The 114183-nt window shown below is 50.8% G+C and carries 113 protein-coding genes, 1 tRNA gene and 1 other annotated feature (1 of these 115 only partly in view); of the genes, 60 read left to right on the forward strand and 54 right to left on the reverse strand.

Annotated elements, in window-relative coordinates:
- From dnaA to yidA, 5 genes are all read left to right on the forward strand, one after another.
- Entirely contained in the window at window positions 1-1404 is a 1404-nt protein-coding gene (gene dnaA, locus IB214_RS00005) for a chromosomal replication initiator protein DnaA (RefSeq protein ID WP_117342601.1), read from the forward strand.
- A 4-nt stretch (window positions 1405-1408) separates the two neighbouring features.
- Complete coding sequence (gene dnaN / locus IB214_RS00010) at window positions 1409-2509, forward strand: DNA polymerase III subunit beta (RefSeq protein WP_096758997.1); 1101 nt, start codon at window positions 1409-1411, stop codon at window positions 2507-2509.
- 146 nt (window positions 2510-2655) lie between these two features.
- Entirely contained in the window at window positions 2656-3729 is a 1074-nt protein-coding gene (gene recF, locus IB214_RS00015; protein ID WP_117342600.1) for a DNA replication/repair protein RecF, read from the forward strand.
- Window positions 3730-3757: 28 nt separating this feature from the next.
- Window positions 3758-6172 (forward strand): DNA topoisomerase (ATP-hydrolyzing) subunit B, encoded by a 2415-nt coding sequence (gene gyrB, locus IB214_RS00020; protein WP_115257112.1) that lies wholly within the window; start codon window positions 3758-3760, stop codon window positions 6170-6172.
- A gap of 213 nt (window positions 6173-6385) precedes the next feature.
- Window positions 6386-7198, forward strand: a complete 813-nt coding sequence (yidA, locus tag IB214_RS00025) for a sugar-phosphatase (protein ID WP_115257113.1) — start codon at window positions 6386-6388, stop codon at window positions 7196-7198.
- 5 nt (window positions 7199-7203) lie between these two features.
- Here yidA and cbrA read toward each other — a convergent pair whose 3' ends face one another.
- Entirely contained in the window at window positions 7204-8331 is a 1128-nt protein-coding gene (gene cbrA / locus IB214_RS00030; RefSeq protein WP_117342599.1) for a colicin M resistance lipid reductase CbrA, read from the reverse strand.
- A gap of 99 nt (window positions 8332-8430) precedes the next feature.
- Here cbrA and IB214_RS00035 point away from each other — a divergent pair, with 99 nt between their 5' ends.
- Window positions 8431-9657, forward strand: a complete 1227-nt coding sequence (locus IB214_RS00035; protein WP_117342598.1) for a DUF3748 domain-containing protein — start codon at window positions 8431-8433, stop codon at window positions 9655-9657.
- Window position 9658: 1 nt separating this feature from the next.
- Here IB214_RS00035 and IB214_RS00040 read toward each other — a convergent pair whose 3' ends face one another.
- Entirely contained in the window at window positions 9659-9991 is a 333-nt protein-coding gene (locus tag IB214_RS00040; protein WP_096759493.1) for a YceK/YidQ family lipoprotein, read from the reverse strand.
- A gap of 240 nt (window positions 9992-10231) precedes the next feature.
- Window positions 10232-10304, forward strand: a sequence feature (ROSE (Repression Of Heat Shock gene Expression) occurs in the 5'-region of heat shock genes and acts as an RNA thermometer to modulate expression.).
- Between IB214_RS00040 and ibpA the strand changes: the two genes are divergently transcribed.
- From ibpA to IB214_RS00070, 6 genes are all read left to right on the forward strand, one after another.
- Complete coding sequence (gene ibpA, locus IB214_RS00045; RefSeq protein ID WP_045448945.1) at window positions 10298-10711, forward strand: small heat shock chaperone IbpA; 414 nt, start codon at window positions 10298-10300, stop codon at window positions 10709-10711. (Overlaps the previous feature by 7 nt.)
- 94 nt (window positions 10712-10805) lie before the next feature.
- Window positions 10806-11234, forward strand: a complete 429-nt coding sequence (ibpB, locus tag IB214_RS00050; RefSeq protein ID WP_096759003.1) for a small heat shock chaperone IbpB — start codon at window positions 10806-10808, stop codon at window positions 11232-11234.
- A gap of 124 nt (window positions 11235-11358) precedes the next feature.
- Complete coding sequence (locus IB214_RS00055; protein ID WP_117342597.1) at window positions 11359-13020, forward strand: putative transporter; 1662 nt, start codon at window positions 11359-11361, stop codon at window positions 13018-13020.
- Window positions 13021-13205: 185 nt separating this feature from the next.
- Window positions 13206-13553 carry a DUF202 domain-containing protein gene (locus IB214_RS00060; RefSeq protein WP_117342596.1) on the forward strand — a complete coding sequence of 116 codons (348 nt, stop codon included), beginning with the start codon at window positions 13206-13208 and terminating at the stop codon, window positions 13551-13553.
- Window positions 13543-13905, forward strand: a complete 363-nt coding sequence (locus IB214_RS00065) for a DUF202 domain-containing protein (RefSeq protein WP_115257118.1) — start codon at window positions 13543-13545, stop codon at window positions 13903-13905. Before IB214_RS00060 ends, IB214_RS00065 begins: the two co-directional genes overlap by 11 nt.
- A complete protein-coding gene (locus IB214_RS00070) occupies window positions 13902-14432 on the forward strand; it encodes a radical SAM protein (protein ID WP_115257119.1) in 531 nt (176 codons plus the stop codon). Before IB214_RS00065 ends, IB214_RS00070 begins: the two co-directional genes overlap by 4 nt.
- Before the next feature lie 12 nt (window positions 14433-14444).
- Here IB214_RS00070 and dsdA read toward each other — a convergent pair whose 3' ends face one another.
- Together dsdA and dsdX are read right to left on the reverse strand one after the other, a co-directional pair.
- Window positions 14445-15767 carry a D-serine ammonia-lyase gene (dsdA, locus tag IB214_RS00075; protein ID WP_117342595.1) on the reverse strand — a complete coding sequence of 441 codons (1323 nt, stop codon included), beginning with the start codon at window positions 15765-15767 and terminating at the stop codon, window positions 14445-14447.
- Window positions 15768-15784: 17 nt separating this feature from the next.
- The gene (gene dsdX, locus IB214_RS00080) at window positions 15785-17122 is read right to left on the reverse strand and encodes a D-serine transporter DsdX (protein WP_096759009.1); all 1338 of its coding nucleotides are present in this window, start codon (window positions 17120-17122) and stop codon (window positions 15785-15787) included.
- Window positions 17123-17363: 241 nt separating this feature from the next.
- Here dsdX and dsdC point away from each other — a divergent pair, with 241 nt between their 5' ends.
- Window positions 17364-18290, forward strand: a complete 927-nt coding sequence (gene dsdC, locus IB214_RS00085) for a DNA-binding transcriptional regulator DsdC (RefSeq protein WP_096759010.1) — start codon at window positions 17364-17366, stop codon at window positions 18288-18290.
- A gap of 81 nt (window positions 18291-18371) precedes the next feature.
- On the forward strand, window positions 18372-19454 hold the full coding sequence (locus IB214_RS00090; protein WP_117342594.1) for a cellulase family glycosylhydrolase: 1083 nt from the start codon (window positions 18372-18374) through the stop codon (window positions 19452-19454).
- Here the strand turns inward: IB214_RS00090 and emrD are convergent.
- The 3 genes from emrD to tisB form a co-directional block, all read right to left on the reverse strand.
- On the reverse strand, window positions 19381-20565 hold the full coding sequence (gene emrD / locus IB214_RS00095; protein WP_096759012.1) for a multidrug efflux MFS transporter EmrD: 1185 nt from the start codon (window positions 20563-20565) through the stop codon (window positions 19381-19383). The two genes, IB214_RS00090 and emrD, sit on opposite strands and share 74 nt — an antisense overlap.
- Window positions 20566-20773: 208 nt before the next feature.
- Complete coding sequence (locus tag IB214_RS00100) at window positions 20774-21634, reverse strand: DMT family transporter (RefSeq protein ID WP_117342593.1); 861 nt, start codon at window positions 21632-21634, stop codon at window positions 20774-20776.
- Window positions 21635-21726: 92 nt separating this feature from the next.
- Entirely contained in the window at window positions 21727-21816 is a 90-nt protein-coding gene (gene tisB / locus IB214_RS00105) for a type I toxin-antitoxin system toxin TisB (RefSeq protein ID WP_115257124.1), read from the reverse strand.
- Window positions 21817-22339: 523 nt separating this feature from the next.
- Here tisB and ivbL point away from each other — a divergent pair.
- From ivbL to nepI, 9 genes are all read left to right on the forward strand, one after another.
- Window positions 22340-22438 carry an ilvB operon leader peptide IvbL gene (gene ivbL, locus IB214_RS00110; RefSeq protein ID WP_096759014.1) on the forward strand — a complete coding sequence of 33 codons (99 nt, stop codon included), beginning with the start codon at window positions 22340-22342 and terminating at the stop codon, window positions 22436-22438.
- Window positions 22439-22543: 105 nt separating this feature from the next.
- Entirely contained in the window at window positions 22544-24232 is a 1689-nt protein-coding gene (ilvB, locus tag IB214_RS00115) for an acetolactate synthase large subunit (protein ID WP_117342592.1), read from the forward strand.
- Window positions 24233-24235: 3 nt separating this feature from the next.
- On the forward strand, window positions 24236-24526 hold the full coding sequence (gene ilvN / locus IB214_RS00120) for an acetolactate synthase small subunit (RefSeq protein WP_115257126.1): 291 nt from the start codon (window positions 24236-24238) through the stop codon (window positions 24524-24526).
- Between the two features lie 154 nt (window positions 24527-24680).
- Window positions 24681-25274: a transcriptional regulator UhpA gene (gene uhpA / locus IB214_RS00125; protein ID WP_096759017.1), complete on the forward strand. Its 594-nt coding sequence runs from the start codon at window positions 24681-24683 to the stop codon at window positions 25272-25274.
- Window positions 25271-26773 (forward strand): signal transduction histidine-protein kinase/phosphatase UhpB, encoded by a 1503-nt coding sequence (gene uhpB / locus IB214_RS00130; protein ID WP_117342591.1) that lies wholly within the window; start codon window positions 25271-25273, stop codon window positions 26771-26773. The genes uhpA and uhpB overlap by 4 nt, the downstream gene beginning before the upstream one ends.
- A 9-nt stretch (window positions 26774-26782) precedes the next feature.
- Complete coding sequence (locus IB214_RS00135; RefSeq protein WP_096759019.1) at window positions 26783-28111, forward strand: MFS transporter; 1329 nt, start codon at window positions 26783-26785, stop codon at window positions 28109-28111.
- Window positions 28112-28253: 142 nt separating this feature from the next.
- The gene (gene uhpT / locus IB214_RS00140) at window positions 28254-29645 is read left to right on the forward strand and encodes a hexose-6-phosphate:phosphate antiporter (protein ID WP_096759020.1); all 1392 of its coding nucleotides are present in this window, start codon (window positions 28254-28256) and stop codon (window positions 29643-29645) included.
- Between the two features lie 145 nt (window positions 29646-29790).
- Window positions 29791-30243, forward strand: coding sequence for a DUF1198 domain-containing protein (locus tag IB214_RS00145; protein WP_096759021.1), 453 nt, complete (start codon window positions 29791-29793; stop codon window positions 30241-30243).
- Between the two features lie 130 nt (window positions 30244-30373).
- On the forward strand, window positions 30374-31567 hold the full coding sequence (nepI, locus tag IB214_RS00150) for a purine ribonucleoside efflux pump NepI (protein ID WP_117342590.1): 1194 nt from the start codon (window positions 30374-30376) through the stop codon (window positions 31565-31567).
- Between the two features lie 125 nt (window positions 31568-31692).
- Here nepI and IB214_RS00155 read toward each other — a convergent pair whose 3' ends face one another.
- From IB214_RS00155 to IB214_RS00175, 5 genes are all read right to left on the reverse strand, one after another.
- The gene (locus IB214_RS00155) at window positions 31693-33069 is read right to left on the reverse strand and encodes a carbohydrate porin (protein WP_117342589.1); all 1377 of its coding nucleotides are present in this window, start codon (window positions 33067-33069) and stop codon (window positions 31693-31695) included.
- Window positions 33070-33275: 206 nt separating this feature from the next.
- A complete protein-coding gene (locus tag IB214_RS00160; RefSeq protein ID WP_008786514.1) occupies window positions 33276-33578 on the reverse strand; it encodes a PTS lactose/cellobiose transporter subunit IIA in 303 nt (100 codons plus the stop codon).
- A gap of 12 nt (window positions 33579-33590) precedes the next feature.
- Window positions 33591-34973, reverse strand: a complete 1383-nt coding sequence (locus IB214_RS00165; protein WP_115257131.1) for a glycoside hydrolase family 1 protein — start codon at window positions 34971-34973, stop codon at window positions 33591-33593.
- 20 nt (window positions 34974-34993) lie between these two features.
- Entirely contained in the window at window positions 34994-36325 is a 1332-nt protein-coding gene (locus IB214_RS00170; protein WP_096759028.1) for a PTS sugar transporter subunit IIC, read from the reverse strand.
- A gap of 12 nt (window positions 36326-36337) precedes the next feature.
- Window positions 36338-36652, reverse strand: coding sequence for a PTS sugar transporter subunit IIB (locus tag IB214_RS00175; RefSeq protein ID WP_096759495.1), 315 nt, complete (start codon window positions 36650-36652; stop codon window positions 36338-36340).
- A gap of 292 nt (window positions 36653-36944) precedes the next feature.
- Between IB214_RS00175 and IB214_RS00180 the strand changes: the two genes are divergently transcribed.
- Entirely contained in the window at window positions 36945-37892 is a 948-nt protein-coding gene (locus IB214_RS00180; RefSeq protein WP_117342588.1) for a LacI family DNA-binding transcriptional regulator, read from the forward strand.
- 36 nt (window positions 37893-37928) lie between these two features.
- On the opposite strand, the gene IB214_RS00185 is transcribed toward IB214_RS00180, so the two are convergent.
- The gene (locus IB214_RS00185; RefSeq protein WP_115257133.1) at window positions 37929-38222 is read right to left on the reverse strand and encodes a YicS family protein; all 294 of its coding nucleotides are present in this window, start codon (window positions 38220-38222) and stop codon (window positions 37929-37931) included.
- Between the two features lie 129 nt (window positions 38223-38351).
- Between IB214_RS00185 and IB214_RS00190 the strand changes: the two genes are divergently transcribed.
- The 3 genes from IB214_RS00190 (at window position 38352) to nlpA (ending at window position 40858) form a co-directional block, all read left to right on the forward strand.
- Window positions 38352-38768 carry a GNAT family N-acetyltransferase gene (locus IB214_RS00190; RefSeq protein ID WP_117342587.1) on the forward strand — a complete coding sequence of 139 codons (417 nt, stop codon included), beginning with the start codon at window positions 38352-38354 and terminating at the stop codon, window positions 38766-38768.
- Between the two features lie 220 nt (window positions 38769-38988).
- Window positions 38989-39915 carry an Rpn family recombination-promoting nuclease/putative transposase gene (locus IB214_RS00195; protein ID WP_117342586.1) on the forward strand — a complete coding sequence of 309 codons (927 nt, stop codon included), beginning with the start codon at window positions 38989-38991 and terminating at the stop codon, window positions 39913-39915.
- A gap of 124 nt (window positions 39916-40039) precedes the next feature.
- The gene (gene nlpA / locus IB214_RS00200) at window positions 40040-40858 is read left to right on the forward strand and encodes a lipoprotein NlpA (protein WP_117342585.1); all 819 of its coding nucleotides are present in this window, start codon (window positions 40040-40042) and stop codon (window positions 40856-40858) included.
- Between the two features lie 28 nt (window positions 40859-40886).
- Here the strand turns inward: nlpA and IB214_RS00205 are convergent, their stop codons facing one another.
- Together IB214_RS00205 and IB214_RS00210 are read right to left on the reverse strand one after the other, a co-directional pair.
- A complete protein-coding gene (locus IB214_RS00205; RefSeq protein WP_115257137.1) occupies window positions 40887-41789 on the reverse strand; it encodes a carboxylate/amino acid/amine transporter in 903 nt (300 codons plus the stop codon).
- A 26-nt stretch (window positions 41790-41815) separates the two neighbouring features.
- Window positions 41816-42760 carry a LysR substrate-binding domain-containing protein gene (locus IB214_RS00210; RefSeq protein ID WP_117342584.1) on the reverse strand — a complete coding sequence of 315 codons (945 nt, stop codon included), beginning with the start codon at window positions 42758-42760 and terminating at the stop codon, window positions 41816-41818.
- A gap of 147 nt (window positions 42761-42907) precedes the next feature.
- On the opposite strand from IB214_RS00210, the gene IB214_RS00215 reads away from it, so the two are divergent.
- Window positions 42908-43684: an SDR family oxidoreductase gene (locus IB214_RS00215; protein WP_115257139.1), complete on the forward strand. Its 777-nt coding sequence runs from the start codon at window positions 42908-42910 to the stop codon at window positions 43682-43684.
- Window positions 43685-43723: 39 nt separating this feature from the next.
- On the opposite strand, the gene IB214_RS00220 is transcribed toward IB214_RS00215, so the two are convergent.
- On the reverse strand, window positions 43724-44029 hold the full coding sequence (locus IB214_RS00220) for a putative quinol monooxygenase (protein ID WP_117342583.1): 306 nt from the start codon (window positions 44027-44029) through the stop codon (window positions 43724-43726).
- A gap of 1 nt (window position 44030) precedes the next feature.
- Window positions 44031-45038 carry a zinc-binding alcohol dehydrogenase family protein gene (locus tag IB214_RS00225; RefSeq protein WP_117342582.1) on the reverse strand — a complete coding sequence of 336 codons (1008 nt, stop codon included), beginning with the start codon at window positions 45036-45038 and terminating at the stop codon, window positions 44031-44033.
- Window positions 45039-45150: 112 nt separating this feature from the next.
- Between IB214_RS00225 and IB214_RS00230 the strand changes: the two genes are divergently transcribed.
- Together IB214_RS00230 and IB214_RS00235 are read left to right on the forward strand one after the other, a co-directional pair.
- Entirely contained in the window at window positions 45151-46068 is a 918-nt protein-coding gene (locus tag IB214_RS00230; protein WP_117342581.1) for a LysR family transcriptional regulator, read from the forward strand.
- A 245-nt stretch (window positions 46069-46313) separates the two neighbouring features.
- Window positions 46314-47153, forward strand: coding sequence for a helix-turn-helix domain-containing protein (locus tag IB214_RS00235; RefSeq protein ID WP_223240284.1), 840 nt, complete (start codon window positions 46314-46316; stop codon window positions 47151-47153).
- A gap of 77 nt (window positions 47154-47230) precedes the next feature.
- Here the strand turns inward: IB214_RS00235 and IB214_RS00240 are convergent, their stop codons facing one another.
- The 4 genes from IB214_RS00240 to IB214_RS00255 all read right to left on the reverse strand — a co-directional run bounded on the left by IB214_RS00240 (window position 47231) and on the right by IB214_RS00255 (window position 52005).
- Window positions 47231-48178, reverse strand: a complete 948-nt coding sequence (locus tag IB214_RS00240) for a fimbrial protein (RefSeq protein ID WP_115257143.1) — start codon at window positions 48176-48178, stop codon at window positions 47231-47233.
- Window positions 48169-50511 (reverse strand): fimbria/pilus outer membrane usher protein, encoded by a 2343-nt coding sequence (locus tag IB214_RS00245; protein ID WP_244207859.1) that lies wholly within the window; start codon window positions 50509-50511, stop codon window positions 48169-48171. Before IB214_RS00245 ends, IB214_RS00240 begins: the two co-directional genes overlap by 10 nt.
- Window positions 50512-50654: 143 nt before the next feature.
- A complete protein-coding gene (locus IB214_RS00250; RefSeq protein ID WP_117342579.1) occupies window positions 50655-51362 on the reverse strand; it encodes a molecular chaperone in 708 nt (235 codons plus the stop codon).
- 67 nt (window positions 51363-51429) lie between these two features.
- Window positions 51430-52005, reverse strand: a complete 576-nt coding sequence (locus IB214_RS00255) for a fimbrial protein (protein WP_117342578.1) — start codon at window positions 52003-52005, stop codon at window positions 51430-51432.
- A 433-nt stretch (window positions 52006-52438) separates the two neighbouring features.
- Here IB214_RS00255 and IB214_RS00260 point away from each other — a divergent pair, with 433 nt between their 5' ends.
- Window positions 52439-53089, forward strand: coding sequence for a LuxR C-terminal-related transcriptional regulator (locus IB214_RS00260; RefSeq protein ID WP_117342577.1), 651 nt, complete (start codon window positions 52439-52441; stop codon window positions 53087-53089).
- A 65-nt stretch (window positions 53090-53154) separates the two neighbouring features.
- Here IB214_RS00260 and IB214_RS00265 read toward each other — a convergent pair whose 3' ends face one another.
- From IB214_RS00265 to IB214_RS00275, 3 genes are all read right to left on the reverse strand, one after another.
- On the reverse strand, window positions 53155-54651 hold the full coding sequence (locus tag IB214_RS00265) for a C69 family dipeptidase (protein ID WP_117342576.1): 1497 nt from the start codon (window positions 54649-54651) through the stop codon (window positions 53155-53157).
- Window positions 54652-54978: 327 nt separating this feature from the next.
- Window positions 54979-55443, reverse strand: a complete 465-nt coding sequence (locus IB214_RS00270) for a hypothetical protein (protein ID WP_117342575.1) — start codon at window positions 55441-55443, stop codon at window positions 54979-54981.
- Window positions 55440-56213 carry a winged helix-turn-helix domain-containing protein gene (locus tag IB214_RS00275; protein WP_117342574.1) on the reverse strand — a complete coding sequence of 258 codons (774 nt, stop codon included), beginning with the start codon at window positions 56211-56213 and terminating at the stop codon, window positions 55440-55442. The genes IB214_RS00270 and IB214_RS00275 overlap by 4 nt, the downstream gene beginning before the upstream one ends.
- A 572-nt stretch (window positions 56214-56785) precedes the next feature.
- Between IB214_RS00275 and IB214_RS00280 the strand changes: the two genes are divergently transcribed.
- Window positions 56786-57403, forward strand: coding sequence for a helix-turn-helix transcriptional regulator (locus IB214_RS00280; protein WP_117342573.1), 618 nt, complete (start codon window positions 56786-56788; stop codon window positions 57401-57403).
- Between the two features lie 74 nt (window positions 57404-57477).
- The gene (gene misL / locus IB214_RS00285; protein WP_117342572.1) at window positions 57478-60261 is read left to right on the forward strand and encodes an intestinal colonization autotransporter adhesin MisL; all 2784 of its coding nucleotides are present in this window, start codon (window positions 57478-57480) and stop codon (window positions 60259-60261) included.
- A gap of 96 nt (window positions 60262-60357) precedes the next feature.
- Here the strand turns inward: misL and IB214_RS00290 are convergent, their stop codons facing one another.
- From IB214_RS00290 to IB214_RS00315, 6 genes are all read right to left on the reverse strand, one after another.
- Window positions 60358-60690 (reverse strand): DUF1493 family protein, encoded by a 333-nt coding sequence (locus IB214_RS00290; RefSeq protein WP_115257149.1) that lies wholly within the window; start codon window positions 60688-60690, stop codon window positions 60358-60360.
- A complete protein-coding gene (locus IB214_RS00295) occupies window positions 60684-61127 on the reverse strand; it encodes an STM2901 family protein (protein ID WP_117342571.1) in 444 nt (147 codons plus the stop codon). Before IB214_RS00295 ends, IB214_RS00290 begins: the two co-directional genes overlap by 7 nt.
- Before the next feature lie 10 nt (window positions 61128-61137).
- Window positions 61138-61623, reverse strand: coding sequence for an Hcp family type VI secretion system effector (locus tag IB214_RS00300; RefSeq protein ID WP_117342570.1), 486 nt, complete (start codon window positions 61621-61623; stop codon window positions 61138-61140).
- 216 nt (window positions 61624-61839) lie between these two features.
- Window positions 61840-62142, reverse strand: coding sequence for a type II toxin-antitoxin system RelE/ParE family toxin (locus IB214_RS00305; RefSeq protein ID WP_115257152.1), 303 nt, complete (start codon window positions 62140-62142; stop codon window positions 61840-61842).
- A gap of 3 nt (window positions 62143-62145) precedes the next feature.
- Window positions 62146-62406: a type II toxin-antitoxin system Phd/YefM family antitoxin gene (locus IB214_RS00310; RefSeq protein WP_117342569.1), complete on the reverse strand. Its 261-nt coding sequence runs from the start codon at window positions 62404-62406 to the stop codon at window positions 62146-62148.
- 168 nt (window positions 62407-62574) lie between these two features.
- Window positions 62575-62865, reverse strand: a complete 291-nt coding sequence (locus IB214_RS00315; protein WP_117342568.1) for a SymE family type I addiction module toxin — start codon at window positions 62863-62865, stop codon at window positions 62575-62577.
- 128 nt (window positions 62866-62993) lie between these two features.
- Here IB214_RS00315 and IB214_RS00320 point away from each other — a divergent pair, with 128 nt between their 5' ends.
- Window positions 62994-63176, forward strand: a complete 183-nt coding sequence (locus tag IB214_RS00320; RefSeq protein WP_117342567.1) for a YlcI/YnfO family protein — start codon at window positions 62994-62996, stop codon at window positions 63174-63176.
- Window positions 63177-63297: 121 nt separating this feature from the next.
- Here IB214_RS00320 and tmk read toward each other — a convergent pair whose 3' ends face one another.
- Together tmk and IB214_RS00330 are read right to left on the reverse strand one after the other, a co-directional pair.
- Window positions 63298-63960 carry a dTMP kinase gene (gene tmk / locus IB214_RS00325; RefSeq protein WP_117342566.1) on the reverse strand — a complete coding sequence of 221 codons (663 nt, stop codon included), beginning with the start codon at window positions 63958-63960 and terminating at the stop codon, window positions 63298-63300.
- A gap of 47 nt (window positions 63961-64007) precedes the next feature.
- Window positions 64008-64430 carry a hypothetical protein gene (locus IB214_RS00330; RefSeq protein WP_117342565.1) on the reverse strand — a complete coding sequence of 141 codons (423 nt, stop codon included), beginning with the start codon at window positions 64428-64430 and terminating at the stop codon, window positions 64008-64010.
- 345 nt (window positions 64431-64775) lie between these two features.
- Here IB214_RS00330 and IB214_RS00335 point away from each other — a divergent pair, with 345 nt between their 5' ends.
- Window positions 64776-65585 (forward strand): hypothetical protein, encoded by an 810-nt coding sequence (locus IB214_RS00335; protein WP_117342564.1) that lies wholly within the window; start codon window positions 64776-64778, stop codon window positions 65583-65585.
- A gap of 2 nt (window positions 65586-65587) precedes the next feature.
- A complete protein-coding gene (locus tag IB214_RS00340; RefSeq protein WP_117342563.1) occupies window positions 65588-66136 on the forward strand; it encodes an AAA family ATPase in 549 nt (182 codons plus the stop codon).
- A 219-nt stretch (window positions 66137-66355) separates the two neighbouring features.
- Here IB214_RS00340 and rhuM read toward each other — a convergent pair whose 3' ends face one another.
- Both rhuM and IB214_RS00350 read right to left on the reverse strand, forming a co-directional pair.
- Complete coding sequence (gene rhuM, locus IB214_RS00345) at window positions 66356-67384, reverse strand: RhuM family protein (RefSeq protein ID WP_135953043.1); 1029 nt, start codon at window positions 67382-67384, stop codon at window positions 66356-66358.
- 119 nt (window positions 67385-67503) lie between these two features.
- Window positions 67504-67598 (reverse strand) — tRNA-Sec (locus tag IB214_RS00350).
- A gap of 350 nt (window positions 67599-67948) precedes the next feature.
- On the opposite strand from IB214_RS00350, the gene yicI reads away from it, so the two are divergent.
- Entirely contained in the window at window positions 67949-70267 is a 2319-nt protein-coding gene (yicI, locus tag IB214_RS00355) for an alpha-xylosidase (RefSeq protein ID WP_117342562.1), read from the forward strand.
- 90 nt (window positions 70268-70357) lie between these two features.
- On the opposite strand, the gene IB214_RS00360 is transcribed toward yicI, so the two are convergent.
- Window positions 70358-72067 (reverse strand): AsmA family protein, encoded by a 1710-nt coding sequence (locus IB214_RS00360; RefSeq protein ID WP_117342561.1) that lies wholly within the window; start codon window positions 72065-72067, stop codon window positions 70358-70360.
- Window positions 72068-72188: 121 nt separating this feature from the next.
- Window positions 72189-73580 carry a xanthine/proton symporter XanP gene (xanP, locus tag IB214_RS00365; RefSeq protein ID WP_096759062.1) on the reverse strand — a complete coding sequence of 464 codons (1392 nt, stop codon included), beginning with the start codon at window positions 73578-73580 and terminating at the stop codon, window positions 72189-72191.
- 225 nt (window positions 73581-73805) lie between these two features.
- Here xanP and gltS point away from each other — a divergent pair, with 225 nt between their 5' ends.
- Window positions 73806-75011 (forward strand): sodium/glutamate symporter, encoded by a 1206-nt coding sequence (gene gltS / locus IB214_RS00370; protein ID WP_096759063.1) that lies wholly within the window; start codon window positions 73806-73808, stop codon window positions 75009-75011.
- A gap of 42 nt (window positions 75012-75053) precedes the next feature.
- Here the strand turns inward: gltS and recG are convergent, their stop codons facing one another.
- The 5 genes from recG to gmk form a co-directional block, all read right to left on the reverse strand.
- Window positions 75054-77135 carry an ATP-dependent DNA helicase RecG gene (recG, locus tag IB214_RS00375; protein WP_117342560.1) on the reverse strand — a complete coding sequence of 694 codons (2082 nt, stop codon included), beginning with the start codon at window positions 77133-77135 and terminating at the stop codon, window positions 75054-75056.
- A gap of 5 nt (window positions 77136-77140) precedes the next feature.
- Window positions 77141-77830 (reverse strand): tRNA (guanosine(18)-2'-O)-methyltransferase TrmH, encoded by a 690-nt coding sequence (gene trmH, locus IB214_RS00380; protein ID WP_117342559.1) that lies wholly within the window; start codon window positions 77828-77830, stop codon window positions 77141-77143.
- Between the two features lie 127 nt (window positions 77831-77957).
- Window positions 77958-80072: a bifunctional GTP diphosphokinase/guanosine-3',5'-bis pyrophosphate 3'-pyrophosphohydrolase gene (gene spoT, locus IB214_RS00385; protein WP_096759066.1), complete on the reverse strand. Its 2115-nt coding sequence runs from the start codon at window positions 80070-80072 to the stop codon at window positions 77958-77960.
- A gap of 18 nt (window positions 80073-80090) precedes the next feature.
- The gene (gene rpoZ, locus IB214_RS00390; protein ID WP_002442542.1) at window positions 80091-80366 is read right to left on the reverse strand and encodes a DNA-directed RNA polymerase subunit omega; all 276 of its coding nucleotides are present in this window, start codon (window positions 80364-80366) and stop codon (window positions 80091-80093) included.
- A 54-nt stretch (window positions 80367-80420) separates the two neighbouring features.
- Complete coding sequence (gene gmk, locus IB214_RS00395; RefSeq protein ID WP_005122601.1) at window positions 80421-81044, reverse strand: guanylate kinase; 624 nt, start codon at window positions 81042-81044, stop codon at window positions 80421-80423.
- Window positions 81045-81305: 261 nt separating this feature from the next.
- Here gmk and ligB point away from each other — a divergent pair, with 261 nt between their 5' ends.
- A complete protein-coding gene (gene ligB, locus IB214_RS00400; RefSeq protein WP_117342558.1) occupies window positions 81306-82985 on the forward strand; it encodes an NAD-dependent DNA ligase LigB in 1680 nt (559 codons plus the stop codon).
- Here ligB and IB214_RS00405 read toward each other — a convergent pair.
- Complete coding sequence (locus IB214_RS00405) at window positions 82982-83599, reverse strand: trimeric intracellular cation channel family protein (RefSeq protein ID WP_096759068.1); 618 nt, start codon at window positions 83597-83599, stop codon at window positions 82982-82984. The genes ligB and IB214_RS00405 overlap by 4 nt on opposite strands.
- A gap of 259 nt (window positions 83600-83858) precedes the next feature.
- Window positions 83859-84722 (reverse strand): YicC/YloC family endoribonuclease, encoded by an 864-nt coding sequence (locus IB214_RS00410; RefSeq protein WP_096759071.1) that lies wholly within the window; start codon window positions 84720-84722, stop codon window positions 83859-83861.
- A gap of 125 nt (window positions 84723-84847) precedes the next feature.
- Here IB214_RS00410 and rph point away from each other — a divergent pair, with 125 nt between their 5' ends.
- Window positions 84848-85564 carry a ribonuclease PH gene (gene rph / locus IB214_RS00415; protein ID WP_115257161.1) on the forward strand — a complete coding sequence of 239 codons (717 nt, stop codon included), beginning with the start codon at window positions 84848-84850 and terminating at the stop codon, window positions 85562-85564.
- Between the two features lie 65 nt (window positions 85565-85629).
- Window positions 85630-86271 (forward strand): orotate phosphoribosyltransferase, encoded by a 642-nt coding sequence (pyrE, locus tag IB214_RS00420; RefSeq protein ID WP_115257162.1) that lies wholly within the window; start codon window positions 85630-85632, stop codon window positions 86269-86271.
- 89 nt (window positions 86272-86360) lie between these two features.
- On the opposite strand, the gene slmA is transcribed toward pyrE, so the two are convergent.
- The 3 genes from slmA to coaBC all read right to left on the reverse strand — a co-directional run bounded on the left by slmA (window position 86361) and on the right by coaBC (window position 88730).
- A complete protein-coding gene (gene slmA / locus IB214_RS00425) occupies window positions 86361-86957 on the reverse strand; it encodes a nucleoid occlusion factor SlmA (RefSeq protein WP_096759074.1) in 597 nt (198 codons plus the stop codon).
- Between the two features lie 116 nt (window positions 86958-87073).
- Window positions 87074-87532 carry a dUTP diphosphatase gene (gene dut, locus IB214_RS00430; RefSeq protein WP_003827259.1) on the reverse strand — a complete coding sequence of 153 codons (459 nt, stop codon included), beginning with the start codon at window positions 87530-87532 and terminating at the stop codon, window positions 87074-87076.
- Entirely contained in the window at window positions 87510-88730 is a 1221-nt protein-coding gene (gene coaBC, locus IB214_RS00435) for a bifunctional phosphopantothenoylcysteine decarboxylase/phosphopantothenate--cysteine ligase CoaBC (protein WP_117342617.1), read from the reverse strand. Before coaBC ends, dut begins: the two co-directional genes overlap by 23 nt.
- Before the next feature lie 169 nt (window positions 88731-88899).
- On the opposite strand from coaBC, the gene radC reads away from it, so the two are divergent.
- From radC to mutM, 4 genes are all read left to right on the forward strand, one after another.
- Window positions 88900-89565: a DNA repair protein RadC gene (radC, locus tag IB214_RS00440; protein WP_096759076.1), complete on the forward strand. Its 666-nt coding sequence runs from the start codon at window positions 88900-88902 to the stop codon at window positions 89563-89565.
- Between the two features lie 275 nt (window positions 89566-89840).
- Window positions 89841-90077 (forward strand): 50S ribosomal protein L28, encoded by a 237-nt coding sequence (gene rpmB, locus IB214_RS00445; protein ID WP_003024071.1) that lies wholly within the window; start codon window positions 89841-89843, stop codon window positions 90075-90077.
- A gap of 20 nt (window positions 90078-90097) precedes the next feature.
- Complete coding sequence (rpmG, locus tag IB214_RS00450) at window positions 90098-90265, forward strand: 50S ribosomal protein L33 (protein ID WP_003024094.1); 168 nt, start codon at window positions 90098-90100, stop codon at window positions 90263-90265.
- Between the two features lie 98 nt (window positions 90266-90363).
- On the forward strand, window positions 90364-91173 hold the full coding sequence (gene mutM / locus IB214_RS00455) for a bifunctional DNA-formamidopyrimidine glycosylase/DNA-(apurinic or apyrimidinic site) lyase (RefSeq protein WP_117342557.1): 810 nt from the start codon (window positions 90364-90366) through the stop codon (window positions 91171-91173).
- A 14-nt stretch (window positions 91174-91187) separates the two neighbouring features.
- Here the strand turns inward: mutM and coaD are convergent, their stop codons facing one another.
- Window positions 91188-91667: a pantetheine-phosphate adenylyltransferase gene (gene coaD / locus IB214_RS00460; RefSeq protein WP_115257165.1), complete on the reverse strand. Its 480-nt coding sequence runs from the start codon at window positions 91665-91667 to the stop codon at window positions 91188-91190.
- An 8-nt stretch (window positions 91668-91675) separates the two neighbouring features.
- Window positions 91676-92953, reverse strand: coding sequence for a lipid IV(A) 3-deoxy-D-manno-octulosonic acid transferase (gene waaA / locus IB214_RS00465; protein WP_115257166.1), 1278 nt, complete (start codon window positions 92951-92953; stop codon window positions 91676-91678).
- A 398-nt stretch (window positions 92954-93351) separates the two neighbouring features.
- Between waaA and rfaQ the strand changes: the two genes are divergently transcribed.
- The 8 genes from rfaQ to IB214_RS00505 all read left to right on the forward strand — a co-directional run bounded on the left by rfaQ (window position 93352) and on the right by IB214_RS00505 (window position 101673).
- Entirely contained in the window at window positions 93352-94422 is a 1071-nt protein-coding gene (rfaQ, locus tag IB214_RS00470; protein ID WP_117342556.1) for a lipopolysaccharide core heptosyltransferase RfaQ, read from the forward strand.
- The gene (locus IB214_RS00475; protein ID WP_117342555.1) at window positions 94419-95543 is read left to right on the forward strand and encodes a glycosyltransferase family 4 protein; all 1125 of its coding nucleotides are present in this window, start codon (window positions 94419-94421) and stop codon (window positions 95541-95543) included. Before rfaQ ends, IB214_RS00475 begins: the two co-directional genes overlap by 4 nt.
- A complete protein-coding gene (rfaP, locus tag IB214_RS00480; protein WP_117342554.1) occupies window positions 95536-96333 on the forward strand; it encodes a lipopolysaccharide core heptose(I) kinase RfaP in 798 nt (265 codons plus the stop codon). The genes IB214_RS00475 and rfaP overlap by 8 nt, the downstream gene beginning before the upstream one ends.
- Before the next feature lie 16 nt (window positions 96334-96349).
- Complete coding sequence (waaO, locus tag IB214_RS00485) at window positions 96350-97363, forward strand: lipopolysaccharide 3-alpha-galactosyltransferase (RefSeq protein ID WP_117342553.1); 1014 nt, start codon at window positions 96350-96352, stop codon at window positions 97361-97363.
- A 17-nt stretch (window positions 97364-97380) separates the two neighbouring features.
- Window positions 97381-98382 carry a glycosyltransferase gene (locus IB214_RS00490; protein ID WP_117342552.1) on the forward strand — a complete coding sequence of 334 codons (1002 nt, stop codon included), beginning with the start codon at window positions 97381-97383 and terminating at the stop codon, window positions 98380-98382.
- A gap of 147 nt (window positions 98383-98529) precedes the next feature.
- Window positions 98530-99558 carry a glycosyltransferase gene (locus IB214_RS00495; protein ID WP_188249378.1) on the forward strand — a complete coding sequence of 343 codons (1029 nt, stop codon included), beginning with the start codon at window positions 98530-98532 and terminating at the stop codon, window positions 99556-99558.
- A gap of 44 nt (window positions 99559-99602) precedes the next feature.
- Entirely contained in the window at window positions 99603-100376 is a 774-nt protein-coding gene (locus IB214_RS00500) for a glycosyltransferase family 25 protein (protein ID WP_117342550.1), read from the forward strand.
- Window positions 100377-100416: 40 nt separating this feature from the next.
- The gene (locus tag IB214_RS00505) at window positions 100417-101673 is read left to right on the forward strand and encodes an O-antigen ligase family protein (protein ID WP_117342549.1); all 1257 of its coding nucleotides are present in this window, start codon (window positions 100417-100419) and stop codon (window positions 101671-101673) included.
- 39 nt (window positions 101674-101712) lie between these two features.
- On the opposite strand, the gene rfaC is transcribed toward IB214_RS00505, so the two are convergent.
- From rfaC to rfaD, 3 genes are read right to left on the reverse strand one after another with little or no spacing between them, the layout of a single operon-like run.
- Window positions 101713-102669: a lipopolysaccharide heptosyltransferase RfaC gene (gene rfaC / locus IB214_RS00510; protein WP_117342548.1), complete on the reverse strand. Its 957-nt coding sequence runs from the start codon at window positions 102667-102669 to the stop codon at window positions 101713-101715.
- A gap of 3 nt (window positions 102670-102672) precedes the next feature.
- Window positions 102673-103719 (reverse strand): ADP-heptose--LPS heptosyltransferase RfaF, encoded by a 1047-nt coding sequence (gene rfaF / locus IB214_RS00515; RefSeq protein ID WP_117342547.1) that lies wholly within the window; start codon window positions 103717-103719, stop codon window positions 102673-102675.
- Window positions 103720-103721: 2 nt separating this feature from the next.
- Window positions 103722-104654 (reverse strand): ADP-glyceromanno-heptose 6-epimerase, encoded by a 933-nt coding sequence (gene rfaD, locus IB214_RS00520; protein ID WP_096759088.1) that lies wholly within the window; start codon window positions 104652-104654, stop codon window positions 103722-103724.
- Between the two features lie 214 nt (window positions 104655-104868).
- On the opposite strand from rfaD, the gene kbl reads away from it, so the two are divergent.
- The 3 genes from kbl (at window position 104869) to IB214_RS00535 (ending at window position 108330) form a co-directional block, all read left to right on the forward strand.
- Window positions 104869-106065: a glycine C-acetyltransferase gene (gene kbl, locus IB214_RS00525; protein ID WP_117342546.1), complete on the forward strand. Its 1197-nt coding sequence runs from the start codon at window positions 104869-104871 to the stop codon at window positions 106063-106065.
- A 9-nt stretch (window positions 106066-106074) separates the two neighbouring features.
- Window positions 106075-107100, forward strand: coding sequence for an L-threonine 3-dehydrogenase (tdh, locus tag IB214_RS00530; protein WP_117342545.1), 1026 nt, complete (start codon window positions 106075-106077; stop codon window positions 107098-107100).
- Window positions 107101-107292: 192 nt separating this feature from the next.
- Entirely contained in the window at window positions 107293-108330 is a 1038-nt protein-coding gene (locus IB214_RS00535) for a glycosyltransferase (RefSeq protein WP_117342544.1), read from the forward strand.
- Here the strand turns inward: IB214_RS00535 and IB214_RS00540 are convergent, their stop codons facing one another.
- Genes IB214_RS00540 through gpmM form a run of 3 tightly spaced genes read right to left on the reverse strand, consistent with a single transcriptional unit; the run spans window position 108331 to window position 112104 of the window.
- Window positions 108331-109263 (reverse strand): divergent polysaccharide deacetylase family protein, encoded by a 933-nt coding sequence (locus IB214_RS00540; protein ID WP_117342543.1) that lies wholly within the window; start codon window positions 109261-109263, stop codon window positions 108331-108333.
- Between the two features lie 3 nt (window positions 109264-109266).
- Complete coding sequence (envC, locus tag IB214_RS00545) at window positions 109267-110526, reverse strand: murein hydrolase activator EnvC (protein WP_232058724.1); 1260 nt, start codon at window positions 110524-110526, stop codon at window positions 109267-109269.
- A 33-nt stretch (window positions 110527-110559) separates the two neighbouring features.
- Entirely contained in the window at window positions 110560-112104 is a 1545-nt protein-coding gene (gpmM, locus tag IB214_RS00550) for a 2,3-bisphosphoglycerate-independent phosphoglycerate mutase (protein WP_096759095.1), read from the reverse strand.
- Window positions 112105-112352: 248 nt separating this feature from the next.
- Here gpmM and IB214_RS00555 point away from each other — a divergent pair, with 248 nt between their 5' ends.
- The 4 genes in view from IB214_RS00555 to gpsA are tightly spaced (at most 47 nt apart) and all read left to right on the forward strand, a layout consistent with a single transcriptional unit that may run on beyond the window.
- The gene (locus IB214_RS00555) at window positions 112353-112784 is read left to right on the forward strand and encodes a rhodanese-like domain-containing protein (protein ID WP_096759096.1); all 432 of its coding nucleotides are present in this window, start codon (window positions 112353-112355) and stop codon (window positions 112782-112784) included.
- 28 nt (window positions 112785-112812) lie between these two features.
- Window positions 112813-113064, forward strand: a complete 252-nt coding sequence (gene grxC / locus IB214_RS00560; RefSeq protein WP_003024152.1) for a glutaredoxin 3 — start codon at window positions 112813-112815, stop codon at window positions 113062-113064.
- Between the two features lie 47 nt (window positions 113065-113111).
- Window positions 113112-113579, forward strand: a complete 468-nt coding sequence (secB, locus tag IB214_RS00565) for a protein-export chaperone SecB (protein WP_096759097.1) — start codon at window positions 113112-113114, stop codon at window positions 113577-113579.
- Window positions 113579-114183, forward strand: partial view of an NAD(P)H-dependent glycerol-3-phosphate dehydrogenase gene (gpsA, locus tag IB214_RS00570; protein WP_117342542.1) — the 5' portion only. The gene runs 415 nt beyond the window's last position; the window shows 605 of its 1020 coding nt (coding positions 1-605); the start codon lies at window positions 113579-113581; its stop codon lies off the right edge, out of view. Before secB ends, gpsA begins: the two co-directional genes overlap by 1 nt.

Here is a 114183-nt window from a genome sequence, read left to right on the forward strand (position 1 = left end):
GTGTCACTTTCGCTTTGGCAGCAGTGTCTTGCCCGATTGCAGGATGAGTTACCAGCCACAGAATTCAGTATGTGGATACGCCCGTTGCAGGCGGAACTGAGCGATAACACGCTGGCTTTGTATGCGCCAAACCGTTTTGTGCTCGATTGGGTAAGGGACAAATACCTTAATAATATTAATGGATTGCTGAATAACTTCTGCGGAGCAGATGCCCCACAGCTACGCTTTGAAGTCGGTACCAAACCCGTCACGCAAACGCTGAAGACGCCGGTTAATCACGTTGTCGCACCTGCGTATGTAGCGCAACAAGTTCAGCCGCAACGAGCTGCACCTGCAGCACGTCCGGGTTGGGATAACGTCCCGGCCCCGGCAGAACCAACCTATCGCTCTAACGTCAACGTCAAACACACGTTTGATAACTTCGTTGAAGGTAAATCTAACCAACTGGCGCGCGCGGCGGCTCGTCAGGTGGCGGACAATCCTGGCGGCGCCTACAATCCTCTATTCCTTTATGGCGGCACCGGTCTGGGTAAAACCCACCTGTTGCATGCTGTGGGTAACGGGATTATGGCGCGCAAGCCGAATGCAAAAGTGGTGTATATGCACTCCGAGCGTTTTGTACAGGACATGGTTAAAGCCCTACAAAACAATGCGATCGAAGAGTTTAAACGCTACTACCGTTCGGTTGATGCGTTGCTGATTGACGATATTCAATTCTTTGCTAATAAAGAACGATCCCAGGAAGAGTTTTTCCACACCTTCAATGCCCTGCTGGAAGGTAATCAGCAGATCATCCTGACGTCGGATCGCTATCCGAAGGAGATCAATGGCGTTGAAGATCGTCTGAAATCCCGCTTTGGCTGGGGACTGACCGTCGCGATCGAACCACCTGAACTGGAAACGCGCGTTGCGATCCTGATGAAAAAAGCTGACGAAAACGATATTCGTCTGCCAGGCGAGGTGGCGTTCTTTATTGCCAAGCGTTTACGCTCTAACGTGCGTGAACTGGAAGGCGCACTGAACCGCGTGATTGCTAACGCCAACTTTACTGGCCGGGCGATTACTATCGATTTTGTGCGTGAGGCGCTGCGCGACCTGCTGGCATTACAGGAAAAACTGGTCACCATCGACAATATTCAAAAGACGGTGGCAGAGTATTACAAAATCAAAATTGCGGATCTGCTTTCTAAGCGTCGATCTCGCTCGGTAGCGCGTCCGCGTCAGATGGCGATGGCGCTGGCAAAAGAGCTTACCAACCACAGTTTGCCGGAAATTGGCGACGCCTTTGGTGGGCGTGACCATACTACCGTGCTTCATGCCTGTCGCAAGATTGAACAGTTGCGTGAAGAAAGCCATGATATTAAAGAAGATTTCTCCAATTTAATCAGAACATTATCTTCGTGACGCTATGAAATTTACCGTTGAACGTGAACATTTATTAAAACCGCTTCAGCAGGTCAGCGGCCCGCTGGGTGGTCGTCCTACGCTGCCGATCCTCGGAAACCTGTTACTACAGGTTGCGGATGGAACGCTTTCTCTGACCGGTACCGATCTCGAGATGGAGATGGTGGCACGCGTTGCGCTGATCCAGCCGCATGAACCCGGTGCGACCACCGTCCCGGCGCGTAAATTCTTCGACATTTGTCGTGGTTTGCCGGAAGGTGCGGAAATTGCTGTCCAGTTGGAAGGTGACCGCATGCTGGTGCGTTCTGGCCGCAGCCGTTTCTCGCTGTCCACGCTGCCTGCCGCCGACTTCCCGAATCTGGATGACTGGCAGAGTGAAGTTGAATTCACGCTGCCGCAGGCGACGATGAAGCGTCTGATTGAAGCCACGCAGTTTTCGATGGCTCATCAGGATGTGCGCTATTACTTAAACGGCATGCTGTTTGAAACCGAAGGTGAAGAACTGCGTACCGTGGCGACCGACGGTCACCGCCTGGCGGTGTGCTCTATGCCGGTGGGTCAATCGCTGCCCAGTCATTCGGTGATCGTGCCGCGTAAAGGCGTGATTGAACTGATGCGTATGCTCGACGGCGGCGACAACCCGCTGCGCGTGCAGATTGGCAGCAACAACATCCGTGCGCATGTTGGCGATTTCATCTTTACCTCCAAGCTGGTAGATGGACGTTTCCCGGATTACCGTCGCGTACTGCCGAAGAATCCAGACAAACATCTGGAGGCGGGCTGCGATATCCTTAAGCAGGCGTTTGCCCGTGCGGCCATACTCTCCAATGAGAAATTCCGCGGTGTACGTCTGTACGTCAGCGAAAACCAGCTCAAAATTACGGCCAACAACCCAGAGCAGGAAGAAGCGGAAGAGATTCTCGATGTCACCTATCCTGGGACTGAAATGGAAATCGGCTTCAATGTTAGCTACGTGCTGGACGTACTGAACGCGCTGAAGTGCGAAAACGTCCGTATTATGCTGACCGATTCCGTATCGAGCGTACAGATTGAAGATGCAGCGTCACAATCCGCAGCCTACGTTGTTATGCCAATGAGACTGTAGTGGAAAATATCGGGCTATCTTACTTGCCATTTTCAACCTGGGCTGTGCTCGCCCCTGTCACGTACTTCGTGTACGCTCCAGGGTCTGCGCGCAGTCCGCGTTGAAACTGGCTGCGCCGATAACGCCCTGGCCCAAAGAACGCTGATATGTCACTGACGCGCTTGCTCATCAAAGACTTCCGCAATATTGAAAATGCGGATCTCACTTTATCTCCCGGCTTTAACTTCCTGGTCGGCGCTAACGGCAGCGGCAAAACCAGCGTGCTGGAAGCTATTTATACGCTCGGTCACGGTCGGGCGTTTCGCAGTGTGCAGATTGGCCGCGTCATTCGCCACGAGCAGGAGTCGTTTGTACTCCACGGGCGTTTGCAGGGCGCTGAGCGTGAAACCTCGATTGGCCTGACCAAAGACAAGCTGGGTGACAGCAAAGTGCGCATTGACGGAACTGACGGTCATAAGGTTGCCGAACTGGCGCACCTGATGCCGATGCAGCTGATAACGCCTGAGGGGTTTACTTTACTCAATGGCGGCCCCAAATACAGAAGAGCATTCCTTGACTGGGGATGCTTTCACAATGAAGCCGGATTCTTTACCGCCTGGAGCAACCTTAAGCGATTGCTAAAGCAGCGCAATGCGGCGCTGCGCCAGGTGAGTCGTTATGAGCAACTGCGCCCGTGGGATCGAGAGTTGATCCCGCTGGCGGAACAAATCAGCACCTGGCGCGCGGAGTACAGCGCCGGTATCGCGCAGGATATGGCGGATACCTGCCAGCAGTTTCTTCCCGAGTTTTCACTCTCTTTCTCTTTCCAGCGTGGCTGGGAGAAAGAGACCGACTACGCTGAGGTGCTGGAACGCAGTTTTGAACGCGATCGCATGTTGACCTACACCGCGCACGGCCCGCACAAAGCGGATTTCCGCATACGTGCCGACGGTGCACCGGTGGAAGATACGTTGTCGCGTGGGCAGTTAAAACTGCTGATGTGCGCCTTACGTCTGGCGCAAGGGGAGTTCCTGACGCGCGAAAGCGGACGGCGCTGCCTGTACCTGATAGATGATTTTGCCTCTGAACTGGATGATGCGCGTCGCGGACTGCTAGCCAGCCGCTTAAAAGCCACGCAATCTCAAGTCTTTGTCAGCGCAATTAGCGCTGAACACGTTATGGACATGTCGGACAAAAATTCGAAGATGTTCACCGTGGAAAAGGGTAAAATAACGGATTAACCCAAGATAAAATGAGCGAGAAACGTTGATGTCGAATTCTTATGACTCCTCCAGTATCAAAGTCCTGAAAGGACTGGATGCGGTGCGTAAGCGCCCGGGTATGTATATCGGCGACACGGATGACGGCACCGGTCTACACCACATGGTATTCGAGGTGGTAGATAACGCTATCGACGAAGCGCTCGCGGGTCACTGTAAAGATATCGTGGTGACAATCCACGCTGACAACTCCGTGTCCGTTACCGATGATGGTCGTGGTATCCCAACCGGTATCCACCCGGAAGAGGGCGTTTCGGCGGCCGAAGTGATCATGACCGTCCTGCACGCAGGCGGTAAATTCGATGATAACTCCTATAAAGTCTCCGGCGGTCTGCACGGCGTAGGTGTTTCCGTGGTTAACGCCCTGTCGCAGAAACTGGAGCTGGTGATTCGCCGCGAAGGTAAAGTGCATCAGCAAACTTACGTGCACGGCGTACCGCAGGCACCACTGGCCGTGACTGGCGAGACTGAAGCGACCGGTACCCAGGTGCGTTTCTGGCCAAGCCATGAAACCTTTACCAATGTCGTTGAGTTTGAATATGAGATTCTGGCGAAACGCCTGCGCGAGCTGTCATTCCTGAACTCCGGCGTATCCATCCGCCTGCGCGATAAGCGCGACGGCAAAGAAGATCATTTCCACTACGAAGGTGGCATCAAGGCGTTTGTTGAATACCTCAACAAAAACAAAACGCCGATCCACCCGAATATCTTCTACTTCTCCACCGAAAAAGACGGTATTGGCGTCGAAGTTGCGCTGCAGTGGAACGATGGTTTCCAGGAAAACATCTACTGCTTCACCAACAACATTCCGCAGCGTGATGGCGGTACTCACCTTGCAGGCTTCCGTGCGGCGATGACCCGTACCCTGAACGCCTACATGGACAAAGAAGGCTACAGCAAAAAAGCGAAAGTCAGCGCCACCGGTGACGATGCCCGTGAAGGCCTGATTGCTGTCGTTTCCGTGAAAGTACCGGATCCGAAATTCTCCTCCCAGACCAAAGACAAGCTGGTCTCCTCCGAGGTGAAAACCGCAGTAGAACAGCAGATGAACGAACTGCTGAGCGAATACCTGCTGGAAAACCCGTCTGACGCGAAAATCGTCGTCGGTAAAATTATTGATGCGGCACGTGCCCGTGAAGCAGCACGTCGTGCACGTGAAATGACCCGTCGTAAGGGTGCGCTGGACTTAGCTGGCCTGCCGGGCAAACTGGCGGACTGTCAGGAACGCGACCCGGCCCACTCTGAACTGTACCTGGTGGAAGGGGACTCAGCGGGCGGCTCTGCGAAGCAGGGACGTAACCGTAAGAACCAGGCGATTCTGCCGCTGAAGGGTAAAATCCTTAACGTTGAGAAGGCGCGCTTCGACAAGATGCTCTCTTCTCAGGAAGTGGCAACGCTGATTACCGCGCTCGGCTGCGGTATTGGTCGCGACGAATACAACCCGGATAAACTGCGTTATCACAGCATCATCATCATGACCGATGCGGACGTCGACGGCTCGCACATTCGTACGTTGCTGTTGACCTTCTTCTATCGTCAGATGCCGGAAATCGTTGAACGCGGCCACGTCTACATTGCACAGCCACCGCTGTACAAAGTGAAGAAAGGCAAGCAGGAACAGTACATCAAAGACGATGAAGCGATGGATCAGTACCAGATCTCTATTGCTCTTGATGGCGCTACGCTACACACCAATGCCCACGCTCCGGCGCTGGCGGGTGAAGCGCTGGAAAAGCTGGTGTCTGAATACAATGCCACGCAGAAAATGATTGGTCGTATGGAGCGCCGCTTCCCGCGCTCGTTGCTGAAAGAACTGGTTTATCAACCGACGCTGGCCGAAGCCGATTTGGCTGATGAAGAGAAAGTCACGGCCTGGGTTTCCCAGCTGGTGAACGTGCTGAATGAAAACGAAATGCACGGTAGCACCTGGAATAGCTTTGTACGTAAAGACGCCGAGCTGAACCTGTTTGAACCGGTTATCCGCGTGCGTACCCACGGGGTCGATACCGACTATCCTCTGGAGCATGAGTTTGTGACCGGAGGTGAATACCGTCGTCTCTGCACGCTGGGTGAGAAACTGCGTGGCCTGATCGAAGACGATGCGTTTATCGAACGTGGTGAGCGTCGTCAGCCGGTTACCAGCTTCGAGCAGGCGCTGGACTGGCTGGTGAAAGAGTCCCGCCGTGGTCTGTCTATTCAGCGTTATAAAGGCCTGGGCGAAATGAACCCGGATCAGCTGTGGGAAACCACCATGGATCCGGAAAGCCGTCGTATGCTGCGTGTGACGGTGAAAGACGCGATTGCTGCCGACCAGTTGTTCACTACGCTGATGGGCGACGCCGTTGAACCGCGTCGTGCGTTTATCGAAGAGAACGCCCTGAAAGCGGCAAATATCGATATCTAATGTGTAACTCAGGCCTGCTCCTGTAGGCCTGATAAGCGCAGCGTCATCAGGCAGTTCGTCAGTTTTTGCCGGATGGCGGCTTAGGCCTTATCCGGCCTACCATCGATTGTCAAAAGGGGGATCCCGGTTCCCCTTCCTATCCCCCTTTTCGTAGCTGTTTTTTGAGCGGAATCGCGTTAGCATGAGGACGGACTCATTTAATCCGGGGAACTCATGGCTATCAAACTTATTGCTATCGACATGGATGGCACACTTCTGCTGCCCGATCACACCATTTCACCTGCAGTCAAAAATGCAATTGCTGCGGCGCGCGCGCGCGGGATAAACGTGGTGCTGACCACTGGCCGTCCGTATGCCGGCGTCCACAGCTACTTGAAAGAACTTCATATGGAACAACCCGGCGACTACTGCATTACCTACAACGGGGCGCTGGTGCAGAAAGCAGGGGATGGCAGCACCGTTGCCCAAACGGCGTTGAGCTATGACGATTATCGTTACCTGGAACAACTCTCCCGGGAAGTCGGTTCACACTTCCACGCCCTCGATCGCAACACGCTGTATACCGCTAACCGAGATATCAGCTACTACACGGTGCATGAATCGTTTATCGCGACCATTCCGCTGGTGTTCTGCGAAGCCGAGAAGATGGACCCGGCGACTCAGTTCCTGAAAGTAATGATGATTGATGAACCAGAAATCCTCGATAAAGCCATCTCACGCATTCCGGCAGAGGTGAAAGAGAAATATACAGTGCTGAAAAGTGCGCCGTACTTCCTCGAAATTCTGGATAAACGCGTCAATAAAGGCACCGGTGTGAAATCGCTGGCCGATGCGCTGGGCATTAAAGCCGAAGAGGTTATGGCGATTGGCGATCAGGAAAACGACATCGCGATGATCGAATATGCCGGTATGGGCGTAGCCATGGATAACGCAATTCCCTCGGTAAAAGAAATCGCCAACTTCGTCACCAAATCTAATCTTGAAGACGGCGTTGCGTATGCCATTGAGAAATTTGCGCTGAATTAGGTCCGCTATGGGCAAATGCCTTGCCGCATTTGCCCAACGTCTTTTTCATCCGTTGTCGTTATTGATTCAGGGTATTCGGCCTGCGGAATATGCGCCACGCCGCTGCGCATTATCCATTTACGGGAAAATGCGGACGTTAGCGCCCGGCTCTTGAGGATTTTTCCATACAGCTTGATACGCAGCTTGCGGGTTGCTTTGCGATAGGCTTTATTTTTGTCTACCACGTCCTGCAACAGTACGGATTTAAGGATTTCCGCGCTGTCCAGCGCATAGCTAATACCTTCCAGTGAACTGGCGCTAATAAATCCGGCGGCTTCACCAATCAGAAAGGCGTTCTCCTCGCCGCAGACGAAATCCTTCCAGCGTGACGGGAACAGGACTGTACATTTTTCGCTTTTCACCGGTTTGCCAAACTGGAAATGGAACGCTTCCATCCTGGTTTTCAGCATGTCAAAACGTGCCTGACCGTCCTTCATTGGGTAAGCACCCCCGAAGATAAAAAAGCCGTCTTTGCTGATACTCCAGGAATAACAGTCCGTAGCATCGTTATCAAAAATACACGAGTAGAACGGGACAGGGTGTTGTTCCGTAAACCACTGTTGGATAGCAACATATTTACGGATCTGGTGTTGTGGATAGAGATGACGGCGCACCAGCGAATTCGCCCCGTCGGCACCGATCAGATAGCGAGCCGTAATCTGCTGTTCCCAGCCGTCTGCACGGAATATCACATGCCATTTATCGCCCTCGCGCCAGACTTTACGACACAGGCTGTCATGGTAAACCTGCACATCGTCAGGGATGAGTGATTTCATCCATAAATCAAAAGCATGGCGATCGATATTGATATAACTACGCTGGTAGTTTCGGGCCAGAGAGGCGGCCACATCGACCGTTTTAACGCTGAATATCTGCGGATTGGCAATAACATCAACGGGGAGCGTGATCCCGTCGCGGATAAATGAACGTTGGGCGTCAGGAGCCAGTAGGCCTCCGCAGGGTTTGGTGAACCCTTCAGTCCCGCACTGGCGCTTTTTATCCAGAGCAATCACGCGCATTTTTCCGCTCAACTGCCGCGCCAGCGCCGCACCTGCCGGGCCTAAACCGATAATCGCCACGTCAAAATGTTCCATCTTTCTGCCCATAGTAAGTGAGATGAGCATACGCTAAAGCCTGAAAGTGAAGTCCTTGTGAAGTATGATTGCTGAAATTGTCTCGTATCAGGGCATCCCATGAAGCAAGTCACCTTTACGCCGCGTCATCACCAACTGACCAATATCAATACCTGGACCCCGGACAGCCAGTGGCTGGTTTTTGATGTGCGACCCTCCGGCGCATCGTTTACCGGCGAGACCATTGAACGCGTCAATATTCACACTGGCGAGGTGGAGGTGGTTTATCGCGCGACGCAACAGGCACACGTTGGCGTGGTGACCGTTCATCCGAAGTCTGAAAAATACGTGTTCATTCACGGACCTGAAAATCCTGATGAAACATGGCATTACGACTTTCATCACCGTCGCGGAGTCATTGCCGGGCAGGGTGATGTGACGAATCTGGACGCGATGGATATTACTGTCCCGTATACCCCTGGCGCACTGCGCGGCGGCAGCCATGTACATGTTTTTAGCCCGAACGGCGAGTTTGTCAGCTTCACCTATAACGACCATGTGTTGCGTGAGCGTTCCCCGGCGCTGGATTTACGTAACGTTGGCGTGGCTTCGCCGTACGGTCCGGTGACGGTTTCCGTTCAGCATCCGCGCGAGTACAGCGGAAGTCACTGGTGCGTACTGGTAAGCCAGACTACGCCTGCGCCACAGCCGGGTAGCGATGAGATTAACCGTGCCTATGAAGAGGGCTGGGTGGGGAACCACGCGCTGGCGTTTATCGGTGATACGTTGTCAGTCAATGGTGAGAAAGTACCTGAACTGTTTATTGTCGATTTACCGCAGGATGAAAGTGGCTGGAAGCAACCGGGCGATGTACCGCTTGAAGGCAGCGAATCAACAATGCCAGCCCCGCCGGCTGGCGTGGTTCAGCGCCGCCTGACGTTTACTCACGACCGCGCTTTCCCAGGGCTGGTGAATCAGCCGCGTCACTGGGTGCGCAGTCATCCCCTGGCATCAGAGATTGCGTTTTTGATGCGTGATGATCATGGCGTGGTGCAGCTCTGGTTGATTTCACCTCAGGGCGGTGCACCGCGCCAGTTAACTCACTGTTCGAGTGATATTCAGTCCGCCTTTAACTGGCATCCGTCAGGGCAATGGTTGGGATTCGTGCTGGAAAATAGAATTGCCTGCTGTGATGCACAGACGGGAGAGATTGATTTTTTAACGAAAAGTCACGAAGCCCCTCCGTCTGCTGATGCGATCGTTTTCTCGCCTGATGGGCAGCAGGTTGCGTGGATGGAGAACGTCGAGGGTTTCCGCCAGCTATGGGTGACAGAAACCGGGCGTTAACTTAAGGGGCTGGCATTGTTGCCGGGGGGATCACGTCGTTAATGGCTTGCGTGCTCTCCTCGCTTCTTTCTACGCGCGATCTTACCGAGCTATCGGTACGGAAGAAATCCCACGGGAGCAGTAGCGTATCCAGCACGGCGGTAAATGGCATATCAAGAATCGCCAGTGACTTGGTTCCCCAGTTGGTATCGCTCTCGCTAATCATCGTGGCGCTGGCACGCGTACCAGGATACGTTCCCTCTTTGCCACCGGTGTGCGACATGACGCTGGAGCACCCGCTCACAACAACCATTCCGCTGCACATCATCAGTGTTAACAACATTTTTCTAATCATCATTTTTTCATCTGTTAAACATCGGTGTTTGCATGGTGAGTTATAGCGATCCGTTGCGAAAAATAACATCACCATTCTGTCGCACTGTGGTGGCTATCGCACTCTAACGATAACAACTGTTCCCCCAGTGTATGCAATAGACAACAAACTGCAAAAAAAGTCGGATGAATACGCTTGAAAAGTTTGTATCAAGACCCATTTTTAGGATGTAGGCAAATGAAGGGCACGCCTGATGGGTGTTCTGGCTACCTGACCTGTCCATGATGGAAGGTCTAACATTCTCGCTGATTTCAGGAGCTATTGATTATGCGTAACTTTGACTTATCCCCGTTATACCGTTCTGCAATTGGTTTTGATCGTCTGTTTAACCTGCTGGAAAGCAATCAGAGCCAGAGTAATGGCGGCTACCCTCCGTATAACGTCGAGCTGGTAGACGAAAACCATTACCGTATTGCGATTGCCGTTGCGGGCTTTGCTGAAAGCGAGCTGGAAATTACCGCCCAGGACAATTTGCTGGTGGTGAAAGGCGCTCATGCAGACGAGCAAAAAGAACGTACTTACCTGTATCAGGGTATTGCCGAGCGCAACTTTGAACGCAAGTTCCAGTTGGCGGAGAACATTCATGTTCGTGGCGCAAACTTGGTGAATGGTCTGCTGTATATCGAGCTTGAGCGCGTGATTCCGGAAGCGAACAAACCGCGCCGTATCGAAATCAACTAATTCAGTGGGCCGCGTCAGGCGGCCCTGCTAAGCAATCAGCTTGCCGTCAGGGAGCTGAAAGGTATTTACTCGCTTCTTAGAAGGAGAAATGAATATGCGTAACTACGATTTATCCCCGCTGCTGCGTCAATGGATCGGTTTTGACAAACTGGCCAATGCACTGCAAAACACCGGCGAAAGCCAGAGCTTCCCACCCTATAACATCGAAAAGAGCGACGATAACCACTATCGCATTACGCTTGCGTTAGCCGGTTTCCGTCAGGAAGATCTGGATATTCAGCTGGAAGGTACGCGTCTGACCGTGAAAGGTACGCCTGAGCAGCCGGAAAAAGAGACCAAGTGGCTGCATCAGGGGCTGGTGACACAATCCTTCAGCCTGAGCTTTACCCTGGCTGAAAATATGGAAGTCTCCGGCGCGAGCTTCACCAATGGTTTGCTGCACATCGATTTAATTCGCAACGAACCTGAAACGGTCCCACCGCAGCGGATCACCATCAGCGAACGTCCCGCATTAAATAGCTAATTAGCTCCTTGCCTTTGCCCCGCCAGAAATGACGGGGCTTTTTTGTGCTTTACCACCCATACATTGCGACTGTACTCTGCCAGAATCCATCTACTTAATGATGTTATTCACAGGGAACAGAAGAATGAGTGATATAGCATTGACGGTCAGCGTTCTGGCATTGGTGGCGGTTGTCGGGTTATGGATCGGCAACATTAAAGTCCGGGGTGTGGGTTTTGGCATCGGAGGCGTGCTGTTTGGCGGTATTATCGTCGGACATTTTGTCGATCAGGCAGGGATGACCCTGAGCGGCGATATGCTGCATTTTATTCAGGAATTCGGCCTGATACTCTTCGTGTACACCATCGGTATCCAGGTGGGGCCGGGATTCTTTGCTTCGCTGCGTGTTTCGGGCCTGCGCCTGAATCTGTTCGCCGTGCTGATTGTCATTATAGGGGGGCTGGTTACCGCTCTCCTGCATAAAATTTTTGCTATACCTCTTCCCGTGGTGCTGGGCATATTCTCCGGTGCCGTCACTAATACTCCGGCGCTGGGTGCTGGACAGCAAATCCTGCGCGATCTGGGTACGCCCATGGATGTCGTGGACCAGATGGGGATGAGCTACGCCATGGCTTATCCTTTTGGTATTTGCGGTATCTTGCTCACGATGTGGTTAATGCGCCTTATCTTCCGCGTTAACGTCGAGGCAGAAGCACAGCAGCACGAATCAACGCGGACCAACGGTCAGGCGCTGATTCAGACCATGAACATCCGCGTTGAAAACCCGAACCTGAATAATATGGCGATTCAGGACGTCCCCATTCTGAACAGCGATAAAATTATCTGCTCGCGTCTGAAGCGGGATGAGACACTGATGGTGCCGTCGCCGGGAACCATTATCCAGATGGGCGACCTGCTCCACCTGGTCGGGCAGCCCGATGACCTGCACAACGCGCTGGTAGTGATCGGTCAGGAAGTTGATACCTCGCTGTCGACGCGAGGCACGGATTTGCGCGTCGAGCGTGTGGTGGTGACCAACGAACAGGTGCTGGGTAAACGGATCCGCGATCTGCATTTCAAAGAACGCTATGACGTTGTTATCTCGCGCCTGAACCGCGCAGGCGTTGAGCTGGTCGCCAGCAGCGACGCCAGCCTGCAGTTTGGTGATATCCTCAATTTGGTGGGGCGGCCCTCGTCCATCGATGCCGTCGCTAATGTTGTCGGCAACGCGCAGCAAAAACTGCAGCAGGTACAGATGCTGCCAGTGTTTATCGGTATCGGACTTGGGGTTTTACTGGGTTCTATTCCGCTGTTTATTCCTGGCTTCCCGGTGGCGTTAAAGCTGGGCCTGGCTGGTGGGCCGCTGATTATGGCGCTGATACTTGGGCGTATTGGCAGCATCGGCAAGCTGTACTGGTTTATGCCGCCGAGCGCTAACCTGGCGTTGCGCGAACTGGGGATTGTGCTCTTTCTCGCGGTGGTTGGCCTGAAATCGGGTGGTGATTTTGTCGATACATTAACCCAGGGCGATGGCTTAAGCTGGGTGGGTTACGGTATTTTCATTACCGCCGTTCCGCTGATCACCGTTGGTTTGCTGGCGCGGCTGCTCACTAAAATGAACTACCTCACGCTGTGCGGAATGCTGGCCGGTTCGATGACCGATCCACCGGCATTGGCTTTTGCCAACAACCTGCACGCTACCAGCGGTGCGGCGGCGCTTTCCTATGCCACGGTCTACCCACTGGTGATGTTCCTGCGCATTATCACCCCCCAACTGCTGGCGGTGATCTTCTGGGGGATGGGTTAACACTGACTTATCCGGCCTGCCTGGTCTGTAGGCCGGATAAGACGCAATTCGCCATCCGGCACCATAAGGTGCGTCTCTCTTTTCTTTTGTCTCATCACATTACGTCCTCGTTCGTTTGAGAATCAGGTTCATACTCCTTAACTGTTCCGGTATAACGACCAGACAACAACATTGAAGGAGCCATAATGAAGATTTCCCGCCTCGGAGAAGCGCCGGATTACCGCTTCTCGCTGGCAAATGAGCGTACGTTTTTGGCGTGGATCCGCACCGCGCTGGGGTTTCTGGCCGCCGGTGTGGGTCTTGATCAACTGGCACCGGATTTCGCCACGCCGGTCATTCGCGAACTGCTGGTGCTGCTGCTGTGCCTGTTTGCCGGCGGTCTGGCGATTTATGGCTACCTGCGCTGGTTGCGGAATGAAAAGGCCATGCGCCTGAAAGAGGACCTGCCATACACGCATAGCCTGTTGATAATCAGTCTGATTTTGATGATTGTTGCGGTCATTGTGATGGGCCTGGTGCTGTATGCCGGATAGCCGTAAATCGCGACGTATTGCCGATCCGGGGCTGCAACCTGAGCGTACCTCGCTGGCCTGGTTTCGCACCCTGCTGGGTTACGGCGCGTTAATAGCGCTGGCGCTGAAACATAACTGGCATCAGGCCGGCTTTCTGTTTTGGGTGTCAATTGGGGTACTGGCAATTGTGGCGATAATTCTTTGGCGCTATACCCGGAGCCGTAACCTGATGGACGTCACGCATAGTGATTTTTCTGAATCTCGCGCGGTGCGTGACAAATTTATGATCTCCCTCGCGGTGTTATCTCTCGCAATACTGTTTGCTGTAACACACGTTCGCCAACTTATCGTATATCTCGGGAATTTTGTATGACGGAGTGTGAGCACATGGATGTTAGTGAGGGAATGATTAAGGTGGTGGTAGATCGGCTGAAATGCAATCAACCTATTGATTTATATCGCAATATACAAAAATCAGGCGTTCGTTCGGTGCAGTTTGTTCCCTTAGTTGAACGCGATGAAAAAGGGTGTCTGACCGCGGGTTCCGTTACAGCGGAAGACTGGGGACATTTTTTAAATACGGTATTTGATATCTGGGTTCGTGAGGATATTACGCGAATATCTATTCCGCTTTTTGATGAAACGTTGAATCGGTGGTGTGGTCGAACGGGACAAACTAATCGACAGACGATTTCACAGATGAGCGTGCGCTGTCAGTCATGTTCCCTGTTGCAATTCTATCGTGGCGATTGCCCTGCATTTTGTGATGATAGCGGCAAGGGTGGACTGTGTGCAGGCTATCAAGCTTTCTTTGACCACACGGCTCCGCATATGCGCGTTATGCGCGACCTGCTGAAGCAGCATCGCTCACCGATGGAACTGATGGCGATGCTGCGTTAAGGTCAACGGCGTTTAGCGCCCTTTCGCCAGGTACTGTGCCATTTCGGCTTCCGGCACCATGCCACCGCCGGTGGCCCACACCAGGTGCGTGGCGTTATTAAGTTGCTCAGCACTGAAACCGTGCATTTGTTGATAGTCAGTTGACGCGCAAACGCGCTGCGGACCGGCCATCCCCGCTAGTGCCGACGGCTCAAGGCGAATCCCTTCCTCCTGCGCCAGCCAGCCCAGCATGTCGTACATGGTCTGGTCATCAAGGGTGTACAAGCCGTCGAGTAGACGCTCCATCGCACGCCCCACAAAACCAGAAGCCCGACCCACCGCCAGGCCATCGGCTGCAGTCAGATTATCAATGCCAATCTCCTGTACAGAGATTTCATCGTGCAGCCCGGTGTAAACCCCGAGCAGCATGCACGGTGAATGGGTCGGCTCCGCAAAGAAGCAGTGTACGTTATCGCCGAACGCCAACTTCAGGCCAAATGCCACGCCGCCAGGGCCGCCGCCGACGCCGCATGGCAGATAAACAAACAACGGATGGTCGGCATCTACCACGCGGCCCTGCTGCGTGAACTGCGCCTTCAAACGCTGCCCGGCAACCGCATAGCCTAAGAACAGCGTGCGGGAATTTTCGTCGTCGATAAAGAAGCAGTTCGGGTCAGACTCCGCCGCCTTGCGGCCTTGTTCAACCGCCACGCCGTAATCTTCTTCATACTCCACTACCGTCACGCCGTGGCTGCGCAGTTTGGCTTTTTTCCAGGCGCGGGCGTCAGCAGACATATGCACCGTCACCTTAAAGCCAATGCAGGCGCTCATGATACCGATCGACATCCCGAGGTTACCGGTCGAGCCTACCGCGATGCTGTACTGGCTGAAGAACTGCTTGAACTCAGGTGAAAGCAGCACGCTGTAATCATCATCGGTGGTCAGCAGACCGGCTTCCAGCGCCAGTTTTTCGGCGTGAGTCAGTACTTCATAAATACCGCCACGGGCTTTAATCGAGCCGGAAATCGGCAGGTGGCTGTCCTTCTTCAACAGAATTTCGCCACTGATATTCTGGCCAAACTCTTTTTCCAGCCGTTTCTTCATGGCGGGAATAGCGGCCAGCTCAGATTCGATAATACCGCCGGTGGCCGCGGTTTCCGGGAAAGCTTTTGCCAGATACGGCGCAAAGCGCGCCAGACGGGCGTGAGCATCCTGAACGTCGTCTTCCGTCAGGCCAACATAGGGTAAACCTTCCGCAAGAGAGGTGGTGCCCGGGTTAAACCAGGTCGTTTCTTTCAGTGCGACCAGATCCTCCACTAACGGATACTGGGCGATGAGTTTTTGCATGTTTTCCATAGGACGTCTCTTTGCGCTTAGATGATAAAGGAAAGCAGGAATGTGCACGCGAGTGCAATCACCGACGCGATAAATGTCGCGGTCGTATAGTATTTAAACGTCTCATTCAGGGTAGCGCCGCAGTACTGCTTCACCAGCCAGAAGAGGGAATCGGTGACGATTGTGCAGCCAATCGCGCCGGAACCGATGGCAATGGCAATGATCTCCGGGCTGACGTTGGGATAGAGCGGCAGCATGGGTGCCACAATTGCCGTTGCGCCCATCATCGCCACCGTGGCAGAACCCACCGCAGCGTGCAGGATCAGCGCCACCAGCCAGGCCAGCAGAATCGGGTGCATATGCATGTTTGAAAGAATCAGCGCCAGCGTATCCGCCAGTCCGCTGCTCTTCAGAATGGCGTTGAACGCGCCACCCGCACCGATAATCAGCAGGATGTTGGCAATGGATCCAAAGCCATTTTCAGTATGGGTCAACAGTGCGCCCATGCCGATATGCTGGCGCAGACCGAGAATGTAATAGGCCACAAACACGGCGATAAACATGGCGGTGATCGGGTTGCCGATAAACTCCAGCAGCGTATACACCGCGCTGCCTTTCGCCATATTCAGTTCAGCGACGGTTTTCATCAGCATCAGGCCAATCGGCAACAGCACGGTAAACAGCGTGGCACCCAGCGACGGCAGCGTGTTTTCGTCGCGTACCTTCAGGTCGGAAAACTCAGCCGGTACCGGTTTAAACGGCAGACGATTGCCGAGGAATTTCAGGTACAGCGGCCCGCCGATCAGCGACGCCATCAGACCCACCAGTAAACCGTAAACGATCACTGTACCAATATCGGCACCCAACTTGTTCGCCACGAACAGGGCCGCCGGATGTGGTGGGACGACGCAGTGCACCGCCATCAGTGCTGTACACAACGGGATCGCCAGCTTCAGCAGCGAGGTATTGGTTTTTTTGGCGATAGAAAACGCCAGCGGAATCAACAGCACCACGCCGACTTCAACAAACAGCGTGATCCCGCAAATCAGACCGACCAGCACCATAATGACGTCAGCGGAAAGCCAGCGGCAGCGCTGTAGCGTCAGGCCGATGCGTTCTGCCGCGCCGGACACTTCCATCATTTTTCCGAGAATAGTCCCCAGACCGATAACCGCGGCGAGGAAGCCCAGCGTACCGCCGATACCACTCTCAATGGCATTGACCATATCCAGTGGACCCATACCCATCATCGTTCCCACAAAGAAGCTGGCTAACAGCAGCGCCAGAAACGGGTGGAATTTGAACTTCACGATGGTCAAAACGATCAACACGATGCTTATCAACAACGTGCTCACAACCCAGATTTGAGAGTGCATATCTCACCTTGCCCTGTGATTAACCTGACTTTATAGCCTGGGTCTATTGGACAAAAATAAGGCACTCGCTGACAAACGATAAAAATCCTCTTTCACATGAGTCAGATTGAATCAAATGGGTGATTTACCTCTAATAATGGCCTAATAATGCGATATGGTTCACTCTGACTCATCTTTGCGCTGATTTTTACAGCGGTTTTTTTTACACTTCGGGGAAAGATTCAGGATGAAAGAGGTGAGTATGGATCCCGTACGCGAGGTCAGAAATCGGCTGCTCAATGGCTGGCAACTGTCAAAGCTGTATACCTTTGAAGTGGCGGCCAGGCATCAGTCGTTTGCGCTGGCAGCAGACGAACTGTCGTTAAGTCCCAGCGCCGTCAGTCACCGTATTAATCAACTGGAAGAGGAACTGGGCATCCAGTTGTTTGTCCGTTCACATCGCAAAGTCGAACTCACGCACGAAGGCAAGCGGGTGTTCTGGGCGCTGAAATCTTCTCTGGATACGCTTAATCAGGAAATTCTCGATATCAAAAACCAGGAGCTGTCCGGGACGCTTACCGTCTACTCGCGGCCCTCCATCGCCCAGTGCTGGCTGGTTCCCGCGCTCGGCGACTTTACCCGTCGCTATCCGTCGATTTCACTGACCATGCTGACCGGGAATGACAACGTCAATATGCAGCGTGCCGGTATTGACCTGGCCATCTATTTTGATGATGCGCCGTCTGCGCAGCTCACGCATCATTTCCTGATGGACGAAGCGATCTTGCCGGTGTGCAGCCCGGATTATGCCCGCCGCCATGATCTTACCGACGCGCGGGTGAACCTGTCGCACTGCACGTTGCTGCATGACAGGCAGGCGTGGAGTAATGATTCAGGGACCGATGAGTGGCACAGCTGGGCGCAGCATTTTGCAGTGAATTTGCCGACATCATCGGGCATTGGCTTCGATCGTTCCGATTTAGCGGTGATTGCCGCCATGAACCACATCGGCGTGGCGATGGGGCGCAAGCGGTTGGTACAAAAACGCCTCGATAGTGGAGAACTGGTCGCTCCCTTTGGTGATATGGCGCTGAAATGCCATCAGCATTATTACATCACTACGCTACCTGGCCGGCAGTGGCCGAAAATCGAGGCGTTTATTGGCTGGCTGCAGGAGCAGGTAAAATAATCGAGGTGAGCCTCGAATATTTTTACGCTTTCTCTCTACACCCGGCGTCAGAAATCATGCTAAATACGTGAATCACACCTGATGATTTACCTGAGGATCACCGTGTTAAAGCCGCTTGCTTCTCTGTTGCTGCTCGCCAGCGCCACTGTCTATGCGGCACAACCTCCGCTGACGGCAGCACACTACGCCCAACAACTGGGTGTGGGGATGGACGTGGATTGGGCGCGCACCGAACGGGGCATCCGCGAGTTTGACCCGCTGGTGGTAAGAGATTTCCAGGCGAAGGGGCTCGCCCATGTGCGTATTCGCGTGGCCGGAGAACCCACTGAGGCCCGGCTTATCCATCTGCGTAAGCTGGTGGAAGCCTGTGAACACTATGGAGTGATCCCGATTATTGCTTATCAGGCGGACGAGTATAAAAAAGACCCCAGCATCAGCAATGAAAAAGAGGTGATTAACTGGTGGGTGGCCGTCGCGCATTACTTTGGTCAAGGCTCGCCGTTACTGGGTTTTGACCTGATCTACGAACCTGCTGATAAGCTCAATCACAATCAGGCGTCGCTCAATCGGGTGTATGACAAAACGATTCGTATGATTCACGCTATCGATCCCCAGCGTATGATTTTTGTCGCCCCCCGTCTGCGCGCCGCGCCGGAAGAATTGCCGAGCCTGAAGCTACCGCCGCAAAGTCAGAACACCGTGCTGGCCGAGTGGCATGTCTTCCCGTGGGGGCCGCTAAAAAACAACAGTAAGTATCCGTGGACGTCGGGTACAGCGGCAGAAAAGACGGCGATTCGCGCCCGCATTAACAGCGCTGTTCACTGGCAGCAGAAGACCGGTCATGTCAGTTGGGTCGGGGGATGGGCGCCGGGAGAGACGATCAAAAATGTGCCTTCGGCCTCGCAGATGGCGTTTGCCCGCTTTATGGCCTGTGAGCTGAAAAAAGCAAAAATTCCCTATGCTATCAATGCAGATACGCAGTTTTATGATGGCGAGGAAGGGGCCTGGCGTCCGGCGCTGGAACCGTTGCTGAATACGATGATTGCGCCTGAATGTGAAAAGCCCGGCGAGAAACCGGGCCATCACACGCTTAAACCGCCTGCTCCTGATGAGACACGCGTGACGCCAGCGGCAACCAGCACACCAGAATCAGCACACCCATAAGGGTCATCAGCAGACCCAGGCTAGCCTGTCCGGTCTGAGGCATCATCGCGGAAAGCCACGCCAGCACGCCGGAACCAATATTTTGCAAACCACCCACCAGCGCCCCGGCGGTACCTGCCAGGAACGGGAAGGGTTCCATCGCGCCGCTGGTGGCGAGCGGGAACAGCATCCCGGCACCAAAGAAGAACAGCGCGGCGGGGATCAGTAACGTCCAGACGTTCATCACGTCAAGCAGGCCCGGGATCCACATCATCAAACCAGCCACCAGGCAGCAGATAACCGACTGCCACATCAACGTTGAGAAGCGCTTGTTCGGGCGACCGGCGAACCACGCACCGAAAAACGCCGCCGGGATCGGCAGAATAAACAGAATACTGACCGCCATGCTGCTCAAGCCTAATCCTGCGCCCAGCAATACCCCGGAGCAGGCTTCGAAGACGGCAACGCCTGCCAGTCCGCCGATGAGCATCAGTACGTAACAGGTGAATGCGCCGTTGCCAAACAGGGTTTTGTAGCTGGCGATAAGCCGTGGGCGCGGCGCACCTGCAGGACGCGTTTCCGGCATCCAACGCGCCATGCTAAACGTCACGCCTGCGCACAGAATCAACAGGAAAATATAGCAGGCACGCCAGTTCCACATCGTGTCCAGTACGCCGCCAATCAGCGGCGCTAACAGCGGGCTGACAAGAATACCCATGTTTAACAAACTGTTAGCGTGACGTAGCTGGGTACCTTCATACAGATCGCGCGGTAAGGTTCGCGCCATTACGCCGCCGACGCCCGTTCCCATTCCCTGAATGGCGCTGGCGATAATCAATACCGTCAGGCTATGGGTAGTAATGGCGACCAGCGTAGCCAGCATAAAAATAGACATTCCGGTGAGGATCACCGGACGGCGCCCTACCCGGTCGGAAAGGGGACCGTAAACCAGCTGCGACAAGCCGTAGGTCAGCAGGTAAGCCGCCATTACACTTTGCACCGCCCCTTCGCGAACGTTGAGTTCACGCGCCATATCGGCAATGGCGGGGATATAAATGGTTTGAGCCATCTGGCCTACCGCCACCAGGAGTACCAACATCAACAACAAATTGACGCTTCTATGCCTTTTCATTTCGCTGATTACTTTTAAAAAAGAGAAAAAAGAAGAATAAGGTGCTGAATATTCCGCTAAATGCGCGTGGAATCTACCACATTAAAAAAAGAAGACCATATTGATCACTACAAAGGCGGGAAGGGAAGCGGCAGGAAATGTAAACAAATAGCGGCAATAAATGTTGCCGGAATGCATCCGACTATTCTGGAGGATGGAGAAGGCGCGATCACGACAAACGGAGCAAAATCGCCCCGGCGGCAATCCCGGCAGCAGCAAAAATGCGTATACCGGCGACTTTTTCTTTCAGTATCAGCCAGGCGAGCAAGGCACCAAACAGGATTGACGTTTCCCGTAACGCGGCGACCACTGCCAGCGGGGCCTGTGTCATTGCCCACAGTGCCAGACCGTAAGATCCCATGGTGCCGATACCGCCCAAAATGCCTTTCTTCCATTGCTGCGCCAGATAGCGTGATGCCTCCCGGCGTCGGGCGATCATCGCCCAGGTGAGCAGACAAGATCCGTTGAGAAAGAAGGTCCACAGCGTATAGCCCAACGCGGTCTCTGAGAGTCGTACCCCGGTGCCATCCACCAGCGTATAGCCAGCAATAAAGCAGGCGTTAATTAACGCCAAAACAATTCCCTGCTGTGAGCTGCTGCGCCCGTTAAACGCCATGCCGAGGATTGCCATACAGATGGTGGCGATACCCACCCAGGCGAGCATTGACAGACTATCGCCGAGAAACAGAACGCTGATGATCGCGACCAGCAGCGGGGCAGTACCGCGCATTAAGGGATAGGTCTGGCTCATGTCCGAGACCTGATAGGTCTTGGCGACCAGCACGGTATACACCACCTGTAACGCGGTTGAGACCGCTAAGTACGGCAGGCTGGCTGCTGAGGGATGAGGTGCAAAAGGCAGAAAAATCAAGGCCATGACTGCAGCCGATCCGCTGACGCTAATGGCGGAGTACAACTTGTCGTTTCCTGCTTTTACGATAGCATTCCAGCTGGCATGGAGCAGTGCGGCGAACAGCAAAATGCAGAAAACAGAAAGCGTCATAGCGGTATTCGTCCCTGATAGCGTCATAAAAACGTAACATATTGTCGAGCTACGCGCACCTGGGTAACGGTGAAAGGGGAGTGGTTACCCACTCCCCTTTAGTGCGACTTGAAACTGAGTTATTTAATGTACTTCAGAACAGCATCAAGCAGTTGCAGTGCAGCAACAATGAGTTTCAGGATAAGAATGGTGATATCCACGAGGCTCATACGCTCTCCTTTTGGTACAAGGAGCACGGTGCTGGCGTACCTCGCCGCTGCCTGTTGCCAGCACCTTTGTTGACATAACACAGTGTGCTCTCACGGGGGTTAAGGCGCTGACGGCACCACCCGTTTCAGCCAGGACTTTTTTGCGCCGGTTTACTCTGCGGCCCCCGCATAACACATTGCGTACGGTGACATTATAGATAAATACTGTATAAATGAACAGTATTTTATGGACGTAATGCTATGACTGAATCATACTAAAAAACGTCAAAATTCGTGCCGAAATTGCGTGTTCTTCGTAGAACGCGTATACTTTTGGCGTTGACATAACACAGTGTGTCCAGCGGAAACCAACCGCACAACGCTGATGAAAACCTCGCTCCGGCGGGGTTTTTTGTTTTTGCACAACATACAATGAAACGTGATCGTTGACTCATTTTTACGCAGATGAAAATTTTTCCATTGTCACGCTGAAAAACCTGTGTTTGTATAAATCCTGTTAACCAACAAACAGACAAGGCCCCTAATGAACCCTTCCATGCTGACAGCGACCCTACTAAAAACTGCGCCATCTCGCGCAGTGGTCGTCGTGCGTGTGGTGGTGGTCGTCGGCAATGCGCCGTAGGGTCCGGAACACACGATTCCAAAACCCCGCCGGCGCAAACCGGGCGGGGTTTTTCGTTTAAGAGACCCACCCGGATACGCAGGCCCAGAATAAAAGGACTGGAGCATGGCAAGTTCGGGCATAACATCCAAGCGTACGCGCTTTACGGGCGCAGAATTCATCGTTCATTTCCTGGAGCGCCAGGGCATTACGGTGGTCACCGGTATTCCGGGCGGCTCGATTCTCCCCGTCTACGACGCTTTAAGCCAAAGTACGCAAATCCGTCATATCCTGGCGCGTCACGAACAGGGCGCGGGGTTTATCGCCCAGGGCATGGCGCGAACCGATGGCAAACCTGCCGTGTGTATGGCCTGTAGCGGGCCGGGGGCCACCAATCTGGTGACGGCTATTGCCGATGCGCGACTGGATTCCATCCCGCTGGTGTGTATCACCGGTCAGGTTCCGGCCTCGATGATTGGCACCGACGCCTTCCAGGAAGTCGATACCTACGGCATTGCGATTCCCATCACCAAGCACAACTATCTGGTCCGCCATATCAATGAATTACCCCAGGTTATGAGCGATGCCTTCCGCATTGCGCAGTCAGGCCGTCCGGGCCCGGTGTGGATAGACATTCCTAAAGATATCCAAACCGCCGTGTTTGAGATTGAATCATTGCCTGCACCGGCTGAAAAAGCACCCGCGCCAGCCTTTAGCACGGAGAGCATCCGCGATGCCGCTGCGATGATTAACGCGGCCAAACGCCCGGTGCTGTATCTTGGCGGCGGAGTCATTAACGCCCCTGAGCGGGTGCGTGAGCTGGCAGAAAAAGCGACGTTGCCCACCACCATGACCCTAATGGCGCTCGGCATGCTGCCAAAAGCGCATCCACTGTCGTTAGGTATGCTGGGGATGCACGGCGCGCGCAGCACCAACTTTATTCTGCAAGAAGCGGATTTATTGATCGTTCTGGGAGCCCGTTTTGATGACCGGGCGATCGGTAAAACTGAGCAGTTCTGCCCGAATGCAAAAATCATCCACGTGGATATCGACCGCGCGGAGCTGGGTAAAATCAAACAGGCGCATGTGGCGATTCAGGCGGATGTAGATGAGGTACTGGCACAGTTAATCCCGCTGATTGAAGCGCAACCGCGTGAAGCCTGGCATCAGCAGGTGTCCGACCTGCAGCAAGAATTTCCGTGCACCATCCCACAGGAAAAAAATCCGCTCAGCCATTATGGGCTGATTAACGCGGTTGCTGCCTGTGTGGACGACAGCGCGATCATCACCACCGACGTCGGTCAGCATCAGATGTGGGCGGCGCAGGCTTACCCGCTGAACCGTCCGCGGCAGTGGCTGACTTCCGGCGGCCTCGGTACCATGGGGTTTGGCCTGCCTGCGGCAATTGGCGCGGCGCTGGCGAACCCGGATAAAAAAGTGCTGTGCTTCTCCGGCGACGGCAGCCTGATGATGAATATTCAGGAAATGGCCACCGCCAGTGAGAATCAGTTGGATATTAAAATCATCCTGATGAATAACGAAGCGCTGGGGCTGGTGTATCAGCAACAAAGCCTGTTCTACAAACAGGGCGTGTTTGCTGCCACCTATCCGGGGATGATTAACTTTATGCAGATTGCCGCCGGTTTCGGTCTCGACACCTGCGATTTAAACCACGAAGCCGACCCGCAGGCGGCATTGCAGGCGATTATCGATCGTCCGGGACCGGCGCTGATCCACGTGCGTATCGATGCGGAAGAAAAAGTGTATCCGATGGTGCCGCCGGGCGCGGCAAATACAGAGATGGTGGGGGAATAAGCTATGCAACAGCAGACTCATGACAACGTAATACTTGAACTCACCGTGCGTAACCACCCCGGCGTAATGACTCACGTTTGTGGCCTGTTCGCCCGTCGCGCGTTTAACGTGGAAGGCATTCTCTGTCTACCGATTCAGGACAGCGACCAGAGCCGCATCTGGCTACTGGTCAACGATGACCAACGTCTGGAACAGATGATCAGCCAGATTGATAAACTGGAAGATGTGGTGAAAGTCGCGCGCAACCAGTCCGACCCGTCGATGTTTAACAAGATAAGCGTGTTCTTCGAGTAATCCGTTCAATGCTTGAACGATGAAGTGTATATCGTTAAGGTAAGCGCCTTTGCCGGAGGGCGGCGTAAACGCCTTATCCGGCCTACCACGGCTCCTGCCCGTAGGCCTGATAAGCGTAGCGTCATCAGGCATCCCACACGCCAGGACAACATTCATGACAACCATTGCACTGATAGACGATCACCTTATCGTCCGCTCCGGCTTTGCGCAGCTGCTGGGGCTTGAACCCGATTTGCAGGTTGTGGCTGAGTTTGGTTCAGGCGCTGAGGCGTTGGCGGGATTGCCTGGCCGCGGCGTGCAGGTGTGCATTTGCGATATTTCGATGCCGGATATCTCCGGGCTGGAGCTGTTAAGCCAGCTCCCCAAAGGGATGGCGACGATTATGCTCTCCGTGCACGACAGCCCGGCGCTGGTGGAACAGGCGCTAAACGCCGGGGCGCGCGGCTTCCTCTCCAAACGCTGTAGCCCTGATGAGCTGATTGCAGCAGTACATACTGTAGCAACAGGCGGCTGCTATCTCACGCCGGATATCGCTGTCAAACTGGCGGCAGGGCGTCAGGATCCGTTGACCAAGCGAGAGCGTCAGGTGGCGGAAAAACTGGCGCAGGGCATGGCGGTGAAAGAGATTGCCGCCGAGTTGGGCCTGTCGCCAAAAACGGTGCATGTGCACCGCGCTAATCTGATGGAAAAACTGAACGTCAGTAACGACGTTGAGCTGGCTCGACGGATGTTTGACGGCTGGCAATGAATACCTTTTTTTCTCGCTTAATCACCGTTGTCGCCTGCTTCTTTATCTTCTCCGCTGCCTGGTTCTGCCTGTGGAGCATTAGCTTGCATCTGGTGGAACGCCCGGAGCTGGCGGTACTGCTGTTCCCGTTTGGCCTGCGGCTGGGGTTGATGCTGCAATGTCCACGTGGCTACTGGCCGGTGCTGCTGGGCGCGGAATGGCTGCTGATTTTCTGGCTGGCGCAGGAAGTGGCGCTGGCGCACTTCCCCCTGTTGATGACCGGTAGCCTGCTGACGCTGCTGCCTGTGACGTTGATCTGGCGCTATCGCCATCAGCGCGACTGGCGTGCCTTGTTGTTGCAGGGAGCGGCGCTGATTGCCGCGGCGCTGTTACAGTCGCTGCCGTGGCTGGGGCAGGGCGAAGTCGCGTGGACTGCGCTGCTGCTGACCCTGACCGGTGGACTGACGCTGGCCCCTATTTGTCTGGTGTTCTGGCACTACCTGACCAGCACTACCTGGCTACCGCTCGGCCCGGCGGTGGTCTCCCAGCCGGTGAACTGGCGTGGGCGACATCTGGTGTGGTACCTGCTGCTGTTCAGCGCCAGCCTGTGGTTGCAGTTGGGCTTGCCGGACGAGCTTTCGCGCTTTACACCGTTTTGCCTGGCGCTGCCGATCATCGCACTGGCCTGGCATTATGGCTGGCAGGGCGCGCTGATTGCCACGCTGATGAACGCCATCGCGCTGATTGCCAGCCAGACCTGGCACGATCATCCCGTTGATTTACTGCTCTCGCTGCTGGCGCAAAGCCTGACCGGGCTGCTGCTCGGTGCGGGGATTCAGCGTCTGCGAGAACTCAACCAGTCGCTGCAAAACGAGCTGGCGCGTAATCATCGGCTGGCAGAACGCTTGCTGGAAACCGAAGAGAGCGTGCGCCGCGATGTGGCGCGCGAACTGCATGACGATATCGGCCAAACCATCACCGCCATTCGTACTCAGGCAGGTATCGTTCAGCGGCTGGCCCCGGAGAATGCGGGCGTGAAGCAAAGCGGGGCGCATATCGAGCAGCTGTCATTGGGCGTCTACGATTCGGTGCGTCGCCTGCTTGGGCGGTTACGCCCACGCCAGCTCGACGATCTGACGCTGGAACAGGCTATTCGCTCGCTGCTACGCGAAATGGAACTGGAAAGTCGCGGCATCGTCAGCCATCTCGACTGGCACATCGATGAGTCGGCACTCAGTGAAAGCCAGCGGGTGACGCTGTTTCGCGTCTGTCAGGAAGGGCTGAACAACATTGTGAAACACGCCAACGCCAGCGCGGTGACGCTTCAGGCCTGGCAACAGGACGAGCGGTTAATGTTGGTGATTGAAGATGACGGCTGCGGTCTGCCGCCGGGCTCGAATCAACAAGGATTTGGCCTGACCGGCATGCGTGAGCGCATTACGGCCCTTGGCGGATCGCTCTCGATTTCCTGCACGCATGGCACGCGCGTCAGCGTGTCGTTGCCTCAGCGCTACGTGTAAGGAGTATTGATGCTGACGTTTTTTAAAGCCCCGGCGAATGCGCCGCTTATCACTGATAAACACGAGGTTGATGCCCGTTACCGCTACTGGCGGCGTCATATCCTGCTGACCATCTGGCTTGGCTATGCGCTGTTTTATTTCACGCGTAAAAGCTTCAACGCCGCGGTGCCCGATATCCTTGCCAGCGGCGTACTCACCCGCAACGATATTGGCCTGCTGGCAACGCTGTTTTACATCACCTATGGCTTGTCGAAGTTTGTCTCCGGTATCGTCAGCGACCGCTCCAACGCCCGCTATTTTATGGGCATCGGGTTGATTGCCACCGGGGTGGTAAACATCCTGTTTGGCTTTTCCACTTCGCTGTGGGCGTTTGCCGTACTGTGGGCGCTGAATGCCTTCTTCCAGGGCTGGGGGTCGCCGGTGTGCGCCCGTCTGTTGACGGCCTGGTACTCGCGTACTGAACGCGGCGGCTGGTGGGCGCTGTGGAACACCGCGCATAATGTTGGTGGGGCGTTAATTCCGATGGTGATGGCCGCCGCCGCGCTGCACTACGGCTGGCGGGCCGGGATGATGATTGCCGGGACGATGGCGATTGTGGTTGGCATTTTCCTCTGCTGGCGACTGCGTGACCGCCCACAGGCTATCGGCTTACCGCCGGTTGGCGACTGGCGGCACGACGAGCTGGAAATCGCCCAACAGCAGGAAGGGGCGGGGCTGACCCGCAAAGAGATCCTCACTAAATACGTGCTGCTGAACCCGTATATTTGGCTGCTGTCGCTGTGCTATGTGCTGGTGTACGTGGTGCGTGCGGCGATCAACGACTGGGGCAATCTGTACATGTCGGAGACGCTGGGCGTTGATTTGGTCACCGCTAATACGGCGGTCACCATGTTTGAACTCGGTGGGTTCATTGGCGCACTGGTGGCGGGTTGGGGATCGGACAAACTGTTTAACGGCAACCGTGGGCCGATGAACCTGATTTTTGCCGCCGGGATTTTGCTCTCCGTCGGCTCACTATGGCTGATGCCGTTTGCCAGCTATGTGATGCAGGCGGCGTGCTTCTTCACCACCGGATTCTTTGTCTTTGGCCCGCAGATGTTGATCGGCATGGCGGCGGCGGAGTGCTCGCACAAAGAGGCGGCGGGCGCGGCAACCGGGTTTGTTGGGCTGTTCGCTTATCTCGGCGCATCGCTCTCCGGCTGGCCGCTGGCAAAGGTGATGGAAGTCTGGCACTGGACCGGGTTCTTCGTGGTGATCGCCATTGCGGCGGGTATTTCCGCCCTGCTGTTGTTGCCGTTTTTAAACGCTCAGGCGCCGCGCAACGTCAGCGAAGCGTGATGCACCTCACCTTTTTGACCTGAGTGGGGAAAAACTAAGAAATTTTCCCGGTTCCGCCTGGACGCTGTCTCAGGCGTCTCTGCCGACTGATTTTTACAATGCCTGCTATTCGCAGGTATAAAAATTAGCTCGGGAGTGTCCTATGCTGGCCTTTCTAAACCAGGTGCGCAAGCCGACCCTGGATTTGCCGCTCGATGTGCGGCGCAAAATGTGGTTCAAGCCGTTCATGCAGTCTTACCTGGTGGTTTTCATCGGCTACCTGACCATGTACCTGATCCGCAAAAACTTCAACATCGCGCAGAACGACATGATCACCACCTACGGGCTGAGCATGACGCAGCTGGGGATGATTGGCCTGGGCTTCTCCATCACCTATGGCGTGGGTAAAACGCTGGTCTCCTACTACGCTGACGGTAAAAACACCAAGCAGTTCCTGCCGCTGATGTTGATCCTCTCGGCCATCTGTATGCTCGGCTTTAGCGCCAGCATGGGGCCGGGCACAACCAGCTTGTACCTGATGATCGCCTTCTACGCGCTGAGCGGTTTCTTCCAGAGTACCGGCGGCTCGTGCAGCTATTCGACCATCACCAAATGGACGCCGCGCCGTAAACGTGGTTCCTACCTCGGTATGTGGAACATCTCCCATAACCTCGGCGGTGCGGGTGCGGCAGGCGTGGCGCTGTTCGGTGCTAACGTGCTGTTCGACGGCCACGTCATTGGGATGTTTATCTTCCCGTCAATTATCGCGCTGATCGTGGGCTTTATCGGCCTGCGCTTTGGTAGCGACTCTCCGGAATCTTACGGCCTCGGTAAAGCAGAAGAACTGTTTGGCGAAGAGATCAGCGAAGAGGACAAAGAGACCGAAGAAAACGAAATGACCAAATGGCAGATCTTTGTTGAGTACGTGCTGAAAAACAAAGTGATCTGGCTGCTGTGCTTCTCCAACATCTTCCTGTACGTGGTGCGTATCGGTATCGACCAGTGGTCTACCGTGTATGCCTTCCAGGAGCTGAAACTCTCTAAAGAGGTGGCAATTCAGGGGTTCACCCTGTTTGAAGTGGGCGCGCTGGTCGGCACGCTGCTGTGGGGCTGGCTGTCGGATCTGGCAAACGGTCGTCGCGCGCTGGTAGCCTGTGTCGCGCTGGCATTAATTATCGCCACGCTCGGCGTTTATCAGCACGCCAGCAACCAGTACGTTTACCTGGCTTCCCTGTTTGCCCTCGGCTTCCTGGTGTTTGGTCCGCAGCTGTTGATCGGCGTGGCGGCAGTCGGCTTTGTGCCGAAAAAAGCGATCGGCGCGGCCGATGGGATTAAAGGCACATTCGCGTATCTGATCGGTGACAGCTTCGCTAAGCTGGGTCTGGGGATGATTGCCGATGGGACGCCAGTCTTCGGCCTGACCGGCTGGGCGGGCACCTTCGCCGCGTTGGACACCGCCGCTATCGCCTGTATCTGCCTGATGGCTATCGTGGCCGTCTTCGAAGAACGTAAAATCCGTCGCGAGAAAAAAATTCAGCAGTTAAACATCGCTTAAGTGTGTAGTGGTAACGTTTTGCCCGCCTTTATGGCGGGCTTTTTTATGCCTTATGCGCCGTCCGGAATAGCGTTGACACGTTCGGCCGTCGACAGAGATGAAATTGCCGCTATGATGGGCGTCCTGTCGGGTAAGGGATGTGCGCATGATTTGGATAATGCTGGCCACGTTGGTGGTTGTTTTTATTGTCGGTTTTCGGGTGCTGACGTCCGGGGCGCGGCGTGCGGTTCGCCGGTTGAGCGAGCGTCTGGGTATTGATGTGATGGCGGTAGAATCGATGACCGATCAGATGGGAAAAGTGCAGGGTGAGGCGTTTTTACAGTACCTCCACCGACCTGACGAATCACATCTGCAAAATGCCGCACAGGTGCTGTTGATCTGGCAAGTCGTCATTGTCGACGGTAGTGAGCAGAATCTGCTGCAGTGGCATCGTTTGCTGCAAAAAGCCCGGTTGGCCGCGCCAATTACCGACGCCCAGGTGCGTCTGGCGCTCGGTTTTTTGCGTGAAATGGAGCCAGACCTGCAGGAGATAAATGCATTTCAAATGCGCTACAACGCCTTTTTCCTGCCTGAAGATGGTGTGCACTGGCTACACTGATATCAGATTTGTGATGATGGCTATTTGGCATCGCCGTCCGGCGGTGAAAGTTGTTAAAACGTTAAATACGTCACATTTTTAATGTTACACTGCGTAACTTTTCTACAATAATCCTACGCAGGTTACAAAATTGAGTGACGTTATTGAACAAAAATCCCGCGCAGAGGTGAATACCCGACCTAACTGGTCGGCGGTATTTGCCGTCGCGTTCTGTGTTGCCTGCCTGATAACCGTTGAGTTCTTGCCGGTCAGTTTGCTGACGCCGATGGCGCAGGACCTAGGCATTTCAGAAGGTGTTGCCGGGCAGTCGGTCACCGTGACGGCCTTTGTCGCCATGTTTGCCAGCTTGTTTGTCACGCAAATCATTCAGGCGACAGATCGTCGCTATGTGGTGATCCTGTTCTCAGTGCTGCTGACGCTCTCCTGCCTGCTGGTCTCGTTCGCCAACTCTTTTGCGCTGCTACTGGTGGGCCGTGCCTGTTTGGGGCTGGCGCTGGGCGGATTCTGGGCGATGTCGGCGTCGCTGACTATGCGTCTGGTTCCCGCGCGTACGGTGCCGAAGGCGCTGTCGGTTATCTTCGGCGCGGTCTCTATTGCTCTGGTGATTGCTGCACCGTTGGGGAGTTTTTTAGGCGGTATTATCGGCTGGCGTAACGTGTTTAATGCTGTGGCGGTAATGGGAGTGCTGTGCACCATTTGGGTGGTGAGATCGCTGCCTTCGCTGCCCGGTGAGCCGTCGCACCAGAAACAAAATATGTTCAGCCTGCTCCAGCGTCCGGGCGTGATGGCCGGCATGATCGCCATCTTTATGTCCTTTGCCGGACAGTTTGCCTTCTTTACCTATATTCGCCCGGTGTATATGAACCTGGCGGGATTTGATGTGGATGGTCTGACGCTGGTGCTGCTGAGCTTTGGTATTGCCAGTTTTGTGGGTACGTCGCTCTCGTCGATGATTTTGAAGCGCTCGGTGAAACTGGCGTTAGCCGGTGCACCGCTGGTGCTGGCGCTCAGCGCGCTGATCCTGATTTTTTGGGGCAGTGACAAAGTGGTCGCCGCAGGTATTGCGATTGTTTGGGGGCTGGCGTTTGCGCTGGTGCCGGTGGGATGGTCGACGTGGATCACCCGCTCGCTGGCCGATCAGGCAGAAAAAGCCGGATCCGTCCAGGTCGCCGTGATCCAGCTTGCCAATACCTGCGGGGCTGCGGTGGGAGGCTATGCGCTTGATAACCTCGGACTGCTGTCGCCCCTGATGCTCTCCGGCAGCCTGATGCTGCTGACGGCGCTAGTGGTGGCAGCGAAAGTGCGCATAAAGGGTATGCAATGATCCCAATATTCATTGCGGGACCGTCTACGTAGGCCGGATAAGGCGTTAACGCCGCCCTCCGGCATCGTGCCCGGTGGCGCGGTGCTTACCGGGCCTACGTAACGACGATAATGCATGATTCCTTATCAGAACCACGCTTCCCACATCGCGCCGAGGTTGAAGTCGTCCAGGGTTTCGTCTTTCGTGCCGTTGACGCGCACGGTGCGGTCGTTGTCCACTTTGCCGCCTGTCACGTAGAAGCGCAGCATGGGGCGGAATTCGGGTCCCATGGCGATCGACATGTTCTGCGACAGCGTCAGCTTCCAGCCGCTGTTATCCCCGCCGTTGTCGTAATCTACGCGCTGATAGCCCGCTTCCAGCCAGGTGGAGTGAACGTCGTTCCAGAAGTACATCGGGCGTACAATTGCACCGTAGTTCTTACGGTTATCACTTTTATCTGCGCTGTTGTCGTAGTCATGGAACGCCAGCAGGTATTCCACCTGCGCCTGGCGGGTAAACTTATGGCTCCCCTCGAAGCTGGCGTAAACCGTGGTCAGGTCGTCGGTTTTGTTGTAGACGCTGTTGTCTGAGTTATCCGAATAACGGGCGATCACCTTGTTCACGCCGCTGTCGTTGGTGTGGCTCAGCACAAAAGCGCCCTGCCAGGCTTTCAGACGGTCATCGCTCTCGACGGCCTTGGAGTCAAAGCCATAGTTGGCGTAGATCTCCAGGTCCAGCGGGCCGAGCTTCATATTGTGGATTTTTGACGTCACCGCGTAATTACCCTTATCGCCGGTGCCGGAGCCGCCGGTACAGGTAATGCGTGAAGGGTTAGCTTCGTCTTCCATGACTTCCGGGCTACACGATTCGACGGCGGCGACGGTGGCAACATCAAACTGTACGCCGCCAATGTCGAAGTTCTTCACCCCGGCGCCCTGGCCGTCGTGGTTCATCCAGAAGTAGTCGTTGATACCCTGTTGTGGACGCTGATGGAAGTCACGACCGGCCCAGATGTAGGCGTTCGGATTGGACTCCAGCACGTTGGTCACGCCCGCGTAGGCTTTTTTGAGGTTAACTTCGTCGCCCCAGTGGTCAATCATCACGTTGATATCCCAGATTGCGCCGTTGTCGCTTTTGAACGCTTTGGAGAGCTGGAATTCGCCACCGTTGCCTTCGTTACCCAGACGACCAATCGCGGATGCACCGTTATAGGACCCGTCAACGCCAACGTATTTCTGATCGCCACTCTGGAAGTGCGCGCCGTAACGGGCGTAGCCGCTGAACTTCACGCCGAACGGTATCGCCATATCCGGCGACTGCGCCGCGCTTTGCGGTTCGTTAATCACATCGGTTTTCTTCGCCACGGCAGCGTCCATTTTCGCCTGGCGTTCCGCCAGCGCTTTATCGACGGCTTTGGCGACGATGGCGTCGATTTGTTCCTGCGTAAATTCCTGTGCGAGCACAGAAATTGGGCACAGCGCGGCCACGACCGCCATGGCTAATGGAAGTTTTTTTATGTTCATGGTTATCTCATTTGACACTTAACCCTTCAGGTTGCCATTGGCATTCTGAATAAGCGTGTGTATTCATTTATTTTAAGATAATAACCATCCCGTCTCGGTTGAATTTGCTATCACCAAAACAAGTTGATTTGTTTGTTTTTTAATAGGTACAGAAATAATTTATTTAGTCGTAATAAATACTCCGTTCAGAAAATGTTATTTAGAAACTAACGTTGATACAGATGAATGATTTCTTCTGACAGTTCGCGGGCTAATAGCGACGTCATTAAGTGGTCCTGCGCATGCACCATAATTAATGTCATTGGTTGCCGGGCTTCCCCGGCGTCCTGTTCGATCAATTTGGTTTGCATGTGGTGAGCCTGACGGGCATAGCCGTCAGCCTCACGAAGCAGGCTTTTCGCTTCGTCAATGTTCCCGGCGCGCGCGGCGTGCAGTGCTTCGAAGCACAGGCTGCGTGACTGCCCGGCATTGACGATGATTTCCATTACTGCTTCTTCTAATGCAATCATGATGCTCTCTTTTTAATCGAATCCATTATTGGCGGCAGTTTTCGCAAACCACTCGCCGCTCTTTTTCACTGTACGTTTTTGCGTGGCTAAATCTAATTGGACAAAACCGTAGCGGTTTTTATATCCGTTAAGCCATGACCAATTATCAATAAAGGTCCACATATGGTAACCAAGGCAATGACAACCCTCGTTAATGCCTTTATGCAGCCATTTAAGATGTTCCGAGACAAACTCAATACGGTAATTGTCGTTAATCTGATTGTCCTGAATAAAACGCTGCTCGTTTTCTACACCCATGCCGTTTTCAGAAATAAAACAGCGCGGGTTGCCATAATTATCACGCAGATTCGTAATAATATCGTAAATGCCCGGCTCATAGATTTCCCAGCCACGGTATGGATTCATTTTACGTCCCGGCATTTCGTAATAATCAAACAGCGACTCTGGCATAAACGGCGCGTCAGGATTGACGGCGTTATCGCGGCATTTCACCCGGCGCGGTTGGTAGTAGTTAATGCCCAACAGGTCGATTTTACCCTCGGCGATGAGCTGGCTGTCGCCGGGCTGGCAGGCCGGTAGTTGATCGTACTGTTTCAACAGTTCCACCAGGTCCGCCGGATATTCGCCTTTTAATACCGGATCGAGGAAGCTGCGGTTAAACAGCAGATCCGCATGGTGTGCGGCTTTCACATCCGCCGGATTTTGCGAGCGCGGATAAGACGGCGTTAAATTCAGCACCACGCCGATTTCACCGTCATAGTTGCCAGCGCGATACGCACGGACCGCCGTCGAATGCGCCAGTACGGTGTGGTAAGCCACGGTTGCCGCACGTTTGAAATCCACCACGTTCGGGTAGTGGAAGTCATACAGATAGCCGCCTTCTACCGGGACAATCGGTTCGTTGAAGGTGAACCAGTGCTTCACCCGATTGCCGAACAAGGTAAAACACGTCTGGGCGTAGCGGCCAAAGGCTTCCACAACTTCACGATTTTCCCAGCCGCCTTTCTCCTGCATGACCATTGGCATATCGAAGTGAAACAGGGTGATAAAGGGCGTGATACCCTGCGCCAGCAGCTCGTCGATGACGTTGTTATAGAAATCGACCGCTTCGGGATTGACCTCGCCGGTGCCGTCCGGGATCAGGCGCGACCAGCTCAAGGATGTACGAAAGCTGTTGTGCTGTAGCTGTTTCAGCAGTGCGATGTCCTGTTTCCAGTGTTGATAAAAACCGGAGGTGTCTGCCGGGCCAACCCCCTGATGGAAACGACCTGGCTGACGGTCGAACCACACGTCCCATGTGGTCTGGCTTTTACCGCCGTTCAGGCTATCCCCTTCGGTTTGCAGCGCTGAGCAGGCACTGCCCCACCAGAAGTTTTCAGGAAAACGGTATCTCATTGTTCTGACTCCTTGATTCATTATGAGTTGCTACGGGCAGCGTTCGCCACGGAGACGGCATCCTGGGCTTTTTGCTCTTCGGATTTCATCAAAGAACGTTCGTACGCACGCAGGAAAGGCAGGTACATCAGCGCCGACATTGCCATGCAGATAAAGCACATCACCACCGGACTTAATGCCCAGTTCGCAGCCCAGGATGCCCCAATTGGCGCTGGCGTGGTCCACGGGGTTAACGACACGACCTGGGCTATCCAGCCGAGCTTGGTAGCGCTATAGGCCAGTACGGCGTTGATCATTGGAACGCAGACGAACGGGATGAACAGCATCGGGTTCATGATGATCGGCGCACCAAACAGAATAGGCTCATTAATATTAAAGAAACTAGGCACAATTCCCATTTTGCCGATGGTGCGCAGGTGGGCGACGCGGCTGCGCAGTAGCAGGAACGCCAGCGGTAAGGTTGAGCCCACGCCGCCAATCAACAGGTAGTGATCCCAGAAGCCTTGCAGATAAACGTGCGGCAGCGCCGCACCTGCCGCCAGTGCCGCCTGGTTAGCGGACAGGTTTGCCATCCAGAATGGGTTCATGATGCCGGTGACAATCAGTGCGCCGTGGATTCCCGCAAACCAGAAAATCTGGCACAGCAGGACGGAAAGCAGAATCGCTGGCAGCGAATCAGAGGCGGAAACCAGCGGTTCCAACAGGTGCATAATCGCCTGCGGAATGATCATCCCGGTTTGTGCTTCGATAAACAGGTTCAGCGGATGCAGGGTGGCAATTACCACCAGCACCGGAATCAGGATCTCAAATGAACGCGCGACGCCGGTCGGCACTTCTTTTGGCAGGCGGATTGTCACGTTATTCTGCTTCAGCCAGGCATACACGCGGGTGGAATAAATGGCGGTAATCAGGGCGGTAAAAATTCCCTGACCGGAAAGATACTGGGTCGAGATTTTTCCGTCGGCATAAGGCGCTGCTACCAGTAGAAATGCCATAAAAGCCAGCAGCCCGGACATAATTGGGTCGAGATTAAACTGACGGCCAAGGCTGGCGCCAATGCCAACGGAGATGAAGAACGTCATAACACCCATGCTGAGGTTGAACGGCAGCATTAACTGTTCACGGTAGGTGGCAGAAAAGTCGAGCCAGCCACGGGCAAAGCTGTTGGTGGTTTCGGCAGAGAACGGAGGGAAAATAAACACCAGCATGAACGAGCCGATGATCATAAACGGCAGCGCCGCCGTAAAACCGTCACGAATCGCAATCACATACTTTTGCTGCCCCAGTTTTCCGGCGAGCGGGGTGATGGATTGTTCAATGACGGCAACCATTGACTGATATAACGAACTCATATTGATACCTTTCTAGTGTGCCGCTTCAATCAGCGACAGGGCATAATCCAGCACTTTGTCACCGCGTTGCATACCGTAATCCATCATATCTATGGCTTTTACGGGTACACCCTGGGTGGCAGCCTTTTCTGAGAGCGTAGTAAGCATGTACTTTACCTGGGGGCCGAGCAGCACCACCTGATAATTTGGAAACTGTGTGTCAAATTCGGCAACACCGTATGCATCAATCTTCACGGGCAACCCGCGCGTTTCCGCTTCTTCAACCATTTTGCGAACCAGCATGCTGGTGGACATCCCTGCAGAGCAACACAACATAATCCTGAACATGGTGAACCATCCTTTAAATGTAAAAACATATTGCGAGTCTGATTTGATATCATACGGAAACCGGTTTCCATCCATCGCAAACAGAACTGTGACGGCCATCAAGATCTTATTGTTATAAGGCTAATTATTTGAATCTGGCTCACGAAATTCGGCAATTTGATCTCTTTTTGAGTCAAAATGGAAAATCGGTTTCCATGAAAAACGGAAACAGATATACTGCGAGTGGCGATTATTTAAGCCAGTGTTAAATACAGGAAGGAAAGGGCCAGGCGGGTCCTGTCAGGGGAGAATGATGTCTACTATCAACGATGTATCGCGTCTGGCCGGGGTGTCAAAGGCCACGGTGTCACGCGTGTTGAGCGGTTCACGTGGTGTCAAAGATGCCAGCCGTCTTGCCGTGCTGAAAGCGGTGGATGAACTGAACTATCGCCCGAACGTGATTGCACAGTCGCTGCTGAGTCAGTCTACCGGCTGTATTGGGGTGATTTGCGCGCAGGATAACATTAACCAGACTACCGGCTATCTCTACGCGCTGGAAAAACACCTTAGCCAGCATCAAAAGCATCTGTTGTTGCGTTTTGCCAATAGCAAAGCGGAAGTGATGAACGCCCTGGATGAATTAAGCTGTGGGTTGTGTGATGACATATTGATTATTGGCGCGCGGTTCCCGCTGAGCATTAGCCAGGAGAATGTCATTCTGGTGGATTGCCTGGACTCTGGCGATGACGTCAACAGCATTCAGTTTGATCACGCGTTTGCTACCGAAACAGCCTGTAACTACCTGATAAGCCAGAACCGACGCCAGATTGCACTGATCCACCCGGACGGTATGGGGTTCTCGGATCAGGTGCTGCTGGGCTACAAGCATGCGCTGGAAAAAAACTTCCTGCCGTTTAACCGCAATCTGGTGTTTATGGAAGCCACGTCGTCCTCCGTGGCATTGCAGGAGCTGCTCAATAACGCGTCAACGCTCAATTTTAACGCGCTGCTGGTGGCGGACGAACAGCAGGCCCAGCGGGTTATCCCGCAGCTGCAGGCGTTTAATAAATCGGTACCGGGAGACATTATGGTCTTTAGCCTGGCCGGTTCGCTGCATCTACCGGGCATTCCAACTATCCCGGCCATTGAGTATTCAATGGATGCGATGGCGGCACGCATTGTCAGTTGGCTGAACGAGAAAACCCAGAACGTGCTGGGTTCATACGTGCTGCGTGGCGACCTCATTATTCCTCAGCGTTAACCGTCTTAATCAGGCGTGAAGCCATGCGCTTCACGCCTAGATATCCGGGCATTCCACTTTGCCCAGCGCATCCCAGTAGTTATTCTGATTACTCCTTTGTATTGCCAAAATGGCCTCGCGAATGTGCTGTTGATTACGCGTATCAGACATAATGGTTTTTTCCCATACTTCATCCGACGGCGACCCTTGTGGGGTACAAATTTTACGTAAGTCCTTTAATACGGTGTTTTTTTCGTGAACTGCCTGTAGAGAACCGTAAGCCGAGTCGGCCTGCGCCAGACCCGGCAGCGTGAAAAGGACGGCAATAATCGGAAAAACGGCTCGTTTCATGATAATAATCCTTGTTGTCGATGCGCATCATCTCAAGAGTAAGTGTAGACGCCATAAGGCTCACTCATCAGCCTGTGTTAATGTCTAAAACCTAATCAGCCAGAAGTTGTAGTTTTTCAGGAGGATAGAATGCAGATACAGATTACGGATACGGTTACCGAAGACGATCAAAACGCGCTGCTTACTGGCCTACGGGCTTACAACTTCCCGTTCCTGAAAACGAGCAATTTCGGCGATTTGGCGGTCTATTGGCGCAATGAACACAATGAAATACAGGGTGGGCTGATCGGCAAAATCAAAGGTGAATGGCTGTGTATCGAGTTTTTGTGGATGCATGAATCCCTGCGTAAAGGGGGTTATGGCACGAAGCTGATTCAGGCAGCAGAACAGACGGCTCGCGAGAGAGGATGTCTGCATGCGCTGGTTGATACCCTGAGTTTCCAGGCGCTACCGTTTTATCAAAAGAACGGCTACCAGCTGCAATTAACCCTCGAAAATTTTCCGGAGCAAGGGGCTGCGCGCCACTATTTATCGAAAACGTTTTGATGACCGTCACAGCCGGTTATGCGTTTCAGCAGCCCGTGTAGGCCCGGTAAGCGTTAGCGCCTCCGGGCATTTTTGCGAACATCATTCCCTGAAAATGAATACATTACAGTAGTGTGTATTTATCTCCCAAAGCACCTCGCAGGCTTAAACGTTGCCTGATGTGGATTATGCGATAGGCGAGTAAGGTCCCGTCATCTTGTAATGCAGGTGATGGATCGCCATGAAAAAAAGCACGACATCCACGCCGCATGATGCGGTGTTTAAAAGGTTTTTAGCCCACCCGGAAACGGCGAGGGATTTCCTGGATATTTGGCTTCCTGAATCGCTACGCGACCTTTGCAAGCTGGACACGCTGAAGCTTGAATCCGGCAGTTTTGTAGAGGAAGACCTGCGGGCCAGCTATTCCGATGTACTGTGGTCTCTGCAAACAACGAAGGGTAATGGCTACATCTATGCGCTGATTGAACATCAAAGTTCGCCGGATGCCCACATGGCATTTCGACTGATGCGCTATGCCATTGCCGCGATGCAGCGTCATCTCGACGCCGGGTATAAAACGTTGCCCCTGGTGGTGCCGATACTTTTTTACCATGGTGTGGAAAGCCCATATCCCTTTTCGCTAAGTTGGCTGGATGAATTTGCCGAGCCAGAGATAGCGCGGCAACTTTATGATGCGCCTTTTCCGTTGGTGGACATCACCGTGGTGTCTGATGATGAGATTATGCAGCATCGGCGGATGGCTCTGCTGGAGCTTGTTCAAAAGCATATCCGTGAGCGCGACCTGACGCCTCTGGTGGATAAACTGACGGTCCTGCTTGTTAAGGAACACGCTAATGACAGCCAGATAGAAACGCTGTTTAATTACTTGCTACAGTCTGGTAGTGCGACCCGTTTTGAGGTGTTTATCCGCAGGCTTGCCGGGCGCGTTCCCCAACACAAGGAGAGATTAATGACGATTGCAGAATGCTTACGTGAGTCGGGGAGAAAAGAAGGAAAGCTTGAAGGAAAACAGGAAGGAAAGCAGGAAGGAAAGCAGGACGAAGCGTTGCGGATTGCACATGCCATGCTTGAAAAGGGTATCGATCGCGACCTGGTGCTACTGATTACCGGGCTATCCATTGATGAGCTTATGGAACACTCTGACTAATCTCTCTTATTTCCGTTATGCCTTTTTCTTCTTGCTGATGCTTTTTCGTTTTATAAACCGCAGCGGCCTTCCCGCTATAGTCATTTCATTACTCAATGGGCGGTTAATTCAAAAGGATAAAAACGTGAAGCTGAAGAAACCCTATTTCGGGGCCGGGACCGCGGTATTGCTGGTGGGATTATTGCTGGCAGGTTGCGACCAGCAAAGCAGTGATACAAAACACATTAAAGTCGGCGTGATTAACGGCGCAGAGCAGGATGTGGCGGAAGTCGCGAAGAAGGTGGCCAAAGAGAAGTACGGACTTGATGTTGAGCTGGTGGGATTTAGTGGTTCGTTACTGCCTAATGATGCAACTAATCAGGGTGAGCTGGATGCCAACGTCTTCCAGCATCGTCCGTTCCTGGAGCAGGATAATAAAGCGCATAACTATACGCTGGTGGTGGTGGGCAATACCTTTGTCTTCCCGATGGCCGGTTATTCGAAAAAAATCAAAACGGTCGATCAACTGCAAGACGGTGCGACGATTGCGATACCTAACGATCCCACTAACCTCGGGCGTGCGCTGTTGCTGCTGCAAAAAGAAAAATTAATCACGCTGAAAGAGGGAACCGGTCTGCTGCCGACGGCGCTGGATATCACCGATAACCCGCGTCATCTGACTATTATGGAGCTGGAAGGCGCGCAGTTGCCGCGCGTGCTGGACGATCAGAAAGTAGACGTGGCGATCATCAGTACCACCTACATTCAGCAAACCGGACTTTCGCCAGTACATGACAGCGTGTTTATCGAAGATAAAAACTCGCCGTACGTGAATATCCTGGTGGCGAGAGAAGACAATAAAAATGCCGAGAACGTAAAAGAGTTCCTGCAATCTTATCAGTCTCCGGAAGTCGCAAAAGCGGCGGAAAAAATCTTTAACGGCGGCGCGGTACCTGGCTGGTAATACCCCTCTGTAGCCGCGCCGCTCGGTGTTATACCGTTCGGACGCGGCGACGGGAATCCATTGAAATCAGCACTACAGAAGAGAGGATCAGCAGCGTGCCCAGCCAATCAGGCAGGGTAAACGTAATCCCTAACAATAACAGCGACAACAGGGCGCTGCTCAACGGTTCCGCACAGCTCAAAATACTCGCTTTCGGTCCGCCAATCATCTGCGCGCCTTTCAGATACAGGCTAAACGTTAGCGATGTGCCGATCACCACCAGATAGAAAAACGCCAGAATCAAACTGCCATTGACCACGAAGTCCGTTCCCTCTCCGGCATAGAACGGGAGCAGGATCAGGCCACCTATCAACATACTCCAGCCAACGATCGGCAGCGTACCGTAACGGGCGATAAGCGTAGAGGGATAGGTGGTATAGAACGCGGCGGCAAAGGCGGAGGCGATCCCCCAGAACAGCGCGGCAGGTGAAATAGACAGCGAGGTTGGGTTGCCGTGAGTCACCAGCAGGAATGTGCCGATAAGTGAAGTCAGAATGGCGGTGAGCACTAAAATGCCGGGTCGCGCTTTACGCGCTACGGAGAACCACGCCACGATAATAGTTGGTGACAAAAATTGCAGTACCGTTGCGGTGGCGGCGTTGGATTTTTCAATGGTCAGTAGAAAAGTCAGCTGTACGGTGAGCGCGCCGACCACAGAAAAGATCAGCAGACTGATGGCATCTTTGCGGTTTTTGATGATCGAAAAGACTTTGTCGCCGTGCACAAACGAGAGCATCAGCAGAATGAGTCCGGCGAAAATCAGGCGCGTCATGGTTAAAAACGGCGACGACATCTGGCTTTGCTCCATGATGTACTGCGCGCAAACGCCCGAACTTCCCCATAATACGGCGGCAATCAGGACGTTCATCATCCCTCTTCTGGTGGAACTCATTATTCCCTCGGCATGGTTGTATTGTCTTATTTGTGTGCAGGTATCATATCAGAGATGGTATGGATCTCTGCCTGCACATCCGCCTTTAGCCAGTCATTAAAGATTTTCACCTCAGGGCGCATAGCCGCGTGCTGTGGCGTGACGATGTAGTATGACCATGCCAGGGGCCAGCGGACGTTGGGATGAAGCTGGACCAGTTGTCCGTCAGTAAGAAGTTGTTGCACCAGCGCGCGGCGCACAATGGCCACACCCTGACCACTGAGTGCTGCCAGAATCACGGTGGCGGTGGAGTTGATGTGCAGCCCGCTTTCGCGTGCGGCGGGAGCATGGGTAGCATTCAGAACATCATCCCAGGACGGAAAATTGGCACCGTGGTGGGGGGTATCATCATGGATCAGCTTCTGTGTGGCCAACCATTCACCACAGGATATTTTTTCTGTTGGCACGAGGAGCGGGCTGCAGACCAGAACGGCCTCTTCATCCATCAACCTGGTTTTGTTGACGCCTGGCCAGTCACCTTTTCCGCAGCGCACACCCAAATCCGCTTCGCTGTGGGCGACATCCATTAATTTTTCCGTCACGTTCAGGCGTAGTTCGATGTTTTCATGCGCCTGCGAGAAACGGTTGAGACGACTCATCAGCCAGTTCATTACCAGTACCTGAGAGGCGGTGATGATTACCACCGAGCGTGCCCGACGACCGCGCAGTTTATTCAGCCCGGATTCGAGGTTATCCAGTCCTTGGGTAATGTCGCGTAATGCGTCCTGCGCTTCACTAACCAGCGTGAGGCGCTCTTTACCTGAACGGGATCGGTGTAACAGCGGATGGCCCACCCAATCTTCCAGTGCGCGTACCAACTGTCCGACTGCGGCGGGCGTTACGCCCAACTCCTGCGCAGCGCCGGTAAAGCTGCCATGGCGGGCGGTGGCCTCAAAGGCGTGCAGCCATTTTAGTCGATTAAGTAAACGCATCTGGTTCTGTTCCTTCTGATTGGCAGTTCTCAGTATACGCCTGCGAGATAGATTTTCTTTCTGGTGTCGCTATTTCTTCTCATTCGTCATCACCTCTGCCGGGTGGCATCTTTAGCGCATCAAGGAATTTTTGAAACGAGGTTAACGATGAAAGCATTATTTGCCGGACAAAAACTGTTAGTGGTGGGCGGGACCAGTGGGATGGGACTTGAAACTGCGAAACTGATCCTGAAAGAGGGTGGACGTGTGGTGCTGGTCGGTAATCGTGCCGATAAAGCTGAGCAGGCGCGTCAGGCGCTGGCGGCAATGGGTGATGTCGCGGTCATTGCCGCGGATCTGATGTCAGAAGCCGGAATGCACCAGGTGATGGATACGGTGAATACCGAACACCGCGACATCAGCCTGCTGGTCAATGCGGCCGGGGTTTTCTTGCCGAAACCATTTATTGAACATGAGGTTGCGGATTATGATCTGTACATGAGCCTCAACCGCGCAATGTTCTTCATTACCCGGGATGTGGTGCGCAATATGGTGGCGGCAAAGATAAATGGTGCCATTGTGAATATTGGTTCGATGTGGGCAAAACAAGCGATAGCGGCGACGCCCTCTTCGGCCTACTCGATGGCAAAAGCGGGCCTGCATGCCTTAACGAAAAATCTGGCCATTGAACTGGGGGGCTGCGGTATTCGCGTTAATGCCGTTTCTCCAGCGGTGGTACACACACCTATCTATGAAGGGTTTATTCCGAAAGAGGATGTGCAGGGGGTGATGAGCAGCTTTGATAGCTTCCATCCGACAGGCCGGGTTGGGACGCCAGTTGACGTTGCAGAAACCGTCGCATTCCTGCTTTCTGATAGAGCGGGTTGGGTGACCGGGGCTGTCTGGGATGTGGATGGCGGTGTGATGGCGGGGCGTAATGCCTGACTGAATATCCCCCGTGTGGCGGGGGATTTCATCAAGAGATTAAGGCGCAATCGGCGTCAGATAATCCAGACGCAGCGGCTCGGCCAGCAGATCGTTCATTTGCAGGATAAACGTCTGGAAATGTGGCAGGGCAATATGTTCGTCTAGGCCAGCCTGACCCCGCCAGGATTCGCGTACGTAAAATACATCCGGCGTATCGCGCAATTGAAACAACGCATACTCAATATTGCCTGGTTCCCGACGCGTGGGTAGCAGTAAGGCCTGCAGTGCCTGTTTCAGGGCGTCGGTTTTCCCATGTTTGGCTTTCAGTACCGCAATAATAGAAATCACTTCAGTGTCAGACATATTAAAACCCCTCCAGAACAATTTTGCCTACCGCACGACCGGTTTCAATTTGCGCATGGGCTTTTTGTAAGTTCGCCGCAGAAATAGTGCCCAAATGCTCTCCCAGAGTAGTACGGATCGTCTGACTGTCGATCAGTTGCGCCACGCGGGTCAGTAGCTGGTGCTGGGCAATGATGTCATGGGTTTCGAACATTGAACGGGTAAACATAAATTCCCAATGCAGTGAAATGCTTTTTGCTTTTAGCGGACGAGCATCAAGGAATTCTGGGTCGTCAATCAGTGCCAGTTTGCCCTGTGGGGCCAGGGCGCTAATAATCTGCTGATAGTGCTGTTCGGTATTATTCAGGCTGGCAACGTGTGTGACCTCTTTAACTCCAATTCGTGCCAGCTCTTCGGTCAGCGGTTTGCTGTGATCGATCACATGATGCGCACCTGCTTCACGCACCCATTTCTGGCTTTCCGGGCGCGATGCTGTGCCAATAACGGTCATTTTGGTCAGTTTACTCGCCAGTTGAGTCAGGATAGAACCGACGCCACCCGCCGCACCGACGATCAACAATACGTCGCCTTCGTTGCCATTTTCTGCAACACCCAGGCGGTCGAACAGCATTTCCCATGCGGTGATGGCCGTCAACGGCAGGGCGGCGGCAGAGGCGTTATCCAGCGATTGCGGCTTCAGCGCGACAATGCGTTCATCAACCAGCTGAAATTCGCTGTTACTGCCCGCCCGACCTAGCGCGCCGGCATACCAGACTTCGTCGCCCGGTGTGAATAACGTTACGGACTCGCCGACGGATTTCACCACGCCCACCGCATCCCAGCCCAGAACACGCGGGGTATCAGCGCTGAATCCCTCGCGAACTTTGGTATCAACAGGGTTAACGGAAATCGCTTTCACCTCAACCAGCAGGTCATGCCCTTTGGCAATGGGCGTTGGCAGGTCAATCTCTTGTAAATATGCGATGTTACTGCCGTCGGTTGCGGCGTGGGTAATGGCGATGGCTTTCATAATCTCTCCGGTTACAGGATTCTGTTTATCTGTTGAATAATTCGATGGTAAACCGGCATCAGAACGGGAAAAATAGCCTCACGGCGACAGGACTTATACTCGGGGAGTGAAAATGTTCCGGCTTGAAGATCTCACGTTGTTTGTCCGCGCCGCGGCGCTTAACAGTTTTAGTGATGCGGCGCGCGAAGTCGGCGTCCAGCCGGCCCAGGTCAGTTCCGCCATCAAGCGCCTGGAGTCCACGCTGACCATACGCTTGTTTGCGCGCTCCACGCGTAGTCTGCGGTTGACACCGGAAGGCGAGGTCTGGTTGCCCTATGCCCGCCAGATGCTGGACGTGATGCATGCCGGTCTGCAGAAAATTCAGACACCCGAGGATGAGATTTCCGGCACGCTGCAAATTGCGGTGCCGTCCGATCTCGGGCGTAACCTGCTGCTGCCTGTTTTTCAGTCATTTCGTCGTTGCCACCCCGCCCTGCGCCTGCGGGTCTTTTTCTCCGATCAGGTGACTGATGTGTTTAAAGATCCCGTCGATGTCGCGTTTCGTTATGGTAATACCGAGGATGCGTCTTACATCGCACTGCCCGTGGCTCCTGGTAATCGACGCGTGCTGGTGGCTTCTCCGGGGTGGGTTACGCAGCACGGTGAGCCGCAAAAACCAGATGATTTAGCGTCGTTAAATGCCATGACCTTCGTCTTACGCGGGCGACTCCATGACCGCTGGACGTTTACGCGCAACGGTGAGGTCAGCAGTGTGCAGGTCAACAGCACGTTTATGAGCGATGACGCCGAAGTGATCCGTCGTCTGGCGATTGCCGGTGAGGGGATTGCGTATAAGTCGTGGCTGGACGTGAGTGAAGATGTACGTGACGGTCGTTTGCAGTTGCTGATGCCTGATTATCAGGGGGAAAAAGTCCCGCTAAATATGATTTGCCCGCACCGAAAACAGCTTTCAACGGCGGTGCGCCTGCTACACGACGCCGTGAAGGCGCGGTGTGAAACGCTGATGATGCTTCCCTCTGAGCGTCGTTAACCGTCAGCGCTTCTCCGCAGCCATTAAGTATTAATAAATACCGAACTTAACTATATTAAAATGGTGTATTTTGCGTATAGTTTTACGTGGGGTATGTATATTCGTTTAAATTTGTTTGACGCGAATAGTGCACATTGCTATACAACGTAAAAATAGCCTTCTCTAATATCGGGTTATTTGTTTATCCCGTTATCCCGTTTTCAAAGGTGGGCACGGATGCTTTTTTAAATGGAGATAGAGAAGGTATGTTGAAAGCAATGACGATTAATGACGTCTTGTTTTATATCGAAGAGAATTACGTCACAGGTGTTGATATAGACGACCTTACCCGTTTTTCCGGGTATAGCCGAAGACATATTCAGGGAATGATAAAACAGCGAATCAATATGCCGGTAGGCCTCTATATTCGCAAGCGACGGATTACCAAAGCGGCCTCTTTGTTACGCCTGACGATGATGGATATCATCGATATTTCGGTGCGGCTAGGGTTCGATTCACAGCAATCTTTTTCCCGTGAATTCAAAAAATTAACGGGTTGTACACCGAGAGAGTACCGTAAAAACACGAACTGGGATCTCTCGCCGCTGCTGTCGTATGCGCAACACGGCGATACCATTATCGATAAACCACAGCTAAGGACGTTACCAGCTGATGTTGTTTCCGGGTTTCAGTACCGCTATGATTCGCCAGTCCCGCCAACCGAGGACTCACACCTCCAACGTCTTAACCTAATATTCGATCAGCTTGCCAGTTTAAAGCAAGATGTGTGGGCGCTTACCGATTTTGCGCCCCATCCCAGGTCGACGACGCGACTGAAGATTAGAACCATTATTGGCAGCAAGAATCATCATGCGCTGAACGCTTATAACCGCTATGAGTACCCTCCGGGGGAATATGCCTGTTTTTCATTCATATTTAGGAAAGATGCCTATCCATTGTATTCAAAATATATTTATTTGAAATCAATGCCGGAGTTGAAATTAAAAAGAAAGCCCGGTTTTGATATTGAAGTGTTTCGCTATCATCCACAAGATGTTATCAATAAGACAATTATCTGTGAGCACTATATTCCGTTAGACCTATGACGATCGGACATGTCCTGATGAAAAAGGCTCCACTTTCGTGGAGCAAAGACCATGCTGCACGTCTTATTTATCGATGGTTATTCATATTCCGCATTGAAATACAACACGGCGCGAACCCTCCCGGGGCTGACGTTCCTTTCCGTTTGATAATATTGTGCATGAAAAGGAATAGTGTATTTCCCCTTATCCTGATGTGTTAACGGAAATGTGGACTGCTGATTAAAGTTGATAGGGTTTTGTTGTTGATCTAAAACTTGAATGCCGATTCCTTTTGCACCGTTGGGGAGAATATTGGGTAAGACGCCAATGTTACGATCCTGTCCACTATAGAGGGTGCTCCAGCGCAAGATAACCCGGGCTGGCGTGGAGAAGTCGTTCTTACAAAGCAGGTCGATAGAAAACGGTTTTCTTGCCGTTGTGCTGCCGTGACGCTTAAAGTGCTTCAGCGGTACATCGGGCAATTCTACGTTGATCGTGCGGTTACCTTGCACCTTACAGGAACGGCTGAGCAGCGTGATATATTTTGCCGGTAGGACGATATCCACCACCGGCTGCGACTGCGTTTCACTTTTTATCTGCAGATTCAATGAGCCTGACGAAGAGGCAGCAGGAAGGCTGCTGTCCAGCTTAATCAATTCAATATTGATCTTGCTGTTTTTAAACTCGTCCGGAGTTGCCCTGAACGCTGATGGCCACTGGATGGTGCGTCCGGTTGACGTTTCCAGAGAGACTTTCAGACCGATACCGCTTACGTTGCTGCGCAGGATGCCGGGTAAGGTTGCTACCGACCGATCGCCCATCACCTGAGCGGTAAACGGCAGGCTGTTTGTGCATTCCGTCCCCTGAACATTGGGAACCAAAATCGTACGTGACTGAATCACGCCTCCGGACTGAACAGCACGCTTCACTGTGACGGTTTCCGGTGGGACAATCATTTTTTGCGAGGCCAGTGTGCATGCAGCACTAGCCGTCTGATGAATGCCCAACGTAATACCCAGAATAAAAGCAGCCCGTATTAGCGGCATGTGGCCTCCTGGCTTTTTAATACGATCGTACATTTCCTGTTTTCCACGGAAACAAACACGTCCGGTGAGGTGGTTTCATCAATATAGAGCGCACCGCCTTGCCCGACATAGCCAACATGGTTATTGGTGCGGTCGCGGATAATGGCGCCGAACGGCAATTTCTGCTGGTCTGAAAGGCGGGGATAAATAATCGTCTGTCGCTGCAATTTTGTTTCAAAGATGACGGGTACGACGTTGCCTTCGTAAGGCGCAACTTTTCCCTGGGTTTTGCTGAATGTCAGGCCGTCAGCGGAGCCTTTTGGATCGATCATCACGTCATTAACGCGCCACGGGCGCAGCCACGGCATAATGGCATAACCGTTTTTATCGAAGCGGGTTCCTGGCACGCCGTCCAGATGTGCGCCATTGGCATTCGGTGCGTAAACCAGTGCGACGGTATCAGAGCGCTCTGGTGAGAAGGTGATTCCCTTCGCGTGACCGATCATCATCCCGCTCATCCCTCCGCTGATCTGATGCCACGAGTTGCCCTGGCTCCATGTTCCGTTTATTGAGGTGTAAGGGGTGCGGATCATTCCGTTGGCGCCCCATTCTGCATCGCCACCGCGAGCGTAGCCGGTGTTGACTCCCCATACGATATTATTTTCATCATCGGAAGAGGTGGTGAAACCGAGGCGCGTATTGCTGGCTTTTCCGTTATTCGCGTAGCTGTCAGACGAAATCTGTGTAAATCCGGCGTTGTCTCGTGGCAGAAAATAGCTTAACGAAAGCATGATTTGATCGTCTTTGGTGACCGAACCGTGATCATCCTCATTCCAGAGTCGTTGTGCTGATATGTTCCAGGTCAGATTACCCCATGAGTTTGTGTAGCCCACGGCATACTGGCGATAATTGTCCTGTTGATCCCAGTACTTTTTAAGTGAGCCGGACAAATAGAATGAGCCCCAGGTGTCTGATAACGGTTGATTGATGCTGACGCTATACGACTGTTTCTCGCGTAATGAGCGAAAGGGGTTGTCAGACTTTTCGGCATCCAGTGCGTCCAGGGCATCGCGCTGGCCATAAAAGTGATGTGAGCTGTATTTAGCTTCCAGCCAGAGCGAGGTTTCAGACCAGGCCAGAGTTCGATTCCAGGTCAGACGGTACTGCTGGCCCTGATGGCGGTCATCATCAAGATGCAGGCGTGATTGCGTAACATCAATGGCGAATGCGCCAAGTCTGCTGTTGAGGCCGCTACCGAGCTGCGCTGACTGATAGCGTTCAAACCCGGATGCGCCGCTGTACAAGGTGAGAAAGTTGTTCAGGCCATACTGCCAGTAAGCCTGAGCAGCAAACGGGTCGTCATCATTGTTATCTTCATCAACGGTACCCATGGCCACGCCATAGCGTGAAACACCGGGTTTGAGCAACTGCGGGACGCTGGCGTAAGGCACGGTGAAGCGACGGATACGTCCGTCAGACTCCTGAATGGTCACCAGTAGCTCGCCCCCAGTATTGGCGGGCAGCACGGACTCAATCGAGAATGGCCCGGCTGGAACGGAGGACTGGTGAAGAGTCTGTCCGTCCTGAGTGATGGTTACCCGGGCATTGGTTTCTGCCACCCCGCGAATGACTGGAGCCCAGTTCAGCGTGCTATCCGGGCGCATTAAATCCTCGGAAGCCAGCCCCACCCCAAGAAGAGCAATGCTGTCGAACATCTGGCTGTCGGTATAAAACTTCCCGGCGCTGAACATGGATCCCAAACCGGGGAGTGGTCGTTTTAACGTCGTGCGGTTATTGGCGTAATGGCTACCCACCTTGCTGTCCCAGTTCTGACTGCCAAAATGCTCAAGCAGCCACCCTCCAGCGGAGCCGCGGATATCCATCCCCAACCACGCACTGTCCGTGCTGGCGTGATCGTGACCCCGCTGCTGAGTGCTGTAATAATCTGCGTTGTAACCGAAATTAATCGCTGGGATCCCCGGTTGCCATAATTCAGGTTGAACATAATTGCTGTCAAGATTCTCGACATAGGCCTGTGGGATGGTGATGCGTAGCTCAAGCTGGCTGGTGTTGAGCTGCTCGTTGGCTTTCCCACTTGGGTCCCATTTGGCGATGCTGGCGCAGCGTGAGGGATTCGCGGCCAGCGTATCATTCATCTTACTTGGGTCGATGCCCACACCTTTAAGAAATTGCCCCGAGTAACAGCTGACTAATTCCCCGCGGTCATTTTTTTCAAATAACAGCTCACGACGTCCGCGCCAGTTATCGTTGATATATATATCGACTATATACTGGCCCGGTAACAAGCCTGCCGCATTAAAAGAACGCAAATCATTAAGAGATGCGTTGCCCATCAGGACGGCATTATCAAATTCATAGCGAGTATTGTTTTCTGCGTGGAGTGCAACTGAATATAATGAACTCTGTAAAATGATAATGCAGGGCAGGGTGAATATCCTTTTACATAAACCCATTTTGTCTTCCTTTCTATCCCTTTCTATTGATTAATGGTGGTCTTGAATTCCACAACGCTGCCGTAATCACTGACTGCCTGTAAAAAGACTGCTTCGCCGCGTCTGACATTGTGCTTTGCGGTAATAGTGCTGCTGCTTTTAGGGGCTACCATCACGCCTTCGCGCAGAAGTCCATTGCCGGAAGCCGTTACGATATCCGCAACCGTAATGAAAAAAGGTGTTGGGTTGACCAGCGTGATATCACCGTTGTTAGCGAGAATTTGCATCTTGCTTTCAGCATTCTGCCGTTCACCTAAGCCCGCGGGACGCCAGAAAAATTTAAAGCGTGAGCGAATGGCTAAGTTGAGCATCGACGAATTCTCCGTGACTTTACTTTTATCCACGGAGGGAATATCCAGAATGTTTAACCACCATAGCGACTCGCGATCTGTGGCGGAAATACGTCTATCGGCTGCTTTTTTGATTCTCAGCGACTGCCCATTTCCCGCGTCAACGCGGGCAATCGGTGGTGAGATAATAAATGGTGTGGTGATGTCCTCGGGAAGTTTCTCCGGATCGCCTTCATCCAGCCATATCTGCGCTAGCGATGGTGAGTTTCCCGTATTGGTCATATGGATGGTGATTTCTGCAACATCTTCAGAGTAAATAAACCGGGTACCATTAACAATAATATTATTCGCGTGCGCAGCATACATTGAAAATAGGGCCAATAAAGAAAAAATAATTTTCATAAAACCTCTATAAAAATAAATGCCATGCACTGGGTATTATGGCACCAAGTGCGATGGCATTGCGTATTTAGAGATAGGTAATGCTATAGTTTGCCTGAGCGCTCACAGAGCCAGCAGTGGCTCTATCAAGAATAAAAGTTTTACTTGGCATAATATAACCTACGTTAAATTTATAGGTTAGGATAGATATATCACCTTTAATGTAATTTTTTTCCGGTTCAAATCTCAGGTCATTGTCGTGAAGATTAATTTTATTACCTTTACTATCACTTAATAGTAATGCTACGTTTATCGCCCCGTTGAGACTCGTGTTTTTAAGGTATCCATCGTCAGTCAATATATTTCCCTTGCCCCATGCCAGTTTCGGCACTGCCTTTTCATGGATAAAACAGTCAGTTACCTGGATGCTAAATCCCTGAACTTGTACCGTATTAGTTTTTTTTATAAGTGTATTTAGTACGGGGTTGAGTTTTACGTGTTTATCTTTATCACCACTCACTATTTTACAGGAGTTGGCGAAAACTTGTCCGGTAAAAGTAACTTTTCCGTGTGACTCCAGGCCAGGTCCGAAGCCACCAAATGCCATAGCTGAAGGAATGGAGACTGTACATGCAATTAACGTTACTAAAGATAATTTACTCATAATGTGTTCCTCATGTAGAGATACAGCGCCTCTGATATCATTGACATTGCTGTTGACACATAGGGTATATATGTCCAGCCAGGCTTACGCTCCATATGAATTATGTAAGAAATGCTGGAGTTGTATATGGTAAATTAAACGTATTTCACTCAGGAAATGATATTAAGAGTCGCGGAGAAAGATGAGTTGTCATAAAATATTATCATCTATCATGTTTATAATATACGTCTGGCTCGTGAAAGTGTTGATATCAAAATGTGATAGATAACAATAGTCAATAACTCGAAAAAACCGAACATTTATATTGCACAATTAGCTAAATTTTCATAACGCAATCAGATTATCTTTAATCTTAAGTCATTACGCGACGTTGATTTTGTATACCATAATGCCAGGGAAGTATTTTCACTCATCATTTGAATGAAGGCCATCTATGCTTAACATGGACAGTAAGATCATACTGATTAGCAACCAGTCGATACAGACACAGCTCTTGCTGGATTATCTCAATAAGAAAGTCGGTATTCTTGTTGATTTTATTAATATTAATCGACCGGATATGTCGTTTATCTGTGATGGAAGCATTATTCTCTATGATATTCAGGCATCCAGTCAAAAAATTAAAAAAGTATGGTCAAGATTGCTCAATGATAATCAATATCACGTACGGATCTACATTATCAATTACCTGAGATCGCTGTCGCTGTATGACTGCATGTCATGGCCGAATTTCGAGTCCGTCATCCCCAGCAATTGCACCATCGAGCATTTGCTTAATGTGATTAAAGAAGGTTATCAAACTCCCTGCTCAGAACCAACGCACACTCCGCTGCAAGAAAATATCGGTTTCACGCAACCCGATAACGATGCTTGGCTGCTAACGGAGAGGGAATATGAAATCCTGACTGAACTGTCGAAAGGGGCATCTAATATGGAGATTGCTTATGCCTTTTTTATCAGTGAAAACACAGTGAGAACGCATATCTATAATATCTTCAAAAAGATCGCCGTGAGTAATCGAACCCAGGCTGCCTGTTGGGCAAACACCCATCTCAGAACCCCGATGCTGGATGAACTCCCCTGATCCTGATTGATGTTGGCGCAAAGCCGTCGTGTCTGCTTTGCGCCAGATGATTATCGTGCGGTGACTCAGTCTTTTTTGGCTGCGTTAGCAAAGAAAATATCAGACTGAATATCTTTAGTGCGGATAGTGAACAGCTGATTCGTCAGGTCTTCCGTCAGCTTCTCGGCGTCGGCCATGATGCGCAGGTTGAAGTCATTCAGCATTTTATCTGCGGCAGGCTTATCGGTTTTCGCCATCTTCAGATATTCGGCCTCAACCTCTTTTTGCTCCTGTGCAACCTTGTCTTCCCACGCTTTGTAGGCTTTTTTGACGATGGGCGCGAGCTTAGGATAATCGGTCATAGTCAGCGTCTGTAATTTACGATACTTCCAGTAGATGGATTGATCGTCTGCTTTATCCGTCCCCATCGTATAGTTGGCCGGATACGCCTTCAGTCCACTGTAGTAAGGAACAAAGGCGGTAAGATCGGCCATACCGAGGCCAATGTAAGTTGTTTCACCAATTTCTTTTGGCAGCCACGGACGGACCTGCATCACGTGGGCCTCGTAGGTGCGGAATACGCTGACAGGACGCCACGGTTCTTTGCCGTTCAGACCGTTGGTGTACGGATCATGGCTGGTGCCTTCATAGTGGCTACGCAGCACTGACTTCACATCATCCAGCGTCATCTTCTTCTCCGGCTTCAGGAATACCGGGAACTCGCGGCCTGCGGCCATATCCTGATTGACGGAAGGATTAAACGTTTTCTGGATGGTCCACACGCGAGGGTCGTTATAGGTACGGTCACGTACATCATCGCGGGTATAGACTGTGGAGAAGTTGAATTTGCCGTCTTTGGCCTTATCGTACAGACCTTTTTCGCTGGCGAATTCAATCAGGTTTTTCGACGCCATCATGTTCGGGTCTTGTGGATCGTAATCCTGTAAACGTCCCTGGTTACCGGTGGCAAAATATTGATTATTTGGCAGCCGCTGTGCCATCCACTGGTGACCGCTACCGGTTTCCAGATACCAGATTTCTTTATCATCCACGACGGCAACGCCGAAACCTTCACCTGCGCCGACGGTTTCAACGATATGCCCCAGCAGGGCCACCGCGTCACGTGCGGTTTTGCTCTGTGACAGTAAGATGTCTGGGATATCGTCTTCGGTGATCCCTTTATCTTCAACGTACGGGTCAACGGCCAGCGCCTTCGGTGAAGCAAAAATAGATTCTGTCCCGCTGACGCCAACGCCCAGTTCGTTAAAACCGGTGGCTCCGTGTAGCTGGGTTTTCCAGTTAGGCACGGTGGTATAACGCAGTGAGTTTTTCGGCAGCGGCCAGGTAAAATCATTCGCACCATTATGTGCTTTGGTGCTGTATACCCCGGTCTGGTTCTGTTTCGCTGGATGAATCAAAAAATGCTGTGCTTTCAGCGCGTCGCTGTCTGCACTACGGGCCACCAACATCGAGCCGTCCGCCGAGGCTTCATTGCCGACCAGCAGGGTCGTACACGCAAAACCGGATGAAACAACCGCCAGGTTTACTGAAAGTGCAATCAGGCACTTTTTAAAACTAAACATTATGTATCCCTCATAAGTACGCCATAAGTACACCGGAAACACACCGTTTCCTTAATGCGATCACGTCAGTACTGTCAGGCATGGCTCGCCAGAGAGATAAACGCCCCTGCCCACGTTATCTCCGCATATCCATCCGTCGATTAAAGTCTTCTGGACGCTCTAACACGTCCATTTCGCTTGATTTTTACGCAGTGGATATCGAGGTATTCAGGATGCTTCCTGATTCGGGGAGAAGAATAGCAATGGCTTATTACTGGATTCAGTGACCCATGTCGCGTAAGTCAGTGATGATAAATGTGAATGCTGGATTTAAGTGAAATTACGATATTATCTTTTGCGGCAATACAGTGAGGGAACATTCGACGTCGCAAAAATCCACGCGCCTTTATACTCCTCCATAACCAGGCTCAGGCCTCGCCCGCTCTGGCGATAAAACCCTGGCAATGTGCTGTTAATATCATCTTCATCCGCTGTATCGGCGAAAGTTTTGACCACCTGCATCGTCTGCAGCACGCGGGCATCGCGCTGTTGGGTGTAGATAAAATAAATGTTCCTGCTGACGTCCGTGGTGTGATGTCCATACAGCCTGCCGTTAATGGTCGCCAGCCCTTCATGCTGGTACATCCGGTACGACACCGTGCCGGTAAAGCGTTTGTCACCAATATTCCACTCTACGTTGCCGACGCAATTCAGTGGTTGTTCGGCATATCGCGAATGCCATAGCCAGGCACCTGAACCGAGAACCGTCGCCAGCCCAATACTGACCAGAATAATCGTGCAGGTTTTTTTCATTGCGCACGCATCCAGTAATAATGGCTGGTACAAAACGCAGAAGCATCCGTTCGTGCGTCTTTATCACAGACAAAGGCGACCACTCTCTCGGCTTTGCGGTAACCGGCAAGGAACACATAATGGTTTTTTTCACAGAGAGAGGGATGCGATTGCATCAAATTGAAATAACCGTCCAGATTGTGTTCATTCGGTGAATAATAAATTTTGCAGTTTTGATTTGAGGGAATTCGCATGGAAATAGAGACGAAGGCGTTAAATGGCATCGCCGGGCGTTTCTGATACCACACCAGCCAGATAACCAGGGTAGCAATAAGCACGCTGAGGGTAAAAATAATCCCCCATCGTGGGATCGGCGTTGTTTGTTTCGGTGAGGGCACTATTGTTACGGGTGTTGTGTTTTCTTCAATCACTGGCGGTAAGGAAACATCACTTTGTGTGTGCGTTATGACTTCTACCTGCGTATTTTCCGTTAATCTTAGCCCTCGGCGAGAAATAGTTTTTACCGTGTCACGAGGCAGCCCTACTTCCTCCAGCGCTTTACGCAGCGTCAGGATTGCCTGATAAAAGGTATTGGTTGTGGTGACATTATTGCGCTCCCCCCAACCCACTTTTAGCAGCGTGTTCTGAGAAACAATTTCATTTGGGTGCGTAATTAAATACAAAAAGCAGAGTGAGGCTGGCAGTTGCAGTTGAATCGACCGCCCGGTCTGCTGGTTAACCAGACTTCTGTTATCAGGATTAAATTCGACCAACTGATTGATAAGGTACAATGCCCGGCCCTCAGTAACAAAGACGTATCACGGAGTGCCGTTGACACCCCCTTTAATTCTACATACAAATCGCAAAGACGCCTCGGTCTTTGCACATCATCAGTGATAAAGTTCTTAGGTGACGAAATAAAATCATTAAAATACAAACGGATAGCATAGATAAATCTTAGGTGAGAATGAACTAAGGTTAAGTAATGAGAATTCATTACAGATTTATCAGAATTACCCTTATATTTATTCACCACGCCGCCAGAGTGATTAAAATATCGGATTAATGTTACTGATAATTATCTCTTGTGTCGGTTTTTTAGCAAATAGTGCTATGTGATTATTTATCCTGGTGCCGTGATTTATGTGCAAAATTCCTAATGTTATGGTTATTTGTCTGAGAAAAGATACGCATATACTGATTGGTATCAGGTTATTTACCATCCGTATTAATTTGCTGATAAGACTTTATAACATTTTTAATGACTGAATTTAATTGACTAACGGGGCGCGCGTAGCGTGTCGATTGACACATTTATTTACCAGTGAAATATTGAAGGAAAAAATTACAGGAGTTGTTTTTGATGAAGAGAAAACCGCCACCAAATGTTCGTTGCATAAGTTGTGAATTATCCTGCTCTTTATTTCCGCAGCCTGCGGTACGCGCACAGTATTGTCACCGTGCTACTTTTGCTATCTGGCCTGAGGGGAATCGTTTTTTGAAAGCAGGGATCGTTGAAAAACTTCTGCTTAATAATCAAAATCATTTGTCCCAGGGCTTTATTTTTGTCGACTTTTCGTTCCCGAATCTGCGCTTGTTCGCCGATCCGCAGTGGGTTGACCGTTTAGCCCGTAGCGGGATGCGTATTGTCCTGCTCTCTGACCGGAATCTGACACCGTTAGCCAATTACTGGTTGTCGAAAAGCAGTTACATACAAGGCATTATTTATTCTGACGATGACGATATTGTTCAGCATCAGAAGATTCACCGACTGTTCACAGGTCACCTGGCTAACAGCAAGCGTGGACGATCATTAAACTACACGGAAATGATATTGCTGAAGCGTTTTATGTCGGGGAAAAGTATTCAGCAAATCACCGTCACAGATAATATCGATATTAAGAAAATTTACGTCTATAAACTTCGGCTTGAAGAAAAGCTGGGACATAGTATTCATAAAATAATCTCGAATATTTTATAACTGTTTTTCATTTTTATTATTTCCACATTATTACGATGTGGTGGACTCTCTACGCCTAAATGTAGGAGGCAATTATGCCCAATCCTAAGTATTACTCACGTCTAGCCATAGCGGTGTCTGCCGCATTAGCTTCTATGGTATTTTCATCCCACGCGGCATGGGTGGATGTCGACAGTCTTCCCTCCAGCGGGCTGGTGAGCAGTTTGCCCCCGGAATTGCAGGCGTTAATTCCTGCTCAGGCGAATGCTCATTTCGCGAAAACCAGCGCGTTGCCGAATTATGTTTATCAATGGAATGCGGGCACGATTCCCGTTTATGGCCACGGGGTGACGCTTAATGGACCTGGCGCAGAAGCCTTTGAACACTCCCTTACCGTTATTCAGAACGGCAACACGGGAAGCCCAGGGGTTATTTTCGGTGATGACCTGACGATTCGTACTCAGTCAAAGAATGCCGCTAACAACGGTAAAGACGTTGATGGTATCCGTACACACGGAGCTAATACGCCAGATAACCCGGTCTTTATTATCACCGGCGACCGTACCTCCATTTATGTGGATGGTCAGGATGGTGATGGGATCAATGCCGGTTATAACTCGCTAAGCCAGGGCTGGACAGGTTCGGCAAATATCTATGTCGGTGACGATCTGTATATTCAAACCACCGGTTACCAGGGGCGTGGTGTCACTGCAAACGCAATGAAAGACGCCACGGAGGCCAAAAATACGATTGTCGTTGGCGACCGGGCACACATTGTGACGACCGGCGACGGCTCTGAAGGTCTTCGCACCGGGCGGAGTGGTTCCTCGATCCTGCTTGGCAATGACGCTACCATCGAGACGTCGGGTGCTTCCTCAACGGGGATTTATGCCGCCTCATCGTCCAAAACGGAACTGGGCAATAACGCCACGATTACGGTGAACGGTATCAGTGCACATGCGGTCTACTCCACGAACGCGACCGTGAATCTGGGCGACAACGCGACCATTAGCGTGAACAGTGCTGGAAAAGCGACTTCATACAGCAAAGCGCCACGCGGCCTGTTTGCGATTTCACGCGGTGCGATAAACCTGGCAGGCGGTGCCGCCATTACCATGGCGGGCGATCACAGCAATGAAAGCTATGCTATCAGCACTGAAACGGGCGGTACCGTAGACGGCTCCGCTGGCGGGCGCTTCCTCATCGACGGTGATTTGCACGCCGCCAGCGGCACTGCGGCGACCAGCACGCTGGCGCAGCAAAACAGTACGATTAAGCTCAACATGACCGATAACTCGTTGTGGAATGGGGCGTCATATATCACCAGTGCCACGGCAGGGACGGGGGTTATCTCGCTGCAAATGCGCGATGCGACGTGGAATATGACCCGCAGCTCAACGCTCACCGACCTGACGTTAAACCGCGGGGCAGTCGTTAACTTTGGCCACGGTGGCGACGAAGCGTGGCAGACGCTGACCATCAATGAGGATTTCACCGGCAACGGCGGCAAACTGGTTTTTAACACCGTGCTTCATGATGACGCCTCCGAAACCGATAAGTTGAAGGTACTTGGCAATACGGCGGGTAACACGTTCGTGGTGGTGAACAACATCGGCGGAACCGGGGCGCAAACCGTAGAAGGAATTGAAATCATTGAAGTGGCGGGCAATTCCGACGGTACCTTTGAAAAAGCGGGCCGTATTGTTGCCGGTGCGTATGATTACAACGTGGTACAGAAGGACAACAACTGGTATCTGACCAGTTTTATTCCGGTCACTCCACCTGGTCCGGTTGACCCCGATCCTGTCGACCCAACTGACCCTGAGCCGGTTGATCCAGACCCCATTGATCCCGTGGACCCGGTGATCCCTGAGCCAGAAGAGCCTGTTGTGCCGCCGGTAACTGAACAGCAGTACCGCCCGGAAGCGGGCAGCTATCTGGCTAACAACTTTGCCGCCAATACCTTGTTTATGACCCGACTGCACGATCGTCTGGGGGAAACGCAGTACACCGATATGCTGACGGGCGAGAAAAAAGTCACCAGCCTGTGGATGCGCAACGTCGGCGGCCATACCCGCTTTAAAGATGGCAGCGGGCAGTTGAAAACTCAAAGCAACAGCTATGTATTGCAGTTAGGCGGCGACCTGGCACAGTGGAGTAGCGACGGTCTCGATCGCTGGCACATCGGCGCGATGGCAGGCTACGCTAACAGCCAGAACCGCACGCAGTCCAGTCTGACCGGTTACGCATCACGCGGTCAGGTTACCGGTTACAGCGTGGGTCTGTACGGTACCTGGTACGCGAATGACGCCGACAAGACCGGTACTTATGTGGATAGCTGGGTGCTGTACAACTGGTTTGATAACAAGGTGATGGGTCAGGAGCAGGCTGCGGAAAAGTATAAATCCAGCGGAATTACCGCCTCGGTAGAAGCCGGTTATAGCGTCAAACTGGGTGAAAGCGAGCGCAACAGCTACTGGCTGCAACCGAAAGCGCAGGTGGTGTGGATGGACGTGCAGGCCGACGACCACCGCGAAGCGAACGGCACCCGCGTGAAGGATGATACCGCAGGCAACCTGATGACCCGCCTGGGCGTGAAGGCCTTCATCAATGGCCACAACGCCATCGACGACGGTAAATCTCGCGAGTTCCAGCCGTTTGTCGAAGCCAACTGGATCCACAATACGCAGACCGCCCGCGTGAAAATGGACGATGTCAGCAACGACATGCGCGGCACAAAAAACATCGCCGAACTGAAAGTCGGTGTCGAAGGCCAAATCACCCCGCGACTCAACGTGTGGAGCAACGTGGCTCAACAGGTCGGCGACAAAGGCTACAGCGATACCCGCGGTATGCTGGGCGTGAAATACAACTTCTGATATAAGTGAGTAATGGAAAAGCCGCTGATTAATGGGTCAGCGGCTTTATTTTTTTTGGAAGCGGTATGTCGGATAAATGACATTCGTCAATAAGGCTCAGTCATAAAGCCATTTACCCGCTTTTGCTGACTCTGCCAGCATGCGGAGTGTTAATGGCTGTGGCTTATCGTCATCTCTGCTACAGGTAAAAATTGCATAAAGTATGAATGTCTCATTAGGCCAATATTTATAAAAATCGAAATTGGTGCAATCAACATTGAAAGTTGCAAAGTAAGCATCCATGATGTCTGCGCCCGTTTCACTGGCCCACACATAATCTCCCGTTGAAAGACTGGTATCGAGGGTGACTGGCCAACGCTTTTTAAAGAATAAGCTGGGTTTATTAAATGTTTCATCGTACCAGGCGATGACATCATTATCACTTACCATAGCTTATCTTTACCTCTGGCTATGGTGTTGTATTTAATTGTGGCTTTGTATGAAATCACACTCACGTCATAAGCCATTATGATAATCCCCAATATTGGAATCCATCTTCCAACAAAAGCGCCCAGATTTGTTACATATGCAAATTTTAATCGTTTTATACTTCCTGTAGTTAGGGTGGGTAAACGTCTGGTTTCTATATTTAACCAGTGTCGTAGCTGAGAGCTCAGAGGTGATGTCCCTGCTGTTGCCCCTATCGGCTTACCTCTGGTTGCGATCGTAGGTTGACCAAGTAAAATTAGACCCAAGGTCATGTAATCATTTACGCCAAATTGTTCACTGGTTTCATCAAGGAAAATCCAGAAAAGAAGTTCTCCTGCTGAAAGATTAGCAAACCCTCTGTAGAAATATGTACCGTTAAGCTCTTCGATAGTGTCCATATGATTTCACTTATTCGGTTATGCGTTCATTCCAGGCATCCGAATACTGGATATTACCATCGAGATAATGCCAAGTGATTTTATCGTAACGCAGCTGTACTTGTTCTCTATGACCAACATTGATGACAGTTTTAGTGTCATGCATCATCGGTGTTACGGATACAACTTTAACCCCTTCGAGGAGCATGTTGTAGTACTCTACTTCCTGACCTGCATTATTGATCTCGTACCACCTAAATTCTGCCGATTGCAAGCTTTGCCCTGTGGCAACGGCTTTAAAAAGATAAGGTGAAGCGCTATCGAATTCCTTCTCAAAAATCAGTGCGCCGTGCACACGTGTGCCAGTAAGCTTTCCTGTATTGCCATCCGTGGGGATGTAAAGGTTATGGCTAAACGATATCACCTCGATTGAGCGTTCGCGATTGGTTACATCAACAGATCCCTTTATAAGTGAGCCACCATCGTCTTTGAGCCAGAGATAAGCAGGAATTGCCATTTTAATAATCCATTTTGTTGAGGAAATAATATATGAGGGTTTTTACGGTTGGTTTGCAATAGTGAAGGTATTAATAATAGAGAAAAATAAATAAATTATTCTACGGCTGAATTTAAAATACTTATATATAAGTGGGATGATTGGTTATGGAAGAATAATTGATTTTGAAAGTAGACCGGATAAGCGTTAGCGCCATCCGGAAAATAAGGTGGTGGGCTACAAACGTTGTCCCAGATGTTTTGTTGGTACTCGGCTTTGGTGTAAGACTGCCAATACAACAATATTTGTGTCTTGTGCACTATAGTAAATCGTATGGCTAACATAAGGAAAGCTGTAAACATCTTCACCAAAATCATCAATGCGATGTTGCCCCATGCCTGGCATTTCAGCTAATTGGGAGAGAACGACCTGTAATTTCCTAAGATAATCCCTGGACTGTTTAGCGCCCCAATTTCTTGATGTGTAATCACGGATTTCAATAATATCGCGCTGTGCTTCCCCAGTAAGTTTGTAACTCACTTTTTATCCTTTGTGTTGATCCATCAACTCATCAAAAAAAGCATCGCCGTCGACAGTATTGCCCGAATGAATATCGTTCTGAGCACGCTGAATTTTGGCCTTCAGTAACTGGAGCTTCATGGCTTCCATTTGTTCATAGTCCTCAATGGAAACGACGACTGCAACAGGCTTACCGTTACGGTTAATTTGCACAGGTTCTCGCTGTGCTTTAAGCAGCATATCGCCAAATTGTGTTTTGGCTTCATTTGCCGTAAGAGTATGCATATTGTCACCATTTCGCATGAATCGTTCGATTCGTTCATTATAGTCGATATCTTTCTGATGGTCACTATGAGGTGGGGCAAAGGGGATTATGAAAGTAGGCCGGATAAGCGCAAGCGCCATCCGGCACCAAGTGTACCTGTACGTACCGCTTGCAGGTTCAGCCGTGCTTCACTGGAGAGTCGCTAGCGTACTCTCAATTCTTACCAGCTTCTGCTGTACCTCTTTCAACTCATCCTGCAGCCGTTGCTCCTGCCCGCCATAGACCATCAGGACGATACAACCGTTCATCACTTTTACGGTAATCTGTTGTCCGGTATCAAACCCAGCCGTGCGTAACCACTTGCCGGAAAGGATAATTTTGGGCGTGGATTTGTCGAAAACATTCGGGCGATATCCCACAATTAACGAACGCTCGGTTCCGGATTGGTCGGTGTCTGGGGTAGAATGCGAATCAGCCATAATCAACTCCTTGATAGTTGGTGAGGTTAGACGCCCTTTGGTGTGACAGCACTTCTGGGCGTTGCTTGATTTAAGATTCCGTGTGGTAGGTACCACATGTGTATAAACTAACTGAAATGGTACCTACCATGCAAGAGAAAAAAAAGCCAAATTTTGACCGAACTAAAAGTACTATGAAGAACATTCGCTTTGAAGATGAGCTTCTGGAGCAGATTGAGAAGGCTGCGGGGAAAGGGAATTTTAGTAAGTGGGTAAAAGATGCATGCAAAATGAGGCTGAATTTTTATGATATTCAGATTAAAAATGATTGAGCTAAGACCTTACTTAACCTATATAAATGTATAAAGATTTAGTATTGGTACTTTTACATATAACTAAGCCCATTATAGATAATAGGCTCAAGATAATTATCTCATACAAATTGTATATATTTTAAATGTGCTGTATAACAGTAGCGTAAATTTCTTCAGCAATGCTATCAATGCTTTTCAATACTCCACTTTCCGTACAATTTATAACTTTCCAAGAATCGTTATTCTCAGATAATGATCTATAAACGTTTGCTACCTCAGATAGATATTCTGAGTTTTCTTCATGTAAGTCATACTTTTTATTTGTATATTCGCGAACGTTTTTCATGGAGACTAGCAGTGAAGATGTTGAAGCGTCCAAGTTTAATAATATATTAATATCAGGTTTTGGAAGAGAGTATACTCCGAATTCTAAGGATTCGATCCATTTTTGTAATTCATTGCGTTGCTCATTAAAAACTTTAGCCGATTGATGGGCTATGTTCGAAGCTACATATCTATCAATGATAACAATCGTATCATTATTTAACGCATCGATAATTTCTGCTTTTTTTTCAAATCTATCTCCAGCATATAACATGGAAGCTAATTTTGGTGAAACTTCATTAATACCGCCAAATTCACCATTCAAATAACTACCAATCTCTTTTCCGAATAGTGTATCGGTATAACAAGGGAAACCCATTAATTTAACATGTTTGCCATGGAGTGATAGTTTTTTAGCTAGGATGTTGGCTTGAGTGTTTTTTCCACTACCATCGATACCTTCAATAGCTATAATCATTTTTATTTCCCGTAACGTGTAAAAATTAAATTTTAATGTATATTAAACTAATTTGCCAGTCTATTTCTAACTAAGTTAAGAAATGACACGTCAACTTTATTATTTTCAGCTATTGCATTATTTGTTTTTAATATCATCTCTGCGCTGTATAACTCAAAAATATTGGGTAAACGTTTTATTTCCAACATAAGATTAAATGTTGTTTTAATTGCCAATAATAACTTACCTTCAATATTGCTATTATCAAATCTAATTTTTTCATCTAGATCATTAGGGAACATCCCAGCACTGAAAATAGTGGTTCCAGAAGGTGTTCGCTCAATAAGAATAATGTTATAGCCTACAAGATATATCAAGTCCTCTAAAAGTTGAATACTATTATTGAAATTAATAAGGTCCTCGAAACTGAGGGATAAAAAGTCATCTGATTGTATAACTTGTTTCAAATGCTCGATTTTTGTCTTAAACATTATGTCTCCGAGGTTCAATTGTCATGGTAAGTTGTATGAATTTCAAAGGGTTAGGCTTATTTATTAGATGCCATCCACTTTTCTTTTATACCTGTATAGTATTTTACCTCACCATTACTAATTGAGGCAAGCCTGCTCTTCAATAACTTTTTATACGTTACTATTTATAATTATATGGTCGCTAATATATATGTTTAAAAATATATAAAGAATGCAAATTATCTTTAATAGATTATTAATTCCGACCACGATGCGGTCGGGTGGTATGTGATCATAAAATCACAGGTGAACTCTATTGTGTGAAACTCCCTATTATTGTAATTTATTGTGGATTTTTATACTGTTATGCGTTATTTTGTCATGCAAGAATATGGCTATAAATTATTTCAACAGAAAATAAGGTTTAGTATGAGAGCACAAAATATAGTTCAACTTGTTATTTTTCTGATTGGTGTTATTTGTTTGGTTGTATCATTTTCGTTTGATGCATCATCAATAAATGGAAATGGTCTTGCAATCAATACCATCCTGCTTAGCATAGGATGCTCTATTATAGCAGCAGTGATAATCAATTTTGTTGATTATCATATTACTCTTCCTGAGTTAGCTACCAAGAATATCATTCAATCATGGAAGCTTATTTCTATTTACGAAACGAAACAAAAAATGAATGATAAAACTAATGAACTTCTGAAAGCAGCAAGTGAAATTGATATAGCTGCATTTGGTTGTACAGGTCTGATAAATTTTCAAGGAGTTACGTTAAAAAAGAGACTACAAAAAGATCTTAATATTCGATTTTTGATCCCAGATACTAATTTAGATTTTATTAAACAAAGAGAAAAAGATGAAAATGCGGTAGAAGGAAGCATAATAAAATCAATTGATTCCTTAATTTCATGGGTGGATGAAACAAAGAAAGAGCTTTCTTTATCAGATGGACGTATTTTAATTAAAAAGTACTCATGTTTGCCGATGGACTCAATAATGATAATAGATGATCAATTATTCACCGGGCCATTTATGATCAAGAAATTAAGTCAGTTAAGTATGGCTTATCAATATAGCAAAGGCGGAGCAGGATATGAGTATTATAGTGAGTATTTTAATGGGATTTGGAATGATCCTAAAATTTCTGAATGGGTTAGGAAATAATAATGATTAAAATATTAGTTACGGGCGTTTTCGCATCTGGAAAAACGAGTTTTATTTCTTTGCTAAAAAAAGAATTGGAAAATAATAAAAAAAAAGTTGCTTTTTTTAGTGAAGTTGCAAGGGAGTGCCCTTTTAAACTGAACCATGAGCAAACTATTACTTCAACATCATGGTTGGTTATGCGTCAAATAGAGAATGAAATGATAAAATTAGACTCTGATTATGATTTTATTATTTATGATAGGGGCATCCCAGACATAGTCGCACATGCGCAATTATCTGAGAAAAAAAGTGATGGTTATGATTTTTTTGTTAAGCAACTTGAACGTCTTGGTGAAGAAAGCTTAAAACATTTTGATTTTATATTCTTATCAAAAAGGTCTAATTCAATGAATATTGTCACTGATTCAATTAGAATTGATGATAGTGCATATCAAAGAGAATTGGAATATGTGCATATTGATTACTTAAAAAACACAAATTCAAATTTTATAACATTACACGAATTTAATAAAGATAGAATAGAACAAGCTATGTTGTTATTAGTTTGATTATAATAGCCTGACTATTTTTATCACGTATAGATTAAAAGAAATTAATGATAAGTGTACATACAGCTCAAAATTGTAAAATATTTGACAGAAGATCACAGGATTTATATTTAATAGTTAATCTATTGATTTTATATTGATATTTTGTATTGGATAAATGAGTAACCCCCATCAGCCCCCCAAATGATTTTGCTTGTGGGAGGGCGGAGGCATCCAGTCCTACCTTCTTCCTTCTTTTCCCCACTGTAACAACTCCACTATATCCTTTTCACCTTCGGCTTCTTTTAAGCGCCGTTGTTGCTCGGCAAACTGACTATATTCTGCCTGCGCTTTTTCATCGGCCATTTTCTTGCTGACTTTTCCTGCGCCTTGCAGAACTTCACGGTCGTTAAATTGCAGAAACTGATCAAGCTTATCCTGCCAGTCGCGTAAAAAGACCTGCTGACGACGCCGGGCCTGATCCTCGGCAAAATCCAGCCACATGTTAACCACGCGATTAAGTTCGCTGACCTCATCTTGGGTGAGATAATTTTTTGCCACTGTCACGTCACCCTTACGTACCTCTTCACCTTTATAGCTGGTCAGCCCCATATGCGGCTGGCTGGCGTCAGCACGTTTGTGGATGAGTTCAGCAGCCGTATGGCCGGTACAGGCAAAATGTAGCTTGTTCTGGATAGTTTGAAAAAACTGCGTGGTTTCTTTCAGCGACGGTTGATAGTCAGCCGCTAATGCAAAGATCTCCCGAACTCGTAAATAAACCCGGCGCTCGCTGGCGCGAATATCGCGGATGCGTTCGAGCATCTCATCGAAATAGTCGGGTACAGCCGATGAACCCACGGGCGGATTTTTCAGCCGCTCATCGTCCATCACAAAGCCTTTGATTAGGTATTCCTGGAGCGTCTGGGTTGCCCATTGTCGGAACTGAGTGCCACGGGGCGAACGGACGCGATAACCCACGGCGAGTATTACTGGCAAGCTAAAGTATTGAACTTGATAGTTTTTGCCATCACTGGCAGTTGTTCGGTAAAACCGAACAACTGAATTTTCCTCTAGCTCGCCATCTTCAAAAATGTTTTTAATATGCCCGCTGATAGTGGCTTTAGCTTTGCCATACAGTTCGCAGATCATTGCCTGAGATAACCAGATGGTGTCTGACTCAAAGCGACATTCAACACGGACTCTTCCGTCATCACTGGCAAACATAATAAATTCGCCTGTCGGGGATTGTGGTAAGTGTTTATCTGTCATGTCGCCTCCGTTGTTACCTGACTAATAACGCTACATTCAACGTAGTATGCCAGAGATCAATACGGGATATAGAAAGCTAAGAAGAGATGTGAATTAAGAAGAACTAACGTGAGGCATTTTGGCGGAAGATCACAGGAGTCGAACCTGCCCGGGACCGCTGGCGGCCCCAACTGGATTTGAAGTCCAGCCACCTCACCGGAGATGACGATCTTCCGCGCCTCGATTGCTACATGGAGGCGGGGCGCATTATAGCTACTTCCTCGGGTTTCCACACCCCCTGACTCACTTTTTTAACTTCCGTTTCGCTATAACATGATCGGTTTCATATAAATCCCCACAAAATCCATAAGTTACAGTGATGTTTATTTTTGGACGCTACCCCGATCACAGAAAACAAGAATCGTAATTTGATAACGAGATATCGGAATACCCATGTCCCGCGTGATGATTTACAAAAACTGTAACCGGTACCAGTATGCCTGTGTACACCTTATGCCCCGTATCTGACCGACGCAATCAACAGGACGTTACGGCGAAAGCATTTCAGAACTAAAGGAACAGACGATGAAAATTAGTGACGGAAACTGGATGACCCAGCCAGGTCTGAATGTAATAAACCCCGTTCAGGTGTTCGATGTTGAACAGCAGGGTAATGAGATGGTGGTCTACGTTGCGCCGCGCGACGTGCGTGAGCGAACCTGGCAGTTGGACACCCCGATGTTTACGCTGCGCTTCTTCTCGCCGCAGGAAGGCGTGGTGGGTGTGCGTATGGAGCACTTTCAGGGAGCGCTGGATAACGGCCCGCATTATCCGCTGAACGTGCTGCAGGACGTGAAGGTTGAGATGTGCGATAACGCCGACTTTGCCGAACTAAAGAGCGGTAATTTAAGTGTGCGCGTAACCAAAGGCGAATTCTGGGCCCTCGATTTTTTACGCAACGGGGAGCGCATTACCGGTAGCCAGTTGAAAAATAATGGCTACGTGCAGGATGCTAACAGCGATCGCAACTATATGTTCGAGCGCCTGGATCTGGGCGTCGGCGAAACGGTGTACGGGCTTGGCGAACGCTTTACGTCGCTGGTGCGTAATGGCCAGACGGTCGAGACCTGGAACTGCGATGGCGGCACCAGTACCGAGCAGTCTTACAAGAACATCCCGTTCTATGTCACCAATCGTGGTTACGGCGTGCTGGTGAACCATCCGCAGTGTGTGTCGTTTGAAATTGGCTCCGAGAAGGTGTCAAAGGTGCAGTTCAGCGTGGAAAGCGAGTATCTGGAATACTTCGTGATCGACGGCCCGACCCCGAAAGCGGTGCTGGATCGCTATACCCAGTTTACCGGTCGCCCGGCACTGCCGCCTGCGTGGTCGTTCGGTCTGTGGCTCACCACCTCGTTCACCACCAACTACGATGAAGCGACGGTGAACAGCTTTATCGACGGCATGGCCGAGCGCAATTTGCCGCTGCACGTTTTCCATTTCGACTGCTTCTGGATGAAGGCCTTCCAGTGGTGTGATTTTGAGTGGGACCCGGTGACGTTCCCGGACCCGGAAGGCATGATCCGCCGTCTGAAGGAGAAAGGCCTGAAGGTCTGCGTGTGGATCAACCCGTACATCGGGCAGAAATCGCCGCTGTTCAACGAACTGAAAGAAAAAGGCTATCTGCTTAAGCGGCCGGACGGCTCAGTGTGGCAGTGGGATAAATGGCAGCCGGGGCTGGCGATTTATGACTTTACCAATCCAGAGGCCTGCGAGTGGTATGCCAACAAGCTGAAAGGCCTGGTAGATATCGGCGTGGACTGCTTTAAGACCGATTTTGGCGAGCGTATCCCGACGGATGTGCAGTGGTTTGACGGCGCTGACCCGCAGAAAATGCACAACCATTATGCGTTCATCTACAACGAACTGGTGTGGAACGTGCTGAAAGAGACCGTGGGGGAAGAAGAGGCGGTGCTGTTCGCCCGTTCTGCTTCCGTGGGCGCGCAGCAGTTTCCGGTGCACTGGGGCGGCGACTGCTACGCCAACTACGAATCAATGGCGGAAAGCTTGCGCGGTGGCTTATCCATCGGCTTGTCCGGCTTTGGCTTCTGGAGTCACGACATCGGCGGCTTTGAGAATACCGCCCCGGCGCACGTCTACAAACGCTGGTGTGCGTTTGGGCTGCTCTCCAGCCACAGTCGTCTGCACGGCAGCAAATCCTACCGCGTACCATGGGCGTACGACGACGAATCCTGCGATGTGGTGCGTTACTTCACCGAGCAGAAATGCCGCATGATGCCGTATCTGTATCGCGAAGCTGTGCGCGCCAGCGAGTATGGCACGCCGATGATGCGTGCGATGATGCTCGAATTCCCGGACGATCCGGCGTGTGATTACCTTGACCGTCAGTACATGCTGGGCGACAGCGTGATGGTGGCCCCGGTGTTCTCTGAAGCGGGAGATGTGCAGTTCTACCTACCGGAAGGTCGCTGGACGCACCTGTGGCGTAACGACGAGATTGTGGGCAGTCGCTGGCATAAACAGCAGCATGACTTCCTGAGCCTGCCGGTCTACGTGCGTGACAACACCCTGCTGGCGCTGGGCAGCAATAACCAAAAACCGGATTACGCCTGGCATGAAGGCACTGCGTTCCAGCTGTTCCATCTAGAGGAGGGTCGTGAAGCCGTCTGTGACGTGCCGGCCGCTGACGGCTCGGTTATCTTCACGCTGAGGGCGAAACGTGTGGATAACACCATCACCGTGACGGGGGAGGGCGAGGCGCGCAACTGGACGCTGTGTCTGCGTAACATCCTGCAAGTTGGCGGCGTGAAGGGCGGTTCATCTACAGGGAGCGAGTGGGGTGTGGTGATTGCAGCAGAAGGCAATGTGTTGACCATTACCCTGTAAGTGCATGTGAACGTGGTGCCGGATGGCGATGCCGGCACCACGGTGTGCACAACTTTTTGGGCCGGTAGTATTTGCTCTACCGGCGATACCTTACTGCGCAGGCTCGGTCGACATCACTTCGCCGCCCGAAATCTCACCTGCACTCATCGTCTGTGTCACTTGCTGCTTGTCGGCATTCACCGCATGCAGTTGACCGTTCACCGTGGGCTTCAGCGGCGTATCTGCGTGCAGAGTGCCGCTGGCAGTCAGTTGGATGTTACCGTCGCCGGAAATCGGCAGCGCAGGCCATCCCCACTGTTGCAGGATAGTCATTGGCACACCGCGACCGTTCAGGCTGACCTGCGTCTGGCGCTGCGGAAGTTGTGAGATGCTGGCGGTAGCCTCCAGCAACCCTTTCTCGGTATACGCGCTCAGTTCGCTGATATTGATCGTGCTGCTGTTGGCCGTAAGCGTCAGCGAAGGGCGGCGTACGTCGGTACGGTTAAACGTGGCGGCCGCGGCGTTGAGCGTGGTGCTGCCGCTCCAGATCCCCCACTGGTGATTTTGCACCAGTCCGAGGTTGGCGCCGTAACCGTCCAGCGCGGTGAGCTGCCACGGGAAGGCTGGGTCGATATCAATCACCAGATTGCGGCTGGCGCTGAATTTCTTCAACGTCAGGCTGTCGAGCCAGGTGGGCAAGGGCTTCACCCACAGCGGTTTCCAGTTTTCCGGTAGCGTGTATTCCAGCCCGGCAACTGCGGCATCGTCGAGAACAAGCGCTTTGCTATTGCGCAACCAGTTGCCGGAGGTTCTGACCATACCGCCTTCCCAGCGGGTGGTGAACTGGCGCAGCGCAATGCCCTGCGGCGAGAACTCAGCGTTGAGAATAGGATCGAAGAAGTGCAGCGAGCCGTAGATAAATTCGCTGGCGTTCATCGACAACTTACCTTCCTGGGTTTGCCAGTCGTCCTTACTGAAGGTCATGTTACGCAAGCTGAGATCGAGATCCGTTACCGCCCAGTCAGGGCCTTGTAGACGGGCATCTGTCACCTCAAGACGACCAATTTGCAGCGAGGGAATGGTGGTGAGCGGCGCAAAAAAGTCGGTCAGCGATTTATCGCTTTGCAACCGAATGTCGTTTAGCCGCAGACTCTCCACCATCCAACTGCCGTCGGGGTTTCGCTGCGCCACGCCGGTCAATGCGCCGCGCGCCACATCGGCGCCAATATTGCTTAACGTGACGCGATCGTTATCGATACTGCCTTCAATCAGCACGTTAGTCGTAGGAACATCGTTCAGCGTTAACGAGCTGGCGCTGAGCTGGATCTGCGCTTTACTGCCGAGTATTTTTCCGGCTTCAGGGCTCCAGGGGATCACGCCGCCGTTCACGCGCTGCGCACTGAGGTTCCACTCGCTTCCGGGGCTGTTGAGTGCCATATCCTGTAGCTGCAGGCGATCGGCCTGGAACGGCAGCGGTGCAGTTTGTGGAGAAAGATTCAGCGTACCGTTTTGCAACAGGATGGTGTCGACGTGCAGCGGGTCGGTGATTTGGCGACTGCTCAGCCCAATATCAACGTTTTTTGCTACCAGGGTGGCAGGCTGGCCATCCCGACCAAAGGTGACGTTCTCCAGCAGAATGTGGGAGGGCGAAGAAAACCGATGATCGATGGCATCAAACGTCAGGTGGTAGCTGCTGTTCTCTGACACCCAGGCGCTGACATGCTCGGCGCCCCAGCGGGTTTGCAGTAGAAAATAGAGACCGAGGATCGCCACTGCAAGGGCGATCAGCACGTAAAGAAGCAGCTTTCCAATAAATTTCATGGTCTTCCATCCCGCAAAGTACACGTAGTCAAGTTATGCACGATTTACGCGCAATCCTCAAGGCGGGAATGGTGAAAGAGCGTAACAGCGGCGTTGATTCAGAATCAACGCCGCATGTCGCTTACTGTTTCTCTGGCGGGAAAACGAGGTTCAGAACGATAGCGGTAATACCGCCTGCGGCAATCCCTGAGGAGAGCAGGTTTTTCACCCAGTCCGGGGCAAACTGCAGGATCAGCGGCTGCTGGGAGACGCCCAGGCCAACGGCCAGCGACAGTGCAATAATCAGAATAGCGCGGCGATTCAGCGGCTCGCGAGAAACAATGCGCACCCCGGAGGCGGCGATGGTACCGAACATCACCAGCGTAGCGCCGCCGAGAACCGGTTCAGGGATGTGCTGTACAAACCCACTGACCGCCGGGAACAGACCCAGCGCGATCAGCATCAGCGCGACTACAAAGCCAACATAGCGGCTGGCTACGCCAGTCAACTGAATCACCCCGTTGTTCTGCCCGAAGCAGGAGTTCGGAAAGGTATTGAACACGGCGGAAACAAACGAGTTCAGGCCATTTGCCAGAACGCCGCCTTTCAGACGCTTCATGTACAGCGGGCCGGAGACCGGTTGTTCGGAGACATCGGAGGTGGCCGTAATATCGCCGATGGTTTCCAGTGAGGTGATCATAAAGACCAGCATCAGTGGCAGCAGTAAGCTCCAGTCGATGCCCAGGCCATAATATAGCGGCGTTGGTACCATGATGAAGTCCTGGCTCACCGGGGCGGTGTTTTGCGGCAACATGTCCATAAACCAGGCCAGCAGATAGCCTGCGGCCATGGCAATCACCAGCGATGCCACGCGCAGGTACGGGTTGCGCTGGCGGTTAAGAAGAATAATGAGCGCCAGTACAACGCCGGCCAGCATCAGATTCTTCGGTGCCCCGAAGGTGTTGTCGCTCATTGCGGCATAGCCGCCACCGATTGACGTCAGGCCTACCTGAATCAGCGACAGGCCGATAATCATCACCACCACACCTGAGACCAGCGGGGTAATAATACGGCGCGCCAGATGCAGTACGCGCGAGATAACCATTTCCGTGCAGCTCGCCAGCATCAGCGTACCGAACAGTGCCGCCATCATGGTCGGGACATCTGCACCGCCGGTTTTCAGCGCCGTGCCGCCCATAATCAGCGGTGCTACAAAGTTAAAGCTGGTGCCCTGAATAGATAACAGCCCTGAGCCAACCGGCCCCCAGGCTTTAATCTGAATGATGGAGGCTACGCCGGATGCGAACAGCGACATACTGATAATGTGTTGAGTATCCTGAGCCGGTAAACCGAGCGCCTGACAGATAAGCAGGGCTGGCGTGATCACCGCGACGAACATCGCCAGCAGGTGCTGGCAGGCGGCAAACAGGGTCTGGGCTAACGGGGGGCGATCTTCAAGACGGTAAATCAGTTCACTGTTGTGAGCCTGCGCAACCGGTTGCGCATTTGTTGGCTCTACGGCGTTAACGGACATCAGAGGCAATCCCATGGTGGAAAAGCGGTGATTTTATCTGACCAGAACAGAAAAGCAAACGTTTGCTAGCAGGTATTCTTAATATTTAAAACCGATGAACTCACCTTTTTATATAACTTTTTGTCATTTTCTGCTTAAAATCCACCCCGAAAACCTAAAAAGACCTAAAAATCGATCTGGAATACATCGTGCGTGATTGTGCTAAACGCACTAATGGAGCTGTCTATGTTTTACCTCGATACGTTATCTACATTGGTTGCGGCAACGCTGGTGTTGCTGCTGGGACGTAAGCTCGTCCAGTCTGTTCCCTTCCTGAAGAAATACACGATACCTGAGCCCGTTGCGGGTGGTTTACTGGTGGCGATCGCACTGCTGGTACTGAAAAAGAGCATGGGCTGGGAAGTTAATTTCGATATGACGCTGCGTGACCCGTTGATGCTGGCGTTCTTTGCCACTATCGGCCTGAACGCCAACATCGCCAGCCTGCGCGCCGGTGGCCGCGTGGTGGGCATTTTTCTGATTGTGGTGGTGGGGTTGCTGTTGATGCAGAACGCCATTGGGATCGGGATGGCGAGCCTGCTGGGTCTTGACCCGTTGATGGGGCTGATTGCCGGTTCGATTACGCTTTCCGGTGGACACGGTACGGGTGCGGCGTGGAGTAAGCTGTTTATTGAGCGCTACGGTTTTACCAATGCCACCGAAGTGGCGATGGCGTGCGCAACATTTGGCCTGGTGCTGGGTGGACTGATTGGCGGCCCGGTCGCGCGCTATCTGGTGAAGCACTCCACTACGCCTGACGGTATGCCGGACGATCAGGCCGTGCCGACTGCGTTTGAAAAACCGGATGTCGGGCGCATCATCACCTCTCTGGTGCTGATTGAAACCATCGCGCTGATCGCTATCTGTCTGACGGTGGGCAAAATCGTTGCGCAATTGCTGGTGGGTACCGTGCTGGAATTGCCGACCTTCGTCTGCGTGCTGTTTGTTGGGGTGATCCTCAGCAATGGCCTGGCGTTAATGGGCTTTTATCGGGTGTTTGAACGCGCGGTTTCCGTGCTGGGCAACGTGAGTCTGTCGCTGTTCCTGGCGATGGCGTTGATGAGCCTGAAGCTGTGGGAACTGGCTTCGCTGGCGCTGCCGATGCTGGCGATTCTGGTGGTGCAGACGATCTTCATGGCGCTGTACGCCATATTTGTTACCTGGCGCATGATGGGCAAGAACTACGATGCCGCTGTGCTGGCAGCCGGGCACTGTGGTTTTGGTCTCGGCGCAACGCCGACGGCGATTGCCAACATGCAGGCGATTACCGAGCGTTTTGGTCCATCGCATACTGCATTTTTAGTCGTGCCGATGGTAGGGGCGTTCTTTATCGACATCGTTAACGCGCTGGTGATTAAGCTGTATTTGCTGTTGCCAATTTTTGCGCAATAAAGGCCGTGCGGCGGTGTGACAACCGCCGCCGCTATTTATCGATTACGCGTTGGAATAGCGTTCGGTTTCCGGCATCCAGCGTTCAATCAGCGCCACCGCCTGTTGTGGGTAACGTTCGTGAATATGACGGGCAATGCGCTGAACTTCCGGAATAATTGCCTGATCGCGTAGTAAATCCGCTACTTTGAATTCCGCCGTCCCCGTCTGACGTGTCCCCAGTAATTCTCCGGGGCCGCGAATCTCCAAATCCTTTTGCGCAATCACAAATCCGTCGTTACTGTCTCGCAGGACCTGCAGGCGTTTCTGCGCGGTTTTTGACAGCGGTGATTTGTAGAGCAGCACGCAGTGGGAGGCCACCGCGCCACGACCGACGCGGCCGCGTAGCTGATGCAGCTGGGCCAGACCTAAACGTTCCGGGTTTTCGATAATCATCAGGCTGGCGTTGGGGACGTCCACGCCGACTTCAATCACCGTGGTGGCGATCAACAGATGCAGTTCTCCCTGCTTGAAGGCAGCCATCACCGACTGCTTCTCGGCGGGCTTCATGCGTCCGTGCACCAGACCAATATTGAGTTCCGGTAGGGCAATTTTCAGCTCTTCCCACGTGGCTTCTGCCGCCTGGGCTTCTAACAATTCAGACTCTTCAATCAGCGTGCAGACCCAGTAAGCCTGACGTCCTTCATGGGTACAGGCGTTGCGCACGCGATCAATAATATCGCTGCGACGGGTATCCGGGATGGCGACCGTGGTGACCGGCGTACGACCCGGCGGGAGTTCGTCTATCACCGAGGTGTCGAGATCGGCGTAGGCGGTCATTGCCAGAGTACGCGGGATCGGCGTGGCAGTCATGATCAGCTGATGCGGGTGGAAACCCTGCTGCTGACCTTTTTCCCATAGAGCCAGACGTTGATGAACGCCAAAGCGGTGCTGTTCGTCGATAATCACCAGCGCCAGACCATTGAACTGAACCTGCTCCTGAAAAATGGCGTGTGTACCGACAATCATCTGTACCTGCCCGCTGGCAATGGCGTCCTGTTGGGCAAGACGCGCTTTACCTTTCTGCTTACCGGCCAACCAGCCGACTTCAATGCCAAGTGGGGCAAACCAGCTACGGAAGTTATTCGCATGCTGTTCGGCCAGCAGTTCGGTTGGTGCCATCAGCGCTACCTGCTGACCGTGGGCAATGGCCCGTAGGGCAGCGAGCGCGGCGACCAGGGTTTTACCAGATCCGACATCACCCTGTACCAGGCGCATCATCGGGACATCCAGCGCCATGTCGCGTTCGATCTCAGCGGTCACCCGCGCCTGTGCGGCTGTGGGCTTAAAGGGTAACGCGGCCAGCAGCTGGTTTTTCAACGTATCGTTGGCACTCAGTGACTGGGCATGAAAACGCTGCGCCCCGGCGCGCAATGCCAGCATACTGAGGTTATGGGCTAAGAGCTCTTCGAGGATCAGGCGCCGCTGCGCCGGATGTTGTCCGGTTTCTAGATCGCTGAGCTGTAACGATGGCGGTGGACGATGCAGCGTGCGCAGCGCTTCCGGTAGGCTCATCATGCCCTGTAACAGTTCGGGCGGCAGCAGTTCGGCAATGGCGCAGGTATCGAGCAAATCCAGCGCCTGATCGGTAAGTTTGCGCAGCGTAGCCTGCTTAACCCCTTCCGTGGTTGGGTAAACTGGCGTGAGCGTTTCCTGCAGTTCCGGGGTGCTGAGATCGCCCTGTACGCGGTATTCCGGGTGGATCATCTCTGCCCCGTATTTCCCGCGCTTGGCTTCACCGTAGGCCAGCACTCGCCGACCTGTCGCCAGGCTATTTTTCATTGCCGCGCTGAAGTTGAAAAAACGCATCGTCAGGATGCCGGAACCGTCGCTTATCTGGCAGGTCATCATTCGCCGACCACCGAAGGTGACAGTGCAGTTCAGCACTTCTCCTTCTACGGTGGCGTAGACGCCCGGCAAAAGCTCGCCAATTGGGTACAGATGCGTGCGGTCTTCATAACGCAGAGGAAGGTGTAACAGGAGATCCTGTACGGTGTGCAGGCCGATTTTAGCCAGTTTACTGCTTTGCGCTGCGCCAACGCCCGTCAGGGAATTAAGTGGAATGGCATCCAGTAAACGGCCTTTCATTGGATTTATCTCGCTGACTGCATAGTGGCCCACCACGCGGCATCGGCTTCAATTTCGCCCTGCGTATTGACGTGGGGGTAAGGGAGACCTTTGCGCTTTGCGACGTTGGCCAGCACCGGATAACCCCCTTCGAAAAGCAGGCGCTGCTGTTCGTCTTCCGGCAGCATGCTGTTATCTCTCTGGTACATGCCGGCGTTTTGCCGCTGGCGCTGTGCTTCATACAGAATGAGTGCGGAGGCAACCGAGACATTCAATGACTGCACCATGCCGGTCATAGGAATGATGATATCCCGATCCGCAAGGTCTAACGCTTCCTGGGTGATGCCGGTTTTTTCCTGACCCATCAGGATGCAGGTGGGGCGCGTGTAATCAATTTCGCGGAAATCGACAGCCTTATCAGAGAGATGCGTCGCCAGAATCTGCATGCCCTGATTTTTTAAATGGGTGACCGCATCGCCAATAGTCGGGTGGGTCTTGACTTGCACCCAGCTGTTACTGCCTGCGGCAGAAGAGAGCATGGTGCGCATGCGGCTACCCGGCCAGACGGCGTGGACTTTGTGCACACCGACCGCATCTGCGGTACGAACGATCGCAGAAACATTATGAGGTTTATGGACCTGCTCCATGCAGACGGTCAGATCGGGCTGACGCCTGGCGAGCATTTCACAAATACGCGCATAACGGTTTGAGTTCATTACACTTCATCCTTCGAACTGCCTCGGCGTTGGCTGCACTCACTTACCCCAGTCACGTACTTTTGTACGCTACTGGGGATTCATTCGCTTGCCGCCTTGATGCAATTCGAATGATTTTGTGTAAGCGCTAATTTCTATTACGTGTGACTTTAATAACGTCCGGCATTACGCGGATTTTGCGCATGATATTCGCCAGATGCACGCGATCGCGAGCGGTCAGGCGGATAAAGGCGCTGTAGACGCGACCGTCTTTTTCTTCCGTATTCAGGCTTTGAATATTGGAAGTCGTGGTGTTGATTGCCGCCGTCAGGTTAGCCAGAGCACCCTGGTGGTTAAACATCTCCACCTTGATTTCGGTGATGAATTCCTGCTCCGTTTCTTTGTCCCATTCCACCGCCATAAACTTCTCTGGCTCTTTCTGGTAACCACGGATGTTACGACAGGATTCATGGTGAATGACCAGACCTTTCCCAGGGCTGACGTGGGCGATAATCGGGTCACCTGGGATGGGACGACAGCATTTCGCGAAGGTGATCAGCACACCATCAGCGCCTTTGATCGGCAGATGGCCGTGGCCGGATTGCGCAGGAACGTTCGCAGATGCGTCACCCTGCTGGAGGTTTTTCGCTACCACCACGCTCATGGCATTCCCCAGGCCGATTTCCGCGAGCAGATCGTCAAGCGTGGCGAGCTTCATGCGCTCAAGCTCACGCTGGATGCTCTCCTGCGGGATCTCAGCCAGTTTACGGCTGCCGCCTAAGGCATGGTTAAGCAGACGGCGACCCAGGCTAACGGAATCATCGCGCTTGAGGTTTTTCAACAGCTGGCGAATTTTGGCGCGGGCTTTCGAGCTAACGACAAAGTTGAGCCACGCCGCATTCGGACGCGCGCCCGGAGCGGTAATGATCTCAACAGTTTGGCCGCTGGAAAGCGACTGCGAAAGCGGGTAAGGCTGTCTGTCGACGCGTGCACCGACGCAGGCATGACCGATGTCGGTATGCACGGCATAAGCGAAATCGACAGGTGTTGCACCGGCAGGCAGTTCAACAATGCGCCCTTCCGGTGTGAAAACATAAATCTCATCCGGGAAGAGATCAGATTTGACGCTTTCAATAAATTCAAATGAGCTACCGGCACTCTGCTGCAGTTCCAGCAGGCTTTGCATCCAGCGCTGCGCGCGGATTTGCGCTGTGGTGCTGCTTTCACCGCCGTGCTCTTTATATGCCCAGTGCGCAGCAACCCCCATCTCCGCCATTTGGTCCATGTCTTCAGTACGAATTTGTACTTCAACCGGAACCCCGTGTGGACCGATCATCGAGGTGTGCAAAGACTGATATCCGTTCGCTTTCGGAATGGCGATATAGTCTTTCACGCGACCAGGACGGGGTTTGTACAGGCTGTGCATTTGACCAAGTACGCGATAACAGGTGTCGGCGTCGTGGACGATAACGCGAAACGCGTAGATGTCCATGATCGAGTGAAAACGCTGCTCTTTGAGCACCATTTTGCAGTAGATCGAGTACAGGTGTTTCTCGCGACCGCTTACGCGACACGGAATGCCTGCCTCCTGCAAACGTCCTTCGATTTCCGAGAGGATTTTTTGAATCATCTCTTTGCGGTTGCCGCGTGCGGCTTTAACCACTTCTTTAATCACGCGATAGCGGTTCGGGTACAGCGCTTCAAAACCCAACTCTTCCAGCTCGGTTTTAATGTGATGTATACCTAAACGGTGCGCCAGCGGACTGTAGATTTCGAGGGTTTCGCGGGCAATACGGCGACGTTTGTCCGGGCGTAATGAGCCCAGCGTGCGCATATTGTGGGTACGGTCAGCAAGTTTGATGAGAATGACGCGGATATCCTGCACCATCGCCATAATCATCTTGCGAAAGTTTTCGGCCTGCGCCTCTTTCTTATCGCGAAACTTAAGCTTATCAAGCTTCGATACCCCTTCAACCAGTTCTGCAACGCTTTTACCAAAAAGCTGTTCCATGTCCTGGTAGGTAGCGGGGGTATCTTCAATCACGTCATGCAGCAGCGCAGCCATTAGCGTTTCATAGTCGAGTTTCATCTCGGCCAGAATGCAGGCTACCGCTACCGGGTGCGTGATATAGGGTTCACCGCTTGAACGTGTCTGGCCCTCGTGAGCGTCACGTGCAACGAGATACGCCTGCCGAAGACGCTTAATCTGGTCTTCCGGCAGGTAGTTTTGAATCAGTTGATTCAGGCTTTCAAACAGATACAAGGGCGACCCGCTTTGTGATTAACGACGACCTTCAGCAATAGCGGTAACGGCTTGTAATTCAGCGGCTTCCTGCTCTTGCTGTTCCTGGCGCTCACGCACGTCGAGGATCTGGTTGTTGATCAGACCTTCTTCGATTTCGCGCAGCGCGATTACGGTAGTTTTATCGTTTTCTTCTGGTACAAGCGGATCCTTTCCGCCTGTCTGCATCTGACGAGCGCGACGCGCGGCGACCAGTACCAGGTCAAAACGGTTACCAATTTTCTCTACAGCGTCCTGAACAGTTACGCGTGCCATACTTAAAATGCTCCACAGGTGAAGAAATGACTGGGCATGATACTGAATGTGGGTTCAGTCTGCCAACAGTTTGCTGATTAAAGCGTCATGGCGCTGCTTTTGGCGGCTCATGCGCAGACGTTCGGCGCGAATGATCGTTTTCAAATCGCCCAGGGCAGTATCAAAATCATCATTCACAATCAGATAATCATATTCGGCGTAATGGCTCATTTCTGCAACAGCTTGTGCCATACGTTTTGCGATCACCTCTTCGCTATCCTGACCACGCCCACGCAGGCGACGGTCCAGTTCAATCTTAGAAGGCGGCAAAATAAAAATACTGCGTGCATGCGGCATTTTTTCACGAATTTGCTGCGCACCTTGCCAGTCGATATCTAAAAAGACATCTACGCCCGATGCCAGTACTTGCTCAATTGCCTCACGCGAGGTGCCGTAGTAATTGCCGAATACCTCTGCGTGTTCCAGAAACGCATCTCTGCCAATCATGGTCCTGAATTCATCATGGTTCACAAAGAAATAGTGTTCACCATGCACTTCCCCCGGGCGCGGTGCGCGCGTGGTGTGCGAAACAGAAACCTGGGTGTCATACAACGGTTGGGTCTTTAATAAAGCCTGAATCAGGCTGGATTTACCCGCGCCACTGGGGGCAGAAACAATATAAAGCGTGCCTTGAGCCATGAGTATCTTATGTATGTGATTGTCGAAAGAGAGCCTACATACGGGCTTATTATACACGTAGCCGCTATACGACGTAGTCTTTGTCACACTTTTTGCGCAGGATTATTGCGTTTTGCGTATCTTTTTCCTGTTTTATCGCAGAGTTGCTGCAACAAGTAAAAATGACCGGAAAGCACCTCGCAGGATGGCTTTTTACCACTCGGATTCTCTGCCGCTTCGCGCTATACCTGCCGCGTAATACAACCTACAGCGGAGGTAGTGATGGCAATAAGGAAATACATGGTGCTGATTTTGCTGCTAGGGCACTTACCCGTATGGGCTGTGTGCCCGGTCTGGTCGCCAGCCAGGGCTCATGAGGAAATTTCACAGCTACAACAGCAGATAACCCAGTGGGATGCCAGCTACTGGCAGCAGGGCGTCAGTGCTGTAGACGATGGCGTTTATGACCAACTCAATGCGCAATTACGGCAGTGGCAGCGCTGTTTTGGTGAGGAGCCTCAAGCCGAGGTGCCTGCCCCACCGATTAGCGGGACGATATCGCATCCCATTCCCCATACCGGTGTCCGTAAACTTGCAGATAAACCCGCGATACAGCAATGGTTACGTAACCGCAGCGATGTATGGGTACAACCGAAGGTCGATGGGGTTGCGGTGACGCTGATTTATAAGGATGGCAGTCTTGTCAGGGCGATTAGTCGCGGAAATGGACTTAAAGGGGAAGACTGGACCCAGAAGGTTCGTCGGATCCCTTCCATACCGCAGACAACTAAAGGTCTGCTGGCGAACAGCACCTTACAGGGTGAAATATTTCTACAGCAGGAGGGGCATATCCAGCAAAAGAGAGGCGGAATGAACGCCCGCTCGAAGGTGGCAGGAATGCTGATGCGTCAGGATAATCCAGAGTCACTACACTCCCTGGCTGTTTTCATCTGGGCCTGGCCTGATGGCCCAGAGGTGATGCAGGAAAGACTCACGCTGCTCGCTGATGCGGGGTTCGGTTTTACGCAACACTATACTCAGCCCGTGAATAATGCAGATGAGGTCGAGCGTGCCCGTACACATTGGTGGACTTCCACATTGCCTTTCGTGACGGATGGTGTGGTGGTGCGCATGGCAAAAGAGCCGCCAGCACGAAACTGGTTACCCGGACAGGGCGATTGGGTGGTGGCCTGGAAATATTCTCCGGTCGCTCGCGTGTCCGAGGTCATGGATATTCAGTTTTCTGTTGGTAAAAGTGGGAAAATTGCCGTGGTCGCAATACTGGTTCCTGTCATGCTGGATGATAAACGGGTGCAGCGTGTCAACGTCGGCTCTGTAAGGCGCTGGAATGAATGGGATATTGCCCCAGGCGATCACCTCCTGATAAGCCTGGCCGGACAGGGCATTCCTCGCATCGATGAAGTTGTCTGGCGCGGCACTCAACGTACTAAACCTACGCCCCCAGAGGGGCACTTCAATTCATTGACCTGTTTTTATGCTACGCCTGAGTGTCAGCAACAGTTTGTTGCCCGACTGGTCTGGCTGAGTGCAAAAGAGGTGCTGGATCTTGAGGGTATCGGCGAGGCGGGGTGGCGGGAACTCCATCAGGCGTATCGCTTTGAACATATCTTTTCGTGGCTGGCATTAACCCCAGAGCAATTACAGTCCGCGCTTGGGGTAAGCAAGGGAGAGAAGCTATGGCATCAGTTCAATCTGTCACGGCAGCGTCCTTTTACTCGCTGGCTAATCGCCATGGGCATACCGTTAACACAGGTAACACTTAACGCCAGTCACGAGAGTACCTGGCGGCAATTACAGGCGTGCGATGAGAGCCATTGGCGCCAGCTTCCCTCCACGGGAGAGCGTCGTGCCAGGCAGGTGATTCAATGGCGGGATAATCGGCAAGTCAACGCACTAAGTAACTGGTTAGCCGCTCAGCGCGTTACCGGATTTATGCCTTAATGACCTTCATGGTGATAATAGAACACCGGCAGCCCTAGCTTCAGGCGCAGCGCCAATAATCGCGCAGTAAAGCCGAATAGCAGGGTGGAGATAACGACCACATCGTGGTTGGAAACATAATGTTGTAGCACGATGTACAGCACGGCAGCGGCAAATGACACCCCGGCATACAGTTCTTTCTGGAACACCAGCGGAATGCGTTTGCAGAACATATCGCGCAATACGCCACCAAAGACACCGGTGGTGACTGCTGCTACAACGGCAATGATTGGTCCATGTCCCATATCAAGTGCAACCTGTGCGCCGATAATCGAGAACACCACCAGGCCTAGTGCATCCAGTACGAGGAAAATCTTGCGCAGGTAGGGCATGACGGGAGCAATAATTGTGGTTAGCACCGCGGCGGTCGCCACAATAATGACGTACTCAGGATGTTTCACCCAGCCGAGAGGATAATGGCCGAGAAGAATATCACGGACGGACCCGCCGCCAATGGCGGTCGCGGTGGCAATAATAATAACGCCAAATGTATCCATGCGACGACGGCCTGCCGCCAGTGCACCCGTCATGGCTTCAGCAGTGATGCCAATTAAGTATAAAACGTGTAACAGCATGTATTCCCCCTGATTTCCTGGGGGCTAAGGTTAGCGATTTGTGCTCGTTGTCACGATTGAGATTTTCTAAGGCGAAGTGGTTTTAATAACTACAGCTAATGCGAATTTACTAAGCATGCCAGATGGTATGCACTTTAAGCTTTAAAAACTGAGCATAGATGATGAGAAAATATAATTCGAAGTGGCGATAAAATAAGCGGATGCTTGAAAAGCAGGCGTAGCGCCGCCATTTTATCGACGGGCTACGTGAGGAGATGACCTATTCGATGTTCTGAATCTGCTCGCGCATTTGCTCGATCAATACCTTCAGCTCAATGGCTGAGTTAGTCACTTCGGCATTGATGGATTTAGAGGCGAGGGTGTTCGATTCACGGTTGAATTCCTGCATCATAAAGTCCAGACGACGGCCGACCGCCTCTTTTTTCTTCAGGATGTTGTAGGTTTCTTTAACGTGGGCTTCCAGACGATCTAATTCTTCCGCCACATCGATACGCTGCGCCATCAGCACCAGCTCTTGTTCAAGACGGTTATTTTCCAGCTGAACCTGTGCGTCTTCGAGTTTGGCAACCAGACGTTCACGCTGCCACTGCAGGATTTCCGGCATATGCGCGCGGACTTTCGCCACTTCGGTGCTGACGCCTTCCAGACGTTGTTCGATTAACGCTTTTAGCGCCTGGCCTTCGGTTTCACGTGCGACAATAAAGTCGTCCAGCGTGCCATCGAGCGCGGCAAGGATCTCTGCGGCAATAGCGTCCAGGTCTTGTTCCTGGGCCGCCATGACACCCGGCCAGCGCAGGATATCAACCGGATTAATTTCGCCTTCATCGCTCTGCATCTTGACCCAATTTGCGGCGGTGACGAGCTGTTTAGCGAGTTTTTCATTCAGGAGCAACTCACCTTGCGCGCTGGCATCAGGCTCAAAACGCAGCGTACACTCGATTTTACCGCGTGTCAGACGCGTGCGGATGCGCTCGCGTACAACAGGCTCAAGACTACGGAACTGTTCCGGCAGGCGAAAATAGGTTTCCAGATAACGCTGGTTTACCGAGCGCATTTCCCAGGTAGCGCTACCCCATTCACCCTTGATTTCACGCCGGGCGTAGGCGGTCATGCTGCGGATCATAGACGTTCCTGTTTTTGAAGATGAGATGGGAGGATTATAGCCATCCATGTCTTGTCAGGATAGGAATAACCGTCGGAACTCCGTATAATGCGCAGCCACATTCGTTTCAAGCCGGAGATTTTATCATGCGTCCAGCAGGTCGTAGTGCCAACCAGGTGCGTCCCGTCACCCTGACCCGTAATTATACAAAACACGCTGAAGGCTCCGTGCTGGTCGAATTTGGTGATACCAAAGTACTGTGCACCGCCTCGATTGATGAAGGCGTGCCGCGCTTTCTGAAGGGCCAGGGACAAGGCTGGATCACCGCAGAATATGGCATGTTACCGCGTGCGACTCATACCCGTAACGCGCGTGAAGCGGCGAAAGGTAAGCAGGGCGGCCGTACCATGGAAATTCAGCGTCTGATCGCGCGTGCGCTGCGCGCCGCCGTTGACCTGAAAACGCTTGGCGAATTCACCATCACCCTGGACTGCGACGTGATTCAGGCAGACGGCGGTACCCGTACTGCATCCATTACCGGTGCTTGTGTTGCGCTGGCTGATGCGCTGAACAAACTGGTTGCCAGCGGTAAGCTGAAAACCAACCCAATGAAAGGGATGGTTGCTGCGGTGTCCGTGGGTATTGTGAATGGCGAAGCGCTCTGCGATTTAGAGTACGTTGAAGACTCTGCGGCAGAAACCGACATGAACGTGGTGATGACCGAAGACGGTCGCATTATTGAAGTGCAGGGCACGGCGGAAGGCGAACCGTTCAGCCATGAAGAACTTCTCACCCTACTGGCACTGGCCCGAGGGGGAATTGAATCCATCATAACGACGCAGAAGGCGGCGTTAGAAAATTAATTTTAAAGGCGACTGATGAGTCGCCTTTTTTTTGTCTGTTATAAAGTGAGATGAGGAGCGAATCCATGAAACCGTATCAGCGCCAGTTTATTGAGTTTGCGCTTAGCAAGCAGGTACTAAAGTTCGGTGAGTTTACGCTGAAATCCGGGCGTAAGAGCCCCTATTTCTTCAACGCTGGACTGTTTAATACCGGGCGTGACCTGGCACTGTTAGGCCGTTTTTATGCCGAAGCGCTGGTGGATTCCGGTATTGATTTCGATTTGCTGTTTGGCCCGGCGTACAAAGGTATTCCTATTGCCACAACGACCGCCGTTGCGCTGGCAGAACACCACGATAAAGATTTGCCGTACTGTTTTAACCGTAAAGAGGCGAAAACCCACGGCGAAGGTGGTAACCTGGTCGGCAGCGCATTGCAGGGCCGTGTGATGCTGGTGGATGATGTGATCACCGCCGGTACGGCGATTCGTGAGTCGATGGAGATAATCCAGGCGAATGGTGCGATGTTAGCTGGGGTTCTGATTTCTCTCGATCGTCAGGAACGGGGTCGTGGTGAGATTTCCGCTATCCAGGAGGTGGAGCGTGATTATGGGTGCAAGGTCATTTCAATCATTACCCTGAAAGACTTGATTGCGTATCTGGAAGAGAAGCCGGAGATGGCGGAACATCTGGCCGCAGTGCGGGCGTATCGCGAAACGTACGGCGTATAATCAGAACTGCCGGATGGCGCTACGCTTATCCGGCCTACGCACTTTCTGTAGACCCGGTAAGCGTAGTAGCGCCACCGGGCAATCAGCGATTACTGCAATTGTGCGACTATCAGCGGCCAGCGGATGTCAAAATCGTCCGTTGGACGGTATTTAAATTCGCTGCGCACAAAACGAGACAGCATACCTTCACAGAAAGCCAGTAACTGGCTGGCCAGCAGCGTTTCATCCATGGCGTAACCTTCACCTTCACGCATCCGTTTTTCTCGCAGAACCTGGCGCAGCTGGGCCTCGATGCGTTCAAACAACTGATTAATGCGGCCCTGCAGACGATCTTGCTCAAACATCAGTGCGTGACCGGTCAGAATACGCGTCAGGCCGGGATTACGTTCCCCGAACCCTAAAATCAGCAACACGATCAGACGCAGGCGTGCGCCGGTGTCTTTTTCATCTTTCAAAATCAGGTTGATACGGGTAATCAGACTATCTTCGATAAACTCAATCAGGCTATCGAACATGCGGGTCTTGCTGGGAAAATGGCGATACAATGCCGCTTCGGAAACGCCAACAGAGGCTGCCAGTTTTGCCGTCGTAATGCGTTGGCTTCCATCGCTGGATTCCAGCATCAGCGCCAGAGACTGAAGTATTTCTTCGCGACGATTCCTTTTCGCAGTTTGCTTTTCTACCATGTTACAAAATACCCCTGAAAATAAGCACTTGCCAGGCAGGCATCCACACAGCGACCGCAAACAACTGTTTGCGGTATGTTATTGCGTTATTACGCTGTGGGATACTTCTCTACGGGTTACTTGCGCCCGGAATGGCCGAAGCCGCCTTCGCCACGATCGGTGGCTTCAAATTCTTCCACCAGATTAAATTCAGCCTGCACGACCGGCACAAAGACCATCTGTGCAATACGCTCACCCGGCTCGATAGTGAAGCTGTCCTGGCCACGGTTCCAGACAGATACCATCAGTTGGCCCTGATAATCGGAGTCAATCAAACCGACCAGGTTGCCGAGTACGATACCGTGCTTATGGCCCAACCCGGAGCGTGGAAGCATTACCGCCGCCAGCGAAGGGTCGGCGATATGAATGGCTAACCCGGTTGGCACCAGCGTCGTCGCGCCCGGAGCCAGTTCTACGGCGTCATCAAGACATGCGCGCAGGTCAAGTCCGGCAGAGCCAGAGGTGGCGTACGTCGGGAGCGGAAATTGTTGCCCTACGCGTGGGTCCAGAATCTTAACGTCGATTTTTTTCATCATAACGGGTCACGATCTCGTCGAGTAATAATTGGCCCAGGAGTTCTTTACGCTCAAGCGGTAAGACTTTATCTCCATCCTGCCAGAAAAGGTGTAATGCGTTGCTGTCGCTGTTAAATCCTTGAGTAGATAGTGAAACATCGTTTGCACAAATCACATCAAGGTTTTTGCGGATACGTTTTTGCCGGGCATATTCTTCCACATTATTTGTTTCGGCGGCAAACCCAACGACAAAAGGACGATTAGCATTGAGTGCGGCAACCCCGGCGATAATATCCGGGTTTTTGACCATTTTTACTGTGAATTCATCACCCTGCGTCGCCTGCTTTTTGATTTTTTCATGGGCTACGGTTTCTGCGCGATAATCAGCGACGGCGGCACAACCAATAAAAATATGCTGTTGCTGTACGACTGATTGCACGGCAGCTTCCATTTCGAGCGCCGTAACGACATCAATACGCTGCACCAAAGGCGGCGTGGCTAATGACACGGGACCTGACACCAGCGTGACATTAGCGCCGCGCTTTGCTGCCGCAGCGGCGATGGCGAAACCCATCTTTCCGGAACTGTGGTTAGAAATGTAGCGCACCGGATCAAGCGGCTCGCGTGTTGGGCCAGCCGTAATCATGATGTTGAGATGTTGCAGGGAATTGACAGGTGAAAAATGTTCCGCCGCCATATCCACAATGGTTAACGGATCCAGCATACGGCCAGGGCCAACATCGCCACAGGCCTGGCTGCCGCTGTCGGGTCCCCAGATGAGCAAGCCACGTGACGCGAGAACGCCAAGATTGTGCTGTGTTGCGGCGACGCGGTACATCTGCTGGTTCATGGCCGGTAAGACGGCAACAGGCGCAGGCGTTGCCAGGCAGATCGTTGACACCAGATCGTTGGCCATGCCAGCGGCAACGCGCGCAATCAAATCAGCCGTGGCGGGGGCCAGGATAACTAAATCGGCCCATTTCCCGAGTTCAATATGACCCATCGCAGCTTCTGCTGCGGGGTCAAGCAAGCTGTCGGAAACGGGGTAGCCCGAAACCGCCTGTAAGCTCAGGGGCGTAATAAACGCTTTTGCCGCCTCGGTCATTGCCACGCGGACGTCTGCGCCACGTTCCCGTAAACGGCGTACCAGCTCGGGGGTTTTGTATGCAGCAATACCGCCACTGACACCAATTACGATTTTTTTACCGGCCAGGCTCATCATGATCTTTCCTGTTGGATTTCACCAGAAGGCGGATATTTTATCACAATCCTCAATGCGACGTGCTTTTGCCGGGAAGCACTTTGCGAGGCGTCACGAAGAAGTGAAAACAGGACGTCGCTTCATGGCGGGTGTTATGTAACCATTCGCGGGCTAAGGGAGGAGAAGCATGGAAGAGATGGAATGTTCGATGCCCCGGGAAAAAATGATGGCTCTGGGGGTTGATTCGCTGACGGATGTTGAGCTATTGGCTCTTTTTTTACGTACCGGTTCGCGAGGGAAAGATGTCCTGACGCTGGCAAAAGAGATACTGCAAAATTTTGGTTCTCTGTATGGTCTGTTATCGGCCGATTACATGGATTTCAGCCAGGTTCAGGGTATTGGCGTGGCGAAGTATGCCCAGCTAAAAGGTATTGCCGAATTGGCAAAGCGTTACTACAACGTGCGCGTGATGGAAGAACGTTCGCTACTGAGTCCCGAAATGGCGCGTGAGTTTCTGCAAAGCCAGTTCTCGCAAGAGGAACGAGAGATCTTTCTGGTGATCTTTCTTGATGCTCAGCATCGCGTGATTAAACACAGCACACTTTTTTCTGGCACGCTCAGCCATGTCGAGGTACATCCGCGAGAAATTGTCCGTGAGGCGATAAAAATGAATGCGTCGGCGCTGATCCTTGCGCATAATCACCCTTCGGGGTGTGCAGAGCCGAGTAAAGCAGATAAACTTATCACCGAGCGTGTTGTGAAATGCTGTCAGTTCATGGATGTCCGGGTGCTTGATCATCTAGTAATTGGGCGCGGAGAGTACGTTTCTTTTGCGGAACGCGGTTGGATTTAACGCACTTTACGCGATCCATCGGGATCTTTGTCTGTTCGGGACTTGAGCACATCGCTGACTCAGCGTATACTACGCCACCTTTGAGAATCTCGGGTTTGGCATTTGGGCCTGGCAATCGAGAGTTCGCAAATATACGAAATCATTCATTCGGTATCCAACGTTGATGCAGTATGAAAGATTGAGTGTATTGAACTGCGATAACCGGGCTGAGAAGCCTGACGAGGCGCCAATACCCCATACGAAGCTCGAGCTAATTTGATTTTTGGAGAATAGACATGTCCCGAGTCTGCCAAGTTACTGGCAAGCGTCCGGTGACCGGTAACAACCGTTCCCACGCACTGAACGCGACTAAACGCCGTTTCCTGCCTAACCTGCACTCTCACCGTTTTTGGGTTGAGAGCGAGAAGCGTTTTGTCACCCTGCGTGTATCTGCTAAAGGTATGCGTGTTATTGATAAGAAAGGCATCGAAACAGTTCTGTCTGAACTGCGTGCCCGTGGCGAAAAGTACTAAGTACTAAGAGGAAATAAATCATGGCTAAAGGTATTCGTGAGAAAATCAAGCTGGTTTCTTCTGCTGGTACTGGTCACTTCTACACCACCACGAAGAACAAGCGTACTAAGCCGGAAAAACTGGAACTGAAAAAATTCGATCCAGTTGTCCGTCAGCACGTTTTATACAAAGAAGCGAAAATCAAATAATTTTCGCTTTGATGTAAAGAAAAACCCTGCCTCGGCGGGGTTTTTTGTTTTCTGGCCGTCCCCATATTAATGAGACCTGATACACCGCCGGAGATGCTATGCCTGAATTACCTGAAGTCGAAACCAGTCGCCGTGGTATTGAGCCGCATCTCGTTGGGGCAACGATTCTGCACGCCATTGTGCGTAATGGGCGTCTGCGTTGGCCGGTATCAGAAGAAATCTATCGTCTTAGTGATAAGCCTGTGCTTAGCGTACAACGTCGTGCGAAGTATCTGCTTTTAGAGCTAGCGGATGGCTGGATTATCATTCATCTGGGCATGTCAGGCAGTTTACGTATTCTTCCTGAAGAACGCCCGGCAGAAAAACACGACCATGTGGATTTGGTGATGAGCAATGGCAAAGTCCTACGCTATACCGATCCCCGGCGGTTTGGGGCGTGGTTATGGACCAAAGAACTGGCGGGACACAATGTTCTCGCGCATCTTGGCCCGGAGCCGCTGAGCGATGATTTCAACGCCAGTTACCTCCAGCAGAAATGCGCGAAGAAGAAAACGGCGATTAAACCCTGGCTGATGGATAACAAGTTAGTGGTGGGGGTTGGCAACATCTATGCCAGCGAGTCGCTGTTTGCGGCTGGTATCCATCCTGACCGCCTGGCATCGTCGCTGTCGATATCTGAGTGTGAGCTGTTGGTGCGCGTTATCAAGGCGGTTTTGCTTCGCTCTATCGATCAAGGGGGAACGACGCTGAAGGATTTTCTGCAAAGTGACGGCAAGCCGGGCTATTTTGCCCAGGAGTTGCAAGTCTATGGGCGAGAAGGTGAGCCTTGCCGTGCATGCGGCGCGCCGATCGTTGCGACAAAACATGCACAGCGAACGACATTCTACTGCCGTCGCTGCCAGAAATAGCGTAGATAACGCCTTTACTTCAGCTTGACCATTAACGCCTGGTGCACGTTCGCCGGTAAAAAGTGGGTCACGTCCCCCTGATGGCGGGCGACTTCTTTAACCAGCGATGATGAGATAAATGACCATTCTTTGGAAGGCATCAAAAAGACGCTTTCCAGCTGCGGCATCAGGTGGCGATTCATGTGCGCCAACTGCATTTCATACTCAAAATCTGCCACGGCACGCAGCCCACGAATCAGAACATTTGCCTGTTTATCGCGGGCGAAGTTTGCCATTAAGTCGCTAAACCCCAGTACTTCGACATTGTCGAGATGCGCCGTTGCCTGCTGTGCCAGCTCAACACGCTCTTCCAGAGTAAACATCGGTTTTTTACTGGGACTTGCGGCAATCGCCAGAATCACGTGATCGAACATGCTTGTTGCACGCGTCACGATATCGATATGGCCGTTAGTAATGGGATCGAAGGTTCCTGGATAAATTGCCCGTTTTTGCATGACAACCCTCAGTGCGTTTTGGGTGGCAGGTAAGGTTCCAGCAGCTGCAGCAGACGCTGTAGCGCGCCCTGGTTTTGATACAGAACTTCAACTGCATGACGACCATAGAAATTACGATAATCTGCATCGGTCAGCAACGACGAGATCTCTTTCACCAACGTGGTGGTATCGGTGACGGTGATCAATCCACTTGCCTGCTCAAGTCGGGCGCAAATATCTTTAAAATTAAAGGTATGTGGTCCCATCAGTACGGGAATCGCATGCGCTGCAGCTTCTAATGGGTTATGACCCCCACGTTCAACCAGTGAGCCGCCGACGAATGCCAGGTCGGCAATGCCGTACAGCAGCATCAGTTCGCCCATCGTATCGCCAATAACCACCTGAGTACCTGAAGACGGGACTTCTCCCGAGGACCGTGTGGTATAGCTTAGCCCAGCCTGGCGTACGAGGTTAATGGCATCCGGAAAACGTTCCGGATGACGTGGAACCAGAATCAGTAACAGATTCGGGAACTGATTTAATAATGCCTGATGCGCGGCGACGATAATGCTTTCTTCACCATCGTGTGTGCTGGTAGCAATCCATACCGGGCGATGTGGTGCCCACTGGCGACGTAACGTGATCGCTTTAGCGGCCAACTGCGGGGTGACGGAAATATCAAATTTTAGACTGCCGGTGACGGTCACCTGATTGCTCTTTGCGCCAAGCGTAATAAAGCGTGCACCATCTTCTTCATTTTGTGCGGCAATCAACGTAATACGACGTAGTAATCTGCCAACAAATTTACCCAGTTTCGCGTAGCCTGCGGCCGAGCGGGCGGAAAGTCGGGCGTTAGCAATGACCAGAGGAATATGACGTTTGTGGAGTGCCGCGATCAGATTTGGCCACAACTCGGTTTCCATGATTAACACCAGTTTGGGGTCAACTTTGTTCAGGAAACGGTTGAGTGCATCGGGTAAATCGTAAGGTAAATAGACGTGTTGAACGTCAGTACCAAATGCAGACTGGACGCGCTCTGAGCCGGTTGGTGTCATGGTGGTAACCGTGATCGGCAGGTCCGGATAACGATGTCGCAGGGCGCGGACTAATGGGATCGCCGCCAGTGTTTCGCCCACGGACACAGAATGCAGCATGATGCCGCCTGGCTTTAGCGGACGACGATAAAACCCGTAGCGTTCACCCCAGCGTTTACGGTAGGCCGGAGCCTTACGACCGCGCACCCAAAGCCGTATCCAGATCAAGGGCTGAATAAGGTAGAAAAGGGCGGTGTAAAGCAATTCGAGCATAATAGTGGCTAACCTAGGGATGTGCTGGGGATTCTATGTATTTAACTGTGGCTTTACCATTACTTTTCCAGATTTTAGCTTAAATAGCCTTAAGTGTGGCCCTTCCACTGGGGGAAACTTCATTTTTTTGCATTTTTATGCGAGTTGATGTTCTTCATTGGCAAAGTAGGTTCGTAAGGAAAAGGAATGCTTCGGTAGTTTATCTATGGTTATGATTTAAAAGGTTAAAATTATAAAGTTGTCTAGTTTTTATTCATGTCGGATTGAGATGAAAGAAGTGGTACACTAACGCGCAAAAGTCAGTACGGTATCAGTAATCAGGTAGCTGTTGAGCCTGGGGCGGTAGCGTGCTTTTTTCTGCTTAACTTAACCAGACAATCACAACAAAAGAGTCGCTTGTGGATAAGCTATTTCGAAGAATCCTGGTCATAAAAATGCGTTTTCACGGAGATATGTTATTAACAACTCCCGTCATTAGTACGCTAAAGCAGAACTATCCCGACGCTAAAATCGATGTGCTTCTTTATGAAGACACTATACCGATCTTGTCTGAAAATCCTGAAATTAATGCCCTTTATGGTATTAAAAATAAAAAGACAAAGTTAACAGGCAAGATTATAAATTTCCTGCAGCTAATCAAAGCATTGAGAGCAAACCGGTATGATTTGATTGTAAATCTTACGGATCAGTGGGTAGTTGCATTACTCATGCGGCTACTGAGTGCGCCAATCAAAATCTCTCAAGACTATGGTCATCGTCAGTCATTTTTCTGGAAAAATAGTTTTACATGCTTAGCTCCGTTGAGTGGTACCAATGTGGTGGAAAGTAATCTGTCTGTATTGACGCCGTTGAAACTGAAATCAATTGTGACACATACGACAATGAGTTACCCACCGGCCAGTTGGGAACGTATGCGGACTGAACTAAATCGAGCTGGGGTTGGTGAAGAGTACGTTGTGATTCAACCGACGGCACGCCAACGTTTCAAATGCTGGAACAACGAAAAGTTTTCAGAGGTAATTGATGCTTTGCACCAGCGTGGCCTGGAGGTAATTCTGACCTCTGGCCCAGGCGAGGATGATCTGGCTTGCGTTAATGAAATCGCACAAGGATGTGAACAAAAGCCTGTTACTACGCTAGCTGGAAAGATGAGTTTTCCTGAACTGGGAGCGGTTATCGATCATGCCCAGCTGTTTATTGGAGTTGACTCTGCCCCCGGACACATTGCTGCTGCGGTTGATACACCATTGATATGCCTGTTTGGCGCAACGGATCATAATTTTTGGCGACCATGGTCAAAGCAGATGATTCAATTTTGGGCTGGTGATTACCGTCCGATGCCACCACGTGAGCAGCGCGATCGCAATGAAATGTATCTTTCGGTGATTCCCGCTGACGATGTTATTGCTGCTGTCGATAAACTATTACCCGGTAGACTTGTGCCGCCACAAGCGGGGAGTCCCGTATGATTGTTGCTTTCTGTTTGTATAAATACTTCCCATTCGGTGGGTTACAGCGTGATTTTATGCGCATTGCGCAAACTGTAGCGGCACGAGGTCACCATGTTCGTGTCTACACGCAGTCCTGGGAAGGTGAGTGTCCTGACGTTTTTGAATTAGTTCTTGTACCGGTAAAGTCCCGGACAAACCATGGCCGCAATGCGGAATATTATTCTTGGGTCCAGGCACATTTACTCCAGCACCCTGTCGAGCGAGTTGTTGGGTTTAACAAAATGCCGGGGCTGGATATTTATTATGCTGCAGATGTTTGTTATGCCGAGAAAGTTGCGCAAGAAAAGAGCATTTTTTATCGTCTGACATCTCGTTATCGCCATTATGCTGAGTTTGAACGTGCGACTTTTCAGCAGGGGCAACCGACACAGCTTCTGATGTTGACGAATAAACAGATAGCGGATTTCCAGAAGCATTATCAGACTGAAGCTGAACGTTTTCATATTCTGCCCCCAGGTATTTATCCGGACCGTAAGTACAGCCAACAAATTCCGAATAGCAGAGACATTTATCGTCAGAAAAACGGTATTTCGGAGCAGCAGTATTTATTATTGCAAGTTGGTTCTGACTTTACCCGTAAGGGTGTGGATCGCTCTATACGTGCGTTGGCTTCTTTACCTGAGACACTTCGTCAAAATACGTTATTGTTTGTTGTAGGACAGGACAAACCTCGAAAGTTTCAGGCTCTGGCAGATAAATTGAATGTATATGCTAATGTACGTTTTTTCTCAGGCCGCAATGATGTTGCAGAATTAATGGCTGCTGCAGATCTATTGATGCACCCAGCTTACCAGGAAGCGGCAGGCATTGTGTTACTGGAATCTATTGCGGCAGGGCTACCGGTATTGACTACCGCCATCTGTGGTTATGCTCATTATATTCGTGATGCCAATTGCGGTGTTGTAATTGAAGAGCCTTTCCAACAAGACATTTTGAATGAGGTTTTATGCCGAGCCTTGCGAGAGCCTTCATTGTGTTCTGGCTGGAGGGAAAGTGCACGATACTATGCTGATACGCAAGATTTATACAGCCTGCCGGAGAAAGCTGCAGATATTATAACGGGAGGGGAGGATGGTTGAGCTGAAAGAACCGTTAGCCACATTATGGCGCGGGAAAGATGCATTTGAAGAAGTTAAAAATTTACAAGGTGAAGTATTCAGAGAGCTGGAAACACGCCGTACACTTAGATTTGAACTTGCCGGTAAAAGCTATTTTTTGAAATGGCACAGAGGTACGTCCCTCAAAGAGGTTGTAAAGAATCTACTGTCATTACGTATGCCTGTATTAGGCGCAGACAGAGAATGGAACGCAATTCATCGTCTGAGTCGTTTAGGCGTAGATACAATGCACGGTGTAGGGTTTGGCGAAAAAGGCTTGAATCCACTGACTAAAACTTCGTTTATTATTACCGAAGATCTTACACCAACTGTCAGCTTAGAAGATTATTGTGCCGATTGGATAGAAAATCCTCCTGATGTAAAAGTAAAGCGTATGCTTATTGACCGAGTTGCTACGATGGTGCGTAAAATGCATGCTGGGGGGATAAATCATCGTGATTGCTATATTTGTCACTTCTTATTGCATCTTCCTTTTTCAGGATGCAAGGACGACCTTAAGATTTCTGTAATTGATTTACATCGGGCGCAGATTCGGTCGAGTGTTCCTCAACGTTGGCGTGATAAGGATTTAATTGGTCTGTATTTTTCATCCATGAACATTGGGCTAACACAGCGCGACGTTTTTAGGTTTTTGCGTATTTATTTTTGTACTCCGCTGAAAGAATTATTCATCCAAGAACACAAGCTTTTAGCAATTGTGGAAAATAAAGCAAACAAAATAAAGGAAAGAACAATCAGGAAATCGTTATGATTTCTGGAGATAAAAAATGAATTTTCAGTATTTGAATGCTGATGAAATAATCGATAATACTATTGTTTTTGGCAAAGAAAATAGGTCTGATTTGTCAGTTTTACATATAGCATATGGTATTGATAAAAATTTCCTCTTGGGATGCGGTGTTTCAATTTCCTCTATCTTGATTCATAATAAAAAAAATAATTTTGTATTTCACATCTTCATTGATGATATACCTGAAGAAGCGCTGAAAAAATTTTCACAGTTAGCTTTAATGTATAATACATGCATTAAAATCCATACTGTTAATTGCAATAGATTGAAAAGTTTACCTACTACCAAGAACTGGTCTATTGCCATGTACTTCAGATTCCTGATTGGCGACTATTTTATAGATATTCAGGAGCGTGTACTTTATCTCGATGCTGATATTGTATGCCATGGGGATATCACTACGTTATTAACATTGGATTTTGAGCATAAAGTTGCTGCTGTAGTTACAGAACGCGATCAAAAATGGTGGTCTTCCCGCGCACAAAACTTGGAATGCATTGGACTTGAGCAGGGCTATTTCAATTCTGGTGTGTTACTTTTGAATACGACAGAATGGGCTAAAGAATTTGTTTCGGCTAAGGCTCTGGCGATGTTATCTGATAATGCTGTTATTAGCAAGCTTACTTATATGGATCAGGATATACTGAACATGATCTTATGGGATAAAGTGAAGTATATTAATGGTAACTATAACACCCAGTTCAGCATTAATTATGAGTTGAAAGAAAACTTTTCAAATCCCGTTAATGAGAATACTATATTTATTCATTATGTAGGACCAACTAAGCCATGGCATTCTTGGGCGATCTACCCAAGTACTTTACCATTTATGTGCGCTAAAAAATTATCTCCGTGGAAAGATACTCCATTAATGAGACCGAGTAATTCAAACTATGCGCGTTATTGTGCGAAGCATAACTTTAAGCAGAAAAAATTTGCAGTAAGTATATTCAATTACATGTGTTACTTTTATTTTAAAATGCTAAAGTAAACCCAGAGAATAACTATATGAATGAGTTTATAAAAGAACGTTTTTCATTTCAAGTGGAATGTAAGAAAGAAAATGCACCCGAACTGAATATATCTTACGGAATTGATAAAAACTTTCTCTATGGTGCAGGAGTGTCTATTTCATCTGTTATATTAAATAATCCTGATATTAATTTGGTTTTTCATGTTTTTACTGATTATATAGATGATGGTTACCTGACTAGTTTTAAAGAAACAGCGCAACAGTTAAATTCATCTATTATAATATATCTTATTGATCCTAAGTATTTTATAGATTTGCCAACATCCCAATTCTGGTCTTATGCAACATACTTCCGGATACTTTCTTTTGAATATTTAAGTGGAAGTATAACTTCATTGTTATATTTAGACGCGGATGTGGTTTGTAAGGGTAGTTTGAAGTTGATAACTGACATTAAATTTAATGATGAATTTGCTGCAGTAATTCCTGATAATGAAGATACACAAATTGCAAGTTCGACGCGTCTTAATTTACCTAACATTAAGGGGCACTATTTTAATGCTGGTGTAATTTATGTAAATCTCAGGAAGTGGCATGAGTCTAGTCTTACACCTTACCTTTTATCACTTTTAAGAGGGGAGACTAAATTCGGAATGTTGAAATATTTGGATCAGGATGCACTTAATATTGCGTTCAACATGAATAATATTTATCTCTCCAGGGATTATAATCAGATTTATACTCTAAAAAATGAACTTAGAGACCGGACTCATCAGGGGTATAAAAAAATAATAACTGATAAAACTGTCTTAATACATTACACCGGAATTACAAAACCATGGCATGATTGGGCTATATATCCGGCAGCACATTTTTTTAATTATGCTCGTGATAATTCTATATGGAGTAAATATCCCTTAAAGGAAGCACGTACGGTTGCGGAGATGCAAAAAAAATATAAGCACCAATTCATGCTTGGTAAATATATTAAGGGTGTGATTTCTTTACTAAAGTATAAAATCAGTAATAAAAAATAAAATATCTACTTTCCTGGTAAATTAGTAAATTAATATCAGCATTATATGCGATAGTTTTTTGAAGAATCCCAGTCTTAAAAGTATATTAAATATTGGTGTCGTAGGGATTGATAGTCAAACGACGCAACATCTCTCCGGGATAGATTTATGGAATTGTTTAATGATAGTATTTCAAAAGTAATTTCTTTAGGTTCGATTGAAGATAGCGACAAAGTCCTTAACATTGCCTATGGAATTGATCGTAACTTTCTATTTGGGGCAGCTGTATCAATGCAATCGATAGTGATGCATAACCCAGGGTTAGGGTTTGTTTTTCACCTATTTACTGATTACATCGATGATGATTATTCAATAAGACTGAAGCGCTTCATTGAAGAGAATCTAAACGTACAGGTTTGTGTTTATAAAGTTTCGCGAGATTTTATTGATATACTTCCAAGTCTGAAGCAATGGTCTTATGCAACTTTTTTCAGATTAGTTGCATTTCAATACCTTAGCAGCAGTACTGAGAATGTGCTTTATATTGATGCGGATGTAATATGTAAAGGTCCACTGGATGAGTTGTTAAAGATTAAGTTTGAAAAGGATATTTATGCCGCTGTGATTAAAGATGTACCTTTCATGCAGGGGAAACCGGCTCATCGTTTAGGAATTGAGGGATTACCAGGCAATTATTTTAATGCGGGTGTAGTATACCTTAAATTAGAAGCTTGGAGAAAAAACGATTTTATGAATAAATCAATTGCTATGCTTGTAAGTGATCCACAACATAAGAAGTATAAGTGCCTTGATCAAGATATTCTAAATATACTATTTCATGGGCATTGTGTATTTATTAGTGGTGATTACGATTGTTTTTATGGAATCGATTACGAATTGAAAAATAAATCTGATCAAGATTATAAAAAAAGCATTACAGATGATACGAAACTTATTCATTATGTGGGAGTAACAAAACCTTGGAATAACTGGACGAGTTATCCATGTCAGAAATATTTCGATGATGCGTATCAACTTTCATTTTGGAAAGATAAACCATACACTCCAGCGGTGACAGAAAATCAATTTTATATGAAGTATAAGCATGAATGGAAAAATGGATTATATTCTTCAGCTTTTGTTAGTCTTATTAGATATTATAGTAAAAAAGTAATGAGGAAGTACTTTAATATATAGTAATATTATATTTGTCTTTGCGGTGCGTAATTATAGGTTCCTTAATGAATATACCCGTCTACGTTGTCTCTTTGATTAGAGATCATGAAAGAAGAAATAAAATAGAAAAAGATTTTGTTGACTTAAATATTGATTTTCAATTTTTTGATGCGGTCGATGCAAAAAAATCATCTAATCATAAATTAATCGAAAGCATGAGGAGTAGTGGAGTCGGTTCTGAAATGACGGATGGCGAAATAGCATGTACGCTGAGTCATCAATTTATCTATCAAGATATGATCGATAAATCATATGACTGGGTAGTGATTCTCGAAGATGATGTGATTGTTGACTTTCGATTTAAAAAATTTTTATCATCATTAAATTTTGATCAAATAGAAAAATTAAAGAACGATAACCTTTATCTTTTAGGAGGGCAGAAAGGTTTACATGAGTATCCTGTATTAGGTTTAAGTCATGTCAGTGTTGAAAAAATCGGTTTTTGTAAGTTCCGTAGAGTTAACTTTAATAAATCAAAAATTCGTAGAACTTGCTGTTATTTAATGAATAAAAATATGGCGAAACAGTTATTAAATTTAACCCATTCTTATGGTACCTATCGTGCTGATAGTTGGGAGCTTATGCATCAAAAGAATATTATTAAAGACTTTTATCTTGATGAGATTATTTCTCATCCTATTGTGAATGAATCTAACAGTCATCTTGAGAAAGAGCGGATGATAATATCAGAAAAAAAACGACCTCGTACGAAATTTCAAAGAAAAATAAAACTTGCTCGTTCATGGATCAAGGTTGTCTTTTTCTCTTTCTTAAAATGATTTTTTGTTATCTATAATATTCTGATGTGAGTAATATAACGTGAAAAATAACTTAAAGGTTATACGAAATTTATTATGCAATATGATACTATCACTATATTTGATTGGTGTTATTTTTATTCCGATTGATTTATATATTACAAATAAAATTATAGTAGCAACTGGAGCTATCTCTTTCATTCTATTATTCTTCACATCACTACGTGATTATAAGAGAAGTTTGGTCGTTCTAGCTTCTGGACTCTTGTTATTAGGTGCATTAGACCTTGTATGGTACGAGCTCTATAAAAATAATCAAGCTATTTATATAAATAGTTATCGTGGGTATTTAGAAGCCGGTAAAATGTTCGTATTTAGTTCGTTTACTTTCCTTCTTTTAATAAATAATAATTTTAATATTTCTTTAAAGTACCATGTTACGATAGCTTTTTTAACTCAAATCCTTGTTATTTCTCGAGCTTGTTACCAGTATGTAATATTAAGTGCTGATAGAATTCCTCTTTCTGCGATGAGTGGTAATATAGGTCAAATGGGGGCGGCAACTATTGCAGCCTATGCGATAACATTTTGTGCATTATACTCTTCAATCGTCTTCCTTAAATTAGAATCAAAATATAAATGGATTGCTTTTTATACTAATTTCGCATTGGTATTTGTTGCATTATTGATGACAGGCACCCGTGCTGCTATTATTACTTTCCCTTTTTTAATTATTGCAATGCTATTTATTTATCATCGTGAAAGAAAAGTATTAATTTTAAAAGGGATTGGAGGGGTGTTAATCCTCCTTTTAGGCTGTGGTTTGTTATTTAGTAAAGAAATTGAACAGAGAGCTATAGCTCTCAAGAATGATATAAATTTATATTTAGTTAAAAATAACAGTCTATCTTCAGTCGGAGCTCGTTTCTCGATGATTCAGGCTGGTATTGAAGGTGCTCCCAAGGGACTTGAATGGCAATCCCTCGAACAAAGAGCAATTAATATAAATGAATTAAGCAATAAAAATAATATTTATAAAGGCGCGGTTGAGTTTCTTGGTGTACACATGCATAATGAAATAGTTGAAGCCCTATCTACGAAAGGGATTTTGGGTGTTATCGTTTTATTCTTTTTCTATGGCGCACTAATACACTATTGTCTCCGTGAAAAAAAGTATCTTCTTCTTGTTTTCCCTGCTTCAATAATGCTGTTCGGACTTAGTGATGTTATAACTCACGATAAACCAATACCTGCTTCATGGATTGTATGCTTATTCCTTTCTGCTTCATTATTAGGTAAGAAAGATAAACATTGTTAAATAAGAATGGGTGGGTGTTATCCCACTCATTAAATTTTGTCAATTACTGAGTAAGCCTACTACAATTGCAGGCATTAATCGGTCTAAATTATTATCTGGTGCCTGACACACCACTTGATTCTTCCCATACCCACCAATCAGCCCAGGGTCTGTTGGGCCATACAGGGTAATGTTCGGGCGATCCAGCGCTGCGGTTAAATGGCTGAGCCCTGTATCCACCGACACGACAAACTTTGCCCCCGCTAACACACTTGCGATCTCTTCCAGACTCATCCGCGGCAGGACATCGACGTAGTTAAAACCATCAGCCAGCCTTTTGGCGCGCGCTTCTTCATGAGGGGCACCCCAGGGCAGCTTAATGCGTATTCCGGCGTTATGTAACTGGCCAATCAGCTCCCGCCAGTTGGCTTCCGGCCAATGTTTATCATCACGGGTTGTCGCGTGTAAAAATACCGCATATTGGCCTGCATCAGCATTAAGATCGTTCAAGAAATGCTGCGCGATAGCATAATCGCCCTGCGACTGTGGTTTGGTATACCCCAGACTTTTCGCAAACAGTTCCCGCGTACGTTCAACGGCATGCTGCTGCCTGGCAATATGATGCTTACAGTTATAAAACAGGCTTGCCAGTGGCTCGCGAGCCGTGCTCCAGTCCATGCCATGCTTGATGCCGCGCCCCAGACGCGTAACCAGAGCGGCACTTTTAACCAGACCTTGGGCATCGATTATCGCGTCATACTGCTGTAAACGCACCGCATCGCGAAACGCTTTACGCTCGGCTTTAATCGGTGCTGAAAACCAGGTTTTACGCCAGCGGCGAATCGCCACGGGGATCACCCGGTCAACGGCTGAATGCCAGGATGGGATTTGCGCGAACCCTTCTTCAACCACCCAGTCAAACTGAATACCTGGAATTGCCCGCTGCGCATCGGTTAGCGCAGGCAATGTATGCAGTACATCGCCCATCGACGATGTTTTAACGATCAGAACCCGCATCCGTCAGGCTTCCTCTTGTAACAACAGGTCGTTCAGTTCTTCCAGAACGCGCTGAGGAGTGATGTCAATCAGGCTCTGATGATACCCTTGCGCCGCATCGCCCTTACGCACTTTGTGATAACCCGTTATCAGGCGGATCACACGTGCTTTATGGGAAAGAGGCGGAGTAAAATCCGGGCTGCTGGGGCCGTACAGAGCGACCAGCGGACGGTTCAGCGCGGCGGCTACGTGCATTAATCCTGAGTCATTGGTGACTACCGCTTTACAGGCGGCGAGAAGAATAACGGCCTGCTCGAGCTGCGTTTCACCCGCCAGATTACGGCACCATGCCTGCTGTTCGGTGTTGAGTGTCGCCAGAATTTCATTACCGGCTTCATGATCTTTGGCTGAGCCAAACAGTACGATCTGATGACCTTCGTCGATCAGCTGCTTTGCCAGTTCCGCATAGTGATAATGCGGCCAGCGTTTGGCCGGACCAAATTCTGCCCCAGGACAAAAACCGATGATCGGGCGTTCAGCACAGAGAGAGAACTGGCTACAGGTCAGTGATTTTTCACCTTCGCTGACTTGCAGCTGCGGCCATAACAGCGGCTGCGGTAAATCTTTCGCTGAAAGCATTACGCCTTTATCGTAGGCCAGCGCCACATAGCGCTCGACCATCAGCGGCCAGGCTTCTTTATCCAGCACGCGTGCATCATTGAGCAGCCCGTAGCGCATCTCACCGCGCCAGCCGGTACGATGGGGAATGCCCGCAAAGAACGGCACCAGCGCTGACTTAAATGAGTTCGGCAGCACGAAGGCACGATCGTAGCGTTTGTCACGCAGACTGTGGCCGAGTTTACGCCGTTCACCGATCTCCAGCGCACCGTGTCCTAGCGGCATGGCAATCGCGTCGTTGACTTCAGGCATGCGCGACAGCAGCGGACGACACCATGCCGGTGCCATCACGTCGATTATCGCCTGGGGATAGCGCGCCTTGAGCGTGCGATAGAGACTTTGCGACATCATCATGTCGCCAACCCAGGACGGGCCTATCACCAAAATTTTCATACTTACGCGTCGCGGTTCAGCCAGGCCATATATTCCGTTACGCCTTCGGCCACGGTCTTAAACGGCTTGTCGTAGCCTGCTGCGCGCAGGTTAGTCAGGTCCGCCTGAGTAAACGCCTGGTAGCGGCCTTTCAGTTTTTCCGGGAACGGAATGTACTCAATGCTGCCTTTTTTATGGTAAGCCAGCGTAGCATCCGCCACGGCCTGGAATGATTCCGCGCGACCGGTACCGAGGTTAAAGATACCGGATACACCGTTTTCCAGGAACCACAGGTTAACTGCGGCAACATCGCCGACATAGACGAAATCACGTTTGAAGTTTTCGCTGCCTTCAAACAGTTTTGGCGTTTCGCCATTGTTGAGTTGGGTATTGAGATGGAAAGCCACGCTTGCCATGCTGCCTTTATGGCCTTCACGCGGTCCGTAGACGTTGAAATAGCGGAAGCCGACAATCTGCGAATCCGCTTCTGGCAGGATCTGACGAACATACTCGTCGAACAGGAACTTTGAGTAGCCGTAAACGTTCAGCGGTTTTTCATATTCACGGGATTCGATGAAGTCAGAAGTACGTCCGCCGTAAGTGGCTGCAGAAGAGGCGTACAGGAACGGAATTTCGCGTTCCAGGCAGTAGTGCAGCAGCTCTTTGGAGTATTGATAGTTATTGTCCATCATATACTTGCCATCCCACTCGGTGGTGGAAGAGCATGCGCCTTCGTGGAAAATTGCTTCGATATCGCCGAATTCTTCACCGGCCATAATCTGGATCAGGAAGTCTTCCTTATCCATGTAGTCAGCAATATTCAGATCCACCAGGTTAACAAACTTGGTGCCGTCTTTCAGGTTGTCCACCACCAGGATATCAGTGATGCCTTTATCATTCAGTGACTTAACGATGTTGCTGCCGATAAAGCCCGCGCCGCCGGTAACGATGATCATAAATGTAACCTTCGAATTATGGAGTCAGAGACAATCTCAGACACGAATACTTCTATCATATCACTACATGGCCCTGGCTTCAGCCATTCACCGATAAGCCGTGCGGGTACACGTGATTTATGCTTCATTTTGAAGAAGTGATGACGCGTCATCTCGTATCAATGTATAGCTTTGGGTAATATGTGCTGAAATTTGCCCAGTCTGGAGAATTGCAATGCGTGGGAATTTTTACAAGCAGTTAACGAACGACCTGGAAACCGCACGTGCGGAAGGGCTGTTTAAAGAAGAACGCATTATTACGTCTGCGCAGCAGGCGGATATCACGGTGGCTGATGGAAGCCACGTGATTAACTTTTGTGCGAACAACTATCTGGGACTGGCTAACCACCCGGAACTGATTGCAGCGGCAAAAGCGGGTATGGATTCTCACGGGTTTGGCATGGCTTCGGTGCGCTTTATCTGCGGCACCCAGGACAGCCACAAGCAGCTGGAGCAAAAACTGGCGGCGTTCCTCGGTATGGAAGATGCCATTCTTTATTCTTCCTGCTTTGATGCCAACGGCGGCCTGTTCGAAACGCTGCTGGGCGCAGAAGATGCGATTATCTCCGATGCCCTGAACCACGCCTCTATCATCGACGGCGTTCGTCTGTGTAAAGCGAAGCGTTTCCGTTACGCCAATAATGATATGCAGGAACTGGAAGCGCGCCTGAAAGAGGCGCGTGAATCTGGGGCGCGTCACGTGCTGATTGCTACCGACGGCGTGTTCTCGATGGACGGCGTGATTGCCAACCTGAAAGGTGTCTGCGACCTGGCGGATAAGTACGATGCACTGGTGATGGTTGATGATTCCCACGCGGTGGGTTTTGTCGGCGAAAACGGCCGCGGTTCCCATGAATACTGCGAAGTGATGGGGCGTGTCGACATCATTACCGGTACGCTGGGTAAAGCACTGGGCGGCGCGTCCGGTGGTTATACCGCAGCGCGTAAAGAAGTCGTGGAGTGGCTACGTCAGCGTTCCCGTCCGTACCTGTTCTCCAACTCACTGGCTCCGGCGATTGTGGCGGCGTCCATTAAGGTGCTGGAAATGGTTGAGTCCGGCCATGATCTGCGCGATCGCCTGTGGGCAAACGCTCGTCAGTTCCGTGAGCAAATGTCCGCCGCTGGCTTTACGTTAGCCGGTGCCGATCACGCGATTATTCCGGTGATGTTGGGTGATGCAGTCGTTGCACAACAGTTCTCCCGTGAACTGCAAAAAGAAGGTATTTACGTTACCGGCTTCTTCTATCCGGTGGTTCCGAAAGGCCAGGCGCGTATCCGTACCCAGATGTCTGCGGCGCATACCCCTGAGCAGATTACGCGTGCTGTTGACGCGTTCACACGCATTGGTAAACAACTGGGCGTTATTGCCTGAGGATGTGAAATGAAAGCGTTATCCAAACTGAAAGCGGAAGAAGGCATTTGGATGACCGACGTTCCTGAACCGGAAGTCGGTCATAACGATTTGCTGATTAAAATCCGTAAAACAGCCATCTGCGGGACTGACGTTCACATTTATAACTGGGATGAATGGTCGCAAAAAACCATCCCGGTTCCAATGGTTGTTGGGCATGAGTATGTCGGCGAAGTAGTCGGCATCGGCCAGGAAGTGAAAGGTTTTAAAATTGGCGATCGCGTGTCGGGTGAAGGCCACATTACTTGCGGACATTGCCGTAACTGCCGTGGTGGGCGTACTCACCTGTGCCGCAATACGGCCGGTGTCGGTGTAAACCGTCCGGGTTGTTTTGCTGAGTACCTGGTGATCCCGGCGTTTAACGCGTTCAAGATCCCGGATAACATCTCCGATGATTTAGCCTCAATCTTCGATCCGTTCGGCAATGCGGTTCACACGGCACTGTCGTTCGATTTGGTCGGAGAAGATGTGCTGGTTTCCGGTGCAGGTCCTATCGGTATTATGGCGGCAGCCGTCGCGAAGCACGTTGGTGCACGCCACGTTGTCATTACGGATGTGAATGAGTATCGCCTTGAGCTGGCACGAAAAATGGGTATTACTCGCGCGGTAAACGTAGCGAAAGAGAACCTGACTGATGTCATGGCCGAGCTGGGTATGACCGAAGGGTTTGATGTGGGTCTGGAGATGTCCGGTGCGCCGCCAGCGTTCCGCACCATGCTGGACACCATGAACCACGGCGGTCGCATCGCCATGCTGGGTATTCCGCCGTCAGACATGTCCGTCGACTGGACGAAGGTTATCTTTAAAGGGCTGTTTATTAAAGGTATTTACGGTCGCGAAATGTTTGAAACTTGGTACAAAATGGCTGCACTTATCCAGTCTGGTCTGGATTTGTCGCCAATCATCACCCATCGGTTCTCCATCGATGAGTTCCAGCAGGGCTTTGACGCGATGCGTTCAGGTCAGTCAGGGAAAGTGATCCTGAGCTGGGATTAACCGTTTCTGATTAATGGGTTCTGTGTGCTGTCCCCGGATATTTATGTTCATTAAATACCCGGGGATTTTTTTCTGGCGCGATCCCGCTTGTCCGGCGCATTTTAGGTCAAAGATAAGAATAACTTTCTCTGATCTTCTGCCGCGTAATATGCTAAAAATTGCCGTTAATTACATTGTTTGGCAGGATTTTATATGACCTATACTCCCGGCCTATTGAGCGTCATTATGCCGCTTTACAATACGGGTGAACCGTTCATTGCGTGTATGGATTCGCTGATCGCGCAAACCTGGAAAAATCTGGAGATCATCATCGTAAATGATGGCTCTACGGATAACTCGACGGAGCTTGCTCAGGCGTATGCGGATCGTTATCCACACGTCCATCTGCTGCACCAGCGTAACGGGGGCGTCTCGGCGGCGCGAAATACCGGTATGGCGGTAGCAAAGGGCGAGTATATCGCTTACGTCGATGGTGACGACATTGCCTATCCGGAAATGTATGAAACGCTGATGAATATGGCGCTGCAGGACAATCTGGACGTTGCCCAGTGCAACGCCGACTGGTGTATTGCGGAAACGGGTCATACCTGGGCATCTATTCCCACCGATCGTATTCGTTCTACCGGCGTCATGACCGGGCCGGACTGGCTGCGAAAAGCACTTGCCAGTCGTCGCTGGCGGCATGTGGTCTGGATGGGGGTTTACCGTCATCAAACCATCCGCGACGCTGGGCTAACCTTTCTTTCCGGTCTGCACCACCAGGATATTATTTGGACGACGGAGTTTATGTTTAACGCCAAACGCGCGCGTTACACGGAGGTTCCGCTGTATAAATATTTCCTGCACGGCGCGTCCGTCAGTCGCCTGCCGCGTACCGGAGAGAAGAATCTGGCCTATCAGCGCCACTACATCAAAATTACCCGCCTGCTGGATAAGATGAATCATGATTACGCCGGGCGTATTCCGATTTACCCTGAATTCAAACAGCAGGTGATTTACGAAGCGCTACGCGTATGCCATTGCATCCGTAAAGAGCCAGACGAAAAGATTCGCCAGCGCATGATTGCCGAGGTGTTTGTATCGGGTATGTTCAAGCGAATGGTGAGCAATATTTGCAGCGTTAAGCTGGGTTATCAGGTGCTGTTATGGGCCATCCGGTTTAGCAAGTGGCGCGATAAATCACTGACGCCACGCCGTCTGGCCCATGTCACGCTGGGTCTGAAAGACTGATTACGACCAGCCCTGCCACTGCAGGCGCATATATTGTACCAGCGTGCTTTGGGTGATGCTCTCACCGAGCACGCTAAAGAATCGGCTGGCGTAAATGGGTTCTAACGGTTGCTTCGGTTTGCACAGTTTCACCCCGCGGAAAGGATTTCGCGGCGCATCAGGCGTGCCGTTTTTCGGTGGCGTCTGATTTGGCGTAGAGGTATCTACCTGTGGTTCATTGAGCAGGCTGCTTGGGCGAACCAGCGTAATGTCAGCGGGCAGGTTATAAACCATTTGCTGCAATACGCGTACCGTCGAAGGATGAGGGTGCCCAATCGCGATAGCGGAACCGTTGCGGCGTGCCAGTTCGACCGCGCGGTTAAACTGGCGGCGAATGTCCGCTTCGTTTTGCGTGTCGTCGAGGAAGACTTTGCGTTTGATCACTTTCACGCCCGTTCCTCCTGCCGCACGCATGGACTGGCTGTTACCGATGGTCATACTGTCCAGGAAATAAAGATCGTACCGTTCCAGTGCCTGCATCACTTTCTGCATGCCAAACAGGCTGGAGGTCATCGCGCTGCCCATATGGTTGTTAAGCCCGACGGCATACGGCACTTTGCTTACCGCATCGCGAATAATCCGCTCAATCTCGTCGCTGCTCATCTCCGGGCGCAGGGTATCTTTCTCAAGCGGCTGTTTGCTGAGAGGCGCCATCGGCAGATGGATTAAGACTTCATGTCCGCTGTTATGCGCTTTGGTCGCCATCTCCCGTGCATGTGGTGCATTGGGCAGAACGGCAACGGAGATCGCAGAAGGCATCGCTAGCACCTGATTCTCGTTGTGCGGACGATAACCGAAATCGTCGATCACGATGGCAAGCTTACCGGCAAAAACAGAGGGAGCGAATGCCAGCAGGCTGGCGAGTGAGAATATTATGCGGCGAAACTGAGGCAAAACTTATCTTCCCAACCACGGCTGTGGATTGACCGCCTGACCCTGGCGACGAATTTCGAAATAGAGTGCGGGTCTGCCCTGACCGCCGCTGCTACCCACCAGGGCAATCGGCTGTCCGGCACGCACCTGCGTACCTACGCTGACCAGCGCGCTTTGGTTATAGCCGTACAGGCTCATATCGCCTTTACCGTGCTCAACCACGACCACCAGGCCATAACCCTGAAGCCAGTCGGCCAGAATAACGCGACCGTCGGCAATGGCTTTCACTTCGGTGCCTTCAGATGCGCCAATGACCATCCCTTTCCAACGTAGCTCACCTTGCAGCTGTTCGCCATAGCGATGCAGCGTTGGGCCACGGACGGGCCAGAATGCCTGACCGCGCGGCGAACCTAACCCCCCGGTACGGGACATCAAGGATTTTTCGTTTTCGGTCGGCTTGTAGGTCGACCCTTTGCGCGATGCATCCTTTTGCTTATCGCGCACCGCCTGTGCTTCGCGGGCTTCACGTTCAGCGCGCGCTTTGGCGGCGGCCTCGGCCCGTGCAAGGCTGCTGCGTAGGCGGGATTCGTTGGCGCGCAGTTCGCTGAGCTGCTGCTGGCCCTGCTGAATGGAGGACTCCAGCCCAGCGAGCGTTTTTTGGCGCTCGTTACGCGCCTGTTCCAGCTTGGCCTGTTGAGCGCGCTGCTCGTACAGCAGCGTTTGCTGCTCACTCTGTTTATCTTCCAGCTCGGCCTTCTGCGAATCGACCTCTTCGCGGGTTTGCTTCAACTGGGCGATGGTTTCCTGCCGCGCCTGGTTCAGATAGCCAAAATAGGCCTGCAGGCGCTGCCCGCGCTGACTCTCTTCGCCACTGAGGATTAACTGAATGCCGGTGTGCTCACCCTGACGAAACGCGGCGTCCAGTTGGGCGGCCAGGCTGCGTTCCTGTGCTGCTCGCTGCTTTTCCAGCTTCGCGAGGGCGGCGTTCATTTCGGCAATTTGCGCATTCAGTTGCGCCAGTGAATTTTGCGTTTCGCGCAGCTGTCGTGCCGCAACGGCGATGGCCTGTTCCTGGGCTTTAAGCTGGGCGAGGAGGGTGGAACGTTGCTGTTGTTGCTGGCGTACCGCGCGTTCTTTTGCCGCGATATCGGCCTGAATAGATTTGAGCTGGTCGCGTTCGTCCGCGTGGGCGGAAAAGGCGCACAACAATACGCCAGCGCTAATCACGCTGGCGTATAACAAGGGCCTGACTGAAAACCTACGCGGTTTTGCGGCCCATGTGATGGTATTAATCGCCTTTCCCCTCATGGGGAGGGATTATTCCACGATGAACAGCGGCTTACCAGTCATCTCTTGCGGGATTTCCATGCCCATCAGCGTCAGCATGGTCGGGGCGATATCGGAAAGTTTACCGCCATCGACAGCTTTGACGTTTTTACCACCGACATAAATCAGCGGAACCGGCAGGTTGGTATGTGCAGTATGTGCCTGACCGGTAGACGGATCGCGCATTTGCTCAGCGTTACCGTGGTCTGCGGTGATCAGCAATTGGCCGCCAACGGACTCAACCGCTTTGGCCACTTGCTCAACGCAGTGATCCAGCGCTTCAACCGCTTTAACCGCAGCATCCATTACCCCGGTATGACCGACCATGTCGCCGTTCGGGTAGTTACAGATGATGGTGTCGTATTTCCCGCTCTCAATCGCGGCAACCAGCTTCTCGGTCAGCTCTGCGGAGCTCATTTCTGGCTGCAGATCGTAGGTGGCTACTTTCGGCGAGTTGATCAGGATACGGTCTTCGCCTTTGAACGGCTCTTCTACGCCACCGTTGAAGAAGAAGGTCACGTGTGCATATTTTTCAGTTTCGGAAATACGCAGCTGGGTTTTGTCGTGCTTCGCCATCCACTCGCCGAGGGTATTCGCCAGAGACGTTGGTGGGTAAGCTACCGCTGTTTTGATGTCGGCCGCGTATTCGGTCAACTGCACAAAGTTGAGGTTAACCACTTTCTTACGCGCGAAGCCATCGAAGTCAGCGTTCACAAACGCGCGAGTGATTTCACGCGCACGGTCAGCACGGAAGTTCATGAAAATCAGCGTATCGCCGTCTTCCATTGCGGCATCGGCCTGGCCTTCTGCGCGGATCACGGTCGCTTTTACGAATTCGTCGTTTTCATCACGAGCATAAGCGGCCTGCAGACCTGCTACTGCGGTGTCAGCCTGGAATTCACCCTGGGCCAGCGTCATCAGGTCATACGCTTTTTCAACGCGATCCCAACGGTTGTCGCGGTCCATGGCGTAGTAACGACCAATAATGGACGCAACGCGACCTTTGCCCAGTGCTGCAAATTTTTCTTCGAATTTTTGCAGCGACTTTTCAGCGCTGCGCGGTGGGGTGTCACGGCCATCGAGGAAGGCGTGCAGATAGATTTTTTCTGCGCCGCGTTCTGCCGCCAGCTCAACCATCGCCAGGATGTGATCTTCGTGGCTGTGTACGCCGCCCGCAGACAGCAGACCCATGATGTGTACTGCTTTGCCGCTATTTTTCGCCTGGTCGACCGCATCGGTCAGTACCGGGTTAGTGAAGAAAGTCCGTTCTTTAATTTCAACATCCAGACGGGTCAGATCCTGATACACGATACGGCCCGCGCCCAGGTTGACGTGACCCACTTCGGAGTTACCCATCTGGCGGTCAGGCAGGCCGACTTCCAGACCAGATGCGTCAATCAGGGTATGTGGACGTTTGGCCCACAGAGCATCCATAACCGGGGTTTTAGCATTAAAAATGGCGTTATCCTGGCTGTCTTCGCGATAGCCGTAGCCATCCAGAATCACCAGTACCATAGGTTTTTTAGAAACCGACATTGCGACAACCTCACACTTAATAGATAAAAATAATTGCGTAATTTTACTACAGCTGAATCGATAAAGTAGCCCCCGAAGATCAAATAATGGGGTATAGCACGTCAGGGAGGACTCGGATTTACGTTTTTTTTTCCGTAGCGCCCCGCAAAAATGCAATCCAATGCACGCTCTGGCTGTATTTGCGCCAACGCGCAGGTATACTCTTTCCCTGGTTTTTTTAATCACTGAGTCGGGAGTTGTTACCCCCCATGCAAGAAATTATGCAATTTGTTAGTCGCCACCCTGTCTTGAGTATCGCCTGGATTGCGTTACTGGCGGCTGTATTATTTACGACCATCAAAAGCCTGACCTCGAAAGTGAAGGTGATTACCCGCGGCGAAGCCACTCGTCTTCTCAATAAAGAAGATGCGGTTATTGTGGATTTACGTCAGCGTGATGACTTCCGCAAAGGCCATATCGCCGGTTCAACTAACCTGCTGCCGAGCGAAATTAAAGCCAACAACTTCGGCGAGCTTGAAAAACACAAAGCCAAACCGGTTATTGTGGTTGACGGTTCTGGCATGCAGTGCCAGGAATCTGCAACTGCGCTGATTAAAGCGGGTTTTGAGCAGGTGTCCGTGCTGAAAGACGGCGTAGCAGGCTGGAGTGGTGAAAACCTCCCGCTGGTACGTGGCAAGTAACACCGTAAGTTAATATCGGAGATAAGTCATGGCCAACATCGAGATCTACACCAAAGCAACCTGCCCATTTTGCCATCGCGCAAAAGCGCTATTGAACAGCAAGGGCGTGAGTTTCCAGGAACTTCCGATTGACGGCGACGCCGTGAAGCGCGAAGAGATGATCAAACGCAGTGGTCGTACGACGGTTCCGCAGATTTTTATTGATGCACAGCACATTGGTGGTTGTGACGACTTGTATGCGTTGGATGCGCGTGGTGGACTGGATCCCCTGCTGCGTTAAGGCGTACGGATAGTATTTAAAGGACAACACTAAAGGGTTTTCTAAACATGTCAGAACAAAATAACACTGAAATGGCTTTCCAGATCCAACGTATTTATACCAAGGATGTGTCTTTCGAAGCGCCAAATGCACCGCATGTTTTCCAGAAAGATTGGCAGCCAGAGGTTAAACTTGATCTTGATACTGCATCTACCCAACTGGCAGATGACGTGTATGAAGTTGTGCTGCGTGTCACCGTAACGGCTTCTCTGGGTGAAGAAACGGCGTTCCTGTGCGAAGTTCAGCAGGGCGGGATTTTCTCCATCAGCGGAATTGAAGGGACTCAGATGGCGCATTGCCTGGGTGCATACTGCCCGAACATCCTGTTCCCGTATGCCCGTGAATGCATCACCAGCCTGGTATCACGCGGTACGTTCCCGCAGCTGAACCTTGCACCGGTCAACTTTGATGCGCTGTTCATGAACTATTTACAGCAGCAGACTGGCGAAGGTACTGAAGAACATCAGGATGCCTGATGAATCAAAGTAATGCTTCAATGACTGTGATTGGTGCCGGCTCGTACGGCACCGCTCTTGCCATTACCCTGGCAAGAAACGGCCACCCGGTTATCCTGTGGGGCCACGATCCCAAACATATCGCAACGCTCGAGCACGATCGCTGCAACGTTGCGTTCCTTCCTGATGTGCCTTTTCCCGATACGCTGCGCCTGGAAAGTGATTTAGCCACTGCGCTGGCCGCCAGCCGTAATATTCTGGTGGTGGTGCCGAGCCACGTCTTTGGCGAAGTGCTGCGTCAGATCAAACCGTTGATGCGCTCTGATGCGCGCCTGGTTTGGGCGACAAAAGGTCTGGAAGCGGAAACGGGACGCCTGTTACAGGATGTCGCGCGTGAAGCGTTGGGGGATGCCATTCCGCTGGCGGTGATTTCCGGTCCTACGTTTGCCAAAGAACTGGCTGCAGGCATGCCTACGGCGATTTCGCTGGCGTCAACGGATGAGACGTTTGCTGACGATCTCCAGCAACTGCTGCACTGCGGCAAAAGTTTCCGCGTTTACAGTAACCCGGACTTCATTGGTGTACAGCTCGGCGGTGCAGTGAAAAACGTGATTGCCATTGGCGC

Source organism: Citrobacter sp. C1 (genome assembly GCF_014596895.2).
GTDB classification, from domain to species: domain Bacteria; phylum Pseudomonadota; class Gammaproteobacteria; order Enterobacterales; family Enterobacteriaceae; genus Citrobacter; species Citrobacter gillenii.

What these genes read in the sequence shown, in the direction of transcription:
- IB214_RS00250 (WP_117342579.1), bottom strand. Translation starts at nt 51,362, where the DNA reads ATGAAAATTATTTTTTCTTTATTGGCCCTATTTTCAATGTATGCTGCG.
- uhpB (WP_117342591.1), top strand. Translation starts at nt 25,271, where the DNA reads ATGAATACCTTTTTTTCTCGCTTAATCACCGTTGTCGCCTGCTTCTTT.
- recG (WP_117342560.1), bottom strand. Translation starts at nt 77,135, where the DNA reads ATGAAAGGCCGTTTACTGGATGCCATTCCACTTAATTCCCTGACGGGC.
- ibpB (WP_096759003.1), top strand. Translation starts at nt 10,806, where the DNA reads ATGCGTAACTACGATTTATCCCCGCTGCTGCGTCAATGGATCGGTTTT.
- IB214_RS00330 (WP_117342565.1), bottom strand. Translation starts at nt 64,430, where the DNA reads ATGTTTAAGACAAAAATCGAGCATTTGAAACAAGTTATACAATCAGAT.
- tdh (WP_117342545.1), top strand. Translation starts at nt 106,075, where the DNA reads ATGAAAGCGTTATCCAAACTGAAAGCGGAAGAAGGCATTTGGATGACC.
- dnaN (WP_096758997.1), top strand. Translation starts at nt 1,409, where the DNA reads ATGAAATTTACCGTTGAACGTGAACATTTATTAAAACCGCTTCAGCAG.
- emrD (WP_096759012.1), bottom strand. Translation starts at nt 20,565, where the DNA reads ATGAAAAGGCATAGAAGCGTCAATTTGTTGTTGATGTTGGTACTCCTG.
- rhuM (WP_135953043.1), bottom strand. Translation starts at nt 67,384, where the DNA reads ATGACAGATAAACACTTACCACAATCCCCGACAGGCGAATTTATTATG.
- IB214_RS00220 (WP_117342583.1), bottom strand. Translation starts at nt 44,029, where the DNA reads ATGTCTGACACTGAAGTGATTTCTATTATTGCGGTACTGAAAGCCAAA.
- IB214_RS00040 (WP_096759493.1), bottom strand. Translation starts at nt 9,991, where the DNA reads ATGATTAGAAAAATGTTGTTAACACTGATGATGTGCAGCGGAATGGTT.
- IB214_RS00260 (WP_117342577.1), top strand. Translation starts at nt 52,439, where the DNA reads ATGCTTAACATGGACAGTAAGATCATACTGATTAGCAACCAGTCGATA.
- IB214_RS00215 (WP_115257139.1), top strand. Translation starts at nt 42,908, where the DNA reads ATGAAAGCATTATTTGCCGGACAAAAACTGTTAGTGGTGGGCGGGACC.
- IB214_RS00185 (WP_115257133.1), bottom strand. Translation starts at nt 38,222, where the DNA reads ATGAAACGAGCCGTTTTTCCGATTATTGCCGTCCTTTTCACGCTGCCG.
- dsdC (WP_096759010.1), top strand. Translation starts at nt 17,364, where the DNA reads ATGGATCCCGTACGCGAGGTCAGAAATCGGCTGCTCAATGGCTGGCAA.
- IB214_RS00065 (WP_115257118.1), top strand. Translation starts at nt 13,543, where the DNA reads ATGCCGGATAGCCGTAAATCGCGACGTATTGCCGATCCGGGGCTGCAA.
- rfaF (WP_117342547.1), bottom strand. Translation starts at nt 103,719, where the DNA reads ATGAAAATTTTGGTGATAGGCCCGTCCTGGGTTGGCGACATGATGATG.
- coaD (WP_115257165.1), bottom strand. Translation starts at nt 91,667, where the DNA reads ATGCAAAAACGGGCAATTTATCCAGGAACCTTCGATCCCATTACTAAC.
- IB214_RS00410 (WP_096759071.1), bottom strand. Translation starts at nt 84,722, where the DNA reads ATGATCCGCAGCATGACCGCCTACGCCCGGCGTGAAATCAAGGGTGAA.
- IB214_RS00035 (WP_117342598.1), top strand. Translation starts at nt 8,431, where the DNA reads ATGAAGCAAGTCACCTTTACGCCGCGTCATCACCAACTGACCAATATC.
- yicI (WP_117342562.1), top strand. Translation starts at nt 67,949, where the DNA reads ATGAAAATTAGTGACGGAAACTGGATGACCCAGCCAGGTCTGAATGTA.
- pyrE (WP_115257162.1), top strand. Translation starts at nt 85,630, where the DNA reads ATGAAACCGTATCAGCGCCAGTTTATTGAGTTTGCGCTTAGCAAGCAG.
- gyrB (WP_115257112.1), top strand. Translation starts at nt 3,758, where the DNA reads ATGTCGAATTCTTATGACTCCTCCAGTATCAAAGTCCTGAAAGGACTG.
- IB214_RS00255 (WP_117342578.1), bottom strand. Translation starts at nt 52,005, where the DNA reads ATGAGTAAATTATCTTTAGTAACGTTAATTGCATGTACAGTCTCCATT.
- rfaD (WP_096759088.1), bottom strand. Translation starts at nt 104,654, where the DNA reads ATGATCATCGTTACCGGCGGCGCGGGCTTTATCGGCAGCAACATCGTT.
- rfaP (WP_117342554.1), top strand. Translation starts at nt 95,536, where the DNA reads ATGGTTGAGCTGAAAGAACCGTTAGCCACATTATGGCGCGGGAAAGAT.
- IB214_RS00225 (WP_117342582.1), bottom strand. Translation starts at nt 45,038, where the DNA reads ATGAAAGCCATCGCCATTACCCACGCCGCAACCGACGGCAGTAACATC.
- waaO (WP_117342553.1), top strand. Translation starts at nt 96,350, where the DNA reads ATGAATTTTCAGTATTTGAATGCTGATGAAATAATCGATAATACTATT.
- IB214_RS00265 (WP_117342576.1), bottom strand. Translation starts at nt 54,651, where the DNA reads ATGTTTAGTTTTAAAAAGTGCCTGATTGCACTTTCAGTAAACCTGGCG.
- tisB (WP_115257124.1), bottom strand. Translation starts at nt 21,816, where the DNA reads ATGAGCCTCGTGGATATCACCATTCTTATCCTGAAACTCATTGTTGCT.
- ilvN (WP_115257126.1), top strand. Translation starts at nt 24,236, where the DNA reads ATGCAACAGCAGACTCATGACAACGTAATACTTGAACTCACCGTGCGT.
- IB214_RS00295 (WP_117342571.1), bottom strand. Translation starts at nt 61,127, where the DNA reads ATGGACACTATCGAAGAGCTTAACGGTACATATTTCTACAGAGGGTTT.
- IB214_RS00205 (WP_115257137.1), bottom strand. Translation starts at nt 41,789, where the DNA reads ATGAGTTCCACCAGAAGAGGGATGATGAACGTCCTGATTGCCGCCGTA.
- IB214_RS00100 (WP_117342593.1), bottom strand. Translation starts at nt 21,634, where the DNA reads ATGACGCTATCAGGGACGAATACCGCTATGACGCTTTCTGTTTTCTGC.
- gpmM (WP_096759095.1), bottom strand. Translation starts at nt 112,104, where the DNA reads ATGTCGGTTTCTAAAAAACCTATGGTACTGGTGATTCTGGATGGCTAC.
- trmH (WP_117342559.1), bottom strand. Translation starts at nt 77,830, where the DNA reads ATGAACTCAAACCGTTATGCGCGTATTTGTGAAATGCTCGCCAGGCGT.
- cbrA (WP_117342599.1), bottom strand. Translation starts at nt 8,331, where the DNA reads ATGGAACATTTTGACGTGGCGATTATCGGTTTAGGCCCGGCAGGTGCG.
- IB214_RS00235 (WP_223240284.1), top strand. Translation starts at nt 46,314, where the DNA reads ATGTTGAAAGCAATGACGATTAATGACGTCTTGTTTTATATCGAAGAG.
- uhpA (WP_096759017.1), top strand. Translation starts at nt 24,681, where the DNA reads ATGACAACCATTGCACTGATAGACGATCACCTTATCGTCCGCTCCGGC.
- mutM (WP_117342557.1), top strand. Translation starts at nt 90,364, where the DNA reads ATGCCTGAATTACCTGAAGTCGAAACCAGTCGCCGTGGTATTGAGCCG.
- IB214_RS00245 (WP_244207859.1), bottom strand. Translation starts at nt 50,511, where the DNA reads ATGGGCAACGCATCTCTTAATGATTTGCGTTCTTTTAATGCGGCAGGC.
- rpmG (WP_003024094.1), top strand. Translation starts at nt 90,098, where the DNA reads ATGGCTAAAGGTATTCGTGAGAAAATCAAGCTGGTTTCTTCTGCTGGT.
- slmA (WP_096759074.1), bottom strand. Translation starts at nt 86,957, where the DNA reads ATGGTAGAAAAGCAAACTGCGAAAAGGAATCGTCGCGAAGAAATACTT.
- IB214_RS00145 (WP_096759021.1), top strand. Translation starts at nt 29,791, where the DNA reads ATGATTTGGATAATGCTGGCCACGTTGGTGGTTGTTTTTATTGTCGGT.
- rfaC (WP_117342548.1), bottom strand. Translation starts at nt 102,669, where the DNA reads ATGCGGGTTCTGATCGTTAAAACATCGTCGATGGGCGATGTACTGCAT.
- dsdA (WP_117342595.1), bottom strand. Translation starts at nt 15,767, where the DNA reads ATGGAAAACATGCAAAAACTCATCGCCCAGTATCCGTTAGTGGAGGAT.
- waaA (WP_115257166.1), bottom strand. Translation starts at nt 92,953, where the DNA reads ATGCTCGAATTGCTTTACACCGCCCTTTTCTACCTTATTCAGCCCTTG.
- IB214_RS00165 (WP_115257131.1), bottom strand. Translation starts at nt 34,973, where the DNA reads ATGAGATACCGTTTTCCTGAAAACTTCTGGTGGGGCAGTGCCTGCTCA.
- IB214_RS00300 (WP_117342570.1), bottom strand. Translation starts at nt 61,623, where the DNA reads ATGGCAATTCCTGCTTATCTCTGGCTCAAAGACGATGGTGGCTCACTT.
- kbl (WP_117342546.1), top strand. Translation starts at nt 104,869, where the DNA reads ATGCGTGGGAATTTTTACAAGCAGTTAACGAACGACCTGGAAACCGCA.
- IB214_RS00310 (WP_117342569.1), bottom strand. Translation starts at nt 62,406, where the DNA reads ATGCATACTCTTACGGCAAATGAAGCCAAAACACAATTTGGCGATATG.
- IB214_RS00490 (WP_117342552.1), top strand. Translation starts at nt 97,381, where the DNA reads ATGAATGAGTTTATAAAAGAACGTTTTTCATTTCAAGTGGAATGTAAG.
- IB214_RS00070 (WP_115257119.1), top strand. Translation starts at nt 13,902, where the DNA reads ATGACGGAGTGTGAGCACATGGATGTTAGTGAGGGAATGATTAAGGTG.
- secB (WP_096759097.1), top strand. Translation starts at nt 113,112, where the DNA reads ATGTCAGAACAAAATAACACTGAAATGGCTTTCCAGATCCAACGTATT.
- tmk (WP_117342566.1), bottom strand. Translation starts at nt 63,960, where the DNA reads ATGATTATAGCTATTGAAGGTATCGATGGTAGTGGAAAAAACACTCAA.
- IB214_RS00210 (WP_117342584.1), bottom strand. Translation starts at nt 42,760, where the DNA reads ATGCGTTTACTTAATCGACTAAAATGGCTGCACGCCTTTGAGGCCACC.
- ivbL (WP_096759014.1), top strand. Translation starts at nt 22,340, where the DNA reads ATGAACCCTTCCATGCTGACAGCGACCCTACTAAAAACTGCGCCATCT.
- IB214_RS00320 (WP_117342567.1), top strand. Translation starts at nt 62,994, where the DNA reads ATGCAAGAGAAAAAAAAGCCAAATTTTGACCGAACTAAAAGTACTATG.
- IB214_RS00090 (WP_117342594.1), top strand. Translation starts at nt 18,372, where the DNA reads ATGATTTACCTGAGGATCACCGTGTTAAAGCCGCTTGCTTCTCTGTTG.
- IB214_RS00405 (WP_096759068.1), bottom strand. Translation starts at nt 83,599, where the DNA reads ATGCTGTTACACGTTTTATACTTAATTGGCATCACTGCTGAAGCCATG.
- IB214_RS00315 (WP_117342568.1), bottom strand. Translation starts at nt 62,865, where the DNA reads ATGGCTGATTCGCATTCTACCCCAGACACCGACCAATCCGGAACCGAG.
- IB214_RS00170 (WP_096759028.1), bottom strand. Translation starts at nt 36,325, where the DNA reads ATGAGTTCGTTATATCAGTCAATGGTTGCCGTCATTGAACAATCCATC.
- radC (WP_096759076.1), top strand. Translation starts at nt 88,900, where the DNA reads ATGGAAGAGATGGAATGTTCGATGCCCCGGGAAAAAATGATGGCTCTG.
- IB214_RS00055 (WP_117342597.1), top strand. Translation starts at nt 11,359, where the DNA reads ATGAGTGATATAGCATTGACGGTCAGCGTTCTGGCATTGGTGGCGGTT.
- coaBC (WP_117342617.1), bottom strand. Translation starts at nt 88,730, where the DNA reads ATGAGCCTGGCCGGTAAAAAAATCGTAATTGGTGTCAGTGGCGGTATT.
- IB214_RS00500 (WP_117342550.1), top strand. Translation starts at nt 99,603, where the DNA reads ATGAATATACCCGTCTACGTTGTCTCTTTGATTAGAGATCATGAAAGA.
- rpmB (WP_003024071.1), top strand. Translation starts at nt 89,841, where the DNA reads ATGTCCCGAGTCTGCCAAGTTACTGGCAAGCGTCCGGTGACCGGTAAC.
- misL (WP_117342572.1), top strand. Translation starts at nt 57,478, where the DNA reads ATGCCCAATCCTAAGTATTACTCACGTCTAGCCATAGCGGTGTCTGCC.
- IB214_RS00190 (WP_117342587.1), top strand. Translation starts at nt 38,352, where the DNA reads ATGCAGATACAGATTACGGATACGGTTACCGAAGACGATCAAAACGCG.
- rpoZ (WP_002442542.1), bottom strand. Translation starts at nt 80,366, where the DNA reads ATGGCACGCGTAACTGTTCAGGACGCTGTAGAGAAAATTGGTAACCGT.
- IB214_RS00335 (WP_117342564.1), top strand. Translation starts at nt 64,776, where the DNA reads ATGCGTTATTTTGTCATGCAAGAATATGGCTATAAATTATTTCAACAG.
- ilvB (WP_117342592.1), top strand. Translation starts at nt 22,544, where the DNA reads ATGGCAAGTTCGGGCATAACATCCAAGCGTACGCGCTTTACGGGCGCA.
- recF (WP_117342600.1), top strand. Translation starts at nt 2,656, where the DNA reads ATGTCACTGACGCGCTTGCTCATCAAAGACTTCCGCAATATTGAAAAT.
- grxC (WP_003024152.1), top strand. Translation starts at nt 112,813, where the DNA reads ATGGCCAACATCGAGATCTACACCAAAGCAACCTGCCCATTTTGCCAT.
- gltS (WP_096759063.1), top strand. Translation starts at nt 73,806, where the DNA reads ATGTTTTACCTCGATACGTTATCTACATTGGTTGCGGCAACGCTGGTG.
- dut (WP_003827259.1), bottom strand. Translation starts at nt 87,532, where the DNA reads ATGATGAAAAAAATCGACGTTAAGATTCTGGACCCACGCGTAGGGCAA.
- IB214_RS00175 (WP_096759495.1), bottom strand. Translation starts at nt 36,652, where the DNA reads ATGTTCAGGATTATGTTGTGTTGCTCTGCAGGGATGTCCACCAGCATG.
- IB214_RS00555 (WP_096759096.1), top strand. Translation starts at nt 112,353, where the DNA reads ATGCAAGAAATTATGCAATTTGTTAGTCGCCACCCTGTCTTGAGTATC.
- IB214_RS00290 (WP_115257149.1), bottom strand. Translation starts at nt 60,690, where the DNA reads ATGGTAAGTGATAATGATGTCATCGCCTGGTACGATGAAACATTTAAT.
- IB214_RS00280 (WP_117342573.1), top strand. Translation starts at nt 56,786, where the DNA reads ATGAAGAGAAAACCGCCACCAAATGTTCGTTGCATAAGTTGTGAATTA.
- IB214_RS00135 (WP_096759019.1), top strand. Translation starts at nt 26,783, where the DNA reads ATGCTGACGTTTTTTAAAGCCCCGGCGAATGCGCCGCTTATCACTGAT.
- gmk (WP_005122601.1), bottom strand. Translation starts at nt 81,044, where the DNA reads ATGGCTCAAGGCACGCTTTATATTGTTTCTGCCCCCAGTGGCGCGGGT.
- IB214_RS00495 (WP_188249378.1), top strand. Translation starts at nt 98,530, where the DNA reads ATGGAATTGTTTAATGATAGTATTTCAAAAGTAATTTCTTTAGGTTCG.
- ibpA (WP_045448945.1), top strand. Translation starts at nt 10,298, where the DNA reads ATGCGTAACTTTGACTTATCCCCGTTATACCGTTCTGCAATTGGTTTT.
- IB214_RS00060 (WP_117342596.1), top strand. Translation starts at nt 13,206, where the DNA reads ATGAAGATTTCCCGCCTCGGAGAAGCGCCGGATTACCGCTTCTCGCTG.
- IB214_RS00160 (WP_008786514.1), bottom strand. Translation starts at nt 33,578, where the DNA reads ATGATTGCATTAGAAGAAGCAGTAATGGAAATCATCGTCAATGCCGGG.
- dsdX (WP_096759009.1), bottom strand. Translation starts at nt 17,122, where the DNA reads ATGCACTCTCAAATCTGGGTTGTGAGCACGTTGTTGATAAGCATCGTG.
- IB214_RS00155 (WP_117342589.1), bottom strand. Translation starts at nt 33,069, where the DNA reads ATGAACATAAAAAAACTTCCATTAGCCATGGCGGTCGTGGCCGCGCTG.
- IB214_RS00535 (WP_117342544.1), top strand. Translation starts at nt 107,293, where the DNA reads ATGACCTATACTCCCGGCCTATTGAGCGTCATTATGCCGCTTTACAAT.
- IB214_RS00270 (WP_117342575.1), bottom strand. Translation starts at nt 55,443, where the DNA reads ATGAAAAAAACCTGCACGATTATTCTGGTCAGTATTGGGCTGGCGACG.
- uhpT (WP_096759020.1), top strand. Translation starts at nt 28,254, where the DNA reads ATGCTGGCCTTTCTAAACCAGGTGCGCAAGCCGACCCTGGATTTGCCG.
- IB214_RS00475 (WP_117342555.1), top strand. Translation starts at nt 94,419, where the DNA reads ATGATTGTTGCTTTCTGTTTGTATAAATACTTCCCATTCGGTGGGTTA.
- xanP (WP_096759062.1), bottom strand. Translation starts at nt 73,580, where the DNA reads ATGTCCGTTAACGCCGTAGAGCCAACAAATGCGCAACCGGTTGCGCAG.
- ligB (WP_117342558.1), top strand. Translation starts at nt 81,306, where the DNA reads ATGGCAATAAGGAAATACATGGTGCTGATTTTGCTGCTAGGGCACTTA.
- IB214_RS00360 (WP_117342561.1), bottom strand. Translation starts at nt 72,067, where the DNA reads ATGAAATTTATTGGAAAGCTGCTTCTTTACGTGCTGATCGCCCTTGCA.
- IB214_RS00195 (WP_117342586.1), top strand. Translation starts at nt 38,989, where the DNA reads ATGAAAAAAAGCACGACATCCACGCCGCATGATGCGGTGTTTAAAAGG.
- IB214_RS00230 (WP_117342581.1), top strand. Translation starts at nt 45,151, where the DNA reads ATGTTCCGGCTTGAAGATCTCACGTTGTTTGTCCGCGCCGCGGCGCTT.
- IB214_RS00180 (WP_117342588.1), top strand. Translation starts at nt 36,945, where the DNA reads ATGTCTACTATCAACGATGTATCGCGTCTGGCCGGGGTGTCAAAGGCC.
- yidA (WP_115257113.1), top strand. Translation starts at nt 6,386, where the DNA reads ATGGCTATCAAACTTATTGCTATCGACATGGATGGCACACTTCTGCTG.
- IB214_RS00240 (WP_115257143.1), bottom strand. Translation starts at nt 48,178, where the DNA reads ATGCCGCTAATACGGGCTGCTTTTATTCTGGGTATTACGTTGGGCATT.
- rph (WP_115257161.1), top strand. Translation starts at nt 84,848, where the DNA reads ATGCGTCCAGCAGGTCGTAGTGCCAACCAGGTGCGTCCCGTCACCCTG.
- IB214_RS00340 (WP_117342563.1), top strand. Translation starts at nt 65,588, where the DNA reads ATGATTAAAATATTAGTTACGGGCGTTTTCGCATCTGGAAAAACGAGT.